This window comes from Pseudomonas sp. CDFA 610 (assembly GCF_021147865.1).
GTDB classification, from domain to species: domain Bacteria; phylum Pseudomonadota; class Gammaproteobacteria; order Pseudomonadales; family Pseudomonadaceae; genus Aquipseudomonas; species Aquipseudomonas alliivorans.
Genome location: NZ_JAGTPM010000001.1, coordinates 286124 through 398684 on the forward strand (window position 1 = coordinate 286124; position 112561 = coordinate 398684).

101 protein-coding genes and 4 pseudogenes (2 of these 105 cut by a window edge) are annotated in these 112561 nt (G+C 59.1%); 61 read left to right on the forward strand and 44 right to left on the reverse strand.

What is annotated here, in order from left to right; translation table 11 throughout:
• The 6 genes and pseudogenes from KDX39_RS01310 to KDX39_RS01335 form a co-directional block, all read left to right on the forward strand.
• Positions 1–6602, forward strand: the 3' end of a protein-coding gene (locus KDX39_RS01310; protein ID WP_231658935.1) for a two-partner secretion domain-containing protein. 9211 nt of this gene lie to the left of the window's left edge; only the last 6602 of its 15813 coding nucleotides appear in the window; the start codon falls outside the window, past its left edge; it ends in the stop codon at positions 6600–6602.
• Positions 6599–6910: a colicin gene (locus KDX39_RS01315; RefSeq protein WP_231658936.1), complete on the forward strand. Its 312-nt coding sequence runs from the start codon at positions 6599–6601 to the stop codon at positions 6908–6910. Before KDX39_RS01310 ends, KDX39_RS01315 begins: the two co-directional genes overlap by 4 nt.
• 469 nt (positions 6911–7379) lie before the next feature.
• Positions 7380–7741: pseudogene (gene cdiI, locus KDX39_RS01320) on the forward strand (ribonuclease toxin immunity protein CdiI).
• A gap of 589 nt (positions 7742–8330) precedes the next feature.
• The gene (locus tag KDX39_RS01325; protein ID WP_442964517.1) at positions 8331–8543 is read left to right on the forward strand and encodes a TreTu family toxin; all 213 of its coding nucleotides are present in this window, start codon (positions 8331–8333) and stop codon (positions 8541–8543) included.
• Between the two features lie 109 nt (positions 8544–8652).
• The gene (locus KDX39_RS01330) at positions 8653–8940 is read left to right on the forward strand and encodes a hypothetical protein (protein WP_231658940.1); all 288 of its coding nucleotides are present in this window, start codon (positions 8653–8655) and stop codon (positions 8938–8940) included.
• A gap of 7 nt (positions 8941–8947) precedes the next feature.
• Positions 8948–9421: pseudogene (locus KDX39_RS01335) on the forward strand (transposase); the annotation flags it as partial.
• Positions 9422–9555: 134 nt separating this feature from the next.
• Here the strand turns inward: KDX39_RS01335 and KDX39_RS01340 are convergent.
• Together KDX39_RS01340 and KDX39_RS01345 are read right to left on the reverse strand one after the other, a co-directional pair.
• Positions 9556–10167 carry a prepilin-type N-terminal cleavage/methylation domain-containing protein gene (locus KDX39_RS01340; RefSeq protein WP_231658942.1) on the reverse strand — a complete coding sequence of 204 codons (612 nt, stop codon included), beginning with the start codon at positions 10165–10167 and terminating at the stop codon, positions 9556–9558.
• Entirely contained in the window at positions 10164–10625 is a 462-nt protein-coding gene (locus tag KDX39_RS01345) for a prepilin-type N-terminal cleavage/methylation domain-containing protein (protein WP_231658944.1), read from the reverse strand. Before KDX39_RS01345 ends, KDX39_RS01340 begins: the two co-directional genes overlap by 4 nt.
• 91 nt (positions 10626–10716) lie before the next feature.
• Between KDX39_RS01345 and KDX39_RS01350 the strand changes: the two genes are divergently transcribed.
• On the forward strand, positions 10717–11148 hold the full coding sequence (locus KDX39_RS01350; RefSeq protein ID WP_231658946.1) for a type II secretion system protein N: 432 nt from the start codon (positions 10717–10719) through the stop codon (positions 11146–11148).
• A 5-nt stretch (positions 11149–11153) separates the two neighbouring features.
• On the opposite strand, the gene gspI is transcribed toward KDX39_RS01350, so the two are convergent.
• Positions 11154–11540: a type II secretion system minor pseudopilin GspI gene (gene gspI, locus KDX39_RS01355; RefSeq protein ID WP_231658952.1), complete on the reverse strand. Its 387-nt coding sequence runs from the start codon at positions 11538–11540 to the stop codon at positions 11154–11156.
• Between the two features lie 144 nt (positions 11541–11684).
• Between gspI and gspG the strand changes: the two genes are divergently transcribed.
• The 7 genes from gspG to gspF are packed head-to-tail and all read left to right on the forward strand — an operon-like array spanning position 11685 to position 19837.
• Positions 11685–12134, forward strand: coding sequence for a type II secretion system major pseudopilin GspG (gspG, locus tag KDX39_RS01360; protein ID WP_184322965.1), 450 nt, complete (start codon positions 11685–11687; stop codon positions 12132–12134).
• 8 nt (positions 12135–12142) lie between these two features.
• Positions 12143–13123 carry a type II secretion system minor pseudopilin GspK gene (gene gspK, locus KDX39_RS01365; RefSeq protein WP_231658959.1) on the forward strand — a complete coding sequence of 327 codons (981 nt, stop codon included), beginning with the start codon at positions 12143–12145 and terminating at the stop codon, positions 13121–13123.
• Complete coding sequence (gspL, locus tag KDX39_RS01370; protein WP_231658961.1) at positions 13120–14295, forward strand: type II secretion system protein GspL; 1176 nt, start codon at positions 13120–13122, stop codon at positions 14293–14295. The genes gspK and gspL overlap by 4 nt, the downstream gene beginning before the upstream one ends.
• Positions 14288–14857, forward strand: coding sequence for a type II secretion system protein GspM (gene gspM, locus KDX39_RS01375; protein ID WP_231658963.1), 570 nt, complete (start codon positions 14288–14290; stop codon positions 14855–14857). The genes gspL and gspM overlap by 8 nt, the downstream gene beginning before the upstream one ends.
• Entirely contained in the window at positions 14854–17211 is a 2358-nt protein-coding gene (gene gspD / locus KDX39_RS01380) for a type II secretion system secretin GspD (RefSeq protein ID WP_231658969.1), read from the forward strand. Before gspM ends, gspD begins: the two co-directional genes overlap by 4 nt.
• Positions 17208–18626, forward strand: coding sequence for a type II secretion system ATPase GspE (gene gspE, locus KDX39_RS01385; RefSeq protein ID WP_231658976.1), 1419 nt, complete (start codon positions 17208–17210; stop codon positions 18624–18626). Before gspD ends, gspE begins: the two co-directional genes overlap by 4 nt.
• Entirely contained in the window at positions 18626–19837 is a 1212-nt protein-coding gene (gspF, locus tag KDX39_RS01390) for a type II secretion system inner membrane protein GspF (protein WP_231658981.1), read from the forward strand. The genes gspE and gspF overlap by 1 nt, the downstream gene beginning before the upstream one ends.
• Before the next feature lie 60 nt (positions 19838–19897).
• Here gspF and KDX39_RS01395 read toward each other — a convergent pair whose 3' ends face one another.
• Together KDX39_RS01395 and KDX39_RS01400 are read right to left on the reverse strand one after the other, a co-directional pair.
• Positions 19898–21037, reverse strand: coding sequence for a pectate lyase family protein (locus KDX39_RS01395; RefSeq protein ID WP_231658984.1), 1140 nt, complete (start codon positions 21035–21037; stop codon positions 19898–19900).
• A gap of 626 nt (positions 21038–21663) precedes the next feature.
• The gene (locus KDX39_RS01400; protein WP_231658993.1) at positions 21664–22980 is read right to left on the reverse strand and encodes a sensor histidine kinase; all 1317 of its coding nucleotides are present in this window, start codon (positions 22978–22980) and stop codon (positions 21664–21666) included.
• Between the two features lie 148 nt (positions 22981–23128).
• Between KDX39_RS01400 and KDX39_RS01405 the strand changes: the two genes are divergently transcribed.
• Positions 23129–23608, forward strand: coding sequence for a nuclear transport factor 2 family protein (locus KDX39_RS01405; protein WP_231658996.1), 480 nt, complete (start codon positions 23129–23131; stop codon positions 23606–23608).
• Between the two features lie 12 nt (positions 23609–23620).
• On the opposite strand, the gene KDX39_RS01410 is transcribed toward KDX39_RS01405, so the two are convergent.
• From KDX39_RS01410 to KDX39_RS01420, 3 genes are all read right to left on the reverse strand, one after another.
• Positions 23621–24634 (reverse strand): GlxA family transcriptional regulator, encoded by a 1014-nt coding sequence (locus KDX39_RS01410; RefSeq protein ID WP_231658997.1) that lies wholly within the window; start codon positions 24632–24634, stop codon positions 23621–23623.
• A 371-nt stretch (positions 24635–25005) separates the two neighbouring features.
• On the reverse strand, positions 25006–26427 hold the full coding sequence (locus tag KDX39_RS01415; protein WP_231659003.1) for a sugar porter family MFS transporter: 1422 nt from the start codon (positions 26425–26427) through the stop codon (positions 25006–25008).
• Positions 26428–26601: 174 nt separating this feature from the next.
• On the reverse strand, positions 26602–27534 hold the full coding sequence (locus tag KDX39_RS01420) for a LysR family transcriptional regulator (RefSeq protein ID WP_231659004.1): 933 nt from the start codon (positions 27532–27534) through the stop codon (positions 26602–26604).
• Positions 27535–27633: 99 nt separating this feature from the next.
• Between KDX39_RS01420 and KDX39_RS01425 the strand changes: the two genes are divergently transcribed.
• The gene (locus KDX39_RS01425; protein WP_231659006.1) at positions 27634–28497 is read left to right on the forward strand and encodes an aldo/keto reductase family oxidoreductase; all 864 of its coding nucleotides are present in this window, start codon (positions 27634–27636) and stop codon (positions 28495–28497) included.
• Positions 28498–28518: 21 nt separating this feature from the next.
• Here KDX39_RS01425 and KDX39_RS01430 read toward each other — a convergent pair whose 3' ends face one another.
• Positions 28519–29376 (reverse strand): pirin family protein, encoded by an 858-nt coding sequence (locus tag KDX39_RS01430; RefSeq protein ID WP_231659013.1) that lies wholly within the window; start codon positions 29374–29376, stop codon positions 28519–28521.
• 121 nt (positions 29377–29497) lie between these two features.
• Here KDX39_RS01430 and KDX39_RS01435 point away from each other — a divergent pair, with 121 nt between their 5' ends.
• On the forward strand, positions 29498–30418 hold the full coding sequence (locus tag KDX39_RS01435) for a LysR family transcriptional regulator (RefSeq protein ID WP_231659016.1): 921 nt from the start codon (positions 29498–29500) through the stop codon (positions 30416–30418).
• A gap of 12 nt (positions 30419–30430) precedes the next feature.
• On the opposite strand, the gene KDX39_RS01440 is transcribed toward KDX39_RS01435, so the two are convergent.
• Entirely contained in the window at positions 30431–31081 is a 651-nt protein-coding gene (locus tag KDX39_RS01440; RefSeq protein WP_231659018.1) for an NADPH-dependent F420 reductase, read from the reverse strand.
• 183 nt (positions 31082–31264) lie between these two features.
• Entirely contained in the window at positions 31265–31711 is a 447-nt protein-coding gene (locus KDX39_RS01445) for an Rrf2 family transcriptional regulator (protein WP_099230159.1), read from the reverse strand.
• 265 nt (positions 31712–31976) lie between these two features.
• On the opposite strand from KDX39_RS01445, the gene KDX39_RS01450 reads away from it, so the two are divergent.
• Both KDX39_RS01450 and KDX39_RS01455 read left to right on the forward strand, forming a co-directional pair.
• Positions 31977–32513, forward strand: coding sequence for a 2,4'-dihydroxyacetophenone dioxygenase family protein (locus tag KDX39_RS01450; RefSeq protein WP_231659020.1), 537 nt, complete (start codon positions 31977–31979; stop codon positions 32511–32513).
• An 85-nt stretch (positions 32514–32598) separates the two neighbouring features.
• On the forward strand, positions 32599–33510 hold the full coding sequence (locus KDX39_RS01455; protein WP_231659022.1) for a LysR family transcriptional regulator: 912 nt from the start codon (positions 32599–32601) through the stop codon (positions 33508–33510).
• Here KDX39_RS01455 and KDX39_RS01460 read toward each other — a convergent pair.
• The 8 genes from KDX39_RS01460 to KDX39_RS01495 all read right to left on the reverse strand — a co-directional run bounded on the left by KDX39_RS01460 (position 33497) and on the right by KDX39_RS01495 (position 40449).
• Entirely contained in the window at positions 33497–34309 is an 813-nt protein-coding gene (locus tag KDX39_RS01460; RefSeq protein ID WP_231659023.1) for a class I SAM-dependent methyltransferase, read from the reverse strand. The two genes, KDX39_RS01455 and KDX39_RS01460, sit on opposite strands and share 14 nt — an antisense overlap.
• 237 nt (positions 34310–34546) lie before the next feature.
• Complete coding sequence (locus KDX39_RS01465; protein ID WP_231659025.1) at positions 34547–34996, reverse strand: helix-turn-helix domain-containing protein; 450 nt, start codon at positions 34994–34996, stop codon at positions 34547–34549.
• Between the two features lie 295 nt (positions 34997–35291).
• Positions 35292–35912, reverse strand: coding sequence for a PqiC family protein (locus KDX39_RS01470; protein WP_231659027.1), 621 nt, complete (start codon positions 35910–35912; stop codon positions 35292–35294).
• Positions 35909–37585 carry a PqiB family protein gene (locus KDX39_RS01475; RefSeq protein WP_231659033.1) on the reverse strand — a complete coding sequence of 559 codons (1677 nt, stop codon included), beginning with the start codon at positions 37583–37585 and terminating at the stop codon, positions 35909–35911. The genes KDX39_RS01470 and KDX39_RS01475 overlap by 4 nt, the downstream gene beginning before the upstream one ends.
• Positions 37578–38192 (reverse strand): paraquat-inducible protein A, encoded by a 615-nt coding sequence (locus tag KDX39_RS01480; protein ID WP_099230173.1) that lies wholly within the window; start codon positions 38190–38192, stop codon positions 37578–37580. Before KDX39_RS01480 ends, KDX39_RS01475 begins: the two co-directional genes overlap by 8 nt.
• Complete coding sequence (locus KDX39_RS01485) at positions 38189–38818, reverse strand: paraquat-inducible protein A (protein WP_099230175.1); 630 nt, start codon at positions 38816–38818, stop codon at positions 38189–38191. The genes KDX39_RS01480 and KDX39_RS01485 overlap by 4 nt, the downstream gene beginning before the upstream one ends.
• Positions 38819–39062: 244 nt before the next feature.
• Positions 39063–39362, reverse strand: coding sequence for a protealysin inhibitor emfourin (locus KDX39_RS01490; RefSeq protein ID WP_231659035.1), 300 nt, complete (start codon positions 39360–39362; stop codon positions 39063–39065).
• Positions 39363–39381: 19 nt separating this feature from the next.
• The gene (locus KDX39_RS01495) at positions 39382–40449 is read right to left on the reverse strand and encodes a M4 family metallopeptidase (RefSeq protein WP_231659037.1); all 1068 of its coding nucleotides are present in this window, start codon (positions 40447–40449) and stop codon (positions 39382–39384) included.
• Positions 40450–40718: 269 nt separating this feature from the next.
• Between KDX39_RS01495 and KDX39_RS01500 the strand changes: the two genes are divergently transcribed.
• Positions 40719–41069 (forward strand): hypothetical protein, encoded by a 351-nt coding sequence (locus KDX39_RS01500; protein WP_231659039.1) that lies wholly within the window; start codon positions 40719–40721, stop codon positions 41067–41069.
• Between the two features lie 73 nt (positions 41070–41142).
• On the opposite strand, the gene KDX39_RS01505 is transcribed toward KDX39_RS01500, so the two are convergent.
• On the reverse strand, positions 41143–41460 hold the full coding sequence (locus KDX39_RS01505; RefSeq protein ID WP_099230181.1) for a DUF883 family protein: 318 nt from the start codon (positions 41458–41460) through the stop codon (positions 41143–41145).
• Between the two features lie 153 nt (positions 41461–41613).
• Here KDX39_RS01505 and KDX39_RS01510 point away from each other — a divergent pair, with 153 nt between their 5' ends.
• Entirely contained in the window at positions 41614–41868 is a 255-nt protein-coding gene (locus tag KDX39_RS01510) for a hypothetical protein (protein WP_231659041.1), read from the forward strand.
• Positions 41869–41911: 43 nt separating this feature from the next.
• On the opposite strand, the gene KDX39_RS01515 is transcribed toward KDX39_RS01510, so the two are convergent.
• Positions 41912–42391 carry an LEA type 2 family protein gene (locus KDX39_RS01515; protein ID WP_231659043.1) on the reverse strand — a complete coding sequence of 160 codons (480 nt, stop codon included), beginning with the start codon at positions 42389–42391 and terminating at the stop codon, positions 41912–41914.
• Between the two features lie 204 nt (positions 42392–42595).
• Here KDX39_RS01515 and KDX39_RS01520 point away from each other — a divergent pair, with 204 nt between their 5' ends.
• The gene (locus tag KDX39_RS01520; RefSeq protein ID WP_231659044.1) at positions 42596–43816 is read left to right on the forward strand and encodes an acetyl-CoA C-acyltransferase; all 1221 of its coding nucleotides are present in this window, start codon (positions 42596–42598) and stop codon (positions 43814–43816) included.
• A 91-nt stretch (positions 43817–43907) separates the two neighbouring features.
• Positions 43908–44681, forward strand: a complete 774-nt coding sequence (locus KDX39_RS01525; protein ID WP_231659045.1) for an enoyl-CoA hydratase — start codon at positions 43908–43910, stop codon at positions 44679–44681.
• Here the strand turns inward: KDX39_RS01525 and KDX39_RS01530 are convergent.
• A complete protein-coding gene (locus tag KDX39_RS01530) occupies positions 44668–46626 on the reverse strand; it encodes a type VI secretion system Vgr family protein (protein WP_231659051.1) in 1959 nt (652 codons plus the stop codon). The two genes, KDX39_RS01525 and KDX39_RS01530, sit on opposite strands and share 14 nt — an antisense overlap.
• Positions 46627–46954: 328 nt before the next feature.
• On the opposite strand from KDX39_RS01530, the gene KDX39_RS01535 reads away from it, so the two are divergent.
• Positions 46955–47659: a YebC/PmpR family DNA-binding transcriptional regulator gene (locus KDX39_RS01535; protein WP_099230191.1), complete on the forward strand. Its 705-nt coding sequence runs from the start codon at positions 46955–46957 to the stop codon at positions 47657–47659.
• Positions 47660–47680: 21 nt separating this feature from the next.
• On the opposite strand, the gene KDX39_RS01540 is transcribed toward KDX39_RS01535, so the two are convergent.
• Together KDX39_RS01540 and KDX39_RS01545 are read right to left on the reverse strand one after the other, a co-directional pair.
• A complete protein-coding gene (locus tag KDX39_RS01540; RefSeq protein WP_231659052.1) occupies positions 47681–48985 on the reverse strand; it encodes a leucine-rich repeat-containing protein kinase family protein in 1305 nt (434 codons plus the stop codon).
• A 77-nt stretch (positions 48986–49062) separates the two neighbouring features.
• Positions 49063–49608 (reverse strand): TetR/AcrR family transcriptional regulator, encoded by a 546-nt coding sequence (locus tag KDX39_RS01545; protein WP_231659055.1) that lies wholly within the window; start codon positions 49606–49608, stop codon positions 49063–49065.
• 105 nt (positions 49609–49713) lie between these two features.
• On the opposite strand from KDX39_RS01545, the gene KDX39_RS01550 reads away from it, so the two are divergent.
• On the forward strand, positions 49714–50943 hold the full coding sequence (locus KDX39_RS01550) for an MFS transporter (RefSeq protein WP_231659056.1): 1230 nt from the start codon (positions 49714–49716) through the stop codon (positions 50941–50943).
• Positions 50944–51000: 57 nt separating this feature from the next.
• On the opposite strand, the gene KDX39_RS01555 is transcribed toward KDX39_RS01550, so the two are convergent.
• The 3 genes from KDX39_RS01555 to KDX39_RS01565 form a co-directional block, all read right to left on the reverse strand.
• Positions 51001–52137, reverse strand: a complete 1137-nt coding sequence (locus KDX39_RS01555; protein ID WP_231659062.1) for a M14 family metallopeptidase — start codon at positions 52135–52137, stop codon at positions 51001–51003.
• A gap of 88 nt (positions 52138–52225) precedes the next feature.
• Positions 52226–52768, reverse strand: a complete 543-nt coding sequence (locus KDX39_RS01560) for a sigma factor-like helix-turn-helix DNA-binding protein (RefSeq protein ID WP_231659348.1) — start codon at positions 52766–52768, stop codon at positions 52226–52228.
• Positions 52769–53253: 485 nt separating this feature from the next.
• Complete coding sequence (locus tag KDX39_RS01565) at positions 53254–53721, reverse strand: Lrp/AsnC family transcriptional regulator (protein ID WP_231659063.1); 468 nt, start codon at positions 53719–53721, stop codon at positions 53254–53256.
• 186 nt (positions 53722–53907) lie between these two features.
• On the opposite strand from KDX39_RS01565, the gene KDX39_RS01570 reads away from it, so the two are divergent.
• From KDX39_RS01570 to KDX39_RS26505, 3 genes and pseudogenes are all read left to right on the forward strand, one after another.
• The gene (locus KDX39_RS01570) at positions 53908–57390 is read left to right on the forward strand and encodes an indolepyruvate ferredoxin oxidoreductase family protein (protein WP_231659065.1); all 3483 of its coding nucleotides are present in this window, start codon (positions 53908–53910) and stop codon (positions 57388–57390) included.
• 324 nt (positions 57391–57714) lie between these two features.
• Positions 57715–58716: pseudogene (locus tag KDX39_RS26500) on the forward strand (methyl-accepting chemotaxis protein); the annotation flags it as partial.
• A 198-nt stretch (positions 58717–58914) separates the two neighbouring features.
• Entirely contained in the window at positions 58915–59619 is a 705-nt protein-coding gene (locus tag KDX39_RS26505; RefSeq protein WP_371321824.1) for a methyl-accepting chemotaxis protein, read from the forward strand.
• A 65-nt stretch (positions 59620–59684) separates the two neighbouring features.
• On the opposite strand, the gene KDX39_RS01580 is transcribed toward KDX39_RS26505, so the two are convergent.
• On the reverse strand, positions 59685–60590 hold the full coding sequence (locus tag KDX39_RS01580) for a LysR family transcriptional regulator (protein WP_231659069.1): 906 nt from the start codon (positions 60588–60590) through the stop codon (positions 59685–59687).
• A gap of 104 nt (positions 60591–60694) precedes the next feature.
• On the opposite strand from KDX39_RS01580, the gene KDX39_RS01585 reads away from it, so the two are divergent.
• Positions 60695–61897, forward strand: coding sequence for an aspartate aminotransferase family protein (locus tag KDX39_RS01585; protein ID WP_231659071.1), 1203 nt, complete (start codon positions 60695–60697; stop codon positions 61895–61897).
• Between the two features lie 122 nt (positions 61898–62019).
• Positions 62020–62568, forward strand: coding sequence for a DUF4174 domain-containing protein (locus KDX39_RS01590; protein ID WP_231659073.1), 549 nt, complete (start codon positions 62020–62022; stop codon positions 62566–62568).
• Positions 62569–62788: 220 nt separating this feature from the next.
• Here KDX39_RS01590 and KDX39_RS01595 read toward each other — a convergent pair whose 3' ends face one another.
• Together KDX39_RS01595 and KDX39_RS01600 are read right to left on the reverse strand one after the other, a co-directional pair.
• Positions 62789–63229 (reverse strand): CBS domain-containing protein, encoded by a 441-nt coding sequence (locus KDX39_RS01595; RefSeq protein WP_231659074.1) that lies wholly within the window; start codon positions 63227–63229, stop codon positions 62789–62791.
• Positions 63230–63349: 120 nt separating this feature from the next.
• Entirely contained in the window at positions 63350–65932 is a 2583-nt protein-coding gene (locus tag KDX39_RS01600; protein WP_231659076.1) for a bifunctional diguanylate cyclase/phosphodiesterase, read from the reverse strand.
• Between the two features lie 242 nt (positions 65933–66174).
• On the opposite strand from KDX39_RS01600, the gene KDX39_RS01605 reads away from it, so the two are divergent.
• Together KDX39_RS01605 and KDX39_RS01610 are read left to right on the forward strand one after the other, a co-directional pair.
• Positions 66175–68538: a DNA polymerase II gene (locus KDX39_RS01605; RefSeq protein WP_231659077.1), complete on the forward strand. Its 2364-nt coding sequence runs from the start codon at positions 66175–66177 to the stop codon at positions 68536–68538.
• Between the two features lie 59 nt (positions 68539–68597).
• Positions 68598–69578 carry an arsenic resistance protein gene (locus KDX39_RS01610; RefSeq protein WP_231659079.1) on the forward strand — a complete coding sequence of 327 codons (981 nt, stop codon included), beginning with the start codon at positions 68598–68600 and terminating at the stop codon, positions 69576–69578.
• A 4-nt stretch (positions 69579–69582) separates the two neighbouring features.
• Here the strand turns inward: KDX39_RS01610 and KDX39_RS01615 are convergent, their stop codons facing one another.
• The gene (locus tag KDX39_RS01615; protein ID WP_231659081.1) at positions 69583–70431 is read right to left on the reverse strand and encodes an NAD-dependent protein deacetylase; all 849 of its coding nucleotides are present in this window, start codon (positions 70429–70431) and stop codon (positions 69583–69585) included.
• A gap of 159 nt (positions 70432–70590) precedes the next feature.
• Between KDX39_RS01615 and KDX39_RS01620 the strand changes: the two genes are divergently transcribed.
• Positions 70591–71433, forward strand: a complete 843-nt coding sequence (locus tag KDX39_RS01620; protein ID WP_231659082.1) for a PhzF family phenazine biosynthesis protein — start codon at positions 70591–70593, stop codon at positions 71431–71433.
• A 96-nt stretch (positions 71434–71529) separates the two neighbouring features.
• Here KDX39_RS01620 and KDX39_RS01625 read toward each other — a convergent pair whose 3' ends face one another.
• Together KDX39_RS01625 and KDX39_RS01630 are read right to left on the reverse strand one after the other, a co-directional pair.
• Entirely contained in the window at positions 71530–72369 is an 840-nt protein-coding gene (locus KDX39_RS01625) for a TIGR03915 family putative DNA repair protein (protein WP_231659084.1), read from the reverse strand.
• Positions 72366–73586 (reverse strand): putative DNA modification/repair radical SAM protein, encoded by a 1221-nt coding sequence (locus KDX39_RS01630; RefSeq protein ID WP_122559999.1) that lies wholly within the window; start codon positions 73584–73586, stop codon positions 72366–72368. Before KDX39_RS01630 ends, KDX39_RS01625 begins: the two co-directional genes overlap by 4 nt.
• A 294-nt stretch (positions 73587–73880) precedes the next feature.
• Here KDX39_RS01630 and KDX39_RS01635 point away from each other — a divergent pair, with 294 nt between their 5' ends.
• The 3 genes from KDX39_RS01635 to KDX39_RS01645 are packed head-to-tail and all read left to right on the forward strand — an operon-like array spanning position 73881 to position 76422.
• Complete coding sequence (locus KDX39_RS01635; protein ID WP_231659086.1) at positions 73881–74648, forward strand: metal ABC transporter ATP-binding protein; 768 nt, start codon at positions 73881–73883, stop codon at positions 74646–74648.
• The gene (locus KDX39_RS01640) at positions 74645–75514 is read left to right on the forward strand and encodes a metal ABC transporter permease (RefSeq protein WP_231659087.1); all 870 of its coding nucleotides are present in this window, start codon (positions 74645–74647) and stop codon (positions 75512–75514) included. The genes KDX39_RS01635 and KDX39_RS01640 overlap by 4 nt, the downstream gene beginning before the upstream one ends.
• 11 nt (positions 75515–75525) lie before the next feature.
• Entirely contained in the window at positions 75526–76422 is an 897-nt protein-coding gene (locus KDX39_RS01645) for a metal ABC transporter substrate-binding protein (protein ID WP_231659089.1), read from the forward strand.
• On the opposite strand, the gene KDX39_RS01650 is transcribed toward KDX39_RS01645, so the two are convergent.
• Both KDX39_RS01650 and KDX39_RS01655 read right to left on the reverse strand, forming a co-directional pair.
• Positions 76416–76802, reverse strand: coding sequence for a hypothetical protein (locus KDX39_RS01650; RefSeq protein WP_231659091.1), 387 nt, complete (start codon positions 76800–76802; stop codon positions 76416–76418). The two genes, KDX39_RS01645 and KDX39_RS01650, sit on opposite strands and share 7 nt — an antisense overlap.
• Before the next feature lie 111 nt (positions 76803–76913).
• Complete coding sequence (locus KDX39_RS01655; protein ID WP_231659093.1) at positions 76914–78062, reverse strand: aldose epimerase family protein; 1149 nt, start codon at positions 78060–78062, stop codon at positions 76914–76916.
• A gap of 221 nt (positions 78063–78283) precedes the next feature.
• Here KDX39_RS01655 and KDX39_RS01660 point away from each other — a divergent pair, with 221 nt between their 5' ends.
• From KDX39_RS01660 to araH, 5 genes are all read left to right on the forward strand, one after another.
• The gene (locus KDX39_RS01660; RefSeq protein ID WP_231659095.1) at positions 78284–79003 is read left to right on the forward strand and encodes a FadR/GntR family transcriptional regulator; all 720 of its coding nucleotides are present in this window, start codon (positions 78284–78286) and stop codon (positions 79001–79003) included.
• 80 nt (positions 79004–79083) lie between these two features.
• Positions 79084–79956 (forward strand): SMP-30/gluconolactonase/LRE family protein, encoded by an 873-nt coding sequence (locus KDX39_RS01665; RefSeq protein WP_231659097.1) that lies wholly within the window; start codon positions 79084–79086, stop codon positions 79954–79956.
• A gap of 184 nt (positions 79957–80140) precedes the next feature.
• Positions 80141–81154, forward strand: a complete 1014-nt coding sequence (locus KDX39_RS01670; protein ID WP_231659099.1) for a substrate-binding domain-containing protein — start codon at positions 80141–80143, stop codon at positions 81152–81154.
• 52 nt (positions 81155–81206) lie between these two features.
• On the forward strand, positions 81207–82730 hold the full coding sequence (gene araG / locus KDX39_RS01675; protein WP_069142461.1) for an L-arabinose ABC transporter ATP-binding protein AraG: 1524 nt from the start codon (positions 81207–81209) through the stop codon (positions 82728–82730).
• Between the two features lie 41 nt (positions 82731–82771).
• Positions 82772–83737 carry an L-arabinose ABC transporter permease AraH gene (araH, locus tag KDX39_RS01680; RefSeq protein WP_004882171.1) on the forward strand — a complete coding sequence of 322 codons (966 nt, stop codon included), beginning with the start codon at positions 82772–82774 and terminating at the stop codon, positions 83735–83737.
• A 58-nt stretch (positions 83738–83795) separates the two neighbouring features.
• Here araH and KDX39_RS01685 read toward each other — a convergent pair whose 3' ends face one another.
• The 4 genes from KDX39_RS01685 to KDX39_RS01700 all read right to left on the reverse strand — a co-directional run bounded on the left by KDX39_RS01685 (position 83796) and on the right by KDX39_RS01700 (position 87360).
• Entirely contained in the window at positions 83796–85112 is a 1317-nt protein-coding gene (locus KDX39_RS01685) for a sensor histidine kinase (protein WP_231659101.1), read from the reverse strand.
• Entirely contained in the window at positions 85109–85810 is a 702-nt protein-coding gene (locus KDX39_RS01690; RefSeq protein WP_231659102.1) for a response regulator transcription factor, read from the reverse strand. The genes KDX39_RS01685 and KDX39_RS01690 overlap by 4 nt, the downstream gene beginning before the upstream one ends.
• 48 nt (positions 85811–85858) lie before the next feature.
• Complete coding sequence (locus KDX39_RS01695) at positions 85859–86638, reverse strand: MipA/OmpV family protein (protein WP_231659104.1); 780 nt, start codon at positions 86636–86638, stop codon at positions 85859–85861.
• Between the two features lie 77 nt (positions 86639–86715).
• Positions 86716–87360 carry a TetR/AcrR family transcriptional regulator gene (locus KDX39_RS01700; protein ID WP_231659105.1) on the reverse strand — a complete coding sequence of 215 codons (645 nt, stop codon included), beginning with the start codon at positions 87358–87360 and terminating at the stop codon, positions 86716–86718.
• Positions 87361–87455: 95 nt separating this feature from the next.
• Between KDX39_RS01700 and KDX39_RS01705 the strand changes: the two genes are divergently transcribed.
• The 4 genes from KDX39_RS01705 (at position 87456) to KDX39_RS01720 (ending at position 93954) form a co-directional block, all read left to right on the forward strand.
• Positions 87456–88184 (forward strand): nitroreductase family protein, encoded by a 729-nt coding sequence (locus KDX39_RS01705; protein WP_231659110.1) that lies wholly within the window; start codon positions 87456–87458, stop codon positions 88182–88184.
• A 135-nt stretch (positions 88185–88319) separates the two neighbouring features.
• Positions 88320–89786, forward strand: coding sequence for an efflux transporter outer membrane subunit (locus tag KDX39_RS01710; protein ID WP_231659111.1), 1467 nt, complete (start codon positions 88320–88322; stop codon positions 89784–89786).
• Positions 89779–90870 carry an efflux RND transporter periplasmic adaptor subunit gene (locus KDX39_RS01715; protein ID WP_231659114.1) on the forward strand — a complete coding sequence of 364 codons (1092 nt, stop codon included), beginning with the start codon at positions 89779–89781 and terminating at the stop codon, positions 90868–90870. Before KDX39_RS01710 ends, KDX39_RS01715 begins: the two co-directional genes overlap by 8 nt.
• Positions 90871–90873: 3 nt before the next feature.
• Entirely contained in the window at positions 90874–93954 is a 3081-nt protein-coding gene (locus tag KDX39_RS01720) for an efflux RND transporter permease subunit (RefSeq protein WP_231659116.1), read from the forward strand.
• On the opposite strand, the gene KDX39_RS01725 is transcribed toward KDX39_RS01720, so the two are convergent.
• Positions 93944–95260, reverse strand: a complete 1317-nt coding sequence (locus KDX39_RS01725) for an APC family permease (RefSeq protein WP_231659117.1) — start codon at positions 95258–95260, stop codon at positions 93944–93946. The two genes, KDX39_RS01720 and KDX39_RS01725, sit on opposite strands and share 11 nt — an antisense overlap.
• A gap of 177 nt (positions 95261–95437) precedes the next feature.
• Complete coding sequence (locus tag KDX39_RS01730; protein ID WP_231659119.1) at positions 95438–95614, reverse strand: hypothetical protein; 177 nt, start codon at positions 95612–95614, stop codon at positions 95438–95440.
• An 11-nt stretch (positions 95615–95625) separates the two neighbouring features.
• On the opposite strand from KDX39_RS01730, the gene KDX39_RS01735 reads away from it, so the two are divergent.
• From KDX39_RS01735 to KDX39_RS01755, 5 genes are all read left to right on the forward strand, one after another.
• Positions 95626–96369, forward strand: a complete 744-nt coding sequence (locus tag KDX39_RS01735) for a hypothetical protein (protein ID WP_231659120.1) — start codon at positions 95626–95628, stop codon at positions 96367–96369.
• A 56-nt stretch (positions 96370–96425) separates the two neighbouring features.
• Entirely contained in the window at positions 96426–96668 is a 243-nt protein-coding gene (locus tag KDX39_RS01740) for a hypothetical protein (RefSeq protein ID WP_231659122.1), read from the forward strand.
• A 201-nt stretch (positions 96669–96869) separates the two neighbouring features.
• Complete coding sequence (locus KDX39_RS01745; RefSeq protein ID WP_231659349.1) at positions 96870–97661, forward strand: CAP domain-containing protein; 792 nt, start codon at positions 96870–96872, stop codon at positions 97659–97661.
• A 139-nt stretch (positions 97662–97800) separates the two neighbouring features.
• Positions 97801–97950, forward strand: coding sequence for a hypothetical protein (locus KDX39_RS01750; protein WP_184322921.1), 150 nt, complete (start codon positions 97801–97803; stop codon positions 97948–97950).
• 5 nt (positions 97951–97955) lie between these two features.
• Positions 97956–98387, forward strand: a complete 432-nt coding sequence (locus KDX39_RS01755; RefSeq protein ID WP_231659124.1) for a DNA methylase — start codon at positions 97956–97958, stop codon at positions 98385–98387.
• Between the two features lie 586 nt (positions 98388–98973).
• Here KDX39_RS01755 and KDX39_RS01760 read toward each other — a convergent pair.
• Positions 98974–99822, reverse strand: a pseudogene (locus KDX39_RS01760) (LysR family transcriptional regulator); the annotation flags it as partial.
• A 134-nt stretch (positions 99823–99956) separates the two neighbouring features.
• Between KDX39_RS01760 and KDX39_RS01765 the strand changes: the two are divergent.
• Positions 99957–100382: a VOC family protein gene (locus KDX39_RS01765; protein ID WP_025994032.1), complete on the forward strand. Its 426-nt coding sequence runs from the start codon at positions 99957–99959 to the stop codon at positions 100380–100382.
• 60 nt (positions 100383–100442) lie between these two features.
• Here KDX39_RS01765 and KDX39_RS01770 read toward each other — a convergent pair whose 3' ends face one another.
• A complete protein-coding gene (locus tag KDX39_RS01770) occupies positions 100443–103922 on the reverse strand; it encodes a hypothetical protein (protein ID WP_231659126.1) in 3480 nt (1159 codons plus the stop codon).
• Between the two features lie 598 nt (positions 103923–104520).
• Between KDX39_RS01770 and KDX39_RS01775 the strand changes: the two genes are divergently transcribed.
• The 7 genes from KDX39_RS01775 (at position 104521) to KDX39_RS01805 (ending at position 110350) form a co-directional block, all read left to right on the forward strand.
• Positions 104521–104682, forward strand: coding sequence for a hypothetical protein (locus tag KDX39_RS01775; protein ID WP_003377029.1), 162 nt, complete (start codon positions 104521–104523; stop codon positions 104680–104682).
• Between the two features lie 122 nt (positions 104683–104804).
• Complete coding sequence (locus KDX39_RS01780; RefSeq protein ID WP_231659128.1) at positions 104805–105776, forward strand: SctD/MshK family protein; 972 nt, start codon at positions 104805–104807, stop codon at positions 105774–105776.
• On the forward strand, positions 105773–106132 hold the full coding sequence (locus KDX39_RS01785) for a hypothetical protein (protein ID WP_231659130.1): 360 nt from the start codon (positions 105773–105775) through the stop codon (positions 106130–106132). The genes KDX39_RS01780 and KDX39_RS01785 overlap by 4 nt, the downstream gene beginning before the upstream one ends.
• On the forward strand, positions 106129–106467 hold the full coding sequence (locus tag KDX39_RS01790) for a tetratricopeptide repeat protein (protein WP_231659132.1): 339 nt from the start codon (positions 106129–106131) through the stop codon (positions 106465–106467). The genes KDX39_RS01785 and KDX39_RS01790 overlap by 4 nt, the downstream gene beginning before the upstream one ends.
• Positions 106464–108608 carry a type III secretion system export apparatus subunit SctV gene (gene sctV, locus KDX39_RS01795; RefSeq protein ID WP_231659140.1) on the forward strand — a complete coding sequence of 715 codons (2145 nt, stop codon included), beginning with the start codon at positions 106464–106466 and terminating at the stop codon, positions 108606–108608. Before KDX39_RS01790 ends, sctV begins: the two co-directional genes overlap by 4 nt.
• Positions 108605–109921 carry a type II and III secretion system protein family protein gene (locus KDX39_RS01800; RefSeq protein ID WP_231659141.1) on the forward strand — a complete coding sequence of 439 codons (1317 nt, stop codon included), beginning with the start codon at positions 108605–108607 and terminating at the stop codon, positions 109919–109921. The genes sctV and KDX39_RS01800 overlap by 4 nt, the downstream gene beginning before the upstream one ends.
• Before the next feature lie 12 nt (positions 109922–109933).
• Positions 109934–110350: a hypothetical protein gene (locus KDX39_RS01805; RefSeq protein WP_231659143.1), complete on the forward strand. Its 417-nt coding sequence runs from the start codon at positions 109934–109936 to the stop codon at positions 110348–110350.
• Between the two features lie 2 nt (positions 110351–110352).
• Here the strand turns inward: KDX39_RS01805 and KDX39_RS01810 are convergent, their stop codons facing one another.
• Positions 110353–111135 carry a tetratricopeptide repeat protein gene (locus KDX39_RS01810; RefSeq protein ID WP_231659145.1) on the reverse strand — a complete coding sequence of 261 codons (783 nt, stop codon included), beginning with the start codon at positions 111133–111135 and terminating at the stop codon, positions 110353–110355.
• Positions 111136–111298: 163 nt separating this feature from the next.
• On the opposite strand from KDX39_RS01810, the gene KDX39_RS01815 reads away from it, so the two are divergent.
• The 3 genes in view from KDX39_RS01815 to KDX39_RS01825 are tightly spaced (at most 18 nt apart) and all read left to right on the forward strand, a layout consistent with a single transcriptional unit that may run on beyond the window.
• Complete coding sequence (locus tag KDX39_RS01815) at positions 111299–111910, forward strand: type III secretion protein (RefSeq protein WP_231659147.1); 612 nt, start codon at positions 111299–111301, stop codon at positions 111908–111910.
• 18 nt (positions 111911–111928) lie between these two features.
• On the forward strand, positions 111929–112147 hold the full coding sequence (locus KDX39_RS01820) for a hypothetical protein (protein WP_099230260.1): 219 nt from the start codon (positions 111929–111931) through the stop codon (positions 112145–112147).
• A gap of 9 nt (positions 112148–112156) precedes the next feature.
• Positions 112157–112561: the 5' portion of a hypothetical protein gene (locus KDX39_RS01825; protein ID WP_231659148.1), read on the forward strand. The gene runs 27 nt beyond the window's last position; 405 of the gene's 432 nt are visible here — the first part of the coding sequence; the start codon lies at positions 112157–112159; the stop codon falls past the right edge of the window.

Genomic DNA, 112561 nt, shown 5'->3' on the forward strand with positions numbered 1-112561 from the left:
GAACTCTCGACAACAGCGCGGGAAACCTCAGCAGCAAAGGCGCAATGACCCTCGACCTGCTGGCTGCCCTGACCAACACCAACGGGAAGCTGGCCAGCGGCGGCGCGTTATTGCTGCGTCGCAGTACCCAGGTCAATAACCAGGGCGGACAACTGGTCGGCAAAAGCCTGTTGACGCTCAATACATCCGGGCAACTGGATAACAGTAACCGTGGCACCCTCGCATCTGACGGTAAGCTGCATCTCATCGCTACCGGCAATGTGGTCAACGCTACAGACGGCCTGATCTACAGTCAGGGCGGCGATGTAGAGGTGGACGCAGCAGGTCTCAACAACACGCTTGGCACTTTGCAAAGTCAGGGAGCGCTTCGCGTATCGGTTAATAAAGACGTCGACAACCTTAATGGCCGCATTATCGCCCAAGGGGGCGAGCTTGGCGTTACCGCAGCAAACCTCAACAGCCAGGGTGGTGTGCTTTCCAGTTTGCAGGGTGCATTCACTTCGACCATTACCGGCGTGTTGAACAACGGTTATGACGGCAAGCGACAAGGAGGTGTGATCCAGGCGCAGCGTCTCAACCTGACCGCATTGGGTGGCTTCAATAACTACGGCGGCCGTGTTTCTGCCCGGACCGGCGAAGCGCTGATAACCACATCGGACTTCGATAACCGTAATGGAGGTCTGTACGCGAAAGGTTTGGTGCGCGTTACGGGTGTCAACTTCGATAACAGCGGTGATAACGACGGCCAGATTGCGGGCGGCCAGGTCGAACTCAATCTCGGCGGGCTGCTGAACAATCGCCTGGGTATCATCGAGAGTGACAGCACGCTGAACATCAGCGCCGCGAACCTGGACAACCAGACAGGCCAGCTACGCGCGTTAGGGACTGGTGGTTCGACACTTTTCCAGATAGGCAACCAGTTCGACAACCGCAGCGGCCGACTGGAAGTGGCAAGCAGCGACCTGACGCTTAATGCCGCCAGTTTCCTCAATGCCAACGGTTCTCTGCTGCATGCCGGAGAAGGCACCTTCGCGATCTCCACGCCCAATCTGACCAACGCAGGCGGCAGTGTCGTAACGCGCGGCGGACTGACGCTCACGGCTGACAGCTGGACAAACAGCAGTGTGATCCAGGCAGGGCGGTTGACGGTCAATGTCGGGACATTCAATCAGACGGCGAGCGGGCAGTTGCTGGCGTCGAATGCGTTTGTCGGGACGGGGGGGAATTGGATCAATGATGGGTTGATTGCTAGTGATGGAAGTGTGGATATCCGGATTGGAGGTGGTTTTTCGGGGGGCGGTCGGGTCAGCAGCGCAGGCATTATGGGTATGAGCGCAGCGCAGATTGATCTGAATTCTGCAACGGCGATCACCGCAGGTACGACCGGAACAATCACCAGCACCGGGAGCCTTGGCAGCCTTGGACGTCTCACCTCAATGGGGGATCTGACCGTCAATGCTGCCTCGCTGAGCAACCAGGGCACAGTAGGCAGTAGCGGTAACCTGCGAGTCAACGCTGGATCACTTGTTAATCAGAATGGTTTGGTATTCAGCGGCGGGAATATGGCGCTGCGCGTGGGTGATTTTACAAATCGGTTTGCTGATGTGTACAGCTTGGGCAATCTCAGCATTGCGCGCGATGACAGCAATGGTTGGAGCTCGTCGATCAATAACGTTTCTGCAACTATTGAAAGCGGCGGAGACATGAGCTTGGCGGCTAGCCGTATTGAAAATCGTAAAGATGTATTTGAAGCTACCGGTGGTTTGATATCCGGCGCTATCGGTGTTCAATGTTACGGCTGCACTGTTTTAAGAATGCGTGCTGAATCTAGTCATCTTGTTTGGATTGAGAATTATTCGTCGACTGTTACTCAGGACTCAGCATCTTCTTTCATGACCGCTGGGCGTAATTTCGATGTTACAGGCGGCGATTTTGTTAACAACGCCTCGACGGTTGCTGCCAATAACGACTTGGCAATGAGTGTTCAAAATTTTACCAACAAAGGCGTAACAACTGGCGATTATACTGTTCGTCGCTCCCTAGATGCACCTAGGGATATTGGGTCATGGCGGGCAATCATGGATTATAACGCTGCCAATGATCCGATGTATGGGTCATTGAACAGCACCTTTCGCTTTACCCCGGGAATGCATTTCTGGACTGCGGATGGTAAAGAGTCAATAGTTGGGTTTGGGCAAAGTGGTGGAGGCGGGGAGACAAATCAATATTTTAAATTTGCAACTATTTGGATCGAAAGCAATGCGAATCCAGGTTATCAGTTCTCACAACCTAGTTATGGAAGTGGTGTTCTCGTAGAAGCACCAAGTTCAGTACGGAACGCGAATTTCTTCGAAAATACAATTGTCACTAATAGTCCTTCTGCTTCCGCTAATGCCGTAGTGCAAGCGGGAGGGGCTATCCGTATAAACGCCACTCAAAATCTCACTAACAGCGTTGTGCGAGAGGGGGTTACCGTTGCATCAGGTGGATCTCGCGTAGGAGGCACTCAACTCAGCGGAAATGCTAAACCAACAGTCGTAAGCATAAACGCCCAGCTCCCCCCAGATCTCGCTCAACAACAAGTCAACCCACTAGCCCTGCCAGGCTTCAGTCTGCCGACGGGCCAGAACGGCCTGTTCCGTCTTAGCGGCCAGTCAGGCAGCGCCTCGTCTATCTCCCAGTCCACCGGCGTCCCGCAAAGCTGGACGATGGGCGGCGCGAGCATATCGCTGGCTCAGCGTGAACAATCCGTCCCCGACGCACAAGCGGGCATCATCCAACTCGGTGCGGTCGGACAGATCGACAGCGCCACTCGCCAGCTTGCGCTAACCACACGGCAGGCTGCAGGCTTGAGTGCCAATGCATCTGCCTTCGACACCAGTGCTCCAGATTTTTCGAACACCGGTGGATTCGTCTTGCCGGGTCACAGCTCGGACGCCGCTGGCTTAACGCTCGTCGATGCAGTTGCCGGAGTGACAGCGAGCAATCAGGGCAATGGTGCTCTATTGCCCGTTCAGAGTAATGGTTCGTCGACCGCAGTACCGTTGATTACGATAGCTTCCTCCAATAACGGCACGATCCGAAATCCTGGTGCAGTGCAGGGCAGCGCGATCACCTCGGTTACACAGGTCATCGGTACGTCAGTAGCCAGTCAGATCCCGACTTCTGCCAGACCATCGGTGATCGCTCAAGCCAATCCGGTCATCAGCGCAGCGCGGCCGGTTACCGTCGCTCAGAGTACCGCCATTACCCCAGTCACAGCTCCCGCCTCACAAACGGTCGCGAAGGTTCAGGGGCTGCCAAACAGCACATTCGTCTCCAAGCCTCAGAAATACCTGATTGAAACCAACCCGGTACTGACTGAACTCAAGCAGTTCATGAGTTCGGATTACCTGCTTGCAGGTCTTGGCTACGACCCGGAAGTCAGTGCCAAACGTCTGGGCGACGGCCTTTACGAACAGCGTCTGGTGCAACAAGCGGTGGTCGCTCGAACCGGTCAGGCGTTCATTCAGGGGCAGACCTCCAATGAAGCGCAATTCAAGTACCTGATGAACAACGCCATCGCGAGCAAGGAGCAATTGAGCCTTGCCGTTGGCGTATCGCTGAGTTCACAGCAGGTTGCCGCGCTGACCCACGATATCGTCTGGCTCGAAGAGCATGAAGTAAATGGCGAAAAGGTTCTGGTCCCGGTGCTCTACCTGGCCCAGGCGGATAACCGTCTGGGACCAACCGGTGCCTTGATCGCCGGTAACGACGTATCGCTGATTGCGGGCCAGAACCTCGATAACGTCGGCACATTACTCGCCAGCAACAACCTCTCCGCAGTCGCAGGCAACAACCTTGTGAACGCAGGTTTGATCGAGGCTGGCAATCGCCTGGACTTGCTGGCAGGCAACGATCTGATCAATACGGCGGGCGGCATCATCAAAGGTCGTGATGTGTCCCTGACCTCGCTCAATGGCGACGTGATCAACGAGCGCAGCATCACGTCGATGGACAACGATGTCCGTGGACAGCGACACAGCGAGTTCGCTGATAGCGCGGCGCGCATCGAAGCGGCCAACGACATGAGCATTTCGGCTGGCCGTGACTTCATCAACCGTGGCAGCGTTCTGGAAAGCGGGCGTGATCTGAATATCGTTGCCGGACGTGATTTGACGATCGGCACGACGGAAGTCAACAACAGCCTGTTCTTCGACAAAAACCACAACAGTAGCGACATCACCCAGCTGGGCTCTACCGTCACTGCTGGTCGTGACCTGGGCGCCAAGGCTGGCCGCGATATCTCCCTGATTGCCAGCGACATCGATGCCAAGCGCGACATCGCAATGGCCGCCACGGAAAACATGACCATCAGCTCTGCGGCGGACGAAGAGCACTCCCTGTCCAAAAGCAAGAAACTGACCCGTCAGGAAGATCACGTCAGCCAGATTGCTACCGACCTCAACGCCGGTGGCAGCGTGGCCCTGCAGGCCGGTCAGAACCTCGCCGTGATCTCCAGCCGGATTACAGCAGGTCAGGAAGCGTACCTGGTGGCAGGCGAAAACCTCGACATCCTCGCCGCGCAGGACAGCGACTACTCGCTGTACGAAAAAAAGAAAAAGGGCTCGTTTGGCGCCAAAAGCTTCAAGCGCGATGAAGTGACCGATGTGAAGAACATCGGCAGTGAAATCACGACCGGAGGTGATCTGGTTCTGGCGAGTGGTGGCGATCAGAAGTATCAGGTGGCGAAGCTGGAGAGTGGGAAAGACCTGACGATTGAAAGTGGCGGGGCGGTGACGTTTGAGGGGGTGAAAGACTCCCACGACGAAAGCCATACCAAGAGCAAAAGCAGTTCGGTCTGGTTCTCGTCGAAAGGTAAAGGCACAACCGACGAAACTCTGCGCCAGAGCGAACTGAGCGCTCAGGGCCAGGTAGTCATCAATGCGGTCGAAGGCCTTCAGATCGATGTCAAACAGGTCGACCAACAGAGCGTCAGCCAGAGCATCGACGCCATGGTCAAGGCTGATCCGCAATTGGCCTGGCTTAAAGAGGCCGAAAAACGGGGCGATGTGGACTGGCATCAGGTCAAGGAAATCCACGAAAGCTTCAAGTACAACAACTCCGGCCTCGGCCCGGCTGCCCAGATCGCCATCGCTATCCTGATGGCTGCGGTGATGGGGCCGGCCGGGCTGGGTCTGACCGGTATGGGCGGTGCGCTTGCAACCAGCGTAGCTACTAACGCGGCAACCAGTGCGATTAATAACAAGGGCGATCTGGGTGCCGTTCTGAAGGACATAACTTCTTCGGAAAGTCTCAAGGGTTACGCCGTCTCTGGAGCCCTTGCAGGTTTTGCACCTATTGATCCAAAAAATATCGGCTTGGATCTAGCCGGTCTGGGTACCGTTGCAGACAAGGTATTCACAGAGGCCTTGATTAAAACCGCGATCATGGGCGGCAGCTTCAAGGACAACCTTGGAGCCTCTGCGCTAGGTACCGGAGTCAGCGTCGCTGGTGCCAGGATTGCAGGCAAGATCGGTGACATAACGATGGATTCTGGCAAGTTCACCAAGGTTGCCATGCACGCAGCCCTTGGCGGATTGATGGCAGAAGCGATGGGCGGCGATTTCCGGACAGGTGCTTTGGCAGCCGGTGCGAATGAAATGCTCGTTGATTATCTAGGCGGCAAGCTGCTACCGAAAGATGCCGGTAAAGACAGTAAGGCTTATCAGGCAGGCGTCAGCAAGCTGCTGACTGCTTCTCAATTGATCGGTGTGCTGACCGGCATGGCCACCGGAGGGGATGCCTCTGCAGGGGCGACCGTGGCGGCAAACTCCACTGAAAACAACTATCTGAACCACCTTGAAATGGTTCAGCTGAACAAGGCGCTTACTGGGTGTGAAGAGAGGGCCGATTGTGATGCTGTTGCTTCCAGCTTTATCAAGAAACACGAGCTTAACAAAGAGTCACTAGAAAAAATCTGTGCTTCCAGCACGGAAGGATGCATTGCTGGTGCGAAGGAAATTTACGAGGCCATTTACGGCTACCAGACCGGAGGATATAGTAACGAGCTAGGTCAACGAGGAAGACAGATTGAGGCCGCGTTTCATGGCTTCAATCTCGCTGCGCAGGCAGATACCACCGAAGCTATTATATTGCCTAGTGCGGAAGCGTTCGCGGAGTCATTAGGACTCGATAAGGCTGACCCAAGAACCGCATCGGTAACGGCTGCGATTGCAGCGATTATTACTGGTAAAGCAACTGGCGGTCCAAGAGTCGCAGGAGCGGGTGCAAAAGCGGCAGGTGCCTCGCTGGACAACGTGGCTAGTAGCATCCATGCTGGCCAGCAAGGCAAGCATATTTTGGGGCATAACAATTTTCTTCCCGGACGTAGCTATCTTAATGAGGGGATCGAGCCTCAAAAACTGTTGAACGGTGCTCATGCGGGAGAGTTTCCTGTCGTAGGTTATGGTTCAAGAGGGCAGCCAATAGTTGATTTTGGCAAGAATATTGGTGTCGATGGCACATCAGGCTTGGCGACAAGATACGGAACAATACATTCAGGTAAAAACGGAGCGCATATTGTTCCAACAAATCCTACTACTGTCGGAGCGAAACCATGAAAGCTCTCCCTGATTGGTTAGTTTTATGTGTTTGGCGTGCCCTGATTGGTGAGATATATCCTGCAATAAGGGCGATTGCTATTTCACTGTCAGATGATGGGGTATTACTTATTCGTTACTACCTTGATAGGTCGCCTACAGATTTTGACTGGGAAAGCTTAGAGGTGGTTGCCACAAATATTTCAGCCTCAATTGGGCAAGACAAAGTTTCTCATGTGGATTTAGATAGTAAGTTTGTACTTGGTTCAATAGGGTGTCTTGAGTGTCTCGATGGCTTCATATACTGTCGCCGAGAATATGAACTGTAGGGGCAAAAGCGGCTGCAAGCTTCCCGGAAGGCATGAGCTTTAATCCGAGCATCAAAAACCATCTGAGTAGTTTCGATGGATTGACCCAGAAAAGTGGAGTTAGCGGAACCCATAATCTTGATGCATTCTCTCAGGCCGCATCTTCAAATGGCATAAAGATATTGGGTGAGACACCGACTTCTGTTAAGGGGATTACAAATATTAAATATCAGATACCGGCCTATGATCGAACTGGAATGTGATCGGCTATAAAGCGAAAGAGTTTACTAAGACTGTTTATGATCCGAAGGTCTTCTCTGATCAAAAGATCCTTGATCTTGGACAGGAGGCTGCGGCCAGTGGATACAGGGGGGGGCTTTGTCGAAGGGGGTGACTCAATATGATGCTACTGCCGGGGGCGTTAGCTTAGGGTCTACCTTGACAAGGCTGCAGGGGCAGTTACTAACTTTCACCCCCAGTGAGGATTGATATGAAAGAGCTATTTGGACAGCCATATACTGATTCAGACTCTTACTGGATAGTGAAGGGGTATTTTGATCGGATGTATCACGATGGTAATTTTATAAAATCTCTTGAGCTATTGGTGAAAAGGTGGGGCTTCAGTACGGATGGTGCGTACTGCAATTTTCCTGATTTAAATAGTTTTTTGAGGAGGAACATTTTGAAGGTGTTGAGTTCGCTTATGGTTATCCGCCAAAAAATGAAGATACAGTTGTTGTAAGTGAAGAGATTTGCTCTAAATACATGCGGCTAGCATGTGATAAGTATGTAAGTCTTCATCCGGAAGATACTGTAAAAATGAGAGAGATTTTGAATCAGCTTTCTTTCTGATTTATTCTGAATAAATAGGCCCAGTACTGCCGAGACTATTGTTGATAGGATCATAACCCGTGTCGGGAATTTTTTGCCAACCCAGTCGGTAATCTGATCCTACGGGTGTATAAGCCTCACCACGAGTGAGGAGAGGGGCGATTGTGATGCTGTTGCTTCCAGCTTTATCAAGAAACACGAGCTTAATAAAGCGTCGCTAGAAAAAATCTGTGCTTCCAGCACGGAAGGATGCATCGCTGGCGCGAAGGAAATTTACGAGGCCATTTACGGCTACCAGACCGGAGAATATAGTAACGAGCTAGGTCAACGAGGAAGACAGATTGAGGCCGCGTTTTATGGCTTCAATCTCGCTGCGCAGGCAGATACCACCGAAGCTATTATATCGCCTAGTGCGGAAGCGTTCGCGGAGTAATTAGGACTCGATAAGGCTGACCCAAGAACCGCATCGGTAACGGCTGCGATTGCAGCGATTATTACTGGTAAAGCAACTGGCGGTCCAAGAGTCGCAAGAGCGTGGGCAAAAGGTGCAAAAGCAACAGTCAGCTCTCCGCTAAAACTTGGCGAAACCAAGGCAATCGACGATGTCAGTATGACTCGTGTAGGAAGTTGGATGTCTCCTGATGAGCTGGCGCAGATGCAAAATACAAATAAAGTGGTGCAAGGCGGTGGAGGAAAAACCTTTATTTCGACTAATGGCATCGCTGACTTTAAAGGGGCTGCACCCAAAGGCTCTGTCTATGTTGAGTTTGATTTTTCAGCTAACAGCTTGCTGCAAGGCGGAAAGATGGCTGGTTTAAAATGATTGGCCCTGATGCAGGTAAGTCTCAGCAGTTCTTGCTTAATAAGCAGGGCGGCGAGCATCTTCCGGCGATCAAGAACATTGAAATTCTAGATAAGAAGTGAGAAGTTTTATGGATCAATCTTGGTTTGATGAAAGTGTAAAACCACTTTTGAAGGGGTTTTCTCTAGAGTACTCATCATTTGCTGATGGGGATTTTGGTGACCTTGAAAGGATAGAGTTGGAAGGTTTTAACAAGCTAGGGACTGTTGAATTCTGGTCTAAAGGTTGGGTGGGTATAGATATATATGACTGTGCCCTTGATGATCAGGTTATGAATGTGTTGCTCTCTCCCGAAGAGGGAGAATCTGTTTCTCAGGAGTTTGATAGGTTTATAAAGATATTGACACGGGATAGTTGATGGTCCAACGACGCTGCAAACCTGTATCGTGCATCTAATCTGCAACAGCTTGGACTATGCCGCTTGGGATAAACGTCGGGCATTGGCCAAAGCGCTCAAGCCGATCTACCAGACGATCAATGCCGATGTAGCCGAGCAAGAGCTTAACCCCTTTGAAGCAGGGCTTTGGTGCAAGCAGTATCCGACTGTAGTTGCTGCATGGCGTCGCGCCTGGGATCGGGTTATACCGTTTTTTGTTTTCCCGGCGGGCATCCGCAAAGTGGTTTACACGACCAATGCCATCGAGAGCATCAATGCCCAGTTACGCAAGATCATCAAGACTCGAGGGCACTTCCCGACCGATGAGGCCGCGACGAAACTGATATGGCTTGGGGTGCGAAACATTACCGCCAACTGGGGGCATGCGGCACACGACTGGAAAGTGGCAATGAATCAATTTGCGATCCTGTACGGAGACCGTTTTACCAGACCGAACTGGTAAAACAAGGGCCTGCCTGACGGCAGGCTAACCAGCCCGAACACAAAAAAACTGATACTCCCTGATGAACTGAAAAGCGGTGTGATCCGATAGCTCTTTCTACGACCGCACCAACCCGCAAATGCCCTAAACCCCCATCAATCCAAAAGCCCAACCACCTTCCTGTACGCCTCCCGCCCCTGGCCCGTCTCCCGCGTCAATCGAATCTCAATCCCTTTAGGATCATTCTCCCGATTACCATCAAGCGTGTGCCATTCATTGTCCGCTTTCCAGATCCGCGCTTGCAGATCCACAACGCCTCCAAGCACCGCAACCCCCTCCTTGGGTGCAGGCAGTGGGTAACGATCACTCGGCAGGCCCATGGCCCGATAGAGCGTTCCGTCTTTCAGCCACCAGCGTACGCGATGCAGACCTTCACCAGACACTGCGGCACTGCGAATCACGTCGAGACGAAACTCACCCGTATCGGCGGTACGCAGACTGACTGCTGCCGGAGCCTGAGGTCGGTCGTTTTGATCGCCGTCCAGGTCCGGTTCCTGCATTTCGATGCTGGCGCGAAGGGCCATGTCGCGCTCCAGTTGGTTAAAGGCTCGCAATAAAGACTCGGTCTGTTCGGTGTTTTCACGCAGTCGGGCGTCGGTGCGGGTCACGCTGTCCAGGCCGCGCCAGGCGATCAGGCTGACGATGGACATCAGCAGAATCGCGACCATTACTTCGAGCAGGGTAAAGCCACGCTGGTGTCTGTTCATGGCGCACTGACCACGTTCAATTGACCCAGGGCCGAACGTTCTACGCCGAGCGCGTGTTCGCCATCGGAGAGGCGGATGTGCAGCACCGGCGTGATCCATTCGGCGTTCAGTACGACGGATTGCCCAGGCTGGACCTGCACGCGCATGGACGGGGTTTCCCACTTGCGCGGATGCAGGTGCGGGTCGTCTGTGAAGTGATCAAAACTGTTGCCTTCTGCGTTGCGGCGCTGGAAAACAAAGCCTTTGCCATCGGCCAGCCAGGTGATCGGGCGGCCGTCGGCGCGGGCCTCGGCCTGGGCGATCTGCAGCAGTTGCGCGAGCCGTTGGCTGTCTTTGCGCAGCAGTGCGTCGGCATCGGGTTTGATGCTCAGGCTGACGGCGGCACTGGCGATGCCGATGATGACCAGCACCACCATCAGTTCGATCAAGGTGAAGCCCTGTTGCCTGTCCATGGTCATGAAGCCGGGGTCCTTGGTTGAGCCACTATGCCGCTATGCCGATGTGCAGTCTGATGTAGACTCTGGTTCCAGACGAACAGGAGGTTCAGTCATGGCAGGTGTTTTTGGTGTGTCGGCTCCGCGATTGTTGCAGTTAGCGGCCTTGCTTGCGGCGCTGGCAGGCGTGGTGGTCTGGTCTTCATTATTGATGACATCGACTCAGTCGTCCGCGCCTTTGCAGACGAGCGTAACCCAGGAAAGCGGTTCTGCCAGCCCGGCAAGGCAATGGTTTGCCAATCAGCCTTCGCAAGTGCAGATCAGCGTGTCCGGTGTCATGGCAGGCGCGCGAGGTGCGGTGGCGGTTATCCGGCTCAATGATGGTCCGGCGCGCAGCGTGATGGCGGGCGAGCGACTGGCGAGGGATGTGCGTCTGGTCGCCGTAGAAGCTGACGGCGTGGTGATCGAGCGAGGGGCGGAGCAGACCCGAATCAAGGTCAGCACGCTTTCCGAAGTCTCTGGGCTGCCGGACCTGATTCGCCGCTGAAAGGCTCACTGCGGTTTGACCCAGGGGCGACCCAGTATCGTTTCCAGACGTGCCAGCGGCGGCCCTTGTCGCTCACGTTCCGACACCCTCACGTTGACACGCATCAGTGTGCCTCCGGCCATGGCGATCAGAGTCTGATCGCAGCGCAGCAGCAGGCGTCCCTGATCACAATCGAGGGTCTTTACGCCAGCCTTGAGTTGTCCTTCAAGACGTAATTCTGCGAGTCGGTTTTGCGCGGCCAGCAGGGCGATTGCTCGGTCACGCAGCAGGCCGTTGCTCTGTGTCATGCCGCCTGCAACACGCACCGCTGCCGACATGGCCACGGCAATGATTGCCAACGCGACGAGCACCTCGACCAGGGTGAAACCACGTTCCGTGTGTGCCTGTCCCATGATGCCTCCTGGCGGATTACAGGGGCGCAGAATAGCACTGGTCCAGCGTTCTGATGCGAACGCAAATCACTGAATATTTCCCTCGTCCCGTTTTATAGTTTTGTTACACTGCGGCGCTGATAAGGATTATCAAGGGAAGTGGATATGGAAGTCGCGCGCGTCAAGCAGCGGCCTGCAGGCCGTCGCGCCCAGGCTGGTTTTACCCTGATCGAAATCATGGTTGTGGTCGTTATTCTGGGCATTCTGGCGGCCATCGTGGTCCCCAAGGTGCTGGACCGTCCCGATCAGGCTCGCGCTACTGCAGCCAGGCAGGATATTGGCGGCCTGATGCAGGCACTCAACCTTTACCGCCTCGATAACGGCCGTTATCCCAATCAGAATCAGGGCCTCAAGGTGCTCGTCGAGCGCCCGGCCAATGTCAGTAAAAACAACTGGCGCTCCTACCTTGAACGACTGCCCAACGACCCTTGGGGCCGCCCCTACAATTACCTGAATCCTGGTGTTAACGGCGAGGTGGACATTTTCTCCCTCGGTGCCGATGGCCAGCCGGATGGTGACGGCGTGAATGCCGATATCGGCTCCTGGCAGCTTTAAGCGCTGCCATGAAAAACGTCTTCTTCACTGCGTCCCGACAGCGTGGCTCGGCGATCATCAGCGCGTTGCTGATCGCCGCAATCGTGGCGGTGATTGCAGCAGGCATGCTCACTCGCCAAGGCGTGCTGACTCGCAGCCTTGAAGCCGAACAATCGCGTGTGCAGGGCAGTCAGCAGTTATTGGGCGGGCTTGAGATCGGTCGCCAATTGCTCTGGGACTCGCGTCAGCAGGACGCCTCGACGCGCCTTGATCAGCCCTGGGCCAGACCGATCGTTATCAACGCGTCGAATGCCAGGCCGGGTGAGTTCGAAGGGCAATTGCAGGATCAGCAGGGCAAGTTCAATCTGCGCAACCTGCTGACCAATCAACAGGCGGATATCGGGCAGCAGCGCAGCTTCGAGCGATTGTGTGAACTGATCGGTATCGATGCCGCACTGGCCCAACGCATTATTCAGCGGGTCATTGCGTCTTATCCGAGGCTTCTTTCCACACCGATGTCGACGGGCCCGGCGAGCAGTTTCGAGAGCGGTCGAGTGACCTCGTCCGGCACCGAGCAAACACTTCTACCCGCGACCCAGCCGATGCTGCGCAGCCTCGAAGACCTGCGTGGCATGGCAGGCCTGACCGAGGCCTCATTGACGCGTCTCGACTACTACGTGAGTGTGCTGCCGGGCAACACCTGGGTGAACGGCAACACGGCCAGCGCCGAGGTGCTGGCCGCGGTCATTCCCGGTCTGTCGCTGTCCAGAGCTCAGGCGGTGGTGTCCGAGCGCGACAGGGGATTGTGGTTCGTTAACCGGGGTGACCTGATCAACCGATTGCGGGTACCCAAATTGACGGTCGACAACCTCAACGTCGGCGTCACGAGTGAGTGGTTCATGCTGCGCGGGCAGGCGCGTCCCCAGCAACGTCAGGTCAGAATCCAGGCCTTGCTGCATCGCGTCGGCGACACGCTACCAAGGGTCATCTGGTCGCGGGTGGGCATATGAATCGCTTGCGCATCGCCTTGTCGCCGCTGAACGAGTTGACCGGGGACACCACGGTAGCGTTCGTCCGTCTTGACCGCGCAGGCCGTGTCACCGAAAGCGGACGCAGCGCCTTGTCAGGTCTGGCCAGAGGCCGGAAATCATCAGGTGTCGAATGCTTCCTGCACCCACTGGACAGCGTCCTGACCGGTATCGATCTCCCTCCGTTGAGCGGGTCGCGGCTCAAGGCTGCCGTCATCTGCGCCGCACAAGGTTTGATGCTCGGAAACAGCGATCAGATGCACATCGCCCACAGCGCCCGAGACCCGCAAGGTCGTGTGGTGGTCGGCTGGCTGCCAAAGGCGACGCTGGCGCGGTTGACCGGGTTGTTGAGTCAGATCCGCCTGCCATTGCGTGGACTGTATCCGGCGCCGTTCGGTTTGCCGGTTCCTGTCGAGGGGCAAGTCAGCGCAGGCCTGCTGGATGAGCACTGGCTGTTGCGTCACAGCCTCGATCACGCCGTGGTCCAGCCCTGTCATGAAGATGGACTGGATGAGCGGCTCGTTTCAGGTGGTGACGTGTGCTGGATTGGCACTAACGCAGCTGCAGACGCGCGGAGCCTGTCGGCAGGGCAGGCGTTGAGCGGCGTCGCGCCGGGCTGGAGTCTGCATGCAGGGCTTGGCCACACCGGCGGCCAAGCGTCCAGTTGGACACCCGCGCTGTTCTGCTGCGTGCTGGCGATCGCCGTGTGGACGTCGGGTCTGAACCTCTATGCCGCTCGCGAGGCTTCGCAAGGGCAGGCGCTCAAGACCGGAATGAGTCAGCGCGTCAAACAGGCGTTTCCAGAACTGCCGGTGATTCTCAACCCCTTGCAGCAAGCCCGCCAGCAGTTGGCCGCACGCCAGGGCGGTGCTGGAAGTGATCCCGGTCAACGCTTCAATCATCTGATGCACCAGGCCGCCGAGGGCATGCCCTTCCTGTCAGGCAGCGTGCAAAGCCTGACGTTCTCTGGCGACAGGTTACAACTGCAGATGCTGGAGGAGACACCGCAGGTGCCCGTTGACAGTGCCTGGCAGGATTCACTTAAACAGGTCGGGCTGGGTGTCAGTCGCCAGGATCGTTTGTGGACGCTGAGCCCGTTTGCTGAGTCCACCTCAGCCGAAAGCGACGAAGCCAAGGGCGATGATCATGAGTAGCGCCACGCTGAACCTTGCGAAATTGCGCTGGCGATTCTGGCGCACCCGTGCCGCGACGGCCTGGTCTGGCCTGACGCGACGGGAGAGGCAACTGGTGACAGGCGCTGCCTGGGTGCTGTCGGGGCTGGTGGTGTGGCTGCTGCTGGTTCAGCCGCCGTTGCAGAAAATCGCTTACTGGCAGGCCGAAACGCCCAGGCTGCGCACCCAGAACCAGACCCTCGAAACGTTGCTGCAGCAACTGCCGGCCCCGTCCACGCGAGGGGCCGGACAGCGTCTGGAGCAGGCGTTGCGCGTGAGTCTGGAAGCCGCCGGGCTGGCGCAGGTTTATAGGTTGAAGGCCGAGACCGAAACCGGTGATTCGACCTGGCAACTGACGTTCGACCAGGCCCCGGCCGATAGCGTCATGCAATGGTTGCTGGAGCAGCCACAACAGCTTTCGCTCTACGTTACCGAAGCCCGACTGCAACGCGCAGACGGGCTTTCCGCACAAGCCTCGGCAGGTCATCTGTCAGGGATCGTTCGTATGGATCAGGCGCCCGGCGCCAGCAAGGAAGCTTTATGAAGTGGTCAGGCTTCAATGATGTGCGCCCGTGTCGCAAGGCATTGCCTTTCGTACTGCTGGCGCTGAGTGCATGCACCCACTCGTTACCGCCCCCGCCAATGGACAGCGAACTGGGCCAACCCTTGGCCAATACGCAGCGCAGTGGCGACGCCTTGCTCGATCGTCAGCGTGCGCAGTCCAGCGCGCCGAATCAGTCCAGGGCGCCGCATCCGATCAGCACGCCCCGCAGGCAGAACAGCGGCCGCGGTCCTGCCGCAGCGCGCAGTATGCTCGGCAATCAACCGGTGCAACTCAATTTTGTCGACGCCGATATTCAGGCGGTCGTGCGTGCCCTGTCTCGCTCGACCGGCCAGCAGTTTCTGGTCGATCCGCGCGTCACCGGCACCCTGACACTGGTCAGCGAAGGGCAGGTGCCTGCCGTTCAGGCCTACGACATGCTGTTGTCTGCATTGCGCATGCAGGGTTTCAGCGTCGTCGATGTCGGCGGCGTCGCGCATGTGGTGCCCGAGGCGGATGCCAAGCTGCTGGGGGGGCCGATCTATAGCCCTGACAAACCGGCCGGCAACGGGATGCTGACCCGCACCTTTCGGCTGCAGTACGAAAACGCGGTCAACCTGATTCCGGTGCTGCGGCCCATCGTGTCGCCGAACAACCCGATCAATGCCTATCCCGGCAACAACACCATTGTGGTCACCGACTACGCGGAAAACCTGACACGCGTCGCGCAAATCATCGACGGCATCGACACGCCCAGTGCCATCGATACTGACGTGGTGTCGGTTCGCAACGGCATTGCCGTGGACATCGCCGGAATGGTCAGTGAGCTGCTCGACACCCAGGGCGGCGACCCGACCCAGAAAATCAGCGTGATCGGCGATCCGCGCTCCAACGCCATCATCATTCGCGCTGGCAGCCCCGAGCGTACCGAACTGGCGCGCAATCTGATCTACAAACTGGATAACGCCCAGAGCAATCCCAGCAACCTGCACGTGGTCTACCTGCGCAATGCCCAGGCGGGCAAGCTGGCCCAGGCCTTGAGAGGTCTGCTGACCGGCGAAAGCGACAGTGGCGCGACCGATACCGCTCGCGCGATGCTCAGCGGCATGGGCGGGACGAGCAGCAAGAGCGAAGGGCAGGGCACCACGAGCACGTCCAGCGGCAGTGGTTCGGCAACTGGCACAGGCAGCAACGGTTATGGGCAGGCCGGTGGCGCGACGGCGAGTGCGGGAGTCAGTGGTCAGCAGGGCGATCAGAACACGGCGTTCACTGCCGGTGGCGTGACCATTCAGGCTGATGCGACCACCAATACGCTGTTGATTTCGGCGCCGGAACCCTTGTATCGCAACTTGCGTGAAGTGATCGACCAGCTGGATCAGCGGCGCGCCCAGGTCGTGATCGAAAGCCTGATCGTCGAAGTCAGTGAGGACGATGCCAACGAGTTTGGCGTGCAATGGCAGACCGGCAATCTGAGCGGCAGCGGTGTGTTCGGTGGCGCCAATCTGGGCGGCAGTGGACTGGTGAGTAACCCGGCTGGCGGCACGACCATCGATGTGCTGCCGCCGGGGTTGAATGTCGGTGTGGTGAAAGGCGCGGTGACCATTCCGGGCATCGGCGAGGTGCTGGACCTCAAGGTGCTGGCGCGAGCGCTGAAGAGCAAAGGCGGCAGCAACGTGCTGTCCACGCCGAATCTGCTGACGCTGGATAACGAGGCGGCGAGCATCTTCGTCGGTCAGACCATCCCCTTTGTTACCGGCAGCTACGTGACCGGCGGAGGCGGCACCAGCAACAACCCGTTCCAGACCGTGGAGCGCGAGGAAGTCGGTCTGAAGCTCAATGTCCGGCCGCAGATTTCCGAGGGCGGTACCGTCAAGCTGGACATCTACCAGGAGGTCAGCAGTGTCGATCAGCGTGCATCGGTCGATGCAGGCACCGTGACCAACAAGCGTGCCATCGACACCAGCATCCTGCTCGATGACGGGCAGATCATGGTCCTGGGCGGACTGCTTCAGGATGGCTACAACCAGAGCAATGACGCTGTACCGTGGCTGTCGAACATTCCGGTGTTGGGCGTGCTGTTTCGCAACGACCGGCGTCAGTTGACCAAGACCAACCTGATGGTGTTCCTGCGGCCTTACATCATTCGTGACAGCGGTGCGGGGCGCAGCATTACCCTCAATCGCTACGAATACATGCGCCGGGCCCAGGGCAGCCTGCAGCCGGAACGCAATTGGGCGCTGCCGGACATGCAAGGGCCGCAGTTGCCGCCAGCGGCAAAGGCAATTCCCGAATCGCTGCCCGCGCAAGGCCAGATGCCCCGCGCGACGATTCGCGCCGTACCAGTGCCTGCGCCATGACCGGGCTGCCCTATGCCTGGGCCAAGGCGCAGCGCATTCTGTTGCGGCGCAGTGAGCACGGGGCTGCGCTGGTCACGTGCCAGTCAACGCCCGGTTGGGCGATCAACGAGGCGCGGCGACAGTTCGGGCCTACCACGCTGGAACGTGTGGATGACGCGCAGATGGACGGACTGCTGGCAGCCGCTTACGCCGACACGGGCAGTGCTGCTGCTGTGGTCGGGGCGGCCGAGAGCGAGGCAGACCTGGACCGGCTGATGCAGGACATCCCGGAGATCACTGACCTGCTGGATGCCCAGGACGGCGCGCCGGTGATCCGCATGATCAACGCGCTGTTTACCCAAGCGGCACGGGACGAGGCCAGCGACATTCATATCGAACCCTACGAAAGCCATTCTGTGGTGCGCTACCGCGTCGACGGTACGCTGCGGGACGTGGTGTCGCCGCGCAAGGCGCTGCACGGCTCGCTGGTGTCACGGATCAAGATCATGGCGCAACTGGACATTGCCGAGAAACGTCTTCCACAGGACGGGCGAATCGCTTTGCGGGTGGCCGGACGACCGATCGACATTCGTGTCTCAACGGTGCCCACCGGTCATGGCGAGCGCGTGGTGATGCGCCTGCTGGACAAACAGGCCGGACGCTTGCAACTGGAAACACTGGGCATGGATCCGGAGGTGCTTGCCAGGCTCGATCACCTGATTCGCCAGCCTCACGGCATCGTATTGGTCACAGGTCCCACCGGCAGCGGCAAGACCACCAGCCTGTATGCCGCGCTGGCGCGACTGGATGCCAGCACCAGCAACATCCTGACTGTCGAGGATCCGGTGGAGTACGACCTGCCGGGTATCAGCCAGATTCAGGTCAACACCCGCATCGACATGACTTTTGCTCTGGCCCTGCGCGCCATCCTGCGTCAGGACCCGGACATCATCATGATCGGCGAAATCCGCGATCTGGAAACCGCTCAGATCGCTGTGCAGGCATCGCTGACCGGACACCTGGTGCTGGCGACCCTGCACACCAACGATTCGGTATCGGCGGTCAACCGACTGACCGACATGGGCGTCGAGCCCTTTCTGCTGGCCTCGTCGCTGCTGGGCGTGCTTGCCCAGCGTCTGGTGCGTCGTCTGTGCCCGCACTGCAAGCAGGAAGACCCGGCCGTGCCCTGTACGTGGCGTCCGGTGGGTTGTGTTGCCTGCAACCAGATCGGCTACAGCGGTCGTACCGGCATTCACGAACTGTTCTGCGTTGACGACGCGGTTCGCAGCCTGATTCACAGTGGCGCCGGCGAACAGGCCTTGCGTGAAGCGGCTCGCCGTGCCGGCATGTTGAGCATGCGCGAGGATGGCAGCCGCTGGGTCCGCAGCGGCACCACGGCCCCCGAAGAAATTCTGCGCGTGACACGGGACGTCTGATGAATCGCTATCGCTATGAAGCCGCCAATGCTCAAGGCAGGATTGAGTCCGGGCATCTGGAAGCCGACAGCCGCAACGCGGCATTCAGCGTTCTGCGCAGTCGTGGTCTGACGGCATTGCAGGTCGAGCCGGAAACCGTCCGTGCGCGCAGTGGAGGGCGCGGGTTGTTCAGTGCCAGGCTTTCGGACACTGACCTGGCGTCGGTAACGCGCCAACTGGCAAGCCTGCTGGGCGCAGGGCTGCCGCTGGACGAAGCATTGAGCGCCACGCTGGAGCAGGCCGAGCGCAAGCACATCATCCAGACCCTTGGCGCGGTGCGCAGCGATGTGCGCAGCGGCATGCGTCTGGCCGAAGCGCTGGCTGCGCGCCCCGGTGATTTTCCGGACATCTACCGGGCGTTGATTGCGGCGGGTGAAGAGTCCGGCGATCTGGCCCATGTCATGGAGCGTCTGGCGGATTACATCGAGGAGCGCAACGGCTTGCGCAGCAAGATTCTGACGGCGTTCATCTATCCCGGCGTAGTGGGGCTGGTGTCGATTGCCATTGTGATCTTTCTGCTCAGTTACGTGGTGCCACAGGTGGTCAGCGCCTTTTCACAGGCGCGGCAGGATTTGCCGGGCCTCACGCTGGCCATGCTCAACGCCAGTGATTTCATTCGTGGCTGGGGCTGGTTGTGCCTGCTCGGCCTGACGATCAGCGTCTGGAGCTGGCGAATCTACCTGCGCAATCCCGCGGCGCGCCTGAGTTGGCACGCACGGGTACTGCGTTTGCCATTGATCGGTCGCTTCGTGCTGGGCCTCAATACCGCGCGCTTCGCCTCGACTCTGGCGATTCTCGGCGGTGCTGGCGTGCCCTTGCTGCGTGCGCTGGATGCGGCGCGTCAGACGCTGTCCAATGATCGTCTCAGCGAGAGCGTCACCGAAGCCACTGCCAAGGTGCGTGAAGGCGTTAATCTGGCCGCCGCCTTGCGTGTCGAGAAAGTCTTTCCGCCACTGCTTATTCACCTGATTGCCAGTGGCGAGAAAACGGGCGCGTTGCCGCCCATGCTGGAGCGTGCCGCACAGACCTTGTCGCGTGATATCGAGCGCCGTGCCATGGGCATGACGGCACTGCTCGAGCCGCTGATGATCGTGGTGATGGGCGGTGTGGTGCTGGTGATCGTGCTGGCGGTGCTGCTGCCCATCATCGAGATCAATCAACTGGTTGGTTGATGCACCATGCAAAAGGCCCTCGATCAAGAGGGCCTTTTGTTCAACAGGTCAACCTCAACGTCAGATTTTGCCTGCGCCAGCCTTGGCCTTGACGTCCGCAGCCACCTTGTCGGCGCTCAGCGGGCTATAGCTGTAAGGAGGCGTCCAGCCGATGCTGCTGCTCCATGAGCAGCTCAATACGGTGCCATTCAGGCGCGAGCCGCTGTCACGGTATACGCTTCCACCGTAGTCACCGGCAATCTTGTCACAGCCACTGATGCCGCTGATCTCGAACGCGTTCTGTTCCGAGAAAATCTTCGAACTCTTGCCCACGCCGTGCGCGTAAGAGAACGGATAGATTTTGTGGCTGGTACTGCCCACATGATAGTTGTTGTACAGGTGGACCTGGCCGAAGCGTACACGCGGCGCGCGAGCCGAAATGTTTTCGAACAGGGTGTTGTGGATAGTGACCTTGAGCTTGCCGTCGTCGGTGGTCTTGCTGTCGCTCGAACCGATCAGGTTGTTCTTCTCGTGGTTCTTGAAGATCGAATACGAGATGGTCACGTAGTTGGCGCCGTTCTTCACGTCCAGAGCACCGTCGTGATGCTGCTTGGGCCGACCGTTGGCGGTACCGTTCTGATCGTCTGTGCGGCGGCCGTCAGTGAAGGTCACATGGTCGACCCACACGTTGTTGGCACCTTCGACTGTCAGGCTGTCGTACTCGGAGTTCCAGTTGCCCGCGCTGCCGTCGTCGGCATCCCAGACCGGCTCGGGATCCCACGGGTTCTCAATGGTCAGGTTGCGGATGATCACATCGTTTTCCTTGGCATAGAAAAAACCCTCTCGGATTTCCGCACTGCTGCTGGTGCCCACGATGGTGGTCTTGCCGGGAACGTCCAGACGGCCCCGGACTTTCATGTCCGAGGTCTTGGTGTACGCCTTGCCTTCGCTGACATCGATCAGACCGGTGATCTTGATGATGCGGCCATTGCTGCCCACCGAGGCGGCCAGCGCGCTTTTCAGTTCAGCAGCGTTCTTGACGGTGAAGATGTCTTTCGCAGCAGCTCGTGAGCCGCCTTTGGTACCGCCGTTCTGGGTGGCCCAGCCGGTGGTGGCTACATCGGTTGCGATATCGGCATGAGCAGAAAGACTGGCCAGCATCAGCGAACCGAACAGACCGCTGGCGAGTGTGATTGGCAGATTTTTTCGAGACTTAACCATTTAATCTGATCCTTGATTAATTGAGGTACAACTCGCAGTAGACAGCTGCGTGTCTCACCAACAAACGTCCATTTGCCATTAACGCCGCGCAAACAATCCGTTTGCTGCAACGTGAATATAAGGGATAAGAAAACCGTTTATGAAGGTTGTATGACGACAATCTGAGTAAAAGAGAATTTTTGCTATTAGCGAGCTTCGTGGGGAGGGGGGACGTCGATGTTTTCAGAGCGTAATGGCAGAGATTTCGAGATTTTATTGAATAAATACCTTGTAAAACAGATGGTTGTGTTTGATTGAGCGTGGTGTTGTGTTCGTCACGATCGTGTGCTGTCGACAGATTGATGTATGACGTCAGATTGGATGCGCAAATTTTTTGATGGTTAAAATACGTTTGATAACGAGGGGTTGTGATCGATTGGTCAAGTGAGTGTCTGGATGCGCCAACTTTACAACAGTAACTTTGGCCGGGATGGAAGTGCCCCTCGTTAGTTGTCCGAGGGCATGTTCTGGCGAACGATGAATGGCGTGATATAAATGCGTCGAATGATAACTCTGCTGTTCTGCCTGGTTGCAGAGTATGTGGTATCAGGCGAAGGTGTTTGTCGATGTACAGCGCAGAAGGTGCGTTATCGAGACGGAAGCAGGGCCGTCTCGATACGTCCGAGAATTCGCAGATACAGTTTCATGCGGGTCCCGTCACCGGGTGCGGTTTCGACGCGCACGCCGCCTCCGGCGTTCACGGCAAATTCCTGCACCTGGGCCAGACCCAGGCCGGTGCCCAGCCCGGTCTTTTTGGTGGTGAAAAACGGCTCGAAGATTCGCGCTGCCAGATCGCTCCGCATGCCGGGACCATTGTCGGTCACGCTGATCACCAGGTAGTCGCCTTCGGGCAGTCGAAGGTCATCTTCCACAGACTCCATGCGGGTCGCGATGCACGCCTTGCCAGGCCCGGACATGGCGTCGCGCGCGTTGGCCAGCAGGTTCAGGAGGGCGGCATGCAACTGGGCTTCGACGCACAGCACACCCCAGCCTTTGGCCTGAAGATCGAAGGACAATTCCATCTCCTCACCGACCGAGCGCAGCAGCAGATCACGCGCCGCATCAAGCCGCTCGCTGACATCAATGCAAATCAGCTCCGGCCCATCCTGACGCACGCTGGACAGCAGGCGACTGACCAGCTGGCGGCCATGTTCAACCGCTTGTAGCCCGGTATCACTCAGGCTTTCCACGTCGGCCGGACGCCGTGCACGCATGCGAACCAGCTGCAGACTGGCGCTCAGCGCCTGGAGAAGATTATTGAAATCATGAGCGATGCTTGCCGTCAGCATGCCCAGCGATGAAACACGCTGGGAATGGCGCAGGTTTCGTTCGGTGGCCCGATTATGGTCCTGAGCCTTTTCGAGTTCGTGTGTCAGCGCGGTAGCCCGTTGCTCGTGCTGTCCGCTCAACATGCGCAACTGCAGCAAGGCGGCGGTCTGGCGTGCCAGCGCCTGGAGCGCCAGACGCTGCGCATCGCTGAGGCTGCGCGGTTTGGTGTCGATCACGCAGACAGTGCCCATGGGCAGGCCCGCATCGCTGCAGATGGGGGCCCCGGCATAAAAACGGATATGGGGCGGCCCGAGCACCAATGCGCTGTGCTCGAAACGCGGGTCCTGTGTTGCGTCTTCTACGATCAGCACGTCGGCTGGCGCCAGAATCGCATGGGCGCAGAACGCGAAGTCGCGGTGCGTCTCGCGCACATCCAGACCGATGCAGGCCTTGAACCACTGCCGCTCTCGATCCACCAGTGATACCAGTGCTATCGGCACGTCGCACAGCGTAGTGGCCAGCAACACCACATCGTCGAAGCCCTGTTCAGGTTCACTGTCCAGAATGCCGAGATGCTCCAGCGACAGGATTCTGTCTGCCTCGTTGGCGGGGAGGGGCGCAGGACGGTGGGTCATGGGAGGCATCGCGGGAGGGCAGAATATGGCCGTATGATGCCTGTAGATTCAAGGCGACAGCAAGAGACTTCCGAGTGTCTGGTCTGGGGCTTGCGGCCTGCGAAAAGGTCTGGTTACCTTCATGGTCAATCTGCCTGGAGACTCCCGCATGTCAGCCAATGCCGCAACCCGTCCGCCACTGCCACCGTTTACCCGCGAATCGGCCATCGAAAAGGTCCGTCTGGCCGAAGACGGCTGGAACAGCCGCAACCCCGAAAAAGTCGCGCTGGCCTATACGCCAGACACCCACTGGCGTAATCGTGCCGAGTTCATCACCAATCGCGAACAGGCGCAGCAGTTTCTGGAACGCAAATGGAAGAAGGAACTGGACTACCGTCTGATCAAGGAGCTTTGGGCGTTCGACGGGAACCGCATTGCCGTGCGTTACGCCTATGAATGGCATGACGATTCAGGAAACTGGTTTCGTTCCTACGGCAATGAAAACTGGGAATTCAACGATGATGGTTTGATGGCCAACCGCTTTGCCTGCATCAACGACCTGCCAATCCAGGAGTCGGAGCGCAAATTCCACTGGCCGCTAGGGCGTCGTCCGGATGATCATCCGGGGCTGTCGGCGCTGGGGCTCTAAGGACCGCCGACGCTATTTGACCAGCCGCTTTTCCCTGGACGGGCGGTAGCCGAAAAATGAGCTGTAGCACTTGCTGAAATGGCTCGGGGAGACGAAGCCGCAGGCGACCAGCACCTCCAGCTGCGACATTTCAGTGTGTTGCAGCAGCCTGCGGGCTTCGGTGATTCGCAGCTCCAGGTAATAACGCTGTGGCGTCGTGCCCAGTTGCTCCCTGAACAGCCGCTCGACCTGACGGCGCGATCTGCCCGAATAGACCGCCAGTTGCTCAAGTTCCAGCGGTTCTTCGAGGTTGGCTTCCATGAGCTTGACGACTTCGCGCAACGGAGCGCTCACGGAAAGATTCACGCTGGGCTTGACCCTTCGATAGCGTGACTCTTCAAAGCACAGAATGTCTTCGATGCCTTCCACCAGCGCCTTGTCATGCAGCGCCTTGATCCATTCCAGTACCAGATGAAAGGCGCCGGTAGGGCTGGATGCGGTGAGCCGGTCGCGGTCGATCACGTAGGCTTCGCTGGTCACGTGCGTCACCTTGGCGATCTCGGCCAGGGCAGGGCGGTGTTCCGGATGAATTGCGCAGCGATAGCCCTCAAGCAGCCCTGCTGCACCGAGAAACCACGCACCGTTCCAAAGGCCTGCCAGCGTTACGCCGTGTTCAGTCGCCATCTTGAGCAGGTGTATAAGCTCCGGTTTCGCCTTGAGTTCCGTCCGGTAGCCGCCGCAAATCACCAGCAGATCAACGTTTTGAACGATCGCGGCATCCAGGCACTGATCCGGACGAATCACCAGGCCCAGATCACTGACGACTTCTCCCGGTTGCAGACCGAGAGTGGTCGAGGTGAAGAGTCTGGGGCGCAGCAGGTTGGCGGTGACAATGGCGTCCAGCGCCTGAGTGAAGGCGGGGAGCGAGAAATGTTCGAGCAGCAGAAAGGCGACACGGGTTATCGGTTTTTCTTCAGTGCTCGCTTCACCCAGATACCGCAGGTTCTTGCCGCGCATGGCGCTGCTGAATTGTCGTCGTGCAATCACCGCTCGGCTCACCTCAGGCTGTTGGAATCATGACTGTCGCGCTGCGGTAGCCGGCTGTCCGCCTTCTCGACCCGCTCGCAATGCCTGCCAGCTTATGACTGAACGCACGCCAAGTCTCGTCAATATCTTCGGCGGCAGTTTACCGGGTCGGGAGAGCTGCTTAAATCATCGGGCAAATGCGCGTGCGTGCCCGGTGCCTGCTCTGACTGCAATGACTCAGCCAATGAGTGCTCGCGCGCAGATCGCGCCGCACAACATCAAGCCCATCCAGATTCAAGCGTTTCATGAGTCGGTGAGATTGCAGGGCATCGCCCGTGCAAAGCATCAGCGCAGGTATTCTGCGCTGATGCCGAGCCGTCATCGGCCGATGATCAAAGCTCTTTTTTCAGATGCTTTTCAATTTGTTCAAGCGACTTGCCCTTGGTCTCCGGCAGGCACAGGAACACGAAGATCAGCGAGCCGATGTTGATCGCTGCAAACACGAAGAAGGTCGGATTGCCGATGACATCGACTGCGATGGGGAAAGCGAACGCCACCGACGCGTTGAACAGCCATTGCATCGACACGGCAACGCCCGTCAGCAGGCCTCTGACCTGCATTGGAAACAGTTCCGACATGAGCAGCCAGTAGACCGGCGAGATGCACATCTGCATGAACAACAGAAACACCAGAATGCAGGCGAGGGCGGCATAGCTCTGGGTCATGTTCTGTGGCATGAACTGCAACACACAGCCGAGCGCGGCCTGCATCAGTATCACGATGACCAGGCCGGTCATCAGCAAATGCCGACGTCCGTAACGGCCGATCGCCCAGATCCCCAGCAGCGTCGCAATGACCGAAACAACGCCATTGCCAATGGTTGCGGTCAGCGCAGCATTGGTGCCCATGCCGGTATTCTTGAGAATGATCGGCGTGTAGTACATGAACGCGTTGACGCCGGTGAACTGTGCCGTGAAGCCCAGGCCGACACCGATCAGCAGCAGCTTGATGACCCAGCTCTGACGCAACAGGTCCTTCACCGCAGGACGGTTGCGGGCCTGCTTGTCCTGAGCCTTCATCTCATCGACTTCGCGCTTGGCGTCTTCCTTGGTGTCGCGCAACTGCTCCAGCACATCCTGCGCGTCGTCAAAGCGGCCCTTGGACGCCAGCCAGCGTGGCGAGGGCGGTACGAAGAAAGTGCCGACCAGCAACAGCACGCCTGGAATCATCGCAATGGCCAGCATGTAGCGCCAGATGCCCGGCGTATGCAGCACCGCCGCCATGAAAGCGCTCAGCACATACGCCAGCAACTGACCGCTGACGATCATCAGCTCGTTGCGGCTGACCAGTCGGGCGCGGCGTGACGGGCCGGCGATCTCGGCGATGAACACCGGCACAGTCGCCGAGCCACCGCCCACCGCGACGCCGAGCACGAAGCGCGCAGCGATCATGAACGGAATCGACGGGGCCATTGCCGTGCCCAAGGCACCGAAAATGAACAGGATCGACAACAGACGCAATGTCACGCGTCGACCATAGCGGTCCGAGATATAACCGCTGGCAAGCGAGCCGAAAGCGGCGCCGACGATGAGTGATGCGGTAACCAGACCCTCCGTATACGCATTGAGCCCCAGTCCGCCCTGGTCCATGGGCAACGTCATGAACGGCAATGCGCCAGCGATGATGCCGGTGTCATAGCCGAAGGCGAGTGCGCCCATGGTTGCAACGAGAACTGAAATGAAGATCAATCGGCCGGGTGAAGCCTGCTTTCGACCCGGCTGGCCAGCCGCTGTCGAGGTGATGCTTGAAGACATGAATATAAAGTCCTTCACGTGGGACCAGCGTCGTGCCAGTACAGATGTGAGGCTTAGGGCGGTGTCGGCGGTGTGAGTTCCGTAAGAAAGGAAAATCGATTCAGCCTGTTAAGATTTTACGCGTGTGCAGGTTTCCTGCAGACCACGTGCAAATGTCGTTCAGTCATCGCGTTGTCACTGTTGAAAAGCACCTGTGGGACGCTCCGCAGGCTGTTGAGCCTGAACGAAATCCACGAATGCCCGCAAGGGAGACGGCAGGTATCGTCGTCCGGGGTAGTAAAGATAGGGCCCGGGAAAACTCGGCCACCACGACTCAAGCACGGGCTCCAGTTCACCCGTGTCGAAGTAGGGCTTGAGCCACTCATCGAACAGGTTGATAACACCCAATCCATCAATGGCGGACTGTACGGCCAATTCGACGCCTCCGCCGATGCTGAAAATCATCGGGCCGCTCGGATCGACGCGGAGGGTCTCGTGCGGGTTTTCGTACTCCCAGAGCGGAATTGAGCCGCTGGGGAATTTGCCTCGCAGACAGGCGTGGTCGAGCAGGTCCCGAGGATGCCCGGGACGGCCCCGAACGTCGAGGTACTTGGGCGAAGCTGCGGTGGCGAAGCGCTGGGTGCGCGGTCCGATGGGCACAGCGATCATGTCCTGCTCCAGTCGCTCGTCATAGCGAATGCCGGCATCACACCCGGCCGCGAGTATGTCGACGAAGCTTTCCTCGATGATCACTTCGAGGCGGATATCGGGGTAGGTTTGCAAAAAGGGCGTGATGATCGACGGCAGCACCAGTCGGGCGACGCTGAGCGGCACGTTCAGTTTCAGAGATCCCGAGGGACGGTCACGAAAATCGTTGACCACGTCCAAAGCCGATTCGACTTCGCCCAGCGCGGGAACGATGCGTTCCATCAGTTTTGCGCCAGCTTCGGTGGGCAACACACTGCGCGTGGTGCGGTTGAGCAGCCGAACGCCCAGCCGGGTTTCCATGCGGCGAATGGCGTCACTGAGGCTGGAGGCGGATTGTCCGCTCAAACGCGCCGCCTGACGAAAGCCCTTGGCGTTGACGACAGCCACGAAGGCGAGCAAATCCTGAAGGTCGGTTTTCATTGTTCTCCCTACCGTACAACCTGTGCAGATTGCACCCGATTATCGTAGCAGTGCTCGACGCATACAGTGCGACTCACACCTTCAAACGAGACACATCAGATGAGCATTGCGAGCAATTCAGGCACATTTATGCTGGGCGACCTGAGGGTCAACCGCATGGGATACGGTGCCATGCAGTTGGCCGGTCCACAGGTGTTCGGTCCGGCAAAAGATCCTGCGGCAGCGGTCGCGGTCCTTCGCGAAGCGGTGGCGGCGGGCGTCGACCACATCGACACGGCCGACTTTTACGGTCCGCATGTCACCAACCAGTTGATCCGCGAGGCACTGCATCCTTATGCCGAGGATCTCGTCATCGTCACCAAGGTCGGCGCCGTGCGCGGTACCGATGCGTCCTGGAATCCGGCACAACGCCCGGAAGAGCTGGTCCGCGCTGTGCACGACAACCTGCGCAATCTCGGGCTGGACGTTCTGGATGTTGTCAATTTTCGGGCCTGGGGTGCTCACCAGGCGCCTTCCGAAGGGTCCATAGAAGCATCGTTCACCGCGCTCGCAGAGTTGCAGCGTCAGGGACTCATCCGTCATCTGGGCCTCAGCAATGTGACGGCAGCACAGGTACGGGAAGCTCAAGGCATTGCTGATATTGTCTGCGTGCAAAATCACTACAACCTGTCCCATAGAGTCGACGAATCCCTGATTTCGGAGCTGGGCAGGCAGCGCATCGCCTATGTGCCGTTCTTCCCGTTGGGAGGTTTCACGCCGTTGCAGTCGGCGACGCTGTCACGCGTAGCCAAGGCAATGGGCGCGTCTACGCTATGCGTGGCGTTGGCCTGGCTGATGCAGCGCAGCGACAACATTCTGCTGATTCCCGGAACGTCCTCGGTGGCGCATCTCAGGGAAAACCTCAGTGCGAGTAGCCTGGTGATTCCCCCTGAGCTTTTGGCCGAGCTGGGCAGTATTGCCTGACGAACGCGTTGGCGAAGCGTTTTAACCCAATCGACCTGACTGGCGCAGCAATGCGCCAATGCGTTTGATCTCTTTCTCACCCTGATCAAGCGCCGCCCTGCTGGTGTGCACCGAGTAGTAACCCATCACCAGATCGTGCGGATGCTTGATGGCAGAACCGAGCACGAACGAGGTATCTGCACGAGCAACCAGGTCAATCGCCCGGTCCGACTCTTCGAATACTGCGAGTTCGCCAGCCTCAATCAGACCGTTGGCGTCCAGTTGCCCCGTGTTGACGGCTAGCCAGCCTACGGTGTGGCCAGCAGGCGGCGTGTAGCGCCAGTGTTCGCCTTCTTTCAGATTGACCGCCAGGTAGTTCATTCCACCGGGTGCCATAACCGGACTCTTTGCCGTTCCGTATTCGCCAAGCAGCACACGTGCAGGGCCTTGCTCGGGGATTTTTGACGCGTCCAGATAGACGCTAAGGGGCGGACCGTTCTCTTGAGCAGCAGGCAGCGCCACCCAAAGCTGAAACCCAGTCACGGGCGAACTGTTGACCGGTTTCGCGTTATGCCACACGCCGTTGCCTGCATTCATCCATTCCACACCGCCTTCGGGCAACACGCCTGATTTTCCGGTGGTGTCTTCATAAGCCACTGCGCCTTCGATCATGTAGGTGAATGTGGCGATACCGGAGTGCGGGTGCATGCCAAAACCTTTCTGACCGGGCTCGGGCTCGAAACCAAAGTGATCGAGGAAGACAAACGGCTTGAGTTGCTGGCCCAGATCGCCAGGACTCATCAAGCGGGTTATCGGCCCTTGACGGGTGCCTTGGGTGCGATGAACAACGCTGCGTGGCAGGGTGTTTACAGCAACGGAAACGGCGGAGTTGCGTGGCATGGTGGAATCCTCATGAAGGAGGCTTTATCGCCTTGAGCCAAGCATATGCGCCTCTTGATTAGTTGATTAGTTGGTATAGTTGGAGTGAACTCATCCATTTTTGTAAGGAATTGGCCGGCAGATGCTTGACCTCAATGATGTAGCGCTCTTTGTCCAGGTGGTACGCAATGGAAGTTTCGCGCAGGCTGCAAGGCAGCTTGGTGTGCCCTCCAATACGGTGAGCCGTCGCATTCAGCTACTCGAAGAGCAGTTAGGTGCACGACTGCTGCAGCGCTCCACCCGCAAGCTGGTCGTGACACAGACGGGGCAAGATTTTTTCGAGCGCTGCCAAGAGCCGGTGGATGGTCTGATCGATGCGGGAGAGCGAATCGTCTCAAGCGCAGAGATGCCCAGCGGTAAGGTGCGGGTTGCTGCGACGGCTGATTTCTTCGACTTTTTTTCGATGCAATGGGTCGCCGATTTTCTCGCCCGATACCCGAAGGTGCAGTTGGAGTTCGTACTCACAGATGCACACTCCGATCTGATCGCCGAGCGTCTGGACATTGCTTTCAGAGGAGGGCCATTGCTGGATTCGGGTTACGTCGGCCGTCAGTTGATCCCCGCAGGTACGGAAGGCATGGTTGCCAGTCCCGGTTACGTTCAGGCACATGGCATGCCGGACGGGCTGGAAGATATCGTCGATCATTACTGTGTGAGTGCCGGTCATCCCAGTGGACTGACGACCTGGCGACTGATTGGGTCGGAGGGCGCCGAACACGCCGTGCAACTGCCCAGCCGCTTCAATGCCAATACGGCTCAGGCACTGCGCCGGGCGACGCTTGCGGGTTTGGGGATTGCATTACTGCCCACGACACTGATTGCATCCGACCTTGGCGCGGGTCGGCTTGTGCCGATACTGCCCCGGTATCATCGCATCAGTCATGGTCTTCACGTTTTGTATCCGAGCCGCCAGCATTTGCCGCTGGCGGTTTCCGCGTTCATGGAGCTGGTTATGGAGAAGCTGCGAATGAACGAGTTTCCCACGCAGTCTGCGAATGGATGACCTGAACGTGTTTTAAGGGATTCTGACGAAGTTGATGGCGGCCAGCGGACCGAAGGGCAGGGTGGCAAGCCTTCCGCCGACATCCAGTGTGCCGAGATCGACCGGGAAGTAGCCCGCGCCTTCGAGAATCCCGCGCACCACGCCCTTGGCGTCGGCGTCGTCGCCAGAATAAAACTGCACACGTTGTCCACCCGCGACTTCCGGTTGCGTGAGCACTTGTACATCCAAGTGATTCAGGGCTTTGACGAGCCGTGCGTCAGGCACCAGACCCCTTACGATTTCACTCGAATGCTTGTCGCCGAGGTCAATGGCCTTGATGCCGTAGGCGGCCAGCGGATTAGTCGGGTCGGTTGCATCGGGGGATTGTGGGTCAAGGAATTCGACTGCGTTGGTACCGTCAATCACGATGCGATTGTTCCAAGCGGGCAATTTGCTCAACACCTGAGGCAGGTCGCTCCAGCGCAAAGCGATAAGCACCACATCGGCACTGGCTGCTTCTTCAGCCGTCACAGCCTTGATCAACGGGCCGGTTTCGTCTGTGAACGCCTTTAAGGATTGCGGACCGCGACTGTTCGCGATCATTGCCGAAACGCCTGCATTGGCCAGTGCGCGTGCCACGTTGGAGCCCAGGGCGCCAGAACCGAGAATGCCTATCGTCGTCATGCTAATTCCTGTCTTTTCGAGAAGGGGCTCAGGTTGAATCCGGACGCCCTGATGATCGAGTGTTGGCTCGATCGAATGAGGTCTCATCGTATATGTGTGTAACCGACACATCAACATTAATTTTGAAATCATCTACGTTTCTGAATCTGTCTCCAGATTTTTGAAGAGAGGGATGCGCCTGTTTTACAGTTCGAACGGTATCTCGAACTTGCCCAGCCTTGCGACTTCACTGGCGATGTCCGCGATGCTGACGGCGGCCAGTTCGGATTCCAGCGCTTCACGTGCGCGTGTCAATGCAGGGCGCAGCGCTTCAAGTATATTGCCGCCGACGGCGCAGTTTTCGCATGGCGGGGTTCGATGCAGGGAAAATATTTCCGAATCCTCCACAGCTCTGTACACATCGAGCAGCCTGATACTTTCAGCGGGTTTTGCAAGCAGCGCGCCGCCCCCGGCACCGAGCTGCGAAGTGGTCAGCCCTGCCGCCGTCAGACGCGACAGAATGCCCCGTACCACCACTGCGCTGGTGTTGACGCTATAGGCCAGATCTTCGGACCGCACAGGATGTCCGCCACGTACGGCCAGAACTGAGAGGGTGTGGACAGAGACTGCAAAGCGGGTGCTGGTCGGCATTTAAGGGTGCTTTCGGTATGTTTCGATACCGGCACATTACCGGCAATGCCCGGCAATTGAAAATCGCATGCAGTCGCCTGACTGTTTATGAACTCGTCGGCTCGATGTGCCGTATGCATTTGCTTCCTGTGAATTGAAGTCACAGCTGGTGTGCCCCGCCAGCTGTTTCAAGCGCACAGGTGCTGCTCTAACCTTTTTGTCAGCCGAGATCACAGCGTTGGACGCTGGTCATGATCCCGGGAAATGCCAACAGAGAGGATGCACCGTGAACACCCCGATCAAACCTGATGAACTCGCCGTTCCTTATCAACTGCCTCAAGTCCCGTTCATGACGCCGGACATGGTCCACGCCGGTGTCATGACCCAGTGGCTGGAGGATGACGAACTCTGGGTACCGGTTACCCGGACCGTATCGTTCAAACCGTTGCTGCTCAATACCGCTGGTGGCTACTACATCAACCTGTTGCGCGTGCGGCAGGCCGGCGTGCTGTCGCGCCATCGTCACAGCGGAGGTGTTCATGCGATCGTCTTGAAAGGTCGCTGGTACTATCTCGAGCATGACTGGGTTGCTGAACAAGGCTCTTTTGCCTATGAGCCACCCGGCGAAACCCACACCCTGTTCGTTCCAGAAGACGTTGAAGAGATGATCACCTGGTTTCACGTTCAGGGTGGCTACACCTATGTCGACCCCCAGGGCGTCGCCACAGGCTATGAAGATGTGTTCACCAAGCTCGAGGCGGCGCGTGCCCACTATGCCTGTCTGGGCTTGCCGGACGACTATATCGAGCAATTCATCCGCTAGACGCGAATGCAGTGGCTGAACGCGCTTCGGCGCGTTTTCGTCTTTGCGAACCACTCAGGCAATCCTTGAACCGGCAGGAGCGTGCATGGACCCTTATTCCCAGATGCTGGCGTTCATCTGGTCAACCGAATGTGGCAGCTTTTCGGCGGCGGCCCGCCAGCACCAGATGACACCGTCCGCCGTCAGCAAATTGATCTCGCGCCTGGAGAACCGGCTTCAGGTCAGGCTTTTCCAGCGCGGTTCGCGAAGGCTGACTCTGACCGAAGAAGGTGCTGCCTATCTGCTCAGTGCCCGGGCCGTGCTCGACGCCATGAACGAGGCCGACTCGCTTGCCGAGGCGTTGCCTTCCCGGGTCAGTGGCACATTGCGCATCCATACCATGACTTCGTTCGCCAGGCACCAGATCGTGCCATGGCTGCCGGAGTTTCTGGATTGCTATCCCACGCTGAATGTCGATATTCAGCTGGGTGCGCAGTTTGTCGATCACTTCGAGCAGGGCCTGGACATTGCCATTCACAGCGGCGTTCTGCCCAGTTCCTCGCGCATTGCCAGACGTATTGGGGAGTGCCGGTGGCTGATCTGTGCCTCGCCGGATTATCTGGCCAGGCACGGCGTTCCCAAGGTCCCGGCAGACCTTTTGAATCACCGCTGCTTCAACTTCAGCTTTGTCAGCCCCTGGAACGCCTGGTCGTTTCTGCAGGACGGCGAAGGCGTTTCGATTCCGATTATGGCGCGTGCATCCTTCACTCAGGGCGATCTGCTGCGTGACATGGCGCTCTCGGGCGCTGGAATCGTCAGACTGGCCGACTTCCACGTCAGCCAGGACTTGAAGGCAGGTAGGCTCGTGTCGTTGCTGGATGCTTTCAGCCCAAGGGTGGTCGAGCCGATCTACCTGTTGTACTCGGACCGAAAACACCTGAGTCCACGAATCAGAACCTTTATCGATTTCTTTCAGGGCAAGTGGCGCGAGCACCCGTGGGGCGTCATTTGCGAATGATCACGACCTCCAGGTATTCCGCTGGAACGACCAGTGACTCTCTGGAGGAGCGATTCATCCGGTTGAGCAATTCATTCAAATCAGCCTTCAGATCCTCTGTCTCAGCTTTTGAAAGTGCCTCGAAGACCTTATGCATCGGGCCGTACCAACGGCTGAACGTTTCGACGAAATGCTCTGCTGATCGGTAGCGGAAGTTGAACAGCCTGAGGTTGCTTCGAATCTCGGCTGCTTCGCCTGCGAACAGCCTGTGAATATGGCCCTTGACGCCCCAGTCCGAGGGCCTTGCCGCGCCCTTGGGAGGGGAAATGTAGCGGCTCATTGTCGAGAACATCTGACCCACGAACCCTTCGGGCGTCCAGCAAGTCAGGCCGATTCTGCCATTGGGGCGACACACTCTGGTCAGTTCCGCTGCTGCTCGCTCCTGATCCGGGGTGAACATCACGCCAAAGGTCGACAGCACCGCGTCAAATGTCGCGTCCTCGAACGGGAGCGCTTCTGCATCGGCCTCCTGGAACGCAACATCAAAATGCTCGGCGCGTGCCCGTTCTCTGCCTCGCTCCAGCAGTGCGCCCACGTAGTCGGTGGAGGTGACGATGCAGCCTCGACGAGCGGCCGCAAGTGTCGCGTTACCGTTCCCGGCAGCGACATCCAGTACGTAGTCGTCATGGTTCAAATCGCAGGCTTCAGCCAGTAGTTCGCCTGTAAGGGATAGCGTGGTGCCGATGACGGTGTAATCGCCACAGCTCCAGGCTTGTCTCTGTCTGGTCTTGATGGCTTGCAGGTCGGTTGGGGTGTGCATGATAGGTGTCCTTTCCCGGCAGATTGGAGAGGCAGGCACCCTGACAGCGAAGATGGGCAACGGTAGGGTATGTAAGGCGATTGACCGGGCGGCTGAAAGGCGCCCGGCCGGTGCTCGGGTTGCTCTAGGTGCGCTTGCCTGAATGATCAAGCATAGCGGCAGTGTCGGCTTTGCCTGTACGCGATGGGGTGAGTGGTCGTTCGTTGGAGCCCGGCTTTGTAACCGGATTCTACAAGGCTACTTAATTCTGGAAGTCATGTAGATGAGGCGTACCGCGGCAAGCGTGATGGCTTCTGCATCGCCCTTGATTGTTTCAAGATGTGATCTGTCCAGGCTCTCTTCATCGGAGCGGGCTTCGACAATCCGGGTGATGTGATAAAGATTCTGGGTCACTTCGTGCAGGCTGCCATGCAAACGGCCAAGTACTCGATTCAGCCGTTCCGAGTGACTGGTGCCGGGTGCTTCTATCTGAGGGGTGGAGCGTTCGAGACTGAATCCGGTAACAACGTAAGTGATATCAATGCCAGCATCCGAGATGCGTGAAAGATAATCGGCTCTTGGAGAGCGTATGCCACTTTCGTAGTTGCTCTGGGCATTGGTTTCTACACCCCCGATGGCACCCAGTGCGCTCTGCGAGAGCTTCAAGCGCAGCCGTTCCTGTTTAAGTCGTGGACCAATTCCTGTCATATATCTGTCCTCAAGACTCCGTTCACCGACATCGTCTCGGCAATAGCGCAATGATTAAGGTTTGCCAGCCAGCGTCTACGACAACCACCGGAGCTGGGCCCGGTTCCAATACGCCTTAGAGCGCGAACGCAACTTCAGAAAAGCGCCTGAAGATGCTGGCACATTGTAATAGATGACTTAAATGGTTTGGTACTGTTTTGTACCAAGTTGAATGACTGTGGTGTGGCGGCTGCTATTGGATGAGCTAGCGAGACCTGTGAAGGCCTCGCTTCGCGTAGCGCTTGGGAACCGGCGTCTAGAGGCAGCGAGCAGTGGGCTGTTGAGCCCAGCGTTCAGCGGTACCCGCAATCTTTTCCGCCAGGCGGCCAACAGCTTTCTGGTGCGCAATGATCAGACTTTCCATACCTGTTCCCGCCTGTTCACGGATCACGCTGCTGCAGGTCAGGTGGGTGCGCTTGTCGCCCGCCGTCGCGCCTGCGCTGCGCTGAGTCAGGGTCCAGACCACATCGATCAGCGCGTAATTGCCGGGTACCGATTCGAAGCGTCGCACGTCCGTTCGGATGGACAAGAGGGGCTGCTCGGTATTCTTGGGAAGCCCTGCCATGTCGCGACTGCCGAAGCGACGCTCAAGCTGGGGCGTCAGTGCATCATGAAACTCGTCACCCAGCGGCGAGCCCCAGCGCTCCGTGTCGAGTATCGCAAGGCTGCCATCGCCCTGACGTACCACCAGCGGCGGCTGGTCGACCTGTACCGGCATGATCACCGGGAGCATTTCAAACTGGAAAGGCGCTGCCTGGCTGGCGGTGGTGTTCGACGCCATCGGCGCGATGAGCGTGTAGTAATGGGTCTGGGTCGACGTGCAGGCACTGATGCCCAGCGCAGCGGTCAGGACTGCCAGTTTAAGGCGCAGGGTCATTGGTTCGGCTCCGCAATGGCTCGGGATGAAGAGGGGGCGTTGAATGAACGTGGGGCGGCATCGCCTGTACGACCCCGGATCAGCGATTCAGGATGGCGGCTGAGGAAGTCGGTCAGCACGCGAACCGAGCGGGCAGTGCGCTGCACCTCATCCATTGCCTGGCCCAGTTGCTGACGGGCAGGTGAATCTTCGGCCAGCGAGTCGTTGGCGGTCCCGAGGGTTTTCTCCGCCTGCTGCAAAGTGCCACGCATCTGCGGCAGGATGCTGCTGTTGACCTGTTTGAGGGTCTTCTGAAGCTCGCTCAGGCTGCCATTGAGGTTGGCTGCCAACTGGTCGATCGGCAGGTTGCTGAGTTTTTCGACGAATGCCTGCAACTGTTCCTGCAGTTTGTCGAAGCTGCCCGGCACGGTCGGAATTTCCAGCGGACGGGCCTTGGGGTTGAATGTCACTTTCGGTGCCTTCGGGTCGAACTCCATGGCGATGTACAACTGACCGGTCAGCAGGTTGCCGTTGCGAACCTGCGCACGCAGTCCGTTGGCGACGAATGCGCCCAGAACCCTGGCCGACTGTTCTTCTTCGTCACCCTTGCCACCCAGCTCCTTGAGCTTGGATTCAGCCGCGCCGAGGCGCTTGGGGTAGATCACTGCGCCGACGATGCCCGGGAACGTCTTGGTGGCCGGATCGTAATCCAGATCCACCGACACCACTTTGCCGATATTGACCCCAAGGAAGTCGACTGGCGAGTTGACGGTCAGGCCGCGCAGCGACTGGTTGAAGCGCATGCGGATGTAGCGGGGTTCGCCATCCGGCGGGGCCATCGCGGTAGCCTGGTCGTCGAATATCTTGAATTCGGCATTTTCGTCAGCCGGCTTGGAGTCCGGGCTCCAGTTGGGTTCGCGAAACGCCACGCCGCCCGAGATGATCGAGGTCAGCGACTGGGTGTTGATCTTGAGGCCCGAGGCGCCAACGGTGACGTCCACGCCACTGGCGTTCCAGAAACGGGTATCGGTGGTGATGTACTGGTCGTTGGGCGAGCTGATGAAAATCTGGATGTCGACGCCACGACCATCCTTGGACAGGTCATAGCCGACGACCTGACCGACCTGAATACGGCGGAAATAGATCGGCGACCCGATGTCCAGTGACCCGAGGTCATCGGTATGCAGGGTGAAGCGCTTGCCCTTCTCGCCGAACGTCACCGGAGGCGGCGTTTCCAGGCCGGTGAAGTCATTCTTCGTGTCCTGTGCGCTGCCCGCGTCCGCGCCGATGAAAGCGCCCGACAGCAAGGTATCGACGCCGGAAACACCATGCGCACCGATGCGCGGCCTTACCACCCAGAACTGGCTGTCGATACGGGTGAACGGATGCGCAGTGTTATTGAGTTCGATGGTCGCCAGCACATGGGTGCGGTCATCGCTGAGGGTGATGTCGGTCACCATGCCGATGACCACATTCTTGTACTTGACCTGGGTCTTGTTGGCTTCGAGACCCTCCGCCGTGAGAAAGCTCACGGTGATCCTCGGGCCGATGTTCATCCAGTCATGAAAGGCCATGGACAGGCCGATCAGCCCTGCGACGATAGGCACCAGCCAGATCAGCGAAATGCGCACGCGGCGCCGCTTGACCTCGGGGCGGGGCATCGAAGCAGATGGGGGGAGGGTATTGTCAGGCATCTTCAACCTCTGCGTCCCAGATAAGCCGGGGATCGAAACTCATGGCGGCGAACATCGTCATCACCACAACCAAACCAAAAAACAGAATGCCGATCCGAGGCTCTATGGTGCTCAGCTCACGAAACTGCACAAGGGATGCCACCAGGGCGACGACCAGCACATCGAGCATCGACCAATAGCCGATCAGTTCGATGAACCGGTAAAGACGGGCGCGCTCGCGCATGGCCCAGCGGCTGCGGCGCTGGCAGGTGATCAGCAGCATGCCCAGCACCAGAAATTTGATGCACGGCACGACCACGCTGGCAACGAAGATCAATATCGCAATGTCCCACGAGCCGCTTTCGAAGAATTCGATGACGCCGCTCATGATGGTGTTCTGGCTGCTGTTGCCCAGCAACGCGGTGTACATCACCGGCAATGTATTGGCCGGAATGTAGAAAATCAGCGCGGCGATCAGATAGGCCCAGGTGCGATTGATGCTGTTGGGCTTGCGCCGGTGCACAGGGGAGTCGCAGCGCGGGCAGCGGCTGGCGTCTTCCTGGCAGGCGTAACCGCAGGTGTGGCACAGGCACAGTTTGTGTTCATGGGCGAAGGGTATGCCGTTCATTCAGCCTTGACTCCCAGTTCGTCCCACAGATCACGAATACCTTTGTTGGCGATCAGCAGAATCAGCACCATCAGCATTGCCATGGCCCACAGTCCGACGCCTGGGTGCACATCGAGCATGCCCGCCAGCTTGATGATCGCCACCAGAATGCCCAGCATGCAGACTTCCAGCATGCTCCAGGGGCGCAAGTGTTCCAGTGCCCGCATGCAGGTCTTGAAGCCTGGCGCGATGACGCCCCTGTTCGCGTGCAGCAACACCCAGAACAGCAAGGCGATCTGCAACAGCGGTGCGAAGATGATCGCGACGCCTGCGACCAGGGCGATGATGGTGATGCGCCCCTGAGCCAGTGCCTCGACCGATTGCCAGAGCGTGACCTCATTGGTCAGGCCTTTCATGCTGATGCTGATCACCGGAAAGATATTGGCGAACACAAAAAAGATCGCGGCAGCAATGGTCAGAGCCAGCAATTGCTCAATGCTCATGCGCCGTCCCCGGCCGAGCACTGCTCGGCAGCGCAGACAGAACGCGGCCTCGCCGGGTTTGAGTGGCTGAGCTTCATACAGCGAATCGCAGTGTTCGCAGATGATCAGATCCGGTGGGTGTCTAGTGGAATGCACAGTGCTCATCGACGCCGTTGATGCAGAGTTCTGGTTGGAGAATCGGAGGTTCGGAAAGATACCTCGTTATTGGCTTTGCGGTGTTTTTTTCTGTGCGTCCCGTAACAATCCTGCAAGGCTGCAAGATTGACCGCTGAGGCTGTCCGTGGTTCATGTCATCAGGCCATTATCTCTGCGTTGGCCGAAGCAGCCGATGGCATGGTTGTCAGCACTGTCCGTGCCTGCGAACACCGGCAGTGCTGACTGACCATTATCAAAGCTTGCCAGGTCTGGCGCGCTGTTTGAGATAGCCCAGCAGTTGGCGAGCTGCCTGGGGGACATTGTGCTCGTCGAAGGTCATGCAGATGGCTTTGGTGTCGTCCTCGATGGTGATCTCGTACTGATTCAAGTCTCGCCCGTCTTTATTGAAGGCTTCGCCCGAGGTGTTCAGTCCGCTGTCACTCACCAGCCGCTCAAGCTGTTCGGCCTCGGGTTGGTCGAGGGTGGTGGTATCCACCTCGCATCGTTTTATCGCACCCGCAAAACCGCCCGATTGAACCAGACAGACTTTCATCGCTACACCTCTTCAATGTTCAGACCTTGACCCCGACCTTCTTCCAGGCGGCCTGAACGGCTTTTTTGGCATATGCACCGAAACGCGGGTCACTGGCGACTTTAACGCTGATTCTGGCGCAATCGACGAACTGGCTGTCCGATGCCAGTTCCAGCATGGTTTCATACCAGATTCTGCCCGCCACTTCCCAGGCATTTCCGCCGAGCGCCTTGGCAACCAGCACGAAAGCACGATTGGGGATGCCCGAATTGATATGAACGCCACCCCGGTCCTTGGCGCCGGTGTACAGGTCAGCCATGGTGGCCGGTTGTGGGTCGTCGCCCAGGTCGGGGTCGTTGGCGTAGGCGGTTCCGGGCTTCTCCATGTCACGAATCCCGCGGCGGGTCGGGGCAGGGACCAGCAGTTCCTTGCCGACTACCCAGTCCGACTCTTCGGCGCTGGTGCCTTCTTTCCACTGGCGCACCAGCATGCCGAAGACGTCGGCGAAATGTTCGTTCAACGCGCCCGACTGGCCGCGGTATTCCAGATTCGACGTAAAACTCTGCACGCCGTGGGTCAGTTCATGGCCAATGACTTCAAGGCTGCCGGTGAAGCGCTTGAAGACCAGATCGTCACCATCGCCGTACGCCATCTGGCTGCCGTTCCAGTACGCATTGCTCAGGGGGACATAATCGCCCTGAAAATCGACTTCAGTGATATGCACAGTCGAGACCAGTGCCATTCCGGCATCGTCCAGCGAGTTGCGCTCGAACAATTGCTGGTAAAAATCGTAGACATCACCCGAACCGTCATAGGCTTCATCGATTGCCTTGTCGCCGCTGGGCTTCTGACCTTCGGAGCGCACCACCTTGCCAGGCAACTGATCGGTGCCTTTGGCATCGTGGATGACCCGATGTTTGGTGCCGCTCGGTGATTTTACGGCATGCATCGAGGGCATGGTCCGGGCCGTCAGGCGCGAGGCCAGGAATGCAGAACTGCCAGTCAGGTTGGCGATGGCCCGCGCACTGATACCGGGCTGCGGAGACTGCGCCATATGCTCGAGCATGTAAGGCGGGATGAAGCAATGCAGGGGATGTCTATCGCACATGTGAAACTCCTGTAGTAATGCACCGATAGCAGTAAGCCATCGATCAACATGGTCGCAGGGGGTTTGACAGGTGAAAAACGGGTTTTATGCCAAAGAAATATTTGATTACATGATGATCGGTATGCAAGCCGGTAACCCTGATCGCTGATAGTCAATCCGGCCGGGCGTTGGCGGCTATTTCTGACGGCCTGCGTCACCTCGACACAGTCGCTCGATCAATGCGCCGGGAATGCTAGACTCGCGCCACTTCAGACGAGGAGCAGACTCACGTGCGCAAGACGGTAATGATCATGGCAGTGCTGGCACTTGCCGGATGCGATGCAGGCGGTTCCCGAGCTCCTGCCCGAGACAAGGCTCAGGACGCGGTTCAGACTGCGCCGGTTACCGGCCCGCAGTGGTTCATCCAGATGAACTCCAGAGAGGCGGTCAGCGACACCAGTGCCTGGTTGCTTGAACGCAGTTACGTGCCAGTCATTGTCACGATAGACGGCAAGCAGCAAATGTTGCTTGGTCCTTACCAGAGCCAGGCCGAAGCCGAAGAGCAGCGTGTCGCCCTGCAGGCCAAGGTCAGCAAATCACACCGCTTTGCCAAGCCTTCGGTGGTGCAGTACACCCGCTGAGGCGTCAGACAGCAAAAGGGCGTGATCGCCATACCGCGATCACGCCCCTTTTTTGCCTGGTGCGGTGTGCCGATCAGCGACGACCCAGCAGCAAGCCCACGACCAGCCCGAAGCCTGCAGAAACGGCCACGGTCTGCCATGGATGTCCGCCGATGTAGGTTTCGGTGGCATCCACCGCCGGCTTGGCGCGATCACGCACGCTTGCTACCGAATCCAGTGCTTGCTTGAGCTTGAGGCTCAGTTGCGCGCGCAGGGTCTCTGCGTCCTCGCCTACCAGCGCTGCGCTGTCCTTGAGCAGTTTGTCGGATTCCTCGATCAGTGCCTGCAGGTCGCTGAATGCCTGATCCTTGATCTGATCGGCAGCAGTTTGGGCAGAGGTCTTACGAGCCATGGCATTTTCCTTTTCAAGTGATGGCAATAGTAATCAATGGAGTCTCCGTCTTCGGGAAAAGTTGCACCGGCTTGAATGACCTGACGCAGGGCTCTGCAAAGAAACACCATTACGGGTGTAAGATGCAGCCGTTTTTAGCCGTAGGTGAACGTTATGAGTTTCAATCTGGCCAACCGGTCCCTTCCTGAACGCGCCGCTATCGAAGATGAAAAGTCCCGCCTGTTCGACCTGTGGCAGAGCAATCTGGGCAAGGCCAAGGGCGAGGCTGCACGGTTGATGGGCGAGCGTGCCAAGCGCAAGGGCAAATGGTCGGAGTGGGTCCGTTCCGAGCTGGACACCATGAGCCCGCCGGAATACGCCAACATGGTGCGCAGTGAAGTCAATCGCTTGATGGCGGCTGCCAAGTAGCAGCCACCTGCATCACGCAGGCCGCGTTATCTCTGGCCTGCGATCACCAGGGATCGCCTTCGGCCTGGCGCAGGTCCAGTGTGCCGCTGTCCCTGAAGCGCATTGTGCCGAACAGGCCGCCCGCCAGCTTGCCGCTTAACGTGTAGGGCAGGTTATCCAGGCGCTGGGTCTGGCTGAGGCCGAGGGCCTGTCGGAGTGCGGCGAAAGCCGAGACGCTGACCGGCACCACCAGCACCGCTTCCGAAAACGAGCCGATGGAGCCGTGCTGGTTACTGACACCAGACGCCAGCAGTCGGCCATTCACGTCAAGGTCAAGCGCCACGCCGCTGTAATCGATCGCAGTCTCGTTCGGATTCTGCACGCGCAGCTTCACCGCCATGCGCAATTCCAGTCCCTGACCCGGCAAAGGGTCGATGCCTGCCACGCTGATGGTCAACGGATCGCGATTGGGCAGCAGGGTACATGCGCTCAGCGCCAGTATCAGCAGGCCTGAAAGCACCATGCGCATTAGGTGTAGCGACATTGTCCGGTTCCTCGACGTGGCGTCAGTCACCTTCAGACCGCGAGCCCTTCAAGAGATTCGCAGGTGTGTGCAGGCCTGTCGGTTCAGCCTGATGATCCACCTTCCGTGCAGTTACCCGCTAATCTGCCTGTTTCAACCATTGCGTAGTGCTGTACGCAGGTTGATGATTTCAGCGATCCAATAACAACAAGACTGGAGATAACCATGTCCATCGAAAGGACGAACCCTCATCAGGACCCTGCCCAAGACCCTGTCGTCATCGTCAGTGCTGCTCGCACACCCATGGGCGGTTTCCAGGGCGAGTTGCAAAGCCTGAGTGCGACCCGTCTGGGCTCGCTGGCCATCAGTGGCGCCGTTGAACGTGCCGGTATCGATACCCATGACATTGAAGAAGTGCTATTTGGCTGCGTGTTGCCCGCAGGTCTCGGTCAGGCGCCGGCGCGACAGGCCGCGCTTGGCGCAGGGCTGGGCAAGGCCACGCTCTGTACCACGCTCAACAAGATGTGCGGTTCGGGTATGCAAGCCACCATTCTGGCCCATGATCTGCTGATGGCGGGCAGCACCCGCGTTGTCGTGGCGGGCGGCATGGAGAGTATGTCCAACGCACCGTATCTGCTGGACCGCGCTCGTGGCGGTTATCGCATGGGCCACGGGCGCGTGCTGGATCACATGTTCTTGGACGGCCTTGAAGACGCCTATGAGCCGGGCCGCCTGATGGGTACCTACGCCGAGGACTGCGCGCAGGACAATGGCTTCAGCCGTGAGGCTCAGGATGCGTTTGCCATTGCTTCCCTGACGCGCGCCCAGCAGGCCATTTCAGAAGGGTATTTTGACGCTGAAATCGTCCCGGTGCAGGTCACCCTTGGCAAGGAACAGCGTCTGATCAGCCACGATGAGCAGCCGCCCAAGGCGCGACTGGACAAGATCCCGACGCTCAAACCAGCCTTTCGCGAAGGCGGCACGGTCACGGCGGCCAACGCGAGTTCGATCTCTGACGGTGCTGCGGCGTTGCTGCTGATGCGTCAGTCCGAAGCCTTGCGTCGAGGGCTGAAGCCGCTTGCCGTTATTCACGGGCACGCTGCTTTCGCCGACGAGCCGGGTCTGTTTCCTACGGCTCCAATAGGCGCAATCAAGCGCTTGCTCGGCAAGACAGGCTGGACGGTGGACGACGTGGATCTGTTCGAGATCAATGAGGCCTTTGCCGTCGTGCCTCTGGTTGCCATGAGTCAGTTGGACATTCCGCATCACAAGGTAAACGTCAACGGCGGAGCTTGCGCACTGGGTCACCCGATTGGTGCCTCCGGCGCGCGCATCATCGTGACCTTGCTGGGCGCCCTGCGTCGCAGGCAGCTCAAACGTGGGATCGCGGCTATCTGCATTGGCGGCGGCGAAGCAACGGCGATTGCGGTTGAGATAGTGGAATAGTTATTTTAATCAATTACTTAAGTTCATCTTGTGATGTGATTTGTGCTGATTTTGGTTTTAGTCGTAAAAAATATAAAAAGGATATTTATCAATGAATTACGAGACTATATTGAGTGAGATTCGAGAAGGTGTCGGACTCATTACGCTCAACCGTCCCAAGGCTCTGAATGCGCTCAACGCACAATTGATCGACGAGCTGAACCACGCGCTCGACGCGTTCGAAGCTGACAGCGCCATTGGCTGCATTGTGCTCACGGGTTCGGAAAAGGCCTTTGCGGCCGGCGCGGATATCAAGGAAATGGTCGATCTGACCTATCCGCAGATCTACCTGGATGACCTGTTTCGCGAGAGTGATCGTGTCGCCGCCCGACGCAAGCCTGTGATCGCTGCAGTTGCTGGCTTTGCATTGGGGGGCGGTTGCGAATTGGCGTTGATGTGCGACTTCATCCTCGCGGCAGAGAATGCCCGCTTCGGGCAGCCGGAAATCAACTTGGGCGTACTGCCCGGCATGGGCGGTACCCAGCGTCTGACGCGAGCCGTCGGCAAGGCCAAGGCCATGGAAATGTGCCTGACCGGGCGCCTGATCGATGCCCATGAAGCCGAGCGCTCAGGCATGGTTTCACGGGTCCTGCCGCTGGAAGACCTTCTTGACGAGGCGCTGAAGGCAGCCGCCAGCATCGCCGCGAAATCCTTGCCTGTCGCCATGCAGGTCAAGGAAAGCGTCAACCGTGCCTTCGAGGTCAGTCTGGCCGAAGGTATCCGTTTCGAACGCCGTTTGTTCCACGCCACCTTCGCCAGCCAGGATCAGAAGGAAGGCATGCAGGCGTTCATCGAAAAACGGCCGGCCATCTTCAGGGATTGCTGATATTAAGGGCATCGCGCTGCTGCTGTGTCCAGTTCTGCTGGAAATAGGTGTGCAGCGCCATGCACTCGCCGGGATGGATCAGCCAGAGTTCCTGAGGCGTCTTGTGATACTCCCGGATCAGTTGCTGGCGATCGGCTTCGCTGAGGCCCAGGTAACCCATGTTGTCAGTGGTGCCTTCGAACAGGAAGTGCCTGGGTGCCAGACGAGCCAGATGATGCAGCCCCGGCTCGCGCATGCGCACGATGTACCAGATCCGCGCTGCCAGCGGCGCGCCGCGCAGTCCAGGCAGTCTGGTCAAGCGCAGATCGCTGATGTTGGCAGTCTTTCCGGGCGGAACATCGGGCGCAAAGCGGTCGAGCGTGGCGTTACCCAGCACCGAAATCACCTCTGGCGTCAGATGCAGTTCAGTCTGCTCGCCTTTCACTTTGATGACCTTGTCCGACTCGATATGCAACTGCTGGCCGGGTCGTAACTGCACGTAGATCGGTGACTTGACGTCTATCCCTTCCAGTCTTATCCGCGTTCCGTTTTCAGGCAGGGCTCCGGGCACCCCGCAGATCACCGGGCGGTCCGGATCGCTGTCAAGGTGCGCAATGATCACACGGGTGCCTGCCTGTAGCCGGGCGACCGGATTGGCGCCTGTGGACATGACGCGCGCCAGTGGCCACTGTCCTGACTCATTTTCCAGAGCGGATGCCTTCTGCCAGTCGAAACGGATCGGCCTGTGGCCTGACAGGCTCTCTTGTGCATCGACGACCAGCCCCATGGGCATCAGCGTGGCCTCTTGAAGTTGGTTGATCCTTGGCTTGGGGTGTCTGATCGGCGGACGAAAAGGCATCGCCCAAGGCTGCACCTTGAACCGATTTGCGTAGCCACCCGCCGAAACGATGTGATCAGTCATCAGTCCGTTTTCCGTTTCAGGCAGCGCACTGACGATAGCCGCAATGTCGTTGGGGTCAACGCCTTCCAGTGTCTGTAACTGCCTGCCCGCATGGCGCACTTCGACCAACAGCCACTGATCGTTGAGCAGGGGTTCGGGATGATCGAGTACGTGCATGATTTCGCCACTGCGCAGGTGTGGCTGATCGCTGGTGCCCTGAAAGTCACGACGCTCGCAGCGCAGGCGCTCCAGATGGCGGACGCTGCGCTGTTGTCGATGGGCTGTCAGCTGATCTGTCTGACGCTGGCCGGGGGATGTTTCAAGGGATTCGTCGAGCGCTTGCGCTTTAAGGTCCGGGCGTTCTTCCGAGGCTTTGGGCGGGATCGACGGATTGGCATGCCAGAACGTGCCTTGCAGGCCAGCGTGGATCGACCGGAGTTCGGCGAGGTGTGAGAGAGCAGGTGAATGATCGTGAGGTTCGCGTTCGCGACGAAACCGTGTCGGCAGCCGATGCTCGGGAAAGCTGGCGGGATCGTCGGAAAATACCAGTGTATGGCTATCGGGCGCATGCTCGAAACGGAAGTGAATGCCTTCCTCCTCGCACAGGCGCTGCAACAGGTGCAGATCGGTCTCGTCGTACTGGATGCACAGGGCGCGACGCGGATAAAGCCCCGTCATCCGTTCGAAGCGGTATTCGCCAGTCTGCAGCCCTTCGCGTTCAAGCAGGTGGGTAATCAACTGCGGAGCGCTCATGTCATGGTACGCGCGGCGTCGTGGCTGTCCGGCCAGGTTTTGCAAGGCAGGCATCAGAACCAGCCGATAATGCGTCAGGCGACTGCCAACATACACTTCCAGTGCATGATGGATCAGGCCGTGCACGCCTTGACCGGACCTGCCGAAGCCGAGTGAAGCGCTGCGCCCGATCAGGCTGGCCGTGTCCAGCGAGGCTTCAGTGCCGACCAGATCAATGTCGAAGCGGTACACTTCGTTCAAGGCATCCAGCCCGGTAAAGCTGATGACATGCAGATCCATCTGGCAGTCGGCAATCGCCAAAGTCATTGGCATTTGCGGGTCTTTGCACATCTTCGGGCGCTCCCACCTTGAAATTCAGGGTGCGAAGGGTACGAAATGCTTGAGTGCAAAAGCATCGTTTCAAGGTTTTTCAGAAAAGGACTACACGACAAAGTGCGAACCGGCCTTGGTCACCCCGCGCGGCGACACGCTCATCGAGCAATCACAGCCCGGCAGGGGTTTCATCTGGCGTGATCACGTATAAAATGCGTCGCGCCGGAAATGTCTTTGCCGGCCACCCCTATTTTCAACGTCCTGCCACGCTTGCAGGCTGCCTCGCGGTCGCAGCGGGCGGGACGCACACTGGATCAAGAGAGCAGACATGGGCGCACAGTGGAAGGTCAAGCATAAAGAAGCGGCAGCCAACGCCAAGGGACGTACGTTCGGCAAGCTGTCCAAGGAAATCATGATCGCTGCCCGCGCAGGTGCCGACCCGGACATGAACTCGCGTTTGCGTCTGGTGGTGGAGCAGGCCAAGAAAGCGTCGATGCCCCGTGAAACCCTGGAGCGCGCGATCAAAAAGGGCGCAGGCCTGCTGGGCGAAAGCGTCAACTTCGAACACCTGACCTATGAAGGTTTCGCACCGCATCGCGTGCCCGTGATCGTCGAGTGCCTGACTGATAACATCAACCGTACCGTGTCGGAAATTCGCGTGCTGTTTCGCAAGGGGCAGTTGGGCGCCGCAGGCTCGGTGTCCTGGGATTTCAACTACCAGGGCATGATCGAAGCGGTGCCTGCATCGCCGGACGCCGATCCGGACGAAGCGGCCATCGAAGCGGGCGCTCAGGACTGTGAGGCGGCTGAAGAGGGTGCGACCCTGTTCCTGACCGACCCTACAGACATGGACGCTGTGTGCAAGAAGTTGCCGGAATTCGGCTTTACCGTGCAGTCGGCGCAATTGGGCTATCGTCCGAAAAGCACCGTGGACGGCCTGACCGAAGAGCAGATGGCAGAGGTCGAAGCTTTCCTGGAAGCCATCGACAACCACGACGACGTACAGAACGTCTACGTGGGTCTGGCTGGCTGATCAGAGTGGGTAGGGAGCGCCTCAGGCGCTCCATGCCTGCAGCTTCACAGATACTTCCTCAAGCGTCGGCCTGCGTTTGCAGTCAGGCTGGATGCAATTCTTCTGAAGCTGCCCAAGTCCTTCAAGGACTTCCGGGTTTTCGCCTGATGGCTCGCAACGCTCCAGCAATTCCCCCAGCAGAATACCGAACGCCCGCGTCTCCAGGCGTTGCAGCGCGTGCCCGGCAGATACTGACGGGTGAAAGGTTGCCGCGCCGAAGTCCCCCAGCAGACAATTGCCGTTTTCCTGTACAAGAATATTGTGGCCGTACAGGTCGCCATGGCTGATGCCGCACGCGTGCAAATGAGCGGTGACCGATGCGATACCGGTTGCCAGACGCAGCAGTTCCGACAACGAGAACCGCGTATCCGCGCCATAGATATCCCGACTGCAGGAGTCCAGGCTGGGCGGACCGGCAAGGTTGGTGAAGTCCGGGGCTATCAGCTCCATCACCAGTCCCCGTTGCTGGTCGGGGTGATTCGAGATCTGTCCCAGCACCTCTATCAGATGCACGTGGCGGCCAGCTGCAATGCAGGCTGCCATTTCATCGAGCGGCGAGCCGTCGCTGGTCACGTTACCTTTGTACAGCTTGACCGCCACTGTTCGCGCCTGCCCGTTGTCCTGCCATTCGGCCTGCTGAATGACGCCTGACGCTCCTTCACCCAGACGCTGCCCCAGGTTCAAGCGCTGCCACGGAATCTGCCGCACGGGCAGATCCTGGTGGTCTGGGCACAGCGGGTTATCTGCAAACGCCAGCCAGGCGAGGGAGGGCAGTTGCAGCAGCCAGTCAGGCAGTTCGGTCAGCCGGTTGGCGGACATTCGGATCAGCTCCAGCCTGTGGCAGTCGGCCAGTGTCGGTGGCAGGCGTTGTAACCGGTTGCCGGCCAGCATCAGCTTTTGCAGATCGGGTCGGCGACCCAGTTCGTCAGGCAGTGATTCGATGCGGTTGTCGGTCAGAATCAGCCAGCGCAGGCGTGGCGGCAGCGCCGATGCGCTGACGTGCTGAATACGGTTGGCCTTGAAGCCGACAATGCGCAACTGCTCGCACTGCCCGATGCACTCGGGCAAGTGGGTAAAAGCGTTGTCGGACCCGAAGAGGACCTGCAGCCGGGTCAGGCGATACAGGTCGTCCGGCAGATCGCTCAACGAATTGCCGCTGAGGTTGAGGACTTCCAGCGTGTCCGCCAGATCGAATATTTCCTGCGGGAATTCGGTCAGCCCGCAGGACAGGTCAAGACGCCGTATGCCGGCCAGCTTGCCGGCGCGCAGGTCTGCGAGGGTATGCATAAGTGTGGGTTCGGTCTTCAATCGGACAAGCGCGCATCATAGCGGCAGTTTTCGCCGCTCGCCGCACATATCACCCGTCAAGACAGGCAGCGCTCTACCCACTGATGCACGGCGGCCAGGGTCGGCGGGGACTCGGAGTAGAGAATCCGGTAGATCATGGGGGCGACGATGGCATCGATCAGCTCGTCGGCCGAGGGCGACGGCTCGTTACGACTCGCAGCGCGATCGATAATGGTCTGCAGCTGCTCGCGGACGATAGAGGCGCATTTGCCGCCACAGTTGGAAGCGCTGGCGGCCACGTCACGCATCATCTCTCGTCCAGGTGCCGAGGACATTTCGTCCAGGTACATCTCGCTCCAGCTCAACAGGTCCAGGCGCAGATTGCCGTGATCGATGGGTTCATCCGGGCGAAGCCGCGCGATGGCGACATCGGCCAACAGGTTGGTCAGATCACCCCAGCGACGGTAGATGGTCGACGGCGTAACCCCGGCACGGGTCGCGATCAGAGGCACGCTGAGTGTCGAGCGGTCCTGTTCCAGCAACAGATCGCGAACGGCACGGTGAATGGATTCCTGCACACGGGCGCTGCGGCCTCCGGTGCGTACTGCTTCTTTGATAGCCATACGGCGGACCTTAACACAAAGTATTTGCTTTAAGCGGCATCAGACAGCACACTCCGCAAAAGCTAATTAATGGCTTTAAAGATTGCGCCAGTGGAGAGTGTACCCATGTCCCTAACTTTGCAGAACCCGCAGCCCGATGGCCGGGAGCGAAGCCATCTGGTCTTTCTGGCCTTCACGACCCTGTGTTTTTTCGCTGCATCCAGCACGCCTACGCCGCTTTATCACTTGTATCAGGAAGCATGGGGCTTTTCTTCCGGGATGCTCACGCTGATTTTTGCGGTCTATGCATTCAGTCTGCTGGCCGCGCTGCTGATGGGCGGATCGCTTTCCGATCATCTGGGTAGGCGGCCTGTGATTCTCGGCGCCTTGCTGATCCAGGCCGTTTCCATGCTGTGTTTTATCGCCGCCACGGATGTGACCTGGCTGGTGATCGCGCGGCTGCTTCAAGGGTTCGCTACAGGGTTGGCTGCCAGTGCGCTGGGCGCTGCGTTGCTGGACAGTGATCAGGTCCGTGGACCGTTGATCAACAGTATTTCTCCTATGTTGGGCATGGCAGTCGGTGCGTTGGGTACAGCGCTGTTGGTGCAGTTTGCGCCGCATCCCTTGTTGCTGGCTTACTGCCTGTTGCTGGCGGCCTTTCTGGCGCAGGCCGCTTACCTGAAGCGAGTGCCCGAGACGGTCAGTCCGCAACCGGGCGCATGGCAGTCCCTGAAGCCTTCGCTGCATGTGCCGGTGCAGGCCAGGCGCATGTTGTGGCTGGTGCTGCCGGTGGACATTGCCGCCTGGGCGTTGGGGGGCTTCTTTCTGTCCTTGAGCCCGTCACTGCTGGCCGCTGCCACAGGTTCGACCTCGCCGCTGGATGGCGGGCTGGCTGTCGCGGCGCTGACGCTGAGTGGCGCGCTGGCCATTATGATCCTGCGTCAGCGCGCTCCGGAGCTGGGTCTCTGGGTCGGGGCAAGTTTCATGATTGTCGGGGTCGCGGTGATTCTGCTGGCCGTCAACTCAGGCGTGCTCTGGCTGTTCTTCTGCGGTGCGATGATCGCCGGAGTCGGTTTCGGGTCGAGCTTTCTCGGCGCGTTGCGCATGCTCATGCCGACGGCGCACGCACATGAGCGAGCAGGCCTGATGTCAGCGTTCCTGGTATTGAGCTATCTGGCGTTCTGTATGCCAGCTCTGGCAGCCGGTTTTGCTGCACGCTCGTTTGGTCTGGTGATGACCAGCAATGTCTATGGCGGGATCGTTATCGTATTGGCATTGATGGCGTTGAGCAGTTTGCTGGTGCGCCGTGCTGCAGGTGCAGGTGCAGGCACGGCGCGTGATGAACGTGCCGTATGATTGCGGGCACGCCTCTACCGGGCAAACGCCGCCCCATAGGGGAGGCGGCTATTACCGTCAGCGCAGGTCCTGAACCATTTCTGCCAGCACGCTCAGCACGTCCTTGCCCAGCTGCGCCGAGCGTTTGCCTGACCAGCCAGTGACAGGGTCGGGTGCGTTGTCGTTGTCCTTGAACGGCATCTCCAGCGTCAAGGCCAGGCATTTGTAACGCTCGCCAACGCTGTTGCAGGCCAGGTTCATATTGGCCTGGCCTGGGGCACTGCGTGGGTAACCGTACACGCTCTGAAAATCGACCGTGATCTCACCCAGGCGGCGACGGAATTGCTCCTCCAGTTGCTGCTGTCTGGCGGTATAGCCCGGATTCCCTTCGCAGGCGGCCGTGAAGACATACGGGATTTCCTCGTCGCCATGCACGTCAAGGAACAGGTCAACACCGTATTGCTCCATCTGCTGTTTGACGAAAAACACCTCAGGGCTGACTTCCTCGGTGCTGTCTTGCCAGGCGCGATTCAGATCCTTGCCGTTGGCATTGGTGCGCAAGTGACCGTTAAAAGCGCCGTCAGGGTTCACGTTTGGCACTAGATAAAGGTCAGCATTGGCCAAGAGTTGCTGCATGGCGGCATCCCCGTCCTGCTGAAGGCGCTCGATAACCCCTTCCATGAACCATTCGGCCATGTGCTCGCCGGGGTGCTGCTGGGCGATCATCCAGATGTTGCGCTTGCCTTCAGCGCCGTCGCCTTTGCGCAGTAACTGAATATCGCGGCCCTCGACGCTTTTGCCGATCGCCAGCAGGTGCATCCCGGCCTGTTCCTGGGCTTGCTCGATCAGTTCGTCATGACGCTTGCGGCTGAAGGGTTCGAAATATGCGAACCAGATCTGCGGCTGGGTTGGCGACAGGCTGAAATCGAGAGCCTTGCCATCGAACCCCGAAGGTACCCGGAACCATTCCTCGTGGTCGTAGGACGCAACCGCGTGATAACCGGTCCATGCGTTGTTGAACGTCGATTCGCTTGCGTTGGTCAGGCTGAAGGTGTGGGGCACGCCAACCTCCATGCCCTCGACCTTGAAGTGGAACCACTGAAAATGACCGCTTTGGGTGTCGGGTCTGATGGCCAGTTTGATGCAAGCCGGGTCGCTGGCATCCAGGACCTGAATGTTACCGCTGTCGAAGTCTGCGTTGATGATGAGGGTCAATGTGCGTGCCTGCGTATGTTATGCGTTCAAGGCAATCACTTTACACCGATCCGCTCGCCACAGACTTCTCTGAAACGGTCATTCAGCGTCAGGAAAGCACCTCGGTCGTGACCATCAGGCTGCACAGGAACGCGGTCATCAGGCACCAGCCCAGGTAGGCGCGTCGTTTGCGCCGATGCCAGTTGCCTGCGCCCAGCAGTGAGGCGGGGGCCTGAAGTTCACGCCAGACGCGTTCGCTATGCTGAAACGCAGCGAGGTGTCTGGTGTCCGCGTCGAGCCAGTGCCGAAATTCGATCCGTTCACTGGCGGTCGAACTCGGGCTCTGCAGGTGCACGTACCAGTGGCTGGCCTGTTCCTGAATGGCCTTATCATCAAGGGTACTTGCGGGGGTGCAGCCATGGGCCTGCCTGAGTGCGCGAACCATTGCGCGCTCTACCTTGGCAAGATCGACGTCAAGGAAGCGGGCAATCTCGGCGTAAGGCAGGCCATCGAGACGGCTGAGCAGGAAAATCTGTCGGGTACGACGCGACAGTCTGCCAAGGGCGTGACGTGTTTCGATCGTACGCGTCGACGGAGGTACGTCTGGCAGTCTGGCGGGCAGGGGCAATAAAGACGAGAGCTGGCTACTCATGATGTATCGCTCGCTGATCTTCCATAGAAATTCTTCCTTGAGCCTATAGGTTTCATCCATTACGCAGTCAGACTAATGAATGCGAGAATCATTCTCAAGTGAAAAGGCGCTGCAATTACGATTTATCTGGCAGTTACAGCCGCTGTCAGCGCAAAAAACTGACTTGAGGCGTCATTGCTTTGATATCATCCGCGCCATTCTGAAACACCGTGCAACACCCCAGACTTCATTAGCCTGAAGCAGCGAAAAACCAAAAAAAAGACCCGGCAAAAAAGCCGGGTCAAAAACCGTGATTAGCCTGATGAGGAGATAATCTGCAAGCCGACCTAAGACTTCCAGGTTATCCAGCCAGTCTCGCGACCAGCTGATGCAATAATAATCATTATCATTTGGCAGTCAAATGTTTTGATATCCTCATAGAAAGAAACAATCCATCGACGTCCGTCGATGGATTGTGCCTTTTTTCTGAATATCTTTCTTTTTGCTTAGTCCAGCGGCAATTCAGTTGTGCGTTTGACCGTGCTCATGGCGATGTTGGAGTGCGCTTCGTGCACATGCGGCAGTTGCAGCAGATGGTCCCGCAGAAAGCGTTCGTAGCTGGCGATGTCCTGTGCCACGACCTTGAGCATGAAATCCATGCCGCCCGCCATGGTGTAGCACTCCAGCACCTCCGGGTGGCCGATGATCGCTTCTTCGAACTCTGCCAGATATCGCCTGCCGTGGCCGGACAGCTTGACCTCGACGAACACCGTCATGCTCAGCCCCAGCTTTTGTGCGCTGAGCAGCGCGACGGTGCGCTCGATCAGACCTTCTTCCTGCAGTCTATGAATACGTCGCCAGCAGGGCGACTGTGACAGCTCGACACGCTCGGCAATCTCTGCCGCCGACAGGTCGGCGTCATGTTGCAACAGGCGGAGAATCTTGCGATCGATAGGGCTCAATTTAATCTGCATGAATTGACCTTGTTTTTTGTTTTTTTCGAAGAGGGCATGCTCAATATCAGCAGATATCTGTCAATTTAGAAAGAAAAAGCCTCTTTTCTACAGGCAGTCTAATGACAAGGCCGCCGGGCTCGACCTTCCCGGCGAGATGGACCTGACTCATAAGAAAGCCTGAATAAAAACAAGAGAGGTAATCGCATGACCCTGGCTGATATTCGTCTGGACGATAAATACCGGCTCGCCACCGGCAACCTGTACCTCACCGGTACACAGGCGCTGACCCGGCTGCCGATGCTGCAGAAGCAGCGTGACGAAGCGCGCGGGCTCAATACCGCAGGTTTCATTTCCGGTTATCGCGGTTCTCCATTGGGCAATCTGGACAAAAGCCTGTGGGATGCAAAGGATTATCTCCAGCAGAATGCCATTCACTTCCAGCCGGGCATCAACGAAGAACTTGCGGCCACGGCGGTGTGGGGCAGCCAGCAGGTCAACCTGTTTCCCCAAGGCAAGTACGACGGGGTCTTTGCGCTCTGGTATGGCAAGGGTCCGGGTGTCGATCGTTGCGGTGACGTCTTCAAACATGGCAACTCCGCTGGCGTTGCGGCCAATGGCGGGGTGCTGATCCTGGCGGGCGACGACCATGGCTGCAAGTCATCGACCATTGCCCACCAGAGCGAACACGCCTTCATCGCTTCGATGATTCCAGTGCTCAACCCCAGCAATGTTCAGGAAATCCTCGATTACGGCATCATCGGCTGGGAGCTTTCGCGCTACAGCGGTTGCTGGGTGGCGATGAAAACCATCGCTGAAAATGTCGATTCGTCTGCGGTCGTCGAAGTCGATCCTTTGCGCATGCAGACCCGCATCCCTGAAGACTTCGTGCTGCCGGAAGGCGGGCTGCATATTCGCTGGCCGGATCCGCCGCTGGCGCAGGAAGCACGTCTCAATACTTACAAGATCTACGCGGCCAGAGCGTTCGCGCGTGCCAATGCGCTAAACAAGGTCGTGATTGATTCTGCGCAGCCCCGGCTGGGTATCGTGACCACTGGCAAGTCCTACCTGGATGTGCGTCAGGCGCTTGAAGAGTTGGGCATCGACGAGCAGCTCTGCGATCAGGTCGGCATTCGCGTGCTCAAGGTCGGCATGAGCTGGCCGCTAGAGCCGGTGTCGGTGCATGACTTCGCCCAGGGACTGGACGAGATTCTGGTCGTCGAAGAAAAGCGCAGTGTCATCGAAGATCAACTGACCGGCCAACTGTACAACTGGCCTGTGGACCGTCGCCCGGTGGTGGTGGGCGAGTTCGACGAGCAGGGCTGCTCACTGTTGCCGAACCTGAGTGAATTGACCCCGGCGATGATCGCGCGGGTCATCGCCAAACGGCTTGCTCCGTTCTACAGCAGCCCGCAGATCGAAGCGCGCCTGCAGTTTCTCAGCGAGAAGGAAAAAGCCCTTCAGGCGCCATTGTTCACGACCCAGCGCACACCGCATTTCTGTTCCGGGTGCCCGCACAACACGTCTACCCGGGTACCGGAAGGCAGCCGTGCACTGGCGGGTATCGGCTGTCATTACATGACGATCTGGATGGACCGGGCGACCGATACGTTCACCCAGATGGGCGGCGAGGGCGTGACCTGGATCGGTCAGGCGCCGTTTACCGAAACCCCGCACGTGTTCCAGAATCTGGGCGACGGCACCTATTTCCACTCAGGGCATCTGGCGCTTCGCGCTGCGGTCGCGTCCAAGGTCAATATCACCTACAAGATTCTCTACAACGACGCCGTGGCCATGACCGGCGGACAGCCCATTGATGGTGTATTGCGTGTCGATCAACTGAGCCGCCAGGTCTTCAACGAAGGCGTGCAGCGCATCGCCCTGGTGTCTGACGAGCCGGACAAATACCCGGACAGAGAAGGCTTTGCGCCTATCACCACGTTCCATCATCGACGTGACCTGGACAGCGTGCAGCGTGAGCTTCGCGAGTTCAAGGGCGTTTCGGTGATCATCTATGACCAGACCTGTGCCACCGAGAAGCGTCGTCGCCGCAAACGCGGCACCATGCCCGATCTGGAAAAGCGTGCGTTGATCAACCCGGCGGTGTGCGAGGGCTGCGGTGACTGCGGTGTGAAATCCGGCTGTCTGTCTGTGCTGCCCAAGGAAACTGCACAGGGCCGCAAACGTGAAATCGACCAGAATGCCTGTAACAAGGATTTCAGCTGCGTCGAGGGCTTCTGCCCCAGTTTCGTCACCGTTCATGGCGGCAAGCTGCGCAAGCCGGTCCTGCCCAAACAGGTCGAAGCGTTCGCCGCCTTGCCTGAGCCGACTCTGCCTTCACTGGAGCGGCCATTCAATATCCTGCTGCCCGGCGTCGGTGGCACTGGTGTGACCACCGTAGGCGCGATGCTGGGGTATGCCGCCAACCTGGAAGGCAAAGGCTGCAGCGTGCTGGATCAGGCCGGGCTGGCGCAGAAGTTTGGTCCGGTGGTCAGTCACATTCGTATCGCAGCGCGCCAGCAGGATTTGTTTGCAGTGCGGATTGCCGCTGGCGAAGCACATCTGTTGCTGGGGTGCGACCTGTTGGTGGCGGCCGGGCCGGATGCAATCGCCAAGCTGGACAGCGCGATTTCCCATGCGGTGGTCAACAGCCAGCAAACGCCGACTGCAGAGTTCACCCGCAACCCGGATGCAGTGTTTCCGGTCGAGGCCATGAAACAGACCATCATTGATGCGGTGGGCGCGGACAAAACCCATTTCGTTGAAGCCACTTCGCTGGCGACACGGTTGCTGGGCGACAGTATCGCCAGCAACCTGTTCATGCTCGGTTATGCCTACCAGTTGGGCTTGATCCCGTTGACGTCACACGCCATCGAGAAAGCCATCGAGCTCAACGGTGTTTCTGTCAGCCTCAATCAACAGGCTTTCCTGTGGGGGCGTCGTACCGCTCACGCCCCGGCCGCCGTGGAAGCATTCATCAATCCTCGACAGCAGCCCGCCGAGCCGCCACAACTGTCGCTGGAACAGCGTATCCAGAGCAATCTGACCACGTTGACCGACTACCAGAATCAGGCTTATGCCGACCGTTACCTCACACTGGTCAGACGTGTGCAGGATGCCGAGGCAAGGCTGTTCCCGGGGCAGCACCCCATGCTGACCGAAGCCGTGGCGTTCAACTACTTCAAACTGCTGGCCTATAAGGACGAGTACGAAGTGGCACGTTTGTACAGCAACGGAGATTTCACACGACAACTGGAAGCGCAGTTCGAAGGGGATTACCGTCTTGAGTTTCATCTGGCGCCTTCATGGCTTGCCAGGCGCGACCCGCAAACCGGACAACCGCGCAAGCGCAGCTTCGGTCCCTGGATGTTGCGGGCATTCGATGTGCTGGCAAAATTCAAGTTTCTGCGCGGCACGGCGTTCGATCCGTTTGGTCGCAGCCTTGAGCGTCGTCAGGAACGCGAACTGATCGAGCGCTACGTCAACGATGTCGAACTGATTATGCAGCACCTGCAGGCCGGCAATCGTCACACCGCCTTGAGTCTGGCACGCCTGCCTGAGCGCATCCGTGGTTATGGCTATGTGAAGGAAAGTGCAATGAAGGCTGCGGCGCTTCAGGCCAATGTGCTGCGTCGCAGTCTTGAAAGCGGGGAGGTGGTCGCGCCGAAGCTGTATGAAGTGGCCGCGTAAAGACAGGCTGCCCGGTTAATGATGACTGACTGAATTGCGCATCTGGACGGGTGTGCAATCCAGTTTGGGGTGCATTCAAATGAGTGTTAATTTTGTCATCATATATTCTTTTGGATTGTTTTTTAATGGAGGTGTTATAAAAGACTATCGGGTTGATTGATAGAATTGAATTTTATTTTTCACGCGCGGTCGTGGGGTTTAAAGTAAAAAGAATATTTGCTCTAAGTTTAAAGTTTGAAAGTGTGATGCCGAAAACTTGATGCAGGTTACACCGGCAGGGAGTCGCCAAAAACATCACACTCAAAAACTTATCAAGAGCTTTATATGCTGACTACTCTCCTGGGCAACATCAGTGTCAGGTCCAAGCTTGTTCTGGGCTTCACACTGGTCATTTTGCTGACTGTACTTATCGCGTGGACAGGCTGGTCGGGCATTGCCTCGCTGAGCGAACGTAGCGAACGCACCGCCGACATTGGCAAGTTGAGCACTCTGACTCGGGACATGCGCATTGCCCGCTTGTCGTTTACGATCAACTATGACGCCGAACGTGCCAGCAACTGGCTCAAGGCGTACGAGACCCTGGATAACCATGTGCGCTATGCCGCAACGGTGTTCACCTCCGATATCAATGTGCCGCTGATCAATGCGTCGCTGGCAGCCATGAAAGATTATCGGATTCATTATGACAACCTGATGCAAGCCACCGAAGCGCGAGAGGCCACCCGGTTGGTATTTGGTCGACACGCTGATGCCGCAGCAGAAGATCTGCAGAAACTGCAAAGTTTCGCAAACTCCAGTGAGGGCAGTGCGCAGTTGCGGGAAACATCCGCTCAGGCATTGATGGTCTTTCAGAAAATGCGCTTCGATGTACGCGGGTACACGTTTTCGCTCAAGGCCGACAGCAAACTGGTCGCTGAAGCGTCCATCAAAACGGCCATTGATTTTATGAAAACGCTGAGCGCATTCAGTGGTCAGGCCGATACTGTAAAAGCTCTTCAGGATGCCCTGACTGCTTATCAGAGCGCGATCGCCCAGTTCGCCAGCGCCCAGGCCAGAATCGATGAAGCTCAGGCGGGTGTTTCCAAAAACATCGAAATCCTTCTTGCGTCCGCCGACCAGCTTTCCAAAAACCAGGTCACCCTGAGAATGGAGGATATGAACCAGGCCAAGTCGCTGCTGATCCTTTGGCTGGTGTCGGCGCTGGTGGTCAGTATCATTGCGGCCTGGGTCATTACCCGATTGATCGTCGGCCCCTTGATGGAAACGCTGAAGCTGGCCGAACGTGTGGCGGATGGCGACCTCACCGACAGCCGCGTTATCACCCGCAAGGACGAACTGGGTCTGCTGCAACGCACCATGCAACGTATGACGGGCAACCTGCGCGAGCTGATTGGCGGACTGCGCGACGGCGTTATCCAGATCGCCAGCGCGGCGGAGCAGTTGTCTGCCGTGACCGAGCAGACCAGTGCCGGGGTGAACAGTCAGAAAACCGAAACCGATCAGGTTGCGACAGCGATGCACGAGATGTCCACGACCGTGCAGGACGTGGCCAGAAATGCCGAGCAAGCCTCACATGCCGCGGTCAATGCGTCGATGGAAGCGCGCGAAGGCGACAGCGTCGTTGCCAGGGCAATCACTCAGATCGAAAGTCTGGCCAGTGAAGTCGAACATTCCAGGTCGGCCATGGACGAGCTGAAAAGCGAGAGCAACAAGATTGGCGGCGTTCTGGACGTGATCAAGGCGGTTGCCGAGCAGACCAATCTGCTGGCCCTCAATGCGGCCATCGAAGCGGCACGCGCCGGGGAGGCCGGACGAGGCTTTGCAGTGGTTGCCGATGAAGTGCGCAGTCTTGCGCAACGTACTCAGACCTCCACGGAAGAAATTGCTTCGCTCATCGGTGGTCTGCACAGCCGAACGGCGCGGGTCGCGACCATTCTGGAGAGCAGCCGGACATTGACGGAAAACAGCGTGGAACTTACGCGCGACGCGGGTCGATCCATCAATAACATCACCTCATCAATCTCGACCATCGAGACCATGAATCACCAGATCGCCGCTGCTGCCGAGCAACAGAGCGTGGTGGCCGAGGAGATCAACCGCAGTGTGCTGAAGGTGCGGGATATTTCCGAGCAGACCGCATCGGCCAGCGAGGAAACGGCTTCATCGAGCATCGAACTCGCACGCCTTGGTGTGCACCTGCAAGGCCTGGTCAGCCGCTTCCAGGTCTGATTTCACAGCATCGTCGCAAGGCGATGCCTGAAGGCTCCGGCGCGCAGGCAACATGGCGCGCCGGATCAACGGCCCCACATTTCCATCGCGAAATCGACGAAGCTGCGCAGCTTGGGCAGTCGATAACGGTCCTGCACATACAGCAGATTCATGGGGCGTCTGGGTAGCTGATAGTCCGGCAGCAGCGCCACCAATCGGCCTTCATTCAGATCGCGGTGCACAAGTGCATCTGACAGCATCACGATACCCATGCCTTCCCGGGCCGCGTTGCACAAGCCTGACGAGGTATTGATCAGCAGGGAACCCTGCACGTCCACCAGCACTTCACCTTCCACACCGGTCATGCGCCAGCGCTTGCCTGTGTCACGCCATCCATCGCCAGCCTGGTAAGCGAATGCCAGGCAGTTATGCGCACTCAAGTCCTCGGGTCGAATCGGCGTGCCGTTACGAGCCAGGTAATCGGGCGAGGCACAGATGGTCAGGGTGTAATCCTGCAAGGGTCTGGCAATAAGCGGTGAAGACTCGGGGAGGGCGCCCAGCCGAATGGCGATGTCGAAGCCATTGTCAACGAGGTCCAGCCGCTGATCACTCAGCACCAGATCGAGCCTGACCTGTGGAAAGCGTCGGGAGAATTCGGCCATTGCCGGTGCCACCACTTCTGAGCCGAAGGTCAGCGGTGCAGTAATGCGCAAGGTGCCTGCGGGTTCGCCCTGGGCCTGTTCGGCGAGTTGCTCGGAGGCGGCCACCAGCCCCAGGACTTCCTGACAACGTTCGTAGTATTGCGTACCGAATTCGGTCAGGCGCTGACGGCGAGTCGTGCGTGTCAGCAGACTGACGCCCAGGCGCTGTTCCAGTGAACGCAGGTGATTTCCGACCATGGTCGTGGAGATCGAGCACGCCTGCGCTGCACCCGTCAGGCTGCCGGTTTCGACCACTTTTACATACACGGTCATTGCCTGAAACAGGTCCATTATCAATTCCAGCTTTAAAATGATTGAAGTGAATCGCTGTTTATCCAGCGCTGGTGGTTAACGATACTGCAAAAACACGTCGTCCACCTATGGAGCTTCACCTCATGACCGCTGCTTGCCTGATGACCACTTACCAGCCACTTGCCCTGAGTTTCAGTCATGGTATTGGCACTCGATTGTGGGACCAGGCAGGTCGCGAGTACCTGGATGCCGTGGCTGGCGTGGCGGTGACCAATGTCGGTCACTCGCATCCGCTGCTGGTCGAGGCTATTCGTGATCAGGCAGGGCGGCTGCTGCACACGTCCAATCTCTACAGCATCGACTGGCAGCATTGTCTGGCACAAAAGCTGACTGCGCTGTCTGGACTGGATCGGGTGTTTTTCAACAATTCGGGTGCCGAGGCCAATGAAACAGCGCTCAAGCTGGCGCGCTTGCACGGCTGGCATAAATACATCGAGCAGCCGTTAGTGGTGGTCATGGAAAATGCGTTCCACGGGCGTACGCTGGGTACGCTGTGTGCCAGTGACGGGCCTGCTGTACGGTCGGGGTATGGCGTATTGCCGGGGGATTTCGTCAAGGTGCCGTTTGGTGATCTGGCAGCCTTTGATAAGGCGTGTGACAAGTACGGTCACCGCATCAGCGCCCTGCTGGTGGAGCCGATTCAGGGCGAGGGCGGGGCCCGTGTAGCGCCGCCCGGCTATCTCAAGGCCTTGCGCGAGCGCTGCACAAAGCGCAACTGGCTGCTGATGCTCGACGAAATCCAGACCGGCATGGGCCGTACCGGCAAGTGGTTCGCGTTTCAACATGAGGGCTTCGTGCCGGATGTCATCACTCTGGCCAAAGGGCTTGGCAACGGCATTCCCATCGGTGCATGCCTGGCGCGGGGCAAGGCAGCCGAACTGTTCACGCCGGGCAGCCATGGCAGTACGTTTGGCGGTAATCCGCTGGCGTGTCGGGCGGGATGTACGGTCATCGATATCATTGAGCAGCAGTGTCTGGTGGAAAATGCGCGGCAACAGGGGCAGCTTTTGCTGGAGCGGTTGCAGGACAGATTGAAAGTCCATCCTCTGGTGCTGGAAGTCCGGGGCAGGGGACTGATGATTGGTATCGAATTGCTACAGGCCATTCCCGAGCTGACGCGGCTGGCCGCGCAGGATCATGGCCTGTTGATCAACGTCACCCGGGGCAAGGTCATTCGCCTTTTACCGCCGCTCGTGCTGGATGCGGCCGAGGTCGAGCTGATTGTTGAGGGGGTTGTCGCGACGCTCGATAGCGCCACTGCCTTGCAGCAGGAACGCATGGCGTGATGTGAAGGTTTGAGTGCAGGAGTCATGCCGGGCTGTACCGCAACGACCCATATGCGGTAGAACAGGGGGGCATTGCGTGTGTCGACGCAATGGCTACCCCATGGATTCAAAAGGAGCCCACCATGTCAATCCGGTCCCTGACCCTCGCCACTCTGTTCGTCGCTGGCGGGCTTGCCGCTGCCGTCCCCACCCTCGCTGCCGACAGTGACAGCCCGCTGGCGCAGGAGCGCGGCAAGACACGCCCGTTGATCATCATAGCCCCCAGCACGGTCGACCCGACGCTGGTCAGCATCAAGAAGGCGCTTGACGAGCCTGCCAACCGTGAAGCGTTCGCACAGCGCAACATGGTGTTGTTCACGGTGGTCAACACCATTGGCGAACGCAATGGCAAGACCCTGGACGCACAGTCGACGATGGCTTTGATTCGTGAACTCAAACTGGGCGCTGGCGCGAAAACCAAGGTCATTCTGGTGGGCAAGGACGGGGAGAAGAAAATCGAGAAGGAAGGGGCCGTCGATCCCAAGGAGATTTTCGCCACCATCGACCAGATGCCAATGCGTGAACGTGAAGCCAGCGCGCCACCGCCGGAACCGGAACCCAAGCCTGCACCCGCCGAGAAGGCCGGAAAACCGGGCAAGTCTGCGCCGACCGGTAAAACGCTGGACGACTGATCCAGCCCTGGCAACCTCTTATCAAGCAACCTGTAACCTACTGAAGAATCATAATTTTTTGTGGGAGCGGGCCGGGCGGCGCTCCGCTCCCACGAAGTTTGAGGCGCGACAGCGCCAGGTCGAAGACGTGGCGGGGGCTCCCACAACTAAATTGTTTACTCAGTAAGTTGCGCGTTGTTTGATAGAGAGCGGTGTCTCTCCAGGCGCTCGACCAGCACGGTCATTCGCCGCGAATATACTGCTCGAGCTGCTGGATCAGGCTGGCCTGCTCGTTGATGGCTTCCTTGACCAGATCGCCGATAGACAGCAGGCCCAGCAGTTCGCCTTTTTCCACGACCGGCAGGTGGCGCAGGTGGTTGTCAGTCATGATGCCCATGCAGGTCTCGACGGTCTGTTGCGAGTCCACGGAGATCACTTTGCTGCTCATGATTGCGCTCACCGGTGTGCCCACTGACGAACGGCCTTTCAGAATCATCTTGCGTGCGTAGTCACGCTCGCTCACGACGCCCACTACCGCGCCATCCTCGACCACCGGCAAGGCCCCGATGTTCTTCTCGGCCATCAGCCTGAGTGCATCGAGCACCATCCGATCCGGACCGATGGTATGCACCTGCTGGTTATGTTCGGCTTTCAATTTCAACAATTGGGCGACGGTCTTCATGGCGCTCTCCGGTGTGAGTGTGACCCTGTGTCTGGGCACAGTGCTGTCATCTACAGAATCGTGCAGTCAGTGCGTTCCGGCAAGCGGCAAAACGACCTCGAACCGACGAGAACCCGACAGTCAGCTTATCGACTGGCAAGTCTGAGTCCGAACGGTGTCCAGAAACGATGCCAGCGGCATGGGCCGGTTCAGGTAGTACCCCTGGGCTTCGTCACAGCCCAGTGATTGCAGGCAGTCAAGTTGACGAGCGGTTTCGACTCCCTCGGCGGTGATGGTCATCGACAGGCTGCGCCCCAGCTGAATGATGGCCTGAACGATGGAGAGGCTTTGGGTATTGGCGTCGATCTCGCTGATGAAGCTGCGGTCGATCTTCAAGGTGTCGAAGGGGAACATTTTCAGATAACTCAGCGACGAGTAGCCCGTGCCGAAGTCGTCCATCGACAGCCTCACACCCAGGGTCTTGAGTTCGTTGATCAGCTTCAGCGCGGCCTGTGCGTCGTGAATCATCACGCGCTCGGTCACTTCCAGTTCCAGTCGGTGGCTGGGCAGACCGGTCGTTGCCAGCACCTGGCGCACCCGCTCCACCAGCCCCGGCGTGCGGAACTCCACGGCAGAGATATTCACCGACACAAGCAAGGCACTGTCCCAGGCGGCTGCATCGCGGCAGGCGCGATGCAGTACCCAGTCGCTCAGCGACAGAATCAGGCCGTTCTCTTCAGCCAGGCCAATGAACTGATCCGGCATACACAAGCCCAGTGTCGGGTGCTCCCAGCGAATCAGCGCTTCGGCGCCGCAGATTTTCCCGCTGTGCACGTCATGGCGTGGCTGATAGCGCAGCGTGAACTCATCGTTTCCGATCGCCACACGCAGGCTTTTTTCCATTTCGCGCAGCTGAGTGATACGCGTGCTCATGATGGGTTCGTAGAAACGCCAGGTATTGCGACCCTCCTTTTTGGCCTGATACAGGGCCAGGTCTGAAAACCGGATCAGGTCCTGACTTTCATGGGTATGCAGGGGGCACACTGCGATACCGATACTCAAGCCAATGAACACTTCCTGACTGTTGATCGTAAAGGGCCTGCGGATGTGTCGTATCAGTCGTTCGCACAAACGCTCGACGTCTTCCTCGGTGGCAAGGCTGGTGGCAACCATGAGGAACTCGTCGCCACCTTGCCTTGCCAGCAGCCCAAAAGGAGGCAGGCACTGTGACAGCCGTTCGGCGACCTCACGCAACACGCTGTCACCCGCACTGTGTCCGAAGACGTCGTTGATGGGTTTGAAACTGTCCAGATCAAGGTTCAGCATGGTGACCGTCGAACGTGGCTCGGTGCGCTGTTCGAAGGTACGAGTCAGGAACGCCTGCATCTGGGTGCGATTGGGAAGGCCGGTCAGGGCATCATGCTGAGACAGGTGAAACAGTCGCGACTGGGTTTCCACTTCACGGGTGATGTCAGAAGCAATCCCCAGGTAGCCCTTGATCTGCCCATCGAGCACGATCGGCCTGGCGGCAATGTTGCTGGTACGGACGGCTCCCTGTAACGAGTAATGCGTACAACGCAGCACAGCGCGCTCGTCCATGGGGCGTTCAAGACGAATCCAGTCGGCCAGTGACTGGGTCTCACAGGACAACAACTGAGTCAGATTGCGCCCCGTCCAGGGATGCGATGCATGTCCGGTAACGCGTGTGAAACGCTCTGAAAGATAGGTGATGCGCAACTCGGCGTCGGTTTCCCAGACCCAGTCCGATGCGCTTTCGGCCACGTTGCGAAAACGCTCTTCGCTGCTGAGCAGCGCTGCCCGGCTCTGAGTGATGAGCTCAAACTGCCGGTCCATCAGTTCAGCGGTTCTGATGGTCTTGCGGGTGATGCGTCGGGCGATGAGGATCAACGTCGCCAGACAGATAAGCAGAACGGGCAGCAAGCCGCCCACCAGTTTCATGCCAGGCTGTTCCGGGTCCCACCGCAACAGAACGCCCGAGGCAATTTCCAGCGAGGGAAAACGTGCCGCATCGTCGGCGTCGGACGCTTTGCGCAACCCCTGGATACCGTATTGCAGCCCCATCTCCCGCAATTTTTCAGGCGTGAGTCTGTAACCCAGCACCAGTATCGATTGAATGGAGTCTGTCTGTTGTACTTGCTCATCGCCACCGGTCGTCAACGGTGCAGCGATCAGCAGAACCGGAACATGGTCCACCTGTCGAATTTGCGTGAAGACATCGCCTTCGCCTTGCTCGCGCGCCTGTTCAATGAATGGAGCCTGACGGCTGTCCAGCCACTCATTCAGTTGCAGCGTTACCAGATCACCGTTGACCACCGAGTAAACCGTCTGCTCGTGGCCATCGACGGCAAAAACCCCTTCGAACTGGAAGTCGTTGTAGAGCGACGCGCCCAGATTGTTGCGCGTGTACGCCCATTCGGTATCGACGTTGATGTGCAGATGTTTGTAGGCATCGCCCCAGAAGGCGTAGTCCTTGAAATTCGCGATCAGGGTCTTTTCCCGGGACTGCCAGACTTTCTCGACCAGATGCCGGCTCTGCAAGGCAGCGCTGTGGTTCAACTGATGGGCGATGTAGAACAGTGAGATAAACGCCACGAGCGACAACGCACCAAGCATGCCTCCCATGGTGCCGAGTGTGCGTCGTGCCAGAGAGGTGTTGCTGGTCGGCGTCCCGGGCAGAGGGTCGAGCGATTCGAACGATTTCATTACTGCTATTCCATGGTCGATAGCATCGACGTCGCGGCCATGAGCCGCCACAGCCGACGGGCGAGAAAAAACGCCTCATACAGCGACGCCTCAGACGCCAGCTTTGACGTCGAGTCCATGGTCAGGACGTCATATCGGGCTATCGGCGGCGGCAAATGTTTCTTGAACCGACCGTCAGGCGCGCCTTCGCGACCATAGCCACGTAGAATCAGGCACTGAATCGTCTGATCGAGGTTGCACCGTTGGATTTACAGCAGGGCTTCATCCTGAGTCGGCATTGGCAGGACACGCCCGCCGGGACGGAAGTCGATTTTTGGCTGGCGACCGATGACGGTCCGCGTCATATCCGTCTGCCATGCCAGCCTTCCGTCGCGTTCATTCCCGCCGAACAGCAGGAGCGCGCCCGGGCATTGTTGCGGACCGAGCGTGGTGTGGAGGTGCGGCCGCTGCAATTGAGCGATTTCCGTCACCGGCCGGTACTGGGTGTGTACTGCCAGCAGCATCGACAACTGATGAACATCGAAAAGCTGCTGCGCAAAGGCAATGTCGATGTCTACGAAGCCGACATTCGTCCGCCTGAGCGCTACCTGATGGAGCGTTTCATCACTGCGCCCGTGCAGTTCGGTGGCACGGCGAATGCTGACGGCGTGCTTTGCAATGCGCACATCAGACCCGACGCCGATTATCGCCCCCGGTTGAAACTGGTGTCGCTGGACATTGAGACCACCGCGCGCTGCGAGCTGTATTCGATTGCGCTGGAAGGCTGTGGTCAGCGCCAGGTGTACATGCTGGGACCGGCCAACGGCGGCAGCGAGGCGCTGGACTTTCAACTCGAGTATTGCGAGACCCGCGCCCAGTTGCTGGAGCGGCTGAACGAATGGCTGGCCTTGCATGACCCCGACGCGATCATCGGCTGGAACGTGGTCCAGTTCGACCTGCGCGTCTTGCACGAACATGCCCAACGCCTGAACGTGCCGCTCAAGCTGGGTCGTGGCGGAGAGAGCATGGGCTGGCGCGAGCACGGCAGCCGTAATAATCATTTTTTTGCCGACATCAGCGGGCGCCTTGTCATCGACGGAATCGAAGCGCTGCGTTCCGCGACCTGGAGCTTTCCTTCGTTCAGCCTTGAGAACGTCGCCCAGACCCTGCTGGGCGAAGGCAAGGCCATCAGCACGCCGTACCAGCGCATGGATGAAATCAACCGCATGTTCGCCGAGGACAAGCCGGCGCTGGCGCGTTACAACATCAAGGACTGCGAGCTGGTCACGCGAATCTTCGCCAAGACCCAGTTGCTGACCTTCCTGCTGGAGCGCGCCACGGTGACCGGACTGCCAGCCGACCGCAGCGGTGGTTCGGTCGCGGCTTTCTGCCATTTGTACATTCCGCTGATGCACCGCCAGGGCTTTGTGGCGCCCAATCTGGGCGAGCGCCTGCCAGAGGCCAGCCCTGGCGGGTTCGTCATGGACTCGCAGCCGGGACTTTACGAGTCAGTGCTGGTGCTGGACTACAAGAGCCTGTATCCGTCGATCATCCGCACCTTTCTCATCGACCCGGTTGGCCTTATCGAAGGCCTTCGTCACCCCGACGACAGTGAGTCGGTGCCGGGTTATCGCGGCGCGCGCTTTTCTCGTACGCGGCACAGTCTGCCTGCCATTGTCGAACGGGTCTGGCAGGGGCGGGAAACGGCCAAGCGCGAGCACAACGCGCCGCTGTCCCAGGCGCTGAAAATCATCATGAACGCGTTCTACGGCGTATTGGGTTCAAGTGGCTGTCGGTTCTTCGACCCCCGGCTGGCGTCATCCATTACCCTGCGCGGCCATGAAATCATGCTCAAGACCCGCGAGCTGATCCAGGCGCAGGGTTACACGGTGATCTATGGCGATACGGATTCGACGTTCGTCTGGCTCGGCCGTCCTCATGGCCAGGAAGAAGCCGCCACCATCGGCAAGGCGCTGGTCCGGCAGGTCAACGACTGGTGGCGCGAACATTTGCGCAGCACGTACGCGCTGGACAGCGCTCTTGAGCTGCAATACGAAACCCACTTCAAGCGTTTTCTGATGCCGACTGTTCGCGGCGCAGAGGAGGGCAGCAAAAAACGTTATGCCGGGCTGGTCAACCGAGCCGACGGCAACGAAGAGATGGTCTACAAGGGGCTGGAAACCGTTCGCACCGACTGGTCGCCACTGGCCCAGCAGTTCCAGCAGCAATTGTATCTGCGGATCTTCAAGCGCCAGCCGTATCAGGACTATGTGCGTGACTACGTGCGGCGAACGCTGGCAGGCGAGCTGGATGACCTGCTGATTTACCGCAAACGCCTGCGCCGCAAGCTGGACGACTATCAGCGCAACGTACCGCCCCACGTGCGTGCGGCGCGCCTGGCCGACGAGTACAACGATCAGCAGTGCCGTCCGCGCCAGTATCAGAGCGGCGGCTGGATCAGCTACGTGATGACCGTTGCCGGGCCGGAGCCTCTGGAAATCCGCACGGCACCTATCGATTACGACCACTATGTCACCCGCCAGCTTCAACCGCTGGCCGATGCCATTTTGCCGTTCGTGGATGATGACTTCGCTACGCTGATCGGCGGGCAACTGGGGTTGTTCTAGCGAGTGAATGTTGATCGACTTTCCACCCAACATGATTCAACGCGGTACAAGGATTCAACGTGAGCAAAGAGCAACTGGAGCAACAACAGATTCCGATCTACTTGATCGCCGTGCTTGTGGCAGCTGTAGGCGGGCTTTTCTCGCCCGTCGCGTCGCAAACATTGAGTGCGCTGGTCACCCCTGCGATTGCCGTGCTCATGTACGCGATGTTCCTGCAGATCCCGTTTCTGGACCTGCGTCAGGGGCTGAGCAACAAACGTTTCATGCTCGCGCTGCTGATCGCAAACTTTCTGGTGATTCCGCTGCTGGTCTGGCTGCTGACCCGTGCGCTGAGCGAACACACGGCCATTATGGTGGGGGCCTTGCTGGTGCTGTTGACGCCTTGCATCGATTACGTCGTGGTGTTCACGCATCTGGGAAAGGGTGATTCCAGACTTGTCCTGGCGGCCACGCCCTTGCTGCTTCTACTGCAACTGTTGCTGCTGCCGCTGTACCTGGCGTTGATGCTGGGCAGCGAGTCATCGGTGGCGATCTCCATCAGCCCCTTCGTCGAGGCGTTTCTGGTGTTGATCGTTCTGCCGTTGGTGCTGGCCGTTCTCACCGCTGCCGGGGTCAGGCGATCATCCATTGTGACGCGCTGGAACGACGCATGGGCGTGGATGCCGGTACCGGCGATGGCTGCGGTTCTTGTGGTGGTGATCGGTTCGCAGATGGCATCGGTGGTGAGCAGCCTCGACCGGTTGCTGCCCGTGATTCCGGTGTACCTGGCGTTCATGGTGCTGGCGCCGCTGGCAGGCGCGCTGGTGGCCAGGGCCTTCAGGCTGCCTGCACTCAGCGCCAGATCGGTAGCGTTCAGTGCGTCAACACGCAATTCGCTGGTGGTACTGCCTTTGGCTCTGGCATTGCCGGGCGGAATCAGGGAGCTTGCGGCGGCGGCCGTCATCACCCAGACGCTGATCGAACTGGTGAGCGAATTGATCTACATCCGTGTGATTCCGGCGCTGATCCGCGACGCTGAGCAGACTGAAGCCGTCAGCTGACTCTTCACCGGGACTGAGCCAGTTCTTCGGCGAGCAGCGGCAGCAATTGTTCACACGGCGCTTCGATCTTCATGTCCAGCAATTCGTCGGCGCGAGTCTTGCCGTGGTTGATGGCGATGACCGGCTTGCCGTGTTCGGCCATGGCCTTGCACAACCGAAATGCCGACCAGGCCATCAGTGACGTGCCGACCACCAGCAAGCCTTCGGCCTGTCCGGCGCTGAGCATGGCTTTCGCCGCGGTGGGCGGGGCGACGTTCTCGCCGAAGAACACCACGTCAGGCTTGAGTCGGTCGCCTTGGCAGCGAGAGCAGGGCGGTACCTTGAAGCCGGCTTCGAAAGCCGGGTCCAGCAGCGTGTCGCCATCGGGTGCCTGAACGGCATGGATGCCGAGCAGGTAAGGGTTCTGCTCCATCATCACGTCCTGAATCGCTGCCCGGTCGTGACGCTGATGACAATCCAGACACAGCACCCGGTGGAGGCTGCCGTGCAGCTCGATGACCTCAGGGCTTCCTGCCTGGGTGTGCAAGGCGTCTACGTTCTGGGTTATCAACCCGGTAATGGCATGACTGTTCTGCAGGTGAGCCAACGCCTGATGCGCAGCATTGGGCTGCGCCGCACGGATTCTCGGCCAGCCCAGCATGGCCCGCGCCCAATAGCGCTGACGGGCTGCCGGGTTGTTGACGAATTCCTGGTACATCATCGGCTGTTTGCCGCGCCGGACCCCATTCTTGTCGCGGTAGTCGGGGATGCCGGATGCGGTGCTGATACCCGCTCCGGTGATCACCAGAAACGGCCGTTCGGCCATGTGCCGGCCAAGGGCGTCGAGCTGTTCGCGGGCGTGGCTGTCCAGCATGTCAAACCTCGGGTGGTCGGCAAGTCATGAATGTGACATTACCATCAAATGCATGGTTCGCCTGGCCGGTGGATCCGCTTGAATAGACTGCGGGCTGTTGTCCTGCCACGCCATTGCATGCGACCTTTGCCGACTGACAAACACACAAGGAAGCTTTGAATGCCTTCGTTCGATTTCAAGCAGGTCGATGTCTTCAGTGAACAACCGTTGCTCGGCAACCCGTTGGCCGTGGTGCTTGGAGCTGACGGTCTGAGCGATGAGCAGATGGCAGCCTTCGCACGCTGGACGAATTTGAGCGAAACCACTTTCCTGCTCAAGCCCACCGATCCTCGCGCCGACTATCGCGTGCGCATTTTTACCACGCTCCAGGAACTGCCTTTCGCAGGGCATCCGACGCTGGGCAGTTGCCACGCCTGGCTGGAGAGCGGTGGCATCGCGCAGGGCGAGGAAATCGTTCAGGAGTGTGGCGTCGGCCTGATCAGAATTCGCCGTGATGGTCAGCAATTGGCGTTTACCGCGCCGCCCTTGCTGCGCTCAGGCCCGGTAGAACCGGCGCTGGTTGAGCAGGTCCGCGATGGTTTTGGCCTGGAAAGCAGCGCGATTCTGGATGCCCGTTGGGCGGACAATGGTCCGGGCTGGATGGTGCTGAGATTGGCTGATCGTGCCAGCGTGCTGGCGCTGCAGCCGGACAACGCAAAGCTTGATGGACTGAAGATTGGCGTGTTCGCACCCTGGAATCCGCAAGTGGATGGCGACGAGGCGCAATTTGAAGTGCGCGCATTCGTGCCGGGGGACGGCATGGCAGAGGACCCTGTCACGGGTAGCCTGAATGCCGGTATTGCGCTATGGGTGCTGGAAGACGGTCTGGCGACGGACAGCTATGTCGCCAGTCAGGGCGCTGCGTTGGGTCGCAAGGGCAGGGTGCATATCAAACGTGTCGATGATGACGTGTGGGTCGGTGGCGCGACAGTGACCTGTATTGATGGGCGAGTTTCGCTTTAAGGTCGCAGCTTGCCGGCGAGCGCGTCAGCCAGGTCATTTGCAGGCCGCCTGAAAAATGCATCGCCGGCAAGCCGCTCATGCCGGGATTGCAACATTTCAGTCCCGATGCGCAATTTTCTTGCCGCGTCGGGCGGCTATGTCGTTCGCTTGACCATCGCGTTGTTTGCCCGTGCGGGCCTGGGTAATCAGTGCCGGAATCAGAGGGCCTTCCGGCAGGTTTTTCCAGAACCGTGACGGGAAATGGCCTTCCATGACTTTTGGGTTCAGGCGAGCCGGGTTGAAGATGTGACTGTAATAGGTCAGCCACAGCTCGCCATGCGGGTCGTCTACCTGACGAGCGATGATCTTCCAGGCGTCCGGGCAGCGGCGTTCGTGAATCAACTGCTTGCCATCGTAGTAGACGCCATCCTGCGGCGTGGCGATCATCCAGCGGTGCTGGCCCATGCGACCGATGAAGTGCTCACTGGCGCTGTGCAGAATGTCATGGGCCGGTTCGTGCCAAGCCACGTATTCCGGGCGCATCAGCTCATCCTTCCGCTCGGGCGCGGGCAATGCCACGAAGCGCAGAAAGGCGTGCAGGTGATGGGCTTCTCGGCTGATGGACTTGAGACGTCGATGCAATTCGCTGCCCAGCTTGTCGCCCGCCATCATTGCCGTGCGGTCGCCGTGACTGACGCGCCAAAGCACTTCATACAGCAGGCTCCAGCGTTGTTCGCCACGATAGCGAGAGGCGCTTTCCAGCAGGTGCAGCAGCTCAAGTGGAACGCGTGCCTGAAAAGGGCCTTGCTGGCTCGGACACTCTTCGTCGCTGCCAAACAGGTCGGCGGCATCGGGAGACGTCCAGCTGACCCGGCTGGGGTCTATTCCATGGCTCAACAGCCAGCGCGCCTGCTGTCGCCAAGTGTCGAAAAGGTCATCACAATCCAGACAAATCATCCCCACAACCCCATTTGCTGGGGCTGCGGCCGATCACGCAACTGATGATGAAGGAACTCGCTGGTGGTCTCGGCCTGAGGCGGATGGTAGTCACTGGTGATGATGAACGGCTTGGCCTTGGCCAACACACAGCGCATGCGGGTCAGGTCCTCATAGCGGATGCGTCGTTGCCGACGCAGCTCCACGAGTCGCTGTGTAGTGCGAATGCCAATACCGGGAACGCGTGCGATCAGCGCCGGGTCGGCGTTGTTGAGATCCAGCGGGAACACTTGCCGGTTGCCCAGTGCCCAAGCCAGTTTCGGGTCTATATCCAGCGCCAGATCACCAGGGCCGTTGAGCAATTCGCCCGCCGTAAAACCATAGCCGCGCAGCAGGAAATCGGCCTGATACAACCGGTGCTCACGCATCAACGGCGGAGCGGCCAACGGCACACTGTTCGGGCTGTTGGGAATCGGGCTGAACGCCGAGTAATAGACCCGGCGTAGTTTGAAGTTGCTGTACAGCGATTGGGCACTGTGCAGGATGGTGCTGTCATCGGTAGCGTCGGCCCCGACGATCATCTGCGTGCTCTGCCCGGCAGGTGCGAACTTCGGCGCGCGGGGTTCGTTGCGCACGGTCTGCTCGCCGGTGTAGATCGTCTGCATCGAACGCTTGATCGAGACGACGTCCTTTTCAGGTGCCAGAGTCTGCAAACTCGCATCGGTAGGCAATTCGATGTTCACGCTCAGACGATCGGCGTAGCGACCTGCCTGGGCGATCAGCGCGGGATCGGCGTCGGGAATGGTCTTGAGATGGATGTAACCCCTGAATTCGTGCACCTCGCGCAACAGCCGGGCGACTTCGACCAGTTGCTCCATGGTGTAGTCCGCCGAGCGGATGATGCCGGAGCTCAGGAAAAGCCCACTCACACAATTGCGACGGTAGAAGTCCAGCGTCAGGGTGACCACTTCTTCAGGCGTGAACCGGGCGCGGGGCACGTCGCTTGATCGTCTGTTGACGCAATACTGGCAGTCGTACAGGCAGAAGTTGGTCAGCAGGATCTTTAGCAGGGACACGCAACGCCCGTCGGGCGTGTAGCTGTGACAGATGCCCATGCCGTTGGTGGAACCGAGACCGGATTTATCCTGCGAGCTGCGCTTGGGTGCTCCGCTGCTTGCGCATGACGCGTCGTACTTGGCGGCGTCCGCCAGAATGCTGAGCTTGTCGATGAGCTGCATGGAATGCCTCATTACTGTTTGCATGTACAGTATCGGGTTGCAAGACAAGACTCAAGCCGGGCGGCATGAAGTAGACCGAAGGTCAGGCGGGACTGAAAAAAGAGGGTGAACATGAATGTTATTTTATAACGGCAGGATGATGGCTTATGTAATACTGTAACGAATAGTTTCAGGTTGCCTCGTCGTGAAAACATTACCCCCTTCGTCTATCGCAAGCTCGGTGCTTGCCCTGTCGGCCTGGAAGCGAATTGTGTTTTCCCTGGTGGTTCTCGCGTTGCTTTGGCTGGCGATCGGATGGTCGGTGGCCATTCCGTGAGCGCCGTCATTGCGTTGGAAAACCTCACGGTCGCCTATGAACGCCGACCTGCCGTTCACCACATCAGCGGTCGTTTCGAAGCCGGGAGTCTGACCGCCATCGTCGGCCCCAACGGTGCAGGCAAATCCACCTTGATCAAAGCCATCGCTGGAACTATGAAGCCTGCGCAGGGGCGGGTGGATCGCGGGCGCCTGGCAATCCGCACCATCGGCTATCTGCCCCAGGCCGCCGAGATCGACCGCAGTTTCCCGTTGAGCGTTGCCGATACCGTGGCGATGGGGGCCTGGCACAGTATCGGGCCGTTCCGCAGCCTGACCCGCAACCACGCTGATCTTACCCGGCAAGCGTTGTTGACTGTCGGTCTGGAAGGCTTCGAGACGCGCAGTATCGGCTCGCTGTCGTCAGGACAGTTTCAGCGGGTGCTGTTCGCCCGTCTGCTGCTGCAGGATGCGTCGGTGATTCTGCTGGACGAGCCATTCACCGCCATTGATGCGCGTACCACACGCGATCTGCTGCAACTGGTGCAGGTCTGGCACGGCCAGGGCCGCACTGTCATTGCGGTGTTGCACGACATTGATCAGGTTCGCCAGCACTTTCCGCAGACCCTGCTGATGGCACGCGAGGCGATTGCCTGGGGTGACACCACTGAGGTGCTGAGCGTTGCCAACCTTCGCAAGGCGCGCAACATGGCTGAGTACTGGACCGTCGATGAGTCGATGTGCGACGTCGAGGATGAGCCGTCATGATGCTGTACAACCTGGTAATCGAGCCTTTCGTCGAGTTCGGTTTCATGCGCCGCGCACTGGTGGCGTGTCTGGCACTGGGCATCGGCTCCGGACCGGTTGGCGTATTGCTGATGCTCAGGCGCATGAGCCTGGTCGGTGATGCAATGAGTCACGCCGTCCTGCCCGGCGCTGCGGTCGGTTTCATGGTCGCGGGGCTGTCATTGCCCGCGATGGGGTTCGGCGGGTTGATCGCCGGGCTTGCGGTTGCGCTGCTGTCGGGTCTGGTCAGTCGGCTGACTGCGTTGCGCGAAGACGCCAGCTTTGCCAGCTTCTACCTGACCTCGCTGGCGGCGGGTGTGTTGATCGTCTCGCTGCACGGTTCCAGTGTCGATCTGCTCCATGTGCTGTTCGGCACCATTCTGGCCATCGACAGCGCGTCTATCTATATGGTCGGCGGCATCGCTTCGTTCACCCTCATCCTGCTTGCCGTGATCTACCGCCCGCTGGTGCTCGAATGTTTCGATCCCGGCTTTCTGCGGGCTGTGGGCGGGCGTGGTTCGCTGTACCACGTCTTGTTTCTGCTGCTGGTGGTGCTGAATCTGGTGGCTGGGTTTCAGGCGCTGGGCACGCTGATGGCGGTGGGCATGATGATGCTTCCGGCGACGGCGGCGCGTTTCTGGGCCAGCTCATTAAGTGCGCTGATGTTGATCTCGACCCTGCTGGCCACGCTGGCGGGCCTGATCGGGTTGATCGTTTCCTACCATCTGGGCGTCGCTTCGGGACCGGCCATCGTACTGACCGCCAGTACGTTCTACGTGTTTTCTCTGCTCTTCGGGCGTACGGGCATCCTTCGCCGACTGTTTCCCAAACCTCATCTGGCTCACTGAAAAGGTATGTCATGAAACGACTGATGTTGTTGAGTTCAATGGCCGCGCTGGCACTGTCTGCCTTTGCATCCATCGCCCAGGCCAAACCGTTGGAAGCGGTTGCATCGTTCACGGTGATCGCCGATATGGTCAGCACGGTGGGCGGTGACCGCGTGCACGTCACTTCGCTGATCGGCCCCAATGGCGATCCGCACGTCTACGAGCCGACTCCGACTGATGCCCAGGCGCTGAAAAACGCTGACCTGACGTTCGTGAGTGGCCTGCATCTTGAGGGCTGGATGGATCGTCTGATCAAGGCGTCCGGCTACAAAGGCCAGCCGGTGGTGCTGTCCGAAGGCATCAAGACCCGCAGCATGGACGAGGACGGCAAGCGCATCACCGACCCGCACGCCTGGAACAGCGCCGCCAATGGCGTGATTTACGTGCGCAACATCGTGACGGCGCTGAAAAAGGCCGACCCGGAGGGGGCTAGTCTGTATCAGGCCAATGGCGATCGTTACATCACTCAGTTGCAGGACCTGGATCAGTACGCTCGCGATCAGATCAAGGAAATACCCAAAGCCAATCGCAAGATCCTCACTTCGCATGATGCGTTTGGCTATTTTGGAGACGCCTATGGCGTGACGTTCCTGTCGCCGCTTGGCCTGTCTACCGAATCGGAAGCGTCAGCGGCAGACGTCTCGAAACTGATCCGTCAGATCAAGGCCGAGCACGTCAGCGCCTATTTCTTCGAAAACTCGGGTGACCCGCGTCTGGTCAAGCAGATTGCCGAGGCCAGCGGTGCCCAGCCAGGCGGCGAACTGTATGTCGAAGCCCTGTCGCCGCCGGATGGTCCTGCTGCGACTTACGCGAAGATGTTTCGCTACAACGTCGACACACTGGTGGCGGCGATGAAGAAGCGTCAGTAATCCGTATCAACGCTCAGCGGGGTGTAGCGGGTCGACGATATCCAGTCGCCGTACGCCTCCGCCAACGTCAGGTAATCGGCAAACAGGCCGCGTCCATCGACCTTCGCTGCGGCCGGTGGTGCGGTCTTCAGGCTGGTTCGTTCGCAAGCTTCTGCCTGAGGCGTCACCCAAAATGCACTGAACCCCTCAGCCGCAATGCTTTCGGTTCTGATCGTGTCGATGAAGTCGTCCTGCGAAAGCCATTCCAGCGCTGCGTTGTAATGGCTGACAAAGGCATAGAGAGGAAAGGGGTGTTGCGGTATCGCCCTGTCGACGAAAACCAGACCGGACAGATAGTGGGTTAGGGCGGGCAAGCGATAAGGGTCAATCTGAGCAGACATGTCGTCATCCTCGATTCTCGGAGGGTGGGGGGATGTCGTACTCCTTCATTACGCGACTCACTGAGCATAACGCGCAGCTCTCGTTCAACAAGGGCTGCGCGACAGGCTGTGTCAGTTATTCAGGAATTTGAAGACCGTGGTCTGAGTGTAGGCCTTGCCTGGATCAAGCCGGGTGCTCGGGAATTTCGGCTGGTTGGGCGCGTCGGGGTAGTGCTGGGTTTCCAGCGTGAAAGCGCCCCAGTGCGGGTACACCTTGCTGCCCTTGCCGTGGATGCTGCCATCCAGGAAATTGCCGGTATAGAGCTGCACGCCGGGCTCTGTGGTGAACAGTTGCAGTTTGCGACCCGACTGCGGATCGCTGACTTCTGCCGCCAGTTTCTTCACGTCACCCTTGGTGTCGAGCACCCAGTTGAAGTCGAAGCCACCCTGCTTGGGTTCGGCGTATTTCAGCTGCTGATGATCGTCCTTGATATGCTGACCAAAGGCGGTGGGTTTGAGAAAGTCCATCGGGGTGCCTTTGACGGCGGGCAGCTCGCCAGTCGGAATCAGCTTGTCGTTGACCGGGGTGTAGTGCGAGGCATACAGAGTGGCGACCTGCTTGAGAATATCGCCGCTGCCCGCGCCCGCAAGGTTGAAATAGCTGTGGTTGGTCAGGTTCAGCACCGTCGGCTTGTCGGTGGTCGCACGGTAGTCGATCTTCAGCTCGTTTTTCTCGTTCAGGCTGTAAGTGACTACGGTGGTCAGCGTACCGGGGAAACCCATCTCTCCATCAGGTGAGACGTAGGTGAGTTTCACACCGACCGAATCACCGGTTTTCGTGTCTTCGGCTTTCCAGAGTCGCTTGTCGAAACCCTGATTGCCGCCGTGCAACGCATTGGTCTTGTCGTTGAGCGGGACCTGGTAGGTTTTGCCATCCAGCGTGAACTTGCCGCCCGCCAGGCGATTGCCGAAACGACCGATGGTGGCTCCGAAGTAAACCGTGCCGTTGTTCTGATAGCCCTGCACATCGTCGAACCCCAGCACGATGTCTTCCACCTTACCGGCTTTGTCAGGGACCATCAGCGATTGAAGGGTGGCGCCATAAGTGATGACGCTGGCCTCAATGCCGTGGCTGTTGCGCAGGGTGTATTTTTCGACGGAGGTACCATCGGGCAATTGGCCGAAGCTGCTGTGTTCGCTGGACAGCGTTGCGGCGTGCGCGGTCAACGTGCTGATCATGAGAGACAGTCCAAGGGTGCTGAGGAGAGCATACTTTTTCATCTGATCTACCCGCTTTTATTTTTATTGGTAAGACTATTTGATCGGATTTTTATCCGATGGAAGGATTTATAGCCCAAAAAATGCTGCTTGAAAAATTAATTGTAATACTATTTAGTAGTGCGAGGGTTGCATTGGTCTTTGAAGCGCTGTGGTCCATTTGACAGTCATTGGTATGATGATTAGCCTCGACTCGAACAGAACGGGACACGAGGCATCGGGACATGAGCAGTAATTTCCACGCATCGACCGTGGATTGGCTGGGTGCCTGGATTGCCGCGGGCAATGTCCTGCCGGGTCAGACACTGAAAGTGGAAGCGGCACTGTGCGAAGAATTGGGCGTCAGCCGCACGGTGTTGCGTGAGGCGATCAAGACGCTGGTGGCCAAAGGGCTGCTGGAAGTCGGCCCCAAAGTAGGCACACGCGTATTGCCTTTGCGTTCCTGGAACCTGTTCGACCCTCAAGTCGTCGGCTGGCTGGCACGCAAGGGGCTTCCGGAGGCTTTCGTGAAGGACCTGCTGGACTTGCGCAGAACCATCGAGCCGATGGCCGTGCGCTGGGCGTGTGACCGGGCCACCGCGCAACAGATTGAAGGGATTCGCGAGGCGTACCGTTTGCTGGAAGCATCGGTGACTGACAAAGGTGATTACAACCTGGCTGATCGACACTTCCATGAGGCGGTGCTGGCGGCCAGTCACAATCGCTTCATCGAGCAGATGCTGCCTGCGCTGGGTGCTTTGCTGGCCGTATCGTTCGAGGTGACGTCGGGGATGCCGGGTCAGTTGGGCAAGACCCTTCCGCTGCACAGGGATCTGGCTGAAGCCATTGCCACGCGTGACTCCGGGCGTGGCGTATGGGCATGCATGAGTCTGATAGAGCAGGCGGCAGAGGTGATCGACACCTACTTTCTGCGGCAGAGGACAGCCTCTGACGCGGCACTTTGAATGCTGGATATGCGCCTGAATAATTGAATGTTTCATCACACTGAAAAGTACCTTTTACAACAATAACAAAGGACATTTTCATGAACTGGCTGCCCGTCTCCGAGCACCGATTCAAGCTGGGCGAAGGTTCCTTCTGGGACGTCGAACAGCAGGCCCTGTACTGGGTTGACATCTCAGGCTTCCTGGCCTGCAGATTCCTTGACGGCGAATACCGCCAATGGCGCATGCCCGAGCCCGTATCCGCGTTTATCCCCACCTGTCAGGGTGATGCACTGGTGACACTGGCCAGTGGCGTCTACCGTCTGGACCTGAGTTCGACCAAGACCTCTCTCTCGCTGTTCTGTGTTGCCGACCCTGTGGCAGGTAACCGTGCCAACGAATCGCGCTGTGATGCGCAGGGCCGTCTCTGGCTGGGCAGTATGCAGAACAACATTGATGCCCATGGCGCAGACGTGCCGCTTGTACGCCGCTCGGGCGGGCTGTTCCTGATCCAGCCCGATGCGCGTGTTACGCGTCTGTTGGACCGACAGGGCATCGTCAACACCCTGCTGTGGAACTCCGCAGATGACGTGCTGTACAGCGCTGACACTCTGGACGAGGTCATCTATCAATACCCGATTCTGCCGGACGGCAGTCTCGGACCGCGCTCAGTCTGGGCGGCCGAACACGCACGTGGGTCGCCTGACGGATCTGCGATGGATGCCGAAGGGTTCATCTGGAACGCCCGTTGGGGCGGCAGTTGCCTGATCCGCTTTGCGCCTGACGGCAGCGTTGACCGCGTTATAGATCTGCCGGTCAGCCATCCCACCAGTTGTGTATTCGGTGGTCCGGACCTTAAAACCCTCTATGTCACCAGCGCTGCGCCAGCCGACGCGCATGGTGATTTTGATGGTGCGGTTCTGGTCGCCGATATCGGCATACAAGGTCTGAAATGTACACGTTTTGCCGGCTGATGCCGGCTGTGGATCGCGGTATCAGGCGTGTTTCAGCGCTCGTATCCGTTCAAGTGACATTCGGTTACATTGCGGTCAATCATAATATGGTATGACTATTGAACCGGTTTTCAGATGCCTCCGCGTCCGGGAATCGCCACCTTGCTGAACGCTGTAGCTATTCAATAAAAATAAGGAGTTAGCTATGTTGAGTCGTCACGGGATTCGTTCCCTGTGCTGTGCCGCTGTCACCACCGCCATCATGGGCATGAGTGGCATTACCTCTGCTGCCGACGAGATCAAGATCGGCTTTCTGGTCAAGCAAGCTGAAGAGCCCTGGTTCCAGACCGAGTGGGCCTTTGCCGAGAAAGCTGGCAAGGACCACGGTTTCACCGTACTCAAGATTGCCGTGCCGGACGGTGAAAAGACCCTGGCCGCCATCGATAACCTTGCCGCCAACGGTGCCAAAGGCTTCGTGATCTGCCCTCCTGATGTTTCCCTCGGCCCTGCCATCGTGGCCAAGGCCAAGGCGCTGGGCCTGAAAGTCATGGCCGTCGATGACCGTTTCGTCGATGCCAACGGAAAATTCATGGAAGACGTGCCTTATCTGGGCATGGCCGCGTTCGAAGTCGGTCAGAAGCAAGGCGCCGCAATGGCCACCGAAGCCAAGAATCGCAAGTGGGATGAGGATGGCTGGAAGGGCACCTACGCAATCATCAACACCTACAACGAACTGGATACTGGCAAGAAGCGCACGGATGGTTCTGTCGATGCGCTGAAAAAAGCCGGTCTGCCTGAGAAGAACATTCTCTTCACCGCTCAGAAAACCCTCGATGTGCCTGGCAGTATGGATGCCACCAACTCGGCGCTGCCCAAACTGCCGGGCGATGCCAAGAATCTGATCATCGGCGGCATGAACGACAACACCGTACTGGGCGGCGTACGCGCCACGGCCAGCAACGGGTTCAGCGCGGACAACGTAATCGGCATCGGCATCAACGGCACTGACGCCATCGATGAGCTGAAGAAAAAGAAAAGTGGCTTCTTCGGGTCGATGCTGCCCAGCCCGGACAAGGAAGGCTACAACACCGCCAAGTATATGTATGACTGGATCAAGGACGGCAAAGAGCCGCCCAAGTACACCGCCATGGACGACGTGACGCTGATCACTCGCGCCAACTTCCAGGAAGAACTGACCAAGATCGGTTTGTGGAAGTGAGCTGAACGGGGGACCTGAAAAGGTCCCTCAATTGCGCGAGGAGGTCGGTGTCATGCAACAGGCTATCAAAACGAATACCACAACAGGTGCCCTGCGCTTCAACGGCATCGGCAAGGTGTTCCCCGGCGTGAAAGCGCTGTCGGACATCAGCTTCGAAGCGCGCCCTGGCAGCGTTCATGCGCTGATGGGCGAGAACGGCGCGGGCAAGTCCACGCTGCTCAAGATTCTGGGCGGCTCCTACCAGCCCAATAGCGGCACCCTGCAGATCGGCGATCAGACTCACCAGTTCAAATCCACGGCCGACAGCATCGCGGCGGGCGTGGCAGTGATTCACCAGGAACTGCATCTGGTGCCGGAGATGACCGTCGCCGAAAACCTGCTGCTGGGCCACATGCCCAGCCGTTTTGGCCTGATCAATCGCGGTGCCATGCGGCGTCGGGCTGCAGAATTGCTCAAAGGGCTGGCTGACGAGATCGATCCGGGCACGCGCCTTGGTGATTTGTCACTCGGTCAGCGGCAGTTGGTGGAAATCGCCAAGGCCATGTCCCGCAATGCTCATGTGATTGCCTTCGACGAACCGACCAGCAGCCTGTCCGCACGCGAGATCGATCGTCTGATGGCAATCATCGTCCGCTTGCGTGATGAAGGACGGGTGATTCTTTACGTGTCGCACCGCATGGAAGAAATCTTCCGTGTCTGCGATGCCGTGACGGTTTTCAAGGATGGACGCTTCGTGCGTACGTTCGAGCAAATGGCCGACCTGGATCATGACCGTCTGGTGACCTGCATGGTCGGGCGCGATATTCAGGACATCTACAATTATCGTCCACGTCAGCATCAGGGGCCGAGCCTGCGGGTCACCGGTCTCATGGGGCCGGGACTTCAGGAACCGGTCAGTTTTGCGGTCGAGAAGGGCGAAGTGCTGGGCTTCTTCGGTCTGGTCGGTGCCGGTCGCACTGAACTGTTTCGTCTGCTGTCCGGGCTGACCCGCAGCACTGCCGGTTCGCTGCAACTGGATGGCAAGCCTCTGACCCTCAAGTCGCCGCGTGACGCCATCGCTGCAGGCATTCTGCTCTGTCCGGAAGATCGCAAGAAAGAAGGCATCGTGCCGCTGTCCAGCGTCGCCGAAAACATCAATATCGGTGCCCGTCCACGGCATGTCAGCCTTGGTTGCCTGATTCAGGGGCGCTGGGAGCGTGACAACGCGAAGGGCCAGATTCAGGCCATGAACGTCAAGACGCCATCGCCCGAGCAGCAGATCATGTACCTGTCCGGCGGTAACCAGCAGAAAGCCATTCTGGGTCGCTGGCTGTCGATGCCGATGAAAGTGCTGCTGCTGGACGAGCCGACCCGCGGCATCGACATCGGTGCCAAATCCGAGATCTACCAGATCATCCACAATCTCGCGGCCGATGGCATTGCCGTGATTGTGGTGTCCAGTGACCTGATGGAAGTGATGGGTATTTCCGATCGAATTCTGGTGATGAGCGAAGGTGCCATCACCGGTGAACTGAACCGCGACGAGGCTGAAGAGCCGCGTCTCCTGCAACTGGCTCTGCCACGCACGCGCGGCTGAACAACTGGTCTCTGACCATGAACAATAAAAAAGAGGTGCGTATGTCTACCGAATCCAGCCTGCGGGCTCCCCGTCAGGGCTTGAACCTGCGCCGTTTTGCCGATGAGTGGGTCATGCTGCTGGCCGCCGTGGGCATCTTCCTGCTCTGCGCAGTGTTCATCGACAACTTCATGTCGCCCTTGAACATGCGCGGCCTGGGTCTGGCGATTTCCACCGTGGGCATCGCCGCCTGCACCATGCTCTATTGCCTGGCTTCCGGCCACTTCGACCTGTCGATCGGTTCGGTGCTGGCTTGTTCCGGCGTCATCGCCGGGATCGTGATCCGCGACACCGACAGCGTGTTTCTGGGCGTATCGGCTGCTCTGGCAATGGGCCTGGTCGTAGGTCTGATCAACGGCATCGTGATCGCCAAACTCAGGATCAACGCGCTGATTGCCACGCTGGCTACCATGCAGATCGTGCGCGGCCTGGCGTATATCTTCTCCAACGGCAAGGCGGTGGGCGTTTCCAACGAAGATTTCTTCGTATTCGGCAACGGCCAGCTGTACGGCGTGCCAGTGCCGATCCTGATTACCATCGTCTGCTTCATCTTCTTCGGCTGGCTGCTCAACTACACCACTTACGGGCGCAACACCATGGCCATTGGTGGTAACCAGGAAGCCGCGTTGCTGGCGGGTGTCCACGTTGATCGCACCAAGATCATCATCTTTGCCGTGCACGGTCTGATAGGCGCGCTGGCGGGCGTGGTGCTGGCTTCGCGCATGACCTCGGGCCAGCCGATGGTCGGGCAGGGCTTCGAGCTGACGGTGATCTCAGCCTGTGTACTGGGCGGTGTCTCGCTCAGCGGCGGTATCGGCATGATCCGTCACGTGATCGCCGGCGTGCTGATTCTGGCGATCATCGAGAACGCAATGAACCTGAAGAACATCGACACCTTCTACCAGTACGTGATTCGCGGCACCATCCTGTTGCTGGCAGTGATCATTGACCGCATGAAGCGTCGTTAACCTCAGGCACGATCCAGAGAGGCCCTTGCCGGACAATCCGGCAAGGGCCTTTTTTGAGTCAACAGCCGTTCTCGTTGCCTCGTATGCTGAAATCCAGACTGGCGCGTGTTCCCAGCGTCGGCATCGACTCCAGCGTCAGGCGCCAGTGAAAACGATCACAGATGCGCCGCACCAGAAATAATCCCAGTCCTTTTCCGGTCCCCGCTTTGGTCGACTGTCTGACCATGCTCAGGTAGCGCCGAGACGCTTCGGCGGTGTCGAAGCCCTCGCCGGAGTCGGTCACGCTGACAGTCCCGTTCTTGAGCCGGACCGCGATGGTACCGTCGTAGGTGTTCTCGGCAGCGTTGCGCAGCAGGTTGCCGATGGCGATGCGCAGCATGGCTTCCGGGGCGGGCAGGGTCAGGGTTTCGTGGATGTGGACGGAGAACCGGACCGGTTTGCCGTCCAGCAGGTGTTCATGATCCCTGACCAGCTCGGGCAGGAGACGGTCCAGCTCGATGGGGTCGTCCGCTCTGGCCACTTTCGGCTCGCGGGAAAGGAAGAGCAGGGCGACCATGATCTCCGTGAGGTTTTCCACCGTGGCACGCATGCGCTGCAAGGGCGGTGTAGCGATGGCGGGCAGCGCCTGCCGGTCCAGCACGTCCAGCGCGCCGCTGATCACGGCAATCGGGGTACGAAACTCATGGCTGGCCTGATCCAGCAGGCTGCGCTCACGCGCCATGAATTGCTCGACCCGTTCCAGATGCGCATTGATCCCGCTGGCGATCTCCTGAAGCTCTTGCTGAACATAGTGCACAGGCAGGCGCTGCGCAGGTCGTTCCGGGTCAAGTTGTTTCATGCGGTGCGCCAGTTCCTGAACCGGGCGACGCATGCGTACGTACAGCCAGGCGATCGCGCAGATGATCAGTATCAGATTCAATAACAGGTAGAAGGCCCCGATCAGTGCGATTCTGTTTTGCTGATGCTCCAGATCGCTGATGTCGATGGCGGCGATCATGCGTCCGGATTCGAGCGCGGTGACCAGCACGGCATAGTCCGAATCGCCGGGTAGCCAGTAGTCGTTGTCCAGATCACCCTCGCTGTAAAAGCCCGGCGCAAGCGTCAGGAATTCCTCAGGCATGTCAGGAACATGAGCGTCGCCCGATACGTTCCAGATCCGGATTCTGCCACTGTCCTGAACGCCTGATGGTGAGGTTGCTCGCAGGGCGTTTCGTGTAGAAGTCTCCAACAGTTCTTTCCAGACCGGGTGGTCTATAAGGTCCTGACTCATGGAGGCCTGGGTCGCAAGCCCGGCCGTCATCAGCAGACCGAAACCGACCAGAATCAGACTGATCAGCCGGTGCAGGCTGCCGCGGCCGCCAAAGAAGTCGTTCATGGCAGCACGCACAGGCGAAAACCGACACCCGAGACCGTGTGCAGTAGTCGGTCCCCGGCTGCGCAATCGCTGTCGATTGTCCTCCTGAGCAAGTGCATGTGCGAGCGCAGCAGGTCGCCGTCCGGCACCCGATCCCCCCACACCAGTGACTCAAGCTGGGTCCGCGTTACAACGTCGGGCGAGTTGCGCATCAGGACCTCCAGAAGGGTTCGTCTTATGGGCGAGAAGGGCAACTGCTTTCCCGCTCGGGTGATGGTCTGCGTGCCCAGATCGAACCTCAGATCGCCGACCTCCAGCGTCTGTCGCACACTGGAGCGTGGCTGACTGCGAGCTGCCAGCACCCGCAGACGGATCTCAAGTTCAGGCAGTGCCAGCGGCTTGACGATGTAATCGTCCGCCCCGGACTCGAAGCCTTCCAGTTTGTCGTCCAATTGATCCTTGGCAGTCAACAGCATGACCGGGACCGGACTGCAGACTTCATGACGAAGGTGGCGCAGCAGGGCGATGCCGTCCATGCGCGGCATCATCCAGTCCAGCACGATCACATCGTAGGCGTTCTCCTGCAGCAGGCGCATGGCGGCCTTGCCGTCGGGCGCTGCATCGGGCGTATGACCACAGGCCTCAAGGTAGTCGAACATGTTGGCCGCCAGGGCCAGGTTGTCTTCGACGATTAACACGCTCAGGGAACGCTCGATCATGAGGGGCTGAAACTCTGCTGTATCGTTGATGAGTCAGTCTGACAGGTGTCAGAACTTACGCGAAATGCCGATGGACATTGACGTCGAGCTGTCGGTCCCGTTCTCCACCAGCGGGCTGTCGGTCAATTCGTCCGGCAGGCTGGCGTAGCGGATATTGCCTGACACTTCCCACTGTTTGCCGATGGGTTGCGAGAAGCCCAGGCCAATGTAGGAAATGTTGACGCTCCCTGGCCGGTAGCGGGTGATGCCGCGCTGCTCTTCCTTGTTCAGGGTGCCGAAGTAGTAGTCCACCAGATTGGCGGACAGGTGTGTGGCGCCGATATGAGGCTTGAAGCGCGTCTCGCCCCAACTGATCGGGTACGCGTATTCAAGGTTCATCGAGTAACCGTCGCTGGTCCCGCTGACGTCGGATTTTGCGACCAGTTCGAGCTGCCCGCCGCTGCCACGCAGGCTGGCTGCCAGACCTGCATCAATGCCGTTGTCGCGGTCCTCCATCAGATCCCGGTCGATACCGTTTCTGGCCAGTTCACGGCGACCGAAATCATCGCGGTCGATGCCGTCCATGTTCAGAGACACAATGGCGTCCAGCGAAAACACGCCGTTGTCGACCAAGTGATAGCCGCCGGTGATGCCACGTAGAAAAAAGCTGTCGCTGTCGTACCTGATCAGTGGCAACGGATTGACCTGCGTCCCGGCCCCGGCATAAGGGCTCTCGCTGATGGCTGCACCGAGGCCCAGGCTCAGGCTCGAGGATTCGGCAAACGCAGCCTTGAAAGGTAGAACAGGCAATAACAGGGCGGCAAAAGCGGGCACGGACAGTCGTTTCATCGCAGTTCTCTGAGGTGAGCTTGAAAGGGATGGCGAGTGTGCGTGCGGTACTGTCGTTTTCTTGTCGCTGCGTCGTATCAGGTCGCGATTGCAGCATCCGGTTCGGGCGCAGGCCGTTGCAGATAGTGTTCGATCAGCGTCACAACTTCTGAAATAAACGCCGGTTGGGCAAGCAGTTCGGGCTGGTCTGCAGTGACGTTATGGATAATGGCGTGGGCCGCAATCCCCACCAGGTAAATCGCAAGGTCCGGGTCAGGGACATTCTTCATGAACGGCCTCAAGACTTCTGCGAATTGCCGCTGGAGCGAATCCTTGTCCTCCTCCATCTGGCGAACGGTGCGTGGCAGTTCTTCGTGGATGGCCTTGTGCAGTGCCGGAGCGACGCGGTGTTCGGCGACGATCATTTCGATGATCAGTGTCAAAGCGTCTCTGAGCGAGGGTTGGGCCGGCAGGACGTGCAATACCTCAAGCAGGTCAGTGCGCGTGTCAGCGGCATGGCGTCGCTGCAACTCGGCAATGATCGCCTCTTTGTTCGGGAAAAACTGATACAGCGAACCGATATTGACGCCTGCGCGTTCGGCAATGGCGTTGGTGGTCAGACCGTCCCATCCTACCTTGGTCAAAATGTAAGTCGCTGCTTGAATAATGGCATCGACCGTCGCGCGCGAACGCGCCTGAGCCGGGATCTTTCTGGGTTTGACGGGAAAGCGGCTCTTGCTCATTGGGTGCTCCGGAACATGAGTTTTTAAAAACTAAGTATTAACTTACGATTTGAGTCGTGAAAACACAACGTTCTTCACGTATCGAGAATCGAATCATGAACACACCTGATCCCGTACTTGCGTGGGAAGCCTTTCAGGCCGCGAATCACTTTCGTCGAGCCGTCCGAAAATTCAACGCCACCCCTGTTGCAGAAAGTGATGTGCAGGCGCTGCTGGCGGAAGCGGCTTTTGCACCTTCGAGTGGCAACATGCAGCCCTATCAATTGCACTGGATTCGCGACCCTGTGTTGAAGGCCAGCATGGCGGAGGCCTGCAACGGGCAGAAAGCCGCTGCAACGGCAGCCGAATTCATTGTGGTCGTTGCCAGTCCCGCACTGGGGCTGCGTACCGCCAATGCTCAGCTCGAACATGTCGAAGGCTCACGGGTACTGGGCGAAAGCTCGAAGGCCTACTATCGCAAGCAGATAGGCATGTTCAAGAAAATTCTCGGCGTCGGTTCGTCCGTCCTGTGGTCACCGCTCGTCGCGCTCGCCACGCTGTTTCGTCCGACGTTGTCGCTGATTCCCGTAGGTCCTGTCGGCGGCCGTCAGTGGGCGGCCCGCAACGCTATCTTTGCCGCTCAGACCCTCATGCTGGGTGCCGCGGCAAAAGGGATCGATACCTGCCCCATGGAAGGGTTCTCCGCCTCACAGGTTGCCAGACTGCTGAATATCCCGCGTGGTGCTGTCATTCCGCTGGTCATCGCGCTCGGGTATAGGGCAGACGACGCCAGGATCGAGGATCGGTGGCGCAACCCGATATCGGAACTGATCGTTTCACATTGAGGGTGTGCGCTTCGACAGTTGCCGGATCGGTGTCGCAAGCATCGCGCGTGCGGCTTACGGCTTGATGTGCTTTTACGTTCGGTTACCCAAATGACTTACAGAATGCTATGTGACGCAAGCCAGCGCGGACGGCGCTTGTCCGCTTATCTCTGGTACCGGCGACTGCAGATGCACGCATTGGGCGCTGCGATGCTGGTGTCAGGCGGTTGTGCCCTGCAACCAGCGTATGTGACACCCCCGCTGGCGGCGCCAACCGCCTGGAGCGCGTGGCATGGTCAGCCCGGAAACCAGCCTGCAGGCGTGGAAACGCGGTGGTGGCATCTTTTGCATGATGACGCTATCGACGCGCTGACCGAGGCGGCGTTTACCGACAACCCGACCCTGATGCAGGCGCTGAGCCGTGTCGAAGAAGCCAGATCGGGTCTGGACGTGAAAGTCGCTGCCACGATGCCCTCCATTGACCTGGACGCCAGTGTTACCCGGGCGAAGAGTCGTAACACTTCGCCGATTCAGCCGGGCGTGACGATGCTCAGTCACTCGGCCTCCGCAGGGCCTGCGTTCAGTTGGGAGCTTGACCTGTTCGGACGGGTCAGCCAGTCGGTGGAAGCAGCTCGGGATCACTTGGACGCCCGCACGGCAGACGCCGCGTCAACCCGCCTCACGCTGGCTGCCGATGTCGCGAACGACGTGCTGTCGCTGCGTGCCTGCGAGAGCTCGCGGCGCGTGTGGCTGGACGACATTGCCTCGCGGGAAAAGACTCTGGCGCTGACCCGAATGCGTCTGGACATGGGGCTTGCCAGCGCTGTCGATGAGGCACGCATACTTGCAGGTCTGGCAACTTCGCGCACCAGTCTCGCGAACCAGATCGATCAATGTGCCCGTCAGGTCAATGCACTGGTGACGTTGACCGGCCAGGGTGCCGACACGGTGCGCCAGCGGGTCGGTATCACGCAGACGGGACCGGGCATGGAGCAAATGTTCATGCCGCGTGCACCCCTTGTGCGGCCCGAGCTCCCCGCGACAGTTCTCGCATCTCACCCCGACGTTGTTTCAGCCGAGAGAGAAGCGGCAGCAGCCTGGGCCGATATCGCGGTGGCCCGTGCCGATCGATTGCCCCGTATCGATCTGGCGGCGGCCCTGAGTGGGCAGTGGATTCGTGCGGCAGGTTCCAGCCTCGATTTCAACACGTGGTCCATCGGACCGAGCCTGACCGGTCCGCTCTTCGATGGCGGGGCGGGCGCGGCAAATGTGAAAAGTGCCCAGGCTCGCTACACGCGTGCCATCGCCAGCCTGCAGGGCACGTTGCGCACCACGGTCGAGGACGTGGAGAACGCACTGGCCGAGCAGGCATCGGCAATGGCGCGGGTCACCTCGACCCGGCAGGGGGTCCATGCCGCTCGCACCACGTTCAGCGTCAGTAACGACCAATGGAAAGCCGGAGCGATCAGTCTGTTCGAGCTGGAAGACAGCCGTCGGCAGTTTGCGTCTGCACAGGATGCCGAAATTTCCGCCCTGCGCGATCAGGGACAAGCCTGGATCGCGCTCGTCAAAGCCACGGGCACCGCTATCACCTTGACCCCGGACACCACTTCTCATGAATAAGTTATTGATCCAGGCCTTACTCTTCAGTCGCAGGTCACTGAGCCTGATCGTGCCGTGCGCGATGCTGATCATCGCCGGTGTGCTCTATATGCGGCCGACTGAAGCGACCCCGTCAGCCAGCCTGCCTGCTCCGGCGCTGACCGTGACCGTCGCCTCGGCGGTCGACACTCTCTGGCCCGGAATCATCGAAGCCAGTGGCTCTGTTGCACCTTGGGAAGAGGCCGTGATCGGCGCTCAGGTTTCAAATCTGCGGCTTGTCGACTTGCGCGTCAACGTGGGTGATCACGTCACACGGGGGCAGCTGCTCGCCACCTTCGATGCCGATCTGTTGAGCGCTGATGAAGCGCGCCTCAAGGCCAACTGGCTTCAGGCCGATGCCAACCGCAAGCGTGCGTTGCTGCTCAAAGGCACAGGCGGCATGAGTGATCAGGACGTGCTTCAGTATGAAACCCTGGCGGATGTCACCAGGGCTCAATTGACCGTCACGCAGTTGCAACTGCGCTATGCCCGAGTGATTGCACCGGACGATGGCGTGATCAGCGCACGCAGTGCCACAACGGGCGCTGTGTACGGTAATGGACAGGAATTATTTCGCCTGATTCGTCAAAGCCGGCTGGAGTGGCGTGGTGAACTGAGTGCGGCACAAATGGCTCAGGTGCAGTCCGGCCAGCCTGTCGATCTCGAATTGCCTGATGGCACGTCGGCTTCCGCCAGCGTCCGTGAGCTGGCCCCCAGCCTGGACAGTCAGACCCGGCTGGGACTGGCTTATGCGGACATCGAACCCGGCAGTACGGCACGTTCGGGCATGTACGCCAAAGGCAAAATCGGACTGACAGAGCGTCCTGCAGTGGTCGTTCCTGCGGCAAGCGTAGTGATTCGTGACGGCCGCAGCTACGTCCCCAAAGTGCTCGACGATAACCGCATCAGTCTGCAGGTAGTGACGGTCGGCAGGCGACATATCAGCGATGTGGAGATCGTTTCCGGGATCAGCGCGGGCGACAGGGTGGTGGTGCAGGGCGCCGGTTTTCTGAATGACGGTGACCTGGTCCACGTTACTTCCGCACCGTTGCAAGGGAAGGAGTAAGTCATGAATTTCGCCACCTGGTCCATTCGCAACCCCATCCCTTCGATCCTGCTTTTTATTCTGCTGTCACTGGCAGGCATCCTGAGCTTTCGTGCCTTGCCCATTGCCAACATGCCTGATCTCGACTTGCCTACTGTGGTCATTTCACTGACCCAGCCGGGCGCGGCTCCGGCGCAACTGGAAACCGAGGTGGCGCGCAAGGTCGAGAACTCCCTGGCGACGCTGTCCGGTATCAAGCACGTCAGCACCTCCATCGTTGACGGGCTGGTCACCATCAACGTTGAGTTCATCCTGGAAAAGAAGCTCTCCGATGCCCTGATCGAGGCCAAGGATGCCGTAGACCGCGTGCGATCCGACCTGCCCAGCGATCTGGAACAGCCCTCCATCAGCGCAGTTCGTGTTGGCAGTGATGAGGCGACGTTGCTGTATGCGGTGTCTTCTTCGCGCATTGATGAAGAGGCGCTTTCGTGGTTTGTCGACGACACGTTGAGCAAGACGATATTGAGCGTGCCGGGCATCGGTAAGTTCGAGCGCGTCGGCGGTGTGCAGCGCCAGGTGCGGGTGGAAGTCGATCCCGCAAGCCTCGCTGCACAGGGCGCGACCGCTGCGGAAGTCTCACGTGCATTGAAGAGCGTCGAGCAGGAGTCGTCTGGCGGGCGAGGGCAAATGGGCGGGGGCGAGCAGGCTTTGCGGACCATCGCCACCATAAGGCAGGCGGACGAGCTCAATAGCCTTCCCGTGGTGCTGAGCAATGGCCGACGCGTGAATCTGGATCAGGTGGCGGTGGTCAAGGATACCTACGCGGATCGCACCCAGATCGCAACACTCGATGGCAAGCCGGTAGTCGGCTTTCGGTTATTCCGCGCCAAGGGGTTCGATGAGACGCGCGTCGTGGCAGACGTGATGCAAGCGCTCGACCAGCTTCGGTCCGCTGACCCGAGCCTCGGTTTTACCAAGGTCTCCGGCACCGTCGACTACACTCGCGAGCAATACGAAGGCTCTATGCACATGCTGTACGAAGGGGCGTTGCTGGCCGTTCTGGTGGTCTGGTGGTTTTTGCGTGACTGGCGCGCCACGCTGATCTCTGCATCGGCGTTACCCTTGTCGGTATTGCCGACGTTTCTGGTCATGAACTGGCTCGGTTACTCGCTCAATACCCTGACGCTGCTCGCTCTGGCAGTCATCGTCGGCATTCTGGTAGACGATGCCATTGTCGAGATCGAGAACATCGAGCGGCACAGTCGCATGGGCAAACCCATCAAACAGGCGGCGGGTGACGCCGTGACTGAAATTGCTCTGGCTGTCATGGCGACCACCATGACGCTGGTGGTGGTGTTCCTGCCCACCGCGATGATGAGTGGCGTCCCCGGCCTGTTCTTCAAGCAGTTTGGCTGGACGGCGGTGGTGGCGGTGCTGTCCTCGCTTCTGGTGGCGCGGATACTCACGCCAATGATGGCGGCTTATCTGCTCAAGACCCATGAAGGCAAGCAGGAAGCGCCCGATGGTGCGCTGATGACGCGCTATCTGGGTTGGGTGCGCTGGTGCCTGAAGCATCGTGGCCTGACCCTGGCGGCCACCCTGTTGGTGTTTGTCGCGTCGATAGCGATGGTTCCGCTTTTGGAGACAGGCTTGATTCCAGCGTCCGATAAGGGATACAGCAATATCAACGTGGAACTGCCTCCGGGCAGCAGTCTGGCGGCGACCCAGTCGACGGTCGAGGCGGTGAGTCGTGCCATCCAGGACATTCCGGGCATTGAGCATGTGTTCAGCACGGTAGGGGTGTCTCAGTCTGCCGGGCAAGGACGGACCCAGGCGGCTGAGTTGCGCCGCGCCACGATGACTCTGGTACTGTCTGCCCGTGGGACGCGTGCCGGCCAGACCGATATCGAAAACCGGATACGCACGATGTTGCATGACGTGCCGGGTGCGCGGTTCTCGTTGGGCACGGGTGGTCTGGGTGAGAAGATGGCGCTGATCCTTTCCAGTGATGATCCGGCGGCACTCAAGGCGACGGCGCAGGCGCTGGAGCGTGAATTGCGTGATGTACCGGGCCTCGCCAACATCACCTCGACCGCAAGTCTGGAGCGCCCGGAAATCGTGGTTCGACCGGACGCCCGCCAGGCAGCCGAGCGTGGCGTCACCACGGCGACCATCGGCGAAACGTTGCGCATCGCAACCAATGGCGACTTCGATGCGCAGATGGCCAAGCTGAATCTGGATAACCGTCAGATATCGATCCAAGTGCGTATTCCACAACTTGCGCGGCAGGATCTGGACACCATTGCCGGTCTTCGGGTCCGTGGCCGGGACGGGCTGGTTCCTCTGTCGAGCGTCGCGGATCTGAGCGTGGAAAGCGGCCCGACCCAGATCGACCGCTATGACCGACGTCGCTATGCCAATGTCAGCGCCGACCTGAGCCACATGCCGCTCGGCCAGGCACTGGCTATCGCCCGATCCTTGCCGGCCATCCGGTCGATGCCGTCCAGCGTCAGACTGATCGAGACAGGCGACGCAGAGATCATGGCCGAGCTGATGGGCGGGTTCGGCATGGCCATCATCATTGGCCTGGTTTGTGTCTACGTGGTGCTGGTGCTGCTGTTCAGCGATTTCTTCCAGCCGTTGACTATTCTGTTTGCCATTCCGCTGTCGGTGGGCGGCGCCTTTGTCGCGTTGCTGCTTACCCGAGGCATGCTGAGCCTGCCGTCCCTGATCGGTCTGGTGATGCTGATGGGCATCGTCACCAAGAATTCGATTCTACTGGTCGAGTATTCGGTGATGGGCATCAAGAAACAGGGCCTTTCAGTGGTGGATGCCCTGATCAATGCCTGCCACAAGCGTGTTCGTCCGATCATCATGACCACCCTTGCAATGATCGCGGGGATGATGCCGATTGCCTTGGGGCTGGGGGCTGACGCGAGTTTCCGACAGCCCATGGCGATTGCGGTGATCGGCGGGTTGATGACCTCGACCGCGCTGAGCCTGCTGGTCGTGCCTGTCGCCTTTACTTATATCGACGACCTGGAGCGCTTGCTGCACCGATGGTTCAGTCGCGCCCCTGCTCGCCGTGGCGAGTCTACTCACTGAGGTGTGAAGCCGCCTGTGGTCTGCCCAGCCGGGTCAGGCCATACAGCACCGCACCGACTACCAGCATGACCCCGGCCCGCAGCCATGTTTCCGGTCCTTGCTGAGTCAACAGCAACAGACAGGACAGTATCCCAAGGACGGGAATCACCCCATGCACCTGAAAGTGCGCAGGCTCGACCTTGTCACGCTTGAGCACCAGCACGGCCACATTGACGCTGAGGAATACGAACAGCAACAGCAGCACCACCGTTTCGGCGAGGGTGGTCAGGGTGCTGGTGAACGACAGCGCGATAGCGACCCCTGTGGTGACCAGAATGGCAACGCCGGGTGTGCGTCGACGCGGCAGCACACTGCCCAGAAGCGCAGGCAGCAGCCCTTCGCGCGCCATGCCGAAGGTCAGCCGGCTGGCCATGATCATCGTCAACAACGCGCCATTGGCGACCGCGATCAGCGCGATCAACGCAAACCAGGGTGACGGAATCCCCAGGCCCGACGCCTTGACGACATCCAGCAGCGGTGCCTGCGAGTCCTTCAACTGATCCACCGGCAATACCATGGCTGCGCCAACACCCACCAATACATACACAGCGCCTGCGATCAACAGAGCACCGAACAGGGCGCGGGGATAGACCTTGCGCACATCCTTGATTTCCTCAGCCAGGTTGGCGGAAGTTTCGAAGCCGACGAAGGAATAAAAGGCCAGCAACGATGCCGCCAGAATGGCCGTGGCAGGGGAGGCCGTGTCCAGTTCGAACACCCTTTGCGGGACGCCCTGACCCTGACCGACGAACCAGGCAGCAGCAGCGATCACCATGACCAGTCCGCTCAGTTCGATGGTGGTCATCAGCAGGTTGGCTCCCAACGACTCCTTGATGCCTCGCGCATTCAATAATCCAACGATCACCAGAAACCCGACACAGACCCATTGCGGAGGCACGCTGATCAGCGCTTGCAGATAGTCACCGGCGAACGCAACGGCCAGTCCTGCTGCGCTGGTGACGCCTGCTGCGATCATCGAGAAGCCCACCAGAAAGGACAACAGGGGTTTGCCAAAGGCTTTTTCGGCATACACCGCAGCGCCGCCCGCCCGAGGGTACTTGGTGACCAGTTCCGCGTAGGACGCTGCCGTCAGCAGGGCAAAACACAGTGCGATCAGCAAGGGCGCCCAAATGGCTCCGCCCACGCGTCCGGCGATGGTGCCTGCCAGCGCGTAGACGCCAGCGCCGAGCACGTCGCCAAGGATGAACAGCATCAACATCGGAGCGGTGATCGCGCGTCGTAGTGACGCTTTTTCGTGACTGACCATGAGGGCGTGATTCCTTTCAGTGGCTGCGGCGTATGAGGTTCAGCGTTATGAGGTTCAGAGCTTTGCAGTGGTGGTGGGTTCTGACTTTTGGCCAGGAGCCCTGATCGAAGGCCAAGGGGCGGTCTGCCTCAGTTCTGAAGCGATGCCATGATGAACGTGCGACGGAATGTTCAGGGCTCAGTCTTCGTTGCGCCGCTTGCGGCAGCGTTCCAGCAAGCGCCTGCGTGGGGCGTCCGGGCGAAGCTCCCGCACGATCAGCCGGAAAATCTGTTTCACTTCGCTGGCGTTATCGTTCGTCAGCGACTGTTTTGCATCCCGTTTTCGCACAGTGAGCGCTGTCATCAATTCCTTCATTCAGGGCTCCCATGGCCGAAAGCTGGCACCAAGTGGACCTGGCTGGTGCCTGTCTGAAAAAAGATCTTGATTCAAACGGTAAATTCAAAGCGATGATCTTCAGTCCTGACAGGCGGTCTCATGAGGTGAAACCTCGGTCATGTAAGAGAGAATTGGCCAGGTGCGTTGTCACAGTTGCGGTATCCGGACGAATCTGTGAGGGCTGGACGTTGAATATTGCATGCCTGGGCTGGGGGTCATTGATCTGGGAGCCGGGTTCGCTTGCACTGGCGGGTGAGTGGTACGGGGACGGTCCCGCGCTGCCGATCGAGTTTTCGCGAGTGGCGGACGGGGGCGAGTTGTCTACCGCCATTTGTTTGAACGCGCCGCCCGTCAAGGTGTGCTGGGCGTTGCTGGCGGTGCCGAGCGTCGAGGAGGCCTGTGCGGCATTGCGTGACCGTGAGCAGATCCCCGAGCAGCGCGAAGGTGCGGTTGCCAGTCTGCTGGTTTCGCGCAAGCCGGTCGGGGCCTTGATGGAGTGGGCGTGGAACCGGCGGATCAACGCCGTTATCTGGACGGCATTGCCGCCCCGGTTCGACGGCATCGAAGGCCGCGTCCCTTCGGTCGAGGATACGGTGGCGTACCTCTCGGGGCTGACCGGCGAAACGCTCAAGCATGCGCGCGATTATATCGAGCGGATTCCCGAGCAGATCGACACGCCCTATCGTCGGATTATCAGGCGTCAGCTGGGATGGCATCCCGGATCCGTGCTCTGAATTTCTGCACGGTGTGAGCCGGAAACCGAAAACCTTCCGATGATGGGAGTTGCAAAGTGAAGCATGCACGTCATGAGCGGTTTGAGGCCGTCCGGGTAACGCTGGAGCGATTGCGCGACGACATTCGAGGCCTTGAGCGCAGCGAGCTTGAGCGGGTGGCGCATCTGCGCGGCCATCAGACGGTCGATGACCTGGAGGCGTTGCAGCAGTTGTTCGTCAAGCTGGATCACGCTGTGCTGGAGATCGAGCAGACGCTGGCCAGTCTGGGCGAGGCGACGGGGGAAATCGGAAAACTCTAGGCTGTGGCGCTGTGCCGGCATGAACCATGTGTCCGTCGCACAGTCCTATTCGAGCCCTGAAAAAAGAGCTGCGGCCTGCCGGCCAGTTCTTGCCTTTCAGGTGTTTCCCGTCCTCCAGAGCCCGTGCCGATCATGCGAAAGTACCTCCGTTTCCCGTGGCCTGTCCGGCTCTGCCTGATTTCGTTCGCGTCCGTGTTTGCTATGCCTGCGATGGCCAGTAATGAACAGCAGTTGGTCCAGAGCATCAATGCCTATCGGGCGCAGCCGCAACGCTGTGAGGCGCGAACCCCAAAGGCGGCTCGTCCATTGGCATTGAACGATGGCGTCACGCTGCCCATCGTCTTCAACGGCAGTTCCCGCGATGCCTTGAAGGCAGCGGGCTATCAGGCGGTGACCGTGCGCACTATTCGTCTGGCAGGCGCGCAGGATGCCAACGAAGCGTTCGGTATGCTCAAGGCGCGCTACTGTGGCGCATTGCTGGATGCTCAGTACGCTGACATCGGTATCACTCGAGAGCGCAACGACTGGCGCATCGTGCTGGCCCGCCCGTTGATCGACAGCAAGCTGAGCGACACCCGTTCGGCGGGCAAGCTGCTGCTCGCACAAATCAATGAAGTGCGTTCCAAACCCCGGATGTGCGGCAAACGGCCATTTGCAGCGGCATGGCCTGTGGTCTGGAACGCCACGCTGGAACTGGCTGCTCAGGGCCACAGCCAATCGATGGCCAGCGAAAACTACTTTCAGCACCGCGGTTTCGATGGGGACTCGCCCGCTGACCGGGCGCGTGCGGCGGGCTACAGCGGTCGGCAAATCGGCGAGAACATTGCGGCCGGGCAAAATACGGCCAGCAAGGCCATGGCCAGTTGGCTGGCAAGCCCCGGACACTGCGCGAACCTCATGAACCCGATGTTTACCGAGGTCGGGGTGGCGTATGCGACCGGCGCACAGACCGACTATGGCGTTTACTGGACCATGCTGTTCGGTGGGCCTTGATACCGAATATCGCTACCGCTGGTCGTGCCGTGGGACGGACTGAACAAACCGTTCAGGCAGCCTGACTGTCTGCAAGGGAAGGCGTGACGTTTCACCCGTCGCGGCCTTTCAATGCAATGAAGTGATCAGGAGTATTCACATGAGCAAGCCAGCGATCTGCCTGGGTTTTTTCTGTCTGTTGGCCCTGCACGGCTGCTTCGACAACTCGGGTAACGAGACCCGCGACAACACCGACGGCAGCAAGTCGTCGGTGCAGATGCAGCAGGGCAAATCCGGGCAGAGCAAATAATCCTCATGACCCTGCCCGTGACTGCCTCAGACTTGCAGATCGACTTCAGCGAGGACAAGGAGAAATCCCTGTTCAAATGGCTGATCGCCAGTTTTCTGATGGGCAAAAGGATCCAGGCCCAGATCGCCTGCGAAGCCTACCGGGTGATCGTCGAGCACAAGGGGCGTGATACGCCTCGCAGGCTGGCAAGCTGTACGCATCGTGAACTGGTCGGCATGCTGGGGCAGGCGCATTACGTGCGCTATGACGAGTCCACTGCCGAACGGCTGCTGGCCCTGGCCAGTAAACTCAACGAGGAATACGGCGGCAAGCTTCTCGACCTTTACGAGGCCAGTGATGACCGGGCGGATTTCGAGAAGCGCTTGCTGGCGTTTGATGGCGTAGGCCCCAAGACCTTGGAAATCTTCGTGCGCGAGGCCGCGAGGCTGTTGTATTGAGCCCGTTCCTTGTCGGCTACTGCGCCGTTCTGTCGAGGAGGGCGTAGTGCCCTGGTGACTGTTCGGCAATACCGTCAGCGGTTCGGCAGTGGGGGATGCGTTGACGCTGCAAGGGCTGCTCGCGGGCTGATTTGCCCTTGCGTACGCCGGGACGCGGTGCGTTGCAAATGGCACAGACTGTGGGTACAGCGAACCAGACGCGCGGCTCAGGTCACGTTTTTGCCCTTTACTCCCGCCCGGCCAGCTTGTCCTCGACTTCGCGATTCTTTTCCTTGAGGGTCTCGGCGTCCTGTTCCTTTTCGCGGTTGGAGGTCGGGGTGATGACCTTGTCTACCCCTTCGGCAGGTGAATCCTGATTGTCGATGTCCCTGCGCACGACCTCGACAGGTTCGCCGGACTGGTCGACGGTGGGGGTGTACGGCTGGTCTTGCGAAGCCTTGTCTTGAGGTTTCGCGCGGTCATTACTCATGTTTATTCCTCGCTGATGATTGTCTTCCTTGGAGAGGGCGACGAAACGGCGAGTTCGATCTTTTTCAATCTCATCTGCCTGACCGCTGTCAGTCACGGCGCAACAGGCGGGTCGTTGAAGAAGATCGATCAGCGTGGTGGTTGGCTCGTTGAGGCTCTGCCGGTCGCGGTGCACCAGGCCCACGTCTCGATGAAAGGTCTGCTCGCCAAGGTCCAGCGCCCGGATACCTTCAGGCCACGGATGGTGACTGGCCGTTTGTGGTATGAGCGCCACACCCAGGCCACGGGCGACCAGTTTGATAATGGCCTCCAGTTCATCCAGTTCGCAAACCTCCCGGACGCTGAACGGCAGCTTGCGCAGGAAGCGATCTACCTGACGGCCGCCAAACGAAGAACGGTCATAACGAATGAGGGGGTGTGACGAGAGCAGTTGCATCCAGTCCTCGCCCGGTATTTCAGCCGGTACGATCAGGCGGTAGGGTTCCTGCGCAAGACTGGTCCAGCGCAAATCGCTTTGCAGCGAGAAGGGCGGTCGGATGATCGCCGCCAGATCGATTTCGCCTGCATCCACCTGATTGACCAGATTCATGGAAACGCCCGGAATGACCCGCGTCCGGCATTGCGGCCACAAACGGTGAAAGGCCGCCAGCGCGTCCGGTAGCAGCGAGCACTGCATAGAGGCAATGGCACCGATCGTGAGGTGCAGCACGGCGGGCTGACCGGCAGGAGATGACCCCAGATTGTGGTAGAGCCGGATCAGTTCCTGCGCCTGCAGCAAGGTCTGGTGACCCATGCGATTCAGTTGCGCCGAACGCCCCTTGCGCTCGAACAGCGCAAAGCCCAGTTCCGCTTCCAGGCGCTGCATTTGCGCACTGACGGCCGCCTGGGTCAGGCCGATTCGGTTGCCTGCCGCGGCGAAGGTTCCGGCCTGTGCAACGGCTACCAAGGTCTTGAGCTCGCGAATCATTGATAAATCTCTTTTGTGTATTCGAGAAATATATATTGATTTTAGTGTTGAGTCCCTGTGCATATGATGGGTCCGGCGTTACCAACAAGGACGCGTCGACGTCCTGTCCAACAGACCTGAGCCCGGAGCCTGCAATGAGCCTTTCACCTTTCCATCTGGCGATACCTGTGTATGACCTTGCTGCTGCGCGCAGTTTTTATGGCGAAGTGTTTGGCCTGGCTGAAGGTCGCTCCAGCGAGCAGTGGGTCGACTTCGATTTCTACGGGCACCAGTTGGTGATCCACGAACACCCGAAAACATCGTCGCAGGAACACGTCCACAGCAATGCAGTAGACGGGCACGACGTGCCGGTTCCGCATTTCGGCATCATCCTGCACTGGGAGCAATGGGAAGCGCTGGCCGAGCGCCTGAGGTCGCTGGGCACGCAATTTGTGATCGAACCTTACATTCGCTTCAAAGGGCAGGTCGGCGAGCAGGCCACCATGTTCCTGTTCGATCCGTGCGGTAACGCGCTGGAGTTCAAGGCCTTCAAGGACATGAGCCAGTTGTTTGCCAAGTAAACGGCAGAAAGCCGCTTTCAGGAAAGCGGCTTTCGGGTTGCAACTCAGCTAAAACGCGGATCAGACTTTCGAACCGCTCCAGCGCGGAGCGTTTCTCAAATCGTCACGCTTCTGGGCGTCCGGTGATTTGTGGGGCTCACCGTACTCCACGTGCAGCGTTTCATCCAGACGGTTGCTGGACGACCCTTTCTTCTGCGGCGTTTCGTCGAAATGTTCCCACTCGGCGCGCTGGAAGCGGAACAGGCTGTCGTCTTCGGGCGCTTCGCGTTCGCGATAATGGTGGATCGAGTAATGCGCGTATTCCACCTTGTCGCCCCAGTCGGCCTGCAACAGTCCATCGGCGGCCAGTTCGCGATACCAGTCATTTTCCTTCTCGGACGCTTTCTGTTTCTTGTTGTGGTCGACGAAGTAACCGATGATCCCGCCGACCACGGCGACGACCACACCGACCAGAAAGAAAGGTCCGGCCAGTGCGCTGGCCGCTGCTCCGCCTGCGCCAACCAGCGCTGCGGTGCCCAGCACCCCGGCCGACGCCCCGAACGCGCCGCCCGCGATCTGCAGGCCTCCGGCTGCCTGCGCCAGCTTGTCACCGGACTTGACCCCATCCTTGATGGTGAAGGCGCCGAGCACGATGTCGGCAAAACCGCCAGCCAGATCCGTTGCCGGCCCCAGCACTTTGACGACTGAGCCTGCAATCTTGGCCGAGACACCCGGCTTGAGCTTGACCTCGCTGTCCAGTCGCTGAGAGATTCCTTCAACGGCCTTGTGCTCGGCCTGCGCATTGCCGGTCAGGTCGCCTATCAGGTCCATGCGCTGGTTGTCGGTGATGTCCAGCGCGGAGCGTATCTCGGCGAGCCGCTCGGCACTCAGGCCACTGGGGCTGACTTCGACTTTGGGCGGCTTCATGTCCGACTTGCCCCAGATTTCCGGAACGGTCTTGTCCAGACCCAGCAGATCGACCAGGCCGCCTTTGCCCATCAGGTCGCCCACCTTGTCGGCCAGTTTGACGAAATGGCTGGCGCCGCCTGCAAAACTGATGAAGTCCTTCGCGATGCTCAGACGCTGAAGGGGCGTTTCGCCCAGTTTTCCCCCTTTACCCACCATTTGGTAAATGGCCGAAAACAGTGATACGCCTGCAGCAACCGAGCCCATGACGCCTTTACTGTTGAGGGTGTTGAAGATCTCTCCGAGTTTGCCGCGATCCGCTACGGGGATGTAAGGCTTGGACAGCGAGGTCTTGATGTCGGCCTCGCTCACTGAGCCCTTTTCCTGATAAGCCTTGCCGACTTCCTTGAGCGCCTTGGCGATGTCCTCGGTCTTGGCGTTGCCGACGACGCCTTCCTGGATGAATTTTTCGAACGTTGGCTGAAGGTGGCGGGGCAGGTCAACCAGAATGCCCTTGAGTTCGCCCTTGAGCAGGCCGAACAGATCCTTGGTGGCCAGCGCGTTGTTTTCGTCACTGATTTTCGACGGGTCGGCGACCAGGTCATTGAGATCACTGGTGAGACCATCTGCCTGAATCGACTGCGCCGCTTTGCTGGCAGCCTCGGGGTCAACCAGTGCCAGCGATGACAGGGTGTCGCTCAGGTCCTTCTGGGCTTCCTGTCCAAGTCCCTGTGCCTTGAGGTCCTTGAGGTACAGCACGTAATCGGGATTGGCAGTCAGGTCGATCAGCTTTTGCTTGATGGCGTCCTTGTCGGGCACTTTGCCGAGCGCGTCGGTCATCTTGGTCTGGTAATCCTGCTGCACGGTCGGATCAGAGAACAGCGTCGTCAGCTGTTCCTGCAGTTTGCCGCCATCGATGATGTCGTGCATGTCCGCCGAACTCAGTTGAGTCTGCTTGCTGTCGAATTCCCGCCAGGTGCCACCGAATGCGCCTTGCGCCTCTTCGTAACCTGTCAGCCCGCGACCGTTGTCATAGGCGGCCTGCGCTTCGATGGCTCTCACCAGCTTGGCGCGCGGATCATCCTTGGCGATGTCGCCGTTCTTGACACCCTCGCGGTACTGATCCAGCAGCTCTTTGGTCGCCAGTTCGCCCACATTCAGCTCGGGGGAATTTTCATCGTCCTTATCGGCCTTCACCCCGGTTTTCTGGCCCATCAGGTCCAGTTCGGCAGCGGGAGGCAAGTTGTGACGGGTGCGCGTCTCTCCGATGTTGCCCGTACCCAGCTCGTTCCATTTCGCCACGACATCGTCGTACAGTTGCGGGCTCTGGTCCTGTGACACGATGAACTTGTCATCACCATTGGCGAACCGGATCAGGCCGTCGCCCAGTTCGTCCGGCGAGCCTATGACAATGTCTTTGTTTTTCAGGAAGTCGTTCGGACCAGCCAGTTTGTAACCTTCCGCTTCACTGCTGTGAATGTTCGTCCACGCGTCATTGAGCGTACTGACCTTTTCGAACAGCTCGGGCGTCAGGGCTTCGGAGACGACAATCCGCTCGCCCGCCTGATTCTTGTAGCTTATCTGGCTGCCTTCCTGGCCGGTCACCCAAGTGAACTCGGTGATGTCGCCCAGTTTCGGGATCGGGGTGTTGCCGTCTGCCAGAAGTTGCCCCTCGTTGACAGCCGTTTCCAGCGCCGTTCTTTTTTCCGGATCGGACACGACGGTTTGCAAGGCCGCCAGGTAGTCGAACAGCTTTGGATTATCGTCACGCGCAACCACGACCTTTTCGCCATTGTGTTCGTAACGGATGGTGCCTGGACCCGCTTCATTCAGGGGCCCGACGGTGGTGCCGAACACAGGCGGCCACACTTCGTTGTCACCGGCTCTGCGATAGCCCTCGCCTTCGCTTTTGCTCAAACCGGTCAGGCTGGTGAATGCATCCTTGGCAGCCTTGTACAGTTCAGGGTTGTCACGCTGCGCCACGACGACCTTGTTGCCTTCGCGGTCCACGTAGCGCATCACGCCGGGACCGACCTCATCCACCGGACCGACCACGGCGAAATCACCCAGTTTCTCGGGCGGTTTTTCATCAGCTCCGGCTACGCGATAGCCTTCGCGCTGGCTGCTGCCCACGCCAGACAGGGCCTTGAAGTCAGACGCTACCTGCTTGAACAGCTCGGGACTCTGCTGTTGCGACACAATGACCTTGCTGCCATCGGCCGCCTCGTAACGAATAAGGCCTGGCCCGCTTTCGTCCGGAGGACCGATGCGTGAGTAGCCGCTCAGCGTCTCGGGTGCTGCGGCGTCCGCGTTGGCCAGCACGTAGCCGGCCTGGACGCTGGCCTTGAAACCGGCCACGCGCGGCTGATCTTCGACCACCTGTTTGTAAAGCGCCGGGCTTGTGGATTTGCTGACCAGTACGTGGTCGCCATTCTGAGTGACGTAGCGCACTGTGTCGGCCGCCACCGTGCCTGGCTTTTCAATGGAGGTGTAGTCATTCAACGCGGGCGCTTTATCGTTGGTGCTGGCCGGGCGGTACTGGGCGCCATTGCGGTTACTGGTCTGCAACAACTGTGTGAAACGGGCCTTGGCATTGAAGCCTGGCGTTGCCGAGGGAAGAGGGCCGGGTGTCTGACCTATCGTGGGTGTCGACATACCATATGACTCCTGTTGTAACGGTTGGACTTCGTCCCGAAACGGGCCGCGCGTTGAGTTGCCCACTGACACAGAGCCGTCTCGACCCTTCGGGCGACATACACTTTCGAGCGTGAGCGGGTCATTGAATTGTGCCGTCATTCAATAGCGGGCCATTGCGGTAGTGCAGGGTGTTACTTGCATGACACTAACATTGCCGCGTGTCCTATAAGGGTTGCGAAGTGCATTTTCACAACATTTCACAACAGGCTTTAAAGCGTCTTGAGGCCCGCCAGGCCGGTCTCCATGCTGCACGCTTTGAACTGCCGGTGTTCGGTGTAAAGTTCAATTTCTCCAAAAAATATAATTGCTCACGATAAGTATCACTTTGATATTACTTGTCCGATATATTTTTGTTTGGGGCTGTTTTTGCAAATTCACAACTTTTCACAGCACTGCTCAATAAGCGCTGCGTAGTATTCATGGGGTCGGACAGCAAACTTCCTAGTGGCGCAGTCGCCAACTATGTATTGCGCTGTAGTGCGCAAGAGTGTCCGGTTACCGCTTTTTGGCTTGCCTGTCGGCAGGTACAACTTCCCTCGAAGCAAGGAGAAACAACATGAGTTCTACTCCACCCGTAAGCTCCGGCAACTCTGACGCAGCGATCGAAAAAATGTCCGCCACCTTTGATATGGCTATCGAGAAGTCGGCCAAGATCACCGAAATCTCCACCGCCAAAAAAGCAGAGCTGGACGCGACCAAGCAACGTCCGCAGAACTGACGTTGTCATGCGGGCAGCATCGCCGCTGCCCGCATCTTCTCTTCACGAAAAGTCTTGCGATCGACGGTTTTACCCGGCTCTGACGTGCCGTTTCCGGTAAATCACACGGTGGTGACTCGATCATGACAGCCCTGATTTCATTCAAGTCGACGCCCGATACCGCGGCGCCCGGCCACAGCACGTGTGTGCTCGAAATTCTTCAAGGTTTGCACAAGGGCGTTTCACTGGCTCTGGACAAGCCTGGCTATAGCATCGGCAGCGCCGCGCCTGCCGACCTTATCCTGAGTGACGCCGATATCGCCGCTCAGCATGTGCGCCTGGTGTTTGCCGTTGACCAGACGGATCTCGACCGGGTAGCCATCGAAGCCTGCGGCGGTGACGTCGCGTTCATTCATGCCAGCGGCCAGCGTACGGTACTGACGGCAGGCACCGGTCAGCGAGTCCGCCTGCCAGTGGAATTGGAGCTGGGTCAGGCCCGGCTGTGTCTGCGTGCGGACCGGCTGCAAGCAGTCGCCTCCGCTGTTGCGAACACGCGTTTCCCTCTGGTCTGGGCGCTCGCCGCTGCGCTGGCGCTGTTGCTGATTTGCGCGACCGCGTTTGCGCTGCATGCGCCGCGCGAAGATGCCATGCGCGCAAGCGCAGTAGCCCCCCGTCAGACACCGTTGCCTGAAGCCGCCCCGGCCCCGACGCTCGTTCAGGCGCAAGGCTGGCTGGAGCAGGCGTTGAAAGAGGCTGGCCTTCAACAGTTGCACCTTGTCAGCCACAACGGCACAGGTCCTGGCGGACAGCTCGGTGTGGAAGGCACCTATTCCCCGGAACAGAAAAGCAGCTGGCTTCAGGTCCAGCGTGCTTTCGACAGCCAGTTTGGCCAACACATCGTATTGACCCCCAAGGTGCAGCTCGCAGCCTCGGTGGCCAAGCCTCGCGTACGTTTTCAGGCCGTCTGGTTCGGTCCGGATCCCTACGTGATCGACGAACACGGCAAGCGTGTCTATCCCGGTGCAGCGCTGCAGGACAACTGGACCCTGGAAGGCATTGCCGATGATCAGGTACGCCTGGTGCGTGGTCAGGAACGGTTTGTGTTTACGTTATGAAAGTCGACCTGCGCCCCGTACTTCCGTCCCCTGGCGAGCCGCTGCCGGCCGTTGAACGCGTCGCCCCGGTATCGCCACGCCAGGCACCGCGATTCGAAGCGTTGCTCGACCAGCGCGAAAGAAAGGTACGCCGTTCGCTGCGTGGTGAGCTGGAGCAGACCGATCAGGCCGCTGCTGCCAGCAGCGAGCTGTTCGGCACCGTGCGCTCGCTCCAGACCCTGCGTTACCTGCTCGACGAAGTCTTGCCTGCGCTGGATGCCGAACCGGATATCCGGGCGCTGGCTGAAGACGTGATCCGTGAGGAAATCGATATCCGCCTGTTACTTGAACAGCAACGCGCGCAGGTGCAGCCATGAGCACGAGTCAGGATCGTGAATGCGTCGAGCTGCTCAAGGGGCTTGGCGATCTCTATCGTCGCTGCGGTCAACCGCAGCGGGCGCTGGTGATGCTGTTGATTGCCATCCAGCTGGCACCGGCCGACACCGGTCTGCTTCACAGCCTGGTGCTGGCCTTCACCAGCAGCGGTGATACCAGCAGGGCGCTGGCAGCGCTTGATCGACTGGTGAGCTATCAGGGCGAGAGCGCGGCCTTGCTGCTGTTGCGCAGTCGTGCCTTGTGGAAAGCCGGAAACAGGGACGAAGCCCGTCAGTGCTTCAGACGCTACCTGAGCGCCCGGAGGGATGAGCAATGACGTTCATGAATCGTCTCAATCGGCTGGCGCAGATCGCTTCAAAGCGCACCGACGTGATCATCGTCGCGTTCATGCTGATGGCCATCGCCATGATGATCATTCCGCTGCCGACCTATCTGGTCGATGCGCTGATCGGGGTGAACATCGCGCTCAGTCTGCTGATTCTGATCGTCGCCTTCTACATCAACCATTCGGTGGAGTTTTCGGCATTGCCGCCGCTGATTCTGCTCAGCACCTTGTTTCGGCTGTCCTTGTCGATCACCACGACACGCCTGATTCTGCTGGATGGCAATGCCGGTCATATCGTCAAGGCCTTCGGCGATTTCGTGATCGCCGGTCAAGTGGTGGTCGGGCTGGTGGTGTTTTTGATCATTACCGTGGCGCAGTTCGTGGTCATCACCAAAGGTGCCGAGCGGGTCGCCGAAGTGGCTGCGCGCTTCACTCTGGACGCCATGCCCGGCAAGCAGATGAGCATCGATAACGATCTGCGCAATGGCGATATCGATCAGGCCGAGGCGCGTCGCCGCCGCTCGCGTCTGGAGCGTGAAAGCCAGATGTTCGGTGCCATGGACGGGGCGATGAAATTCGTCAAGGGCGACGCCATCGCGGGGCTCGTGATCCTGTTCGTCAACCTGTTGGGCGGAATGATGATCGGCATGGTCGAGCGCGGAATGCCTTTTGCCGAAGCCGCCCATACCTATTCGTTGCTGACTGTCGGCGACGGTCTGATCGCGCAGATTCCGGCACTGTTGATTTCGGTGGCTGCCGGCACGGTGGTGACACGGGTCAACAGTGACGGCGAGGAGCGCGACCTGGGGACGGAAATCGTCCGGCAACTGGGCGCCAGTCATCGTGCATTGGGGCTGACCGCGCTGATTCTGCTGGGTGTCGGGCTGTTGCCGGGGTTTCCGTTGCTGGTGTTCGTCGGGCTGTCGGCGGTGTTGGGCGGCAGTGCAGTGGTGCTCTGGCGTCGTTCCAGAACCGACGCGTCCGTGTCTGCAGTCGATCCGGCGGAAGATGAACCGGCGGCCGAGCCAGACGTGCCCGAAGTGCTGGAAACATTCGAACGTCCCTTGGACAGCCGTGTGCTGCTGAGCGTCGGAGATGGTCTGGCTCATGCGGCGCCATTGCAGCCGCTGCGGCAACGGATCGAAGCGCTGTGCCACGAGATTCGGGCCGACCTTGGCATTGATGTGCCGGTGCCTGAGGTTTATCTGGATCGTTCGATGTCCTCCGACCGTTTTCAGGTCGAGCTGGAAGGCGTGCCCGTCTGCGAGGGCGAGTTCGATGGCCAATGGCTGCTTCTGCAGGACGACCCCGTGCACGCGCAGCTGCTCGCTGTCGAGCCCCGCGAGGCGCCGTCACCGATCAGTGAACGTTCGGGTTTTTGGGTTGAGCGCGAGCATGCCAGTCAGTTGCAGGAGGCCGGTATCGGCTTTCTGTTTGCCGACGAGGTGTTACGTGAGGTCCTTGATCGCACACTGCGCCGCTACGCTGCCGACTTTCTGGGGATCCAGGAAACCCGCGTGATGCTGGAGCAACTGGAAGGCAAATACGGTGAGCTGATCAAAGAGGTGTTGCGCATCCTGCCGTTGCAAAGGGTGGCCGAAGCGCTGCGTCTGCTGGTGGCCGAAGGCGTTTCCATCCGCAATCGCCGAGGCCTGCTTGAGGCGATGGTGGAATGGGGGAGCCGCGAATCCGACGCCGGACGCCTCACCGAACATCTCCGCGCCGGACTGGCGCGGCAGATCAGTCATCAGTACGCCGACCGCAATCGAGTCATCAGCGCGTTCGTCCTGGCGCCGGCGCTGGAGGAGCAGTTGCGCGCAGCTATCAGCCGCCTGGACAAGGGGCGTGATTCGGTGCCTGACGACATTGCCCGCACCCTGCTCGTGCAAGTGCGCCGCTTGTGTGACCTGTTGCCGGAAAACGACTCCACCGTGCTGCTGGTGCACCCCGAACTGCGTCGGGGCATCCGTCGCATGATCGTTCGGGGCGAGCTGCAGTTGGCCGTGCTGTCGTTCAGGGAGCTGGCGGGTGAATACAACCTTCAGGCGGTCGGCACCCTCAGCCTGACCGATATCAATACGCGTACGGCCTCAGGGTCCGGTTCCGTTTCTTCATTGGCGACTGCCTCATGACTTTTACAGTAGCTGCACTGCGTACGTTTTTCTTCAGCCTTGGCGTGCTGCTTCTGAGCAGCCATGCCAGTGCCGAGAACATCGGCAAAGGTGCCAAGGGCACGATCGATCTGGGAATCGGTGAAGGCCGGGTGTTGCATTTTTCGACGCCCGTGGATTCGGTAATGGTAGCCGAACCGACTATCGCCGATTTGCAGGTGGTATCGCCCGGCGTGATTTACGTATTCGGCAAGGCAGCCGGGGAAACCAGTCTGATTGCCCTGGACGCTGAAGGACAGGAAACCGCGACACTGAGCCTGTCGATCAACAGCGGCACCTCGGCCGTCTCACGGCCGCTCAAGGCGCTTCATCCGCAGAGCCAGACGCGTATCAAAGCCACCGGCAATCGTCTGGTGGCCGACGGTGGGGTGCAGGATGTGGGCGAGGCCACCGACCTCAATGCGCTGTTGAGCACCGAAGGGCAGAACTTTCAATCGACGATCAACAGCGCCACCTATGCGGGCTCTGCGCAGGTCAATATTCGGGTGCGTTTCGCCGAAGTCTCGCGCTCCGAGCTGCTGCGCTATGGCGTGAACTGGAACGCGCTGTTCAACAACGGCACGTTCTCCTTCGGTCTGCTGACCGGTGGCGGTCTTGCGAGCGGTGCGGCGGGCGGCGCCTCGAATGTCATCAGCGCGGGACTGGCCTCGGGCAACGTCAACATCGACGCGATGCTGGAAGCACTGCAAAGCAACGGTGTCCTTGAAGTGCTCGCCGAACCGAACATTACGGCAATGACCGGACAGACTGCCAGTTTTCTGGCCGGTGGCGAGGTGGCCGTTCCAGTGCCGGTCAACCGCGAAGTGGTGGGGATCGAATACAAACCGTACGGGGTTTCACTGCTGTTCAGCCCCACGCTGTTGCCCAACGGGCGAATCGCGCTGCAGGTACGCCCGGAAGTCAGCAGTCTGATGAGCACCACGACGCTGGACGTCAACGGCTATCAAGTGCCGTCGTTTCGCGTACGCCGCGCAGACACCCGGGTCGAAGTCGGCAGCGGCCAGACTTTTGCCATCGCCGGACTGTTCCAGCGTGAGAGCAGCCAGGACATGGAAAAGGTGCCGATGCTCGGTGACATGCCGATTCTGGGCAATCTGTTTCGATCCAAGCGGTTTCAGCGCAATGAAACCGAGCTGGTCATTCTGATCACGCCGTACCTGGTCGAGCCCGTCAAGGAACGCGTGGTCGCTACGCCGCTGGACAAGCAGCGCGCCGCAGCGACGGCATCCGCCAGCCCGCGCACCGGTGGCGCATTCGGCTTCTACATGAACTGACAGGAGCAGGCCATGAACTTCAATCCAGCGTTGCCCGTTCCCTTTGCGTGTCTGTTGTTATGTCTACTGGGCGGCTGCAAGACGCACCTTGATCCGGTCAGTTATTCGCCGGACTACACCGCGATTACCCGCGCGGACGGCCGTGTCGAGCTGGTGCCTCAGGCGTGTGCCCAGCCTGCGGCGCAGGATGACATCGGTGTCGGTGAAGACTTCCAGGCCTTGCTGCCGCCTGGATGCGCCAGCAATCTGATTCTGTTGCAGATGGTCGAGCAGCGTGCCGACGTGCTGCGCGGGCGTGATACCGGACCGACCATGGCGGCGCCGGTCGGCCGTGCCGCGCAGGTCTACATCGACGGCTATGACCGTGAAGAACTGCGTCGCCGCCAGGCCGAACAGCAGGCCAGTACCGACACCCGGGAGGCGCGATGAACTCAGCGGCCGTCCACCAGACCCAGCGCCTGGGCCTGCGCTGCAGGGTCCTTGATGGCCTTGATGCGGCGCGCCTCGTTGATCAACTTGCTGCGCTCGGCTTTCGGAATGTCCTCGAAGCTCATGCTCTTGAGGTCCTTCTCCCGTCCAGCCAGCACCATGACCAGCAATTCGTTGCGCTGATGCCTGGGCTGCGCCAGTGGCGACTGGCTCACCGTTTCGATGGTCTGCAACGCCTTCTGACTGTCATCGCCCAGCGCGTAGGCCAGCGCCAGGTTGCAGCGGGTGTCCAGATCGTTCGGGGCAAGTCGCAGGCTGGTGTTGAAGGCGGTCTGGGCCGGTTTGGCCTGGCCCAGCAGGATGTGCGCGATACCCAGGCGGTTCCACGCCGTCGGCTGCTGCGACGCGTCTGCCGCCTGGGTCAGGGCTGTGACAGCGCGCTCCAGCTTGCCTTGGCGCAACTGAGCGGTGCCCAGACCCAGCAGGGCGTCAGGGTCGTCGGCCTTGAGCTCCAGCGCGCGTTGAAAAGCCCGCTCGGCGCCCCGTGTGTCGTTGCTGGCGAGCAAGGCATTGCCGAGCTTGAGCCACGATTCGACGCCGGCCTCAGGCTGCTGGGTGGCGCGCTGGTAGAACGAGGCCGCCGTGGTCGGGTCGCCGCGCTTTTCCAGGTCCGCCGCCAGTTGCATGAACCGCTCGTAGCTGGCATCGCTGCGGGGTTGAGTGGCGCAGGCCGTCAAGGTCAGACAGCCGAGCAGCAACAGCATGGACGCGGAACGAGGGGGCATGGACAAGGCTCTTGTGAAAGTGGATCGGGCGAGGCGAATCATCCGCCGAAGGCTGTTGCAGGCGAGCGCCATCTTATCGACTCGGCGCGCAATTGCGACCGTTTTCTGAGCCTGATTCAGCCCGCTTTGTTCCCTGCGAACATCACGCAGAGTGGAGGTCACCATGACGCGCTTCAGGCTTGATCGCGTCGTGGCGCACAGCATCATGCTGCTGATGCTGGCCGGATTTTCCTGCGTGTTGCAGGCGGCACCGGGTCACGAGCCTGAGTGGTATTCCAGACCTTACGCCTACGTGCTGGTGGATCAGGACATTCGTGGCGCCCTGACCGAATTCGGCCAGAACCTGGACCTGATCGTGGTGTTCTCCGACAAGGTGCGCGGCGCGGCGCGGGGCACCGTGCGCGGCGCCAGTGCGGGAGAGTTTCTGTCCCGGTTGTGTGATGCCAATCAGTTGAGCTGGTATTTCGACGGCAATGTGCTGCACATCGCTCAGTCGGACGAAGTCGGCACCCGGGTGTTCGACCTGTCGGGGCCGAAGCTGGATGAGCTGCAGCAATACCTGGCGCAACTGGAAGTGTCCGGCCAGCCGATGTCCAGTCGCGCCAGCCCCGATCACGACAGCCTCTTCGTGTCAGGTCCGCCTGCGTACCTGGCGCAGATTCAGCAACACCTTGATCGTCAACCTGTCGCCGAGACGGCACCTGTGGTGCGTGAGCGCGGTGTACGGGTATTCCGTGGCGGTGTCGTCACCCAGGTCACCAATGACCGTCAATAACCCAAAGGAGCGTTACTCATGTCCGTGAATCCAGTAGACAGCACGACCGATATCAATCCTTCCAGTCAGGAGTCGCGTTTCAATGCGGCCGTCGACAACGCCACACAGGCGTCCAGCGACAGCGAGTTCAACGATGCGCTGATCACCCAGGCCGTCACCATCGGCGGGCAATTCATCATCATGCCGCGTGCTCAGGAAATGCTGAACGAAGCGCAGTCCGACGATGACTCTGAATAAGGATCGACCATGACCGTCAATCTCGCTGCATCACCGGCGGCGGCAGCCTTGCCGTCGCCGGGAGGAGGCGGGGGCATGCAGGCCTCGCAGAATCTTTTCGAACACATGGCCGAAAGCGCCAAAGGGATGCCGCAGGGCGCAAGTCCGCATCAGATCGGCAGCAACCTGATGGAGCGTCTGGATGGCTTCATCGATCGCTCCCGGCAGTTCTCCGAGCGCGCCGATGCGATGACTCACGGCAGTGCGCCGTCTTCCTCCGGTCAGGTGCCGACACCCGAACCAAGCGCCGCTCAGGATGTAAGCAAGACGGGCGGGCCACAGGTCGACCGGATCGTGCAGTCGCTGGGCCGGATGTTCGACTACTCCATCGAAACCCAGATGGTGGTGCGCGGAGCTACGCAGATATCCGGTTCC

What these genes read in the sequence shown, in the direction of transcription:
- KDX39_RS01315 (WP_231658936.1), top strand. Translation starts at nt 6,599, where the DNA reads ATGAAAGCTCTCCCTGATTGGTTAGTTTTATGTGTTTGGCGTGCCCTG.
- KDX39_RS01325 (WP_442964517.1), top strand. Translation starts at nt 8,331, where the DNA reads ATGACTCGTGTAGGAAGTTGGATGTCTCCTGATGAGCTGGCGCAGATG.
- KDX39_RS01330 (WP_231658940.1), top strand. Translation starts at nt 8,653, where the DNA reads ATGGATCAATCTTGGTTTGATGAAAGTGTAAAACCACTTTTGAAGGGG.
- KDX39_RS01340 (WP_231658942.1), bottom strand. Translation starts at nt 10,167, where the DNA reads ATGAACAGACACCAGCGTGGCTTTACCCTGCTCGAAGTAATGGTCGCG.
- KDX39_RS01345 (WP_231658944.1), bottom strand. Translation starts at nt 10,625, where the DNA reads ATGACCATGGACAGGCAACAGGGCTTCACCTTGATCGAACTGATGGTG.
- KDX39_RS01350 (WP_231658946.1), top strand. Translation starts at nt 10,717, where the DNA reads ATGGCAGGTGTTTTTGGTGTGTCGGCTCCGCGATTGTTGCAGTTAGCG.
- gspI (WP_231658952.1), bottom strand. Translation starts at nt 11,540, where the DNA reads ATGGGACAGGCACACACGGAACGTGGTTTCACCCTGGTCGAGGTGCTC.
- gspG (WP_184322965.1), top strand. Translation starts at nt 11,685, where the DNA reads ATGGAAGTCGCGCGCGTCAAGCAGCGGCCTGCAGGCCGTCGCGCCCAG.
- gspK (WP_231658959.1), top strand. Translation starts at nt 12,143, where the DNA reads ATGAAAAACGTCTTCTTCACTGCGTCCCGACAGCGTGGCTCGGCGATC.
- gspL (WP_231658961.1), top strand. Translation starts at nt 13,120, where the DNA reads ATGAATCGCTTGCGCATCGCCTTGTCGCCGCTGAACGAGTTGACCGGG.
- gspM (WP_231658963.1), top strand. Translation starts at nt 14,288, where the DNA reads ATGAGTAGCGCCACGCTGAACCTTGCGAAATTGCGCTGGCGATTCTGG.
- gspD (WP_231658969.1), top strand. Translation starts at nt 14,854, where the DNA reads ATGAAGTGGTCAGGCTTCAATGATGTGCGCCCGTGTCGCAAGGCATTG.
- gspE (WP_231658976.1), top strand. Translation starts at nt 17,208, where the DNA reads ATGACCGGGCTGCCCTATGCCTGGGCCAAGGCGCAGCGCATTCTGTTG.
- gspF (WP_231658981.1), top strand. Translation starts at nt 18,626, where the DNA reads ATGAATCGCTATCGCTATGAAGCCGCCAATGCTCAAGGCAGGATTGAG.
- KDX39_RS01395 (WP_231658984.1), bottom strand. Translation starts at nt 21,037, where the DNA reads ATGGTTAAGTCTCGAAAAAATCTGCCAATCACACTCGCCAGCGGTCTG.
- KDX39_RS01400 (WP_231658993.1), bottom strand. Translation starts at nt 22,980, where the DNA reads ATGACCCACCGTCCTGCGCCCCTCCCCGCCAACGAGGCAGACAGAATC.
- KDX39_RS01405 (WP_231658996.1), top strand. Translation starts at nt 23,129, where the DNA reads ATGTCAGCCAATGCCGCAACCCGTCCGCCACTGCCACCGTTTACCCGC.
- KDX39_RS01415 (WP_231659003.1), bottom strand. Translation starts at nt 26,427, where the DNA reads ATGTCTTCAAGCATCACCTCGACAGCGGCTGGCCAGCCGGGTCGAAAG.
- KDX39_RS01420 (WP_231659004.1), bottom strand. Translation starts at nt 27,534, where the DNA reads ATGAAAACCGACCTTCAGGATTTGCTCGCCTTCGTGGCTGTCGTCAAC.
- KDX39_RS01425 (WP_231659006.1), top strand. Translation starts at nt 27,634, where the DNA reads ATGAGCATTGCGAGCAATTCAGGCACATTTATGCTGGGCGACCTGAGG.
- KDX39_RS01430 (WP_231659013.1), bottom strand. Translation starts at nt 29,376, where the DNA reads ATGCCACGCAACTCCGCCGTTTCCGTTGCTGTAAACACCCTGCCACGC.
- KDX39_RS01435 (WP_231659016.1), top strand. Translation starts at nt 29,498, where the DNA reads ATGCTTGACCTCAATGATGTAGCGCTCTTTGTCCAGGTGGTACGCAAT.
- KDX39_RS01440 (WP_231659018.1), bottom strand. Translation starts at nt 31,081, where the DNA reads ATGACGACGATAGGCATTCTCGGTTCTGGCGCCCTGGGCTCCAACGTG.
- KDX39_RS01445 (WP_099230159.1), bottom strand. Translation starts at nt 31,711, where the DNA reads ATGCCGACCAGCACCCGCTTTGCAGTCTCTGTCCACACCCTCTCAGTT.
- KDX39_RS01455 (WP_231659022.1), top strand. Translation starts at nt 32,599, where the DNA reads ATGGACCCTTATTCCCAGATGCTGGCGTTCATCTGGTCAACCGAATGT.
- KDX39_RS01460 (WP_231659023.1), bottom strand. Translation starts at nt 34,309, where the DNA reads ATGCACACCCCAACCGACCTGCAAGCCATCAAGACCAGACAGAGACAA.
- KDX39_RS01465 (WP_231659025.1), bottom strand. Translation starts at nt 34,996, where the DNA reads ATGACAGGAATTGGTCCACGACTTAAACAGGAACGGCTGCGCTTGAAG.
- KDX39_RS01470 (WP_231659027.1), bottom strand. Translation starts at nt 35,912, where the DNA reads ATGACCCTGCGCCTTAAACTGGCAGTCCTGACCGCTGCGCTGGGCATC.
- KDX39_RS01475 (WP_231659033.1), bottom strand. Translation starts at nt 37,585, where the DNA reads ATGCCTGACAATACCCTCCCCCCATCTGCTTCGATGCCCCGCCCCGAG.
- KDX39_RS01480 (WP_099230173.1), bottom strand. Translation starts at nt 38,192, where the DNA reads ATGAACGGCATACCCTTCGCCCATGAACACAAACTGTGCCTGTGCCAC.
- KDX39_RS01485 (WP_099230175.1), bottom strand. Translation starts at nt 38,818, where the DNA reads ATGAGCACTGTGCATTCCACTAGACACCCACCGGATCTGATCATCTGC.
- KDX39_RS01490 (WP_231659035.1), bottom strand. Translation starts at nt 39,362, where the DNA reads ATGAAAGTCTGTCTGGTTCAATCGGGCGGTTTTGCGGGTGCGATAAAA.
- KDX39_RS01495 (WP_231659037.1), bottom strand. Translation starts at nt 40,449, where the DNA reads ATGTGCGATAGACATCCCCTGCATTGCTTCATCCCGCCTTACATGCTC.
- KDX39_RS01505 (WP_099230181.1), bottom strand. Translation starts at nt 41,460, where the DNA reads ATGGCTCGTAAGACCTCTGCCCAAACTGCTGCCGATCAGATCAAGGAT.
- KDX39_RS01510 (WP_231659041.1), top strand. Translation starts at nt 41,614, where the DNA reads ATGAGTTTCAATCTGGCCAACCGGTCCCTTCCTGAACGCGCCGCTATC.
- KDX39_RS01515 (WP_231659043.1), bottom strand. Translation starts at nt 42,391, where the DNA reads ATGTCGCTACACCTAATGCGCATGGTGCTTTCAGGCCTGCTGATACTG.
- KDX39_RS01520 (WP_231659044.1), top strand. Translation starts at nt 42,596, where the DNA reads ATGTCCATCGAAAGGACGAACCCTCATCAGGACCCTGCCCAAGACCCT.
- KDX39_RS01525 (WP_231659045.1), top strand. Translation starts at nt 43,908, where the DNA reads ATGAATTACGAGACTATATTGAGTGAGATTCGAGAAGGTGTCGGACTC.
- KDX39_RS01530 (WP_231659051.1), bottom strand. Translation starts at nt 46,626, where the DNA reads ATGCCAATGACTTTGGCGATTGCCGACTGCCAGATGGATCTGCATGTC.
- KDX39_RS01535 (WP_099230191.1), top strand. Translation starts at nt 46,955, where the DNA reads ATGGGCGCACAGTGGAAGGTCAAGCATAAAGAAGCGGCAGCCAACGCC.
- KDX39_RS01540 (WP_231659052.1), bottom strand. Translation starts at nt 48,985, where the DNA reads ATGCATACCCTCGCAGACCTGCGCGCCGGCAAGCTGGCCGGCATACGG.
- KDX39_RS01545 (WP_231659055.1), bottom strand. Translation starts at nt 49,608, where the DNA reads ATGGCTATCAAAGAAGCAGTACGCACCGGAGGCCGCAGCGCCCGTGTG.
- KDX39_RS01550 (WP_231659056.1), top strand. Translation starts at nt 49,714, where the DNA reads ATGTCCCTAACTTTGCAGAACCCGCAGCCCGATGGCCGGGAGCGAAGC.
- KDX39_RS01560 (WP_231659348.1), bottom strand. Translation starts at nt 52,768, where the DNA reads ATGAGTAGCCAGCTCTCGTCTTTATTGCCCCTGCCCGCCAGACTGCCA.
- KDX39_RS01565 (WP_231659063.1), bottom strand. Translation starts at nt 53,721, where the DNA reads ATGCAGATTAAATTGAGCCCTATCGATCGCAAGATTCTCCGCCTGTTG.
- KDX39_RS01570 (WP_231659065.1), top strand. Translation starts at nt 53,908, where the DNA reads ATGACCCTGGCTGATATTCGTCTGGACGATAAATACCGGCTCGCCACC.
- KDX39_RS26505 (WP_371321824.1), top strand. Translation starts at nt 58,915, where the DNA reads ATGTCCACGACCGTGCAGGACGTGGCCAGAAATGCCGAGCAAGCCTCA.
- KDX39_RS01580 (WP_231659069.1), bottom strand. Translation starts at nt 60,590, where the DNA reads ATGGACCTGTTTCAGGCAATGACCGTGTATGTAAAAGTGGTCGAAACC.
- KDX39_RS01585 (WP_231659071.1), top strand. Translation starts at nt 60,695, where the DNA reads ATGACCGCTGCTTGCCTGATGACCACTTACCAGCCACTTGCCCTGAGT.
- KDX39_RS01590 (WP_231659073.1), top strand. Translation starts at nt 62,020, where the DNA reads ATGTCAATCCGGTCCCTGACCCTCGCCACTCTGTTCGTCGCTGGCGGG.
- KDX39_RS01595 (WP_231659074.1), bottom strand. Translation starts at nt 63,229, where the DNA reads ATGAAGACCGTCGCCCAATTGTTGAAATTGAAAGCCGAACATAACCAG.
- KDX39_RS01600 (WP_231659076.1), bottom strand. Translation starts at nt 65,932, where the DNA reads ATGAAATCGTTCGAATCGCTCGACCCTCTGCCCGGGACGCCGACCAGC.
- KDX39_RS01615 (WP_231659081.1), bottom strand. Translation starts at nt 70,431, where the DNA reads ATGCTGGACAGCCACGCCCGCGAACAGCTCGACGCCCTTGGCCGGCAC.
- KDX39_RS01620 (WP_231659082.1), top strand. Translation starts at nt 70,591, where the DNA reads ATGCCTTCGTTCGATTTCAAGCAGGTCGATGTCTTCAGTGAACAACCG.
- KDX39_RS01625 (WP_231659084.1), bottom strand. Translation starts at nt 72,369, where the DNA reads ATGATTTGTCTGGATTGTGATGACCTTTTCGACACTTGGCGACAGCAG.
- KDX39_RS01630 (WP_122559999.1), bottom strand. Translation starts at nt 73,586, where the DNA reads ATGCAGCTCATCGACAAGCTCAGCATTCTGGCGGACGCCGCCAAGTAC.
- KDX39_RS01635 (WP_231659086.1), top strand. Translation starts at nt 73,881, where the DNA reads ATGGTCGGTGGCCATTCCGTGAGCGCCGTCATTGCGTTGGAAAACCTC.
- KDX39_RS01640 (WP_231659087.1), top strand. Translation starts at nt 74,645, where the DNA reads ATGATGCTGTACAACCTGGTAATCGAGCCTTTCGTCGAGTTCGGTTTC.
- KDX39_RS01645 (WP_231659089.1), top strand. Translation starts at nt 75,526, where the DNA reads ATGAAACGACTGATGTTGTTGAGTTCAATGGCCGCGCTGGCACTGTCT.
- KDX39_RS01650 (WP_231659091.1), bottom strand. Translation starts at nt 76,802, where the DNA reads ATGTCTGCTCAGATTGACCCTTATCGCTTGCCCGCCCTAACCCACTAT.
- KDX39_RS01655 (WP_231659093.1), bottom strand. Translation starts at nt 78,062, where the DNA reads ATGAAAAAGTATGCTCTCCTCAGCACCCTTGGACTGTCTCTCATGATC.
- KDX39_RS01660 (WP_231659095.1), top strand. Translation starts at nt 78,284, where the DNA reads ATGAGCAGTAATTTCCACGCATCGACCGTGGATTGGCTGGGTGCCTGG.
- KDX39_RS01665 (WP_231659097.1), top strand. Translation starts at nt 79,084, where the DNA reads ATGAACTGGCTGCCCGTCTCCGAGCACCGATTCAAGCTGGGCGAAGGT.
- KDX39_RS01670 (WP_231659099.1), top strand. Translation starts at nt 80,141, where the DNA reads ATGTTGAGTCGTCACGGGATTCGTTCCCTGTGCTGTGCCGCTGTCACC.
- araG (WP_069142461.1), top strand. Translation starts at nt 81,207, where the DNA reads ATGCAACAGGCTATCAAAACGAATACCACAACAGGTGCCCTGCGCTTC.
- araH (WP_004882171.1), top strand. Translation starts at nt 82,772, where the DNA reads ATGTCTACCGAATCCAGCCTGCGGGCTCCCCGTCAGGGCTTGAACCTG.
- KDX39_RS01685 (WP_231659101.1), bottom strand. Translation starts at nt 85,112, where the DNA reads ATGAACGACTTCTTTGGCGGCCGCGGCAGCCTGCACCGGCTGATCAGT.
- KDX39_RS01690 (WP_231659102.1), bottom strand. Translation starts at nt 85,810, where the DNA reads ATGATCGAGCGTTCCCTGAGCGTGTTAATCGTCGAAGACAACCTGGCC.
- KDX39_RS01695 (WP_231659104.1), bottom strand. Translation starts at nt 86,638, where the DNA reads ATGAAACGACTGTCCGTGCCCGCTTTTGCCGCCCTGTTATTGCCTGTT.
- KDX39_RS01700 (WP_231659105.1), bottom strand. Translation starts at nt 87,360, where the DNA reads ATGAGCAAGAGCCGCTTTCCCGTCAAACCCAGAAAGATCCCGGCTCAG.
- KDX39_RS01705 (WP_231659110.1), top strand. Translation starts at nt 87,456, where the DNA reads ATGAACACACCTGATCCCGTACTTGCGTGGGAAGCCTTTCAGGCCGCG.
- KDX39_RS01715 (WP_231659114.1), top strand. Translation starts at nt 89,779, where the DNA reads ATGAATAAGTTATTGATCCAGGCCTTACTCTTCAGTCGCAGGTCACTG.
- KDX39_RS01720 (WP_231659116.1), top strand. Translation starts at nt 90,874, where the DNA reads ATGAATTTCGCCACCTGGTCCATTCGCAACCCCATCCCTTCGATCCTG.
- KDX39_RS01725 (WP_231659117.1), bottom strand. Translation starts at nt 95,260, where the DNA reads ATGGTCAGTCACGAAAAAGCGTCACTACGACGCGCGATCACCGCTCCG.
- KDX39_RS01730 (WP_231659119.1), bottom strand. Translation starts at nt 95,614, where the DNA reads ATGAAGGAATTGATGACAGCGCTCACTGTGCGAAAACGGGATGCAAAA.
- KDX39_RS01735 (WP_231659120.1), top strand. Translation starts at nt 95,626, where the DNA reads ATGGCCGAAAGCTGGCACCAAGTGGACCTGGCTGGTGCCTGTCTGAAA.
- KDX39_RS01745 (WP_231659349.1), top strand. Translation starts at nt 96,870, where the DNA reads ATGCCTGCGATGGCCAGTAATGAACAGCAGTTGGTCCAGAGCATCAAT.
- KDX39_RS01750 (WP_184322921.1), top strand. Translation starts at nt 97,801, where the DNA reads ATGAGCAAGCCAGCGATCTGCCTGGGTTTTTTCTGTCTGTTGGCCCTG.
- KDX39_RS01755 (WP_231659124.1), top strand. Translation starts at nt 97,956, where the DNA reads ATGACCCTGCCCGTGACTGCCTCAGACTTGCAGATCGACTTCAGCGAG.
- KDX39_RS01765 (WP_025994032.1), top strand. Translation starts at nt 99,957, where the DNA reads ATGAGCCTTTCACCTTTCCATCTGGCGATACCTGTGTATGACCTTGCT.
- KDX39_RS01770 (WP_231659126.1), bottom strand. Translation starts at nt 103,922, where the DNA reads ATGTCGACACCCACGATAGGTCAGACACCCGGCCCTCTTCCCTCGGCA.
- KDX39_RS01775 (WP_003377029.1), top strand. Translation starts at nt 104,521, where the DNA reads ATGAGTTCTACTCCACCCGTAAGCTCCGGCAACTCTGACGCAGCGATC.
- KDX39_RS01780 (WP_231659128.1), top strand. Translation starts at nt 104,805, where the DNA reads ATGACAGCCCTGATTTCATTCAAGTCGACGCCCGATACCGCGGCGCCC.
- KDX39_RS01785 (WP_231659130.1), top strand. Translation starts at nt 105,773, where the DNA reads ATGAAAGTCGACCTGCGCCCCGTACTTCCGTCCCCTGGCGAGCCGCTG.
- KDX39_RS01790 (WP_231659132.1), top strand. Translation starts at nt 106,129, where the DNA reads ATGAGCACGAGTCAGGATCGTGAATGCGTCGAGCTGCTCAAGGGGCTT.
- sctV (WP_231659140.1), top strand. Translation starts at nt 106,464, where the DNA reads ATGACGTTCATGAATCGTCTCAATCGGCTGGCGCAGATCGCTTCAAAG.
- KDX39_RS01800 (WP_231659141.1), top strand. Translation starts at nt 108,605, where the DNA reads ATGACTTTTACAGTAGCTGCACTGCGTACGTTTTTCTTCAGCCTTGGC.
- KDX39_RS01805 (WP_231659143.1), top strand. Translation starts at nt 109,934, where the DNA reads ATGAACTTCAATCCAGCGTTGCCCGTTCCCTTTGCGTGTCTGTTGTTA.
- KDX39_RS01810 (WP_231659145.1), bottom strand. Translation starts at nt 111,135, where the DNA reads ATGCCCCCTCGTTCCGCGTCCATGCTGTTGCTGCTCGGCTGTCTGACC.
- KDX39_RS01815 (WP_231659147.1), top strand. Translation starts at nt 111,299, where the DNA reads ATGACGCGCTTCAGGCTTGATCGCGTCGTGGCGCACAGCATCATGCTG.
- KDX39_RS01820 (WP_099230260.1), top strand. Translation starts at nt 111,929, where the DNA reads ATGTCCGTGAATCCAGTAGACAGCACGACCGATATCAATCCTTCCAGT.